An 86,273-nucleotide genomic window follows, 5' to 3' on the forward strand; every position below is an offset into this window, starting at 1 on the left:
TAATTTACAAGAAAATGAATTTGCAGAATTAGAAGAAGAATACAACCGCCTTGCCAACAGTGAAGAGCTTACCGCCCTTTCTCAATCCGTGCTAAATTTATTAAGTGAAAATGATGAGCTAAACGTGGATAGTCTGCTCTATCGTGCGGTGCAAAATTTAGAAGAATTACACGCACTTGATCCACACTACAACGATGCACTCACAATGTTGCAAGAAGCGCTGATTCAAGTGCAAGAAGCCAGCTCTGAGATCCAACATCTATCTAGCAATATTGAACCTGATCCTTATCGCTTACAAGAAGTAGAAAGCCGAATGAGTCAAGCTCTTCAACTTGCGCGTAAGCACAATGTAAAAGCCGAAGAATTGGTTGCGTTACATCGATCCTTAAGACAGGAACTCGATCAGCTGGTAGATTTTGCGGATAGCGAAGATGCGCTCATTGAACAGGAAAAACAAGCTTATGCACAGCTGTTAGAAAATGCGCAAGCTTTGAGTGCAAGCCGTCAAAAAGGGGCGGAAAAGCTCTCAACGCAAGTTACCAAAGGGATTAAACAACTGGCAATGGAAAATGCTGAATTTTCTATTTGCGTGGAACAAGCGGAAAATAAACTGACCGCTCAGGGAATGGATCAAGTGCAATTTATTTTGCAAGCGAATCTTGGACAATCTGCTCAACCTTTGGCAAAAGTAGCATCGGGTGGTGAGCTTTCTCGTATCGCGTTAGTGTTACAGGTGCTAACCTCTGATAAATCCGCCATTCCAACGCTTATTTTTGACGAAATTGATGTAGGTATCAGTGGCGCAACTGCAAGCGTAGTAGGGAAATTATTACGCAAGTTAGGGCAAAAATGCCAAGTTATCTGCGTTACCCATTTACCACAAGTGGCCTGCTGTGGTCATCAGCATTTTTCTGTAGAAAAACAAACCATTGACGGAAAAACTGAAACAAAAATGACCGCACTTTCTCAGCAACAGCGTGTAAAAGCTTTAGCAAAATTACTTGGTTCAACCAAGGTTACCGAAAGCGCCTTAGCCAATGCGGAAGAAATGCTCAGTTTAATTGCATAGCTTTATGGAAAGAGCCCTAGCAAACAGCTAGGGTTTCTTATTGTGTGTTGTTAAGATGATTGAGATACAAATTGCTCAATTTCTTCCATTTTTTCACCGCACTTTTTCCACCTCTCTTTGTTCCACTGAATTTTTTAATAGTGAACCTGATTTCAGTATAAATCATCGGTGAAAACTTTTCTCTGCGTTTCTTGATCACCTTAGCAATCTGATTGCCACCTAAAATAGATACTACATTTCAAAATACAAAAAAACCTTAGCTATTTGCTAAGGTTTTTTACTTATTTGGAAATATTAAATCACAACATTAATCAATTTCTTCTGTTTTTTCCACCGCACTTTTAATCGTGAGTCGAACTTCAGTAGAAATCATTTGCGCAAGAATTTCGCTGAGTTCGTCAAGTAACGCTTCGTTCACTTGGTTATTCTCATCAAAATAACCATATTGTTTTAGGTTACCCACAAACGCAGAAAACACCGCTTTATCAAAAAACTCTGGCGCATTAATGCCGTGTAACACAGATAAACGTTGCGCCACCGATTGACTTTCTTTTTCCAATGTCGCACGGGAAATGGTTGGAGCATTTTGTAGAATGCTCACAGTGATGTAATAACGCTGTAAAATTTCTCTCACGCCCGATGACCAAAGTTGCAACATTCTGACTTGCGGTTTATGAATTGCGAGCAAATTCTCATTGCACTGAATAATATTTTGTCGTTGCAATTCTTGAATAATATTTTCGACACGCTCTTTTAATTCATCATCGCTAAAATGTAAGAATAATTCACCGCGCAAGAATGGATAAATTTTTTCAACAGCCTCCAACACAAGATCTTTTTGGATTGCACCATAATGCAACACAATGCTTGCCACTAAAGAAGGCAAAGCGAATAAATGCTGAATATTGTTGCGGTAATAGGTCATCAACACCGCAGAATTACGCTCTAAGCGAATAATTTCGCCAAAATTATCTTTTTCAACCAGAACGCCCACACGATCAAGGTTTAAAACGTGATCGAGCATTTCTTCTGGCGTTTCGCTTGGCACAATCACATCATCAGAATAAGGCACATTCTGCAAAAATTGCTGATAACTTGCTAACTGCTCTAATAACTGTTTACGCGTCAAGGCACGCTGGCGAGAGGACAACAATGCCGTCCCCGTTAAATTCATCGCATTAACCGCTGCGGCATTATTAATATTCACCATAACTTGGTTTGAAACGGAATCAACCGCTTTATTAAACCATTGTGAACGCTCATCTTCTGAATGCGGTTCTTTCCACTCTGGGAAATGTTGGTTCAAATAACTGCTTAGTACAATCGGCTCTCCAAAGTTCACATAGCCTTTACCTAAATTACGCAATTTTTTAATTACGCGTAACACTAGCCCCGCATTTTCTTTCTCTTTTGCCGCTCCACGCAATTCTTTAGCGTAAGTGTCCACTTCTAAAACGTGCTCATAGCCCACATAGACAGGCACGACAGAAATTGGGCGCGTTTGGCGTTGCTGTAAGGCTTGTAAGGTCATTGACATCATCCCTGTTTTTGGCGCAAGTAAACGCCCGGTACGAGAGCGGCCACCTTCAATGAAATATTCAACTGAATAGCCTCGATGGAATAATTCTGCTAAATATTCGCGGAAAATGGTGGAATAAAGGCGATTTCCTTTAAAGGTACGACGGATGAAAAACGCCCCGCCACGACGAAACATTGCGCCAACAGGCCAAAAGTTCAGATTAATTCCTGCCGCGATATGGGGAGGAACTAAGCCTTGATGATATAACACATAAGAAAGCAATAAGTAGTCGATATGACTGCGATGGCAAGGCACATAAACAATTTCGTGGCCCTCTAGGGCTAGTTTGCGCACTCGGTCGGCGTGTTGCACATCAATACCTTGATAAAGTTTATTCCATAACCAACGTAAGAAACGATCCGCTACACGCAAGCCCTCATAGCTCACATTTGCAGCGATTTCATCTAAGATTTTATAGGCTTCTTTTTGCGCTTTTTCGAGAGGGATTTTCTTGCTTTTTGCGTCATCCTCAATGGCTTTTAAAATAGCGGGTGATTGTAATAATTTGTTAAACATCGCTTGGCGGTTAGGCAGGCGAGGGCCGGTGGCAGAAATGCGTTGTCTGGAAAAATGGATTTTGGCAACACGTGCTAATTTGGCAGCAATTTTTTTATCTGAACCGTGTTCATTAACCATATAACGCAGAGAAACTGCTTGCGAAAAACGCACAAAGGTATCACGGCCAAACCAAATAGCTGCGGCAAATTTTTGAATTCCATTTAATAAACGTAAATTTGGCAAGCCTGCTTTATTTTCGTGACCAGGCGAACGTCCCCATAATACCGAAACAGGAATAAGCTGGACATCAAGATCCGCTAAAGTGCGGTGTAATTCGAGATATTTATTAAAAATAGTAATAGTTTCTTGCTTTGCCCCTTTAGATTTAAAAAATCGTCTCCCTTCATCTAAAAACACAAAGCGAGGCAATGAAATACCATTGATTTCATTTTTTTCAAATGGATCGGGCAAGCCAACACTTAAACAGTTTTTACGAAAAATCACCAGATCCGTTTGCGAGGTATAAGGCAATACATAGACCATTGGTTGATGGATATTTAGTGATAATTCTTCAATAGGATTATGAGGAATCGGATTATTTTTTACTAAAATAGAAAGTGGTAATTCCAATAATTTTCGATATAAATTGAGCACACTTATCATATAAATTCCATACTTTATTTACTCAGATAAAAAGTAGCGGCATTTTACCACAAAACTTTGGCATTTTTTTTCAATTTACGCGGATATAAGTTGATTTAGCGCTAAAATTTCGCGTAAATCTAACAAAAATCAAACAAATCCCGTTAATAAAAAAAAAGAAGATTGCAACAATTTCATTTCTGTATATAATGTCAGTTAATATGTATATAAAAACAGGGGAATAATAATGACAATGATGAAAGCCCTCACCGCCCGTCAACAAGAAGTTTATGAACTATTGAAACGCCATTTGGAAAGCACTGGAATGCCACCAACAAGGGCGGAGATTTCTCGAGAGCTAGGATTTCGCTCACCCAATGCGGCAGAAGAACATCTTAAAGCCCTTGCACGAAAAGGCGTAATTGAAATTATCCCAGGGGCATCGCGTGGTATCCGATTACTTGCAGAAGAGAATGAGGAAGAAGAATTTGATGGCTTGCCACTTATTGGCCGTGTCGCCGCTGGTGAACCGATTTTAGCGGAACAACATATTGAAGGCACTTATAAAGTGGATGCCAATATGTTTAAACCTCAAGCGGATTTTTTACTTAAAGTGTATGGTCAATCAATGAAAGACATTGGCATTTTAGATGGCGATCTTTTAGCTGTACATAGCACTAAAGATGTAAGAAATGGACAAGTGATTGTCGCCAGAATTGAAGATGAAGTTACAGTAAAACGCCTTGAACGCAAAGGCTCGATTGTTTATCTTCACGCTGAAAACGAAGAATTTGAGCCGATTGTGGTTGATCTTGCTGAAACAGAACAATTTGAAATTGAAGGCATTGCGGTGGGGATCATTCGTAATAATGCGTGGATGTAACTCATTTATTTGCTTTATTCACTATTAAAAAATTCAAAAAATTGCACCGCACTTTGGTTATAAATACAAGTGGTTACAAAGCTAGCGATGAGGTGACGAGAGCCTGAGTTTTACAAGCTATCTTTGAATTGTATGCTCATTGAATTTACTGAATGAGTTCCATTAAAGTGCGGTTGTTTTTTGTGAAATTTTTTGAGTAATTTTGAGTAAACTGATGCTTTTTACATATATTAAAAGTGTGCAATTTGAAACTCAAAATTTCCTTATAAAATAACATAATTTCCCCTTGTGCTTTTTCGTTAATCCTGTATAATCGCACGCCTTACAGCTACATCATCATTTTCGTTCCTTGCTTCCGCAAGATTGGTAGCTGGTCTTACAGTCGGAGGCTGATTAACCCGTAAGGAGCAGTAATGCGTCACTACGAAATCGTGTTTATGGTTCATCCGGACCAAAGCGAACAAGTACCAGCGATGATTGAGCGCTATACCAATTCTATTAAAGAAGCGGGCGGTCAAATCCATCGTTTAGAAGATTGGGGTCGCCGTCAATTAGCTTACCCAATCAACAAATTACACAAAGCACACTATGTGCTAATGAATGTAGAAGCGCCTCAAGAAGTCATCGACGAGCTAGAAACAACTTTCCGTTACAACGACGCAGTTCTTCGTAACGCAATTATTCGTACTAAGCACGCCGTAACAGAAGCGTCCCCAATGGTTAAAGCACGCGAAGAGCGTAAACCTTTAGCTGAAGTTGAAAACAACGATTTTGAGGATGCTGAAGAGTAATTCAAAGATTGATAATCGCTTCTCATTAATTGGTCAAGTCAGCGACTTTCCCAAACGAAGCAAAAGCCCTAACGGAATTGAACACTGCCGTTTTTATTTAGAGCATCGTTCTGAACAACAAGAGGCAGGATTACCCCGTCAAGCGTGGTGTAAAATCGCAGTTCAAGTTAGTGGCAATCAGTTAATTGCAAAAACTCAAAGCATTACGGTCGGCAGTAATTTATTGATTGTGGGGTTTATCACTTCGCACAAATCTGCAAATGGTTTAAGTCAATTAGTATTACACGCCGAGCAAATCGAATTTATAGATTAGGAGACTAGCCAAATGGCACGTTATTTCCGTCGTCGTAAGTTCTGCCGCTTTACAGCGGAAAACGTTCAAGAAATCGATTACAAAGATATCGCAACGTTAAAGAACTATATTTCAGAGAGCGGCAAAATTGTTCCAAGCCGTATTACCGGTACTCGTGCGAAGTATCAACGTCAATTAGCTCGTGCAATCAAACGCGCGCGTTTCTTAGCGTTACTTCCATACACTGATAATCAGTAATTAAGGAGAATACGGTAATGCAAGTAATTCTTTTAGATAAAGTTGTTCACCTTGGTAATGTAGGTGATCAAGTTAATGTTAAATCTGGTTATGCACGTAACTTCTTAATCCCACAAGGGAAAGCAGTTATGGCAACTAAAGCTAACATTGAATATTTTGAAGCACGTCGTGCAGAATTAGAAGAAAAAGCAGCGAAAGCACTTGTGGCAGCAATGGATCGCGCAGAGCGTCTTGAAGCCCTTGAGTCTGTAACCATCGCAAGTAAAGCGGGTGATGAAGGCCGTTTATTCGGTTCTATCGGTACTCGTGATATTGCTGATGCAATCACAGCTCGTGGTGTTGAAGTAGCGAAAAGCGAAGTTCGTTTACCAAACGGTTTAATCCGTACTACTGGTGAACACGAAGTTCGTTTCCAACTTCACGGTGAAGTATTCGCAAACTTACGTCTTATCGTAGTTGCTGAATAATCACAGCTTTTTATAAGATAAAAAAACCCAGCGCGCGCTGGGTTTTTGTTTGTGGCGATATTTTATATTCTTACTATTTACAAATAAAAACGATAAAAAGCACTTTGCCTAAAATATCCCCAATTCTTTCCTTGCTTTCCCCTTCCTGCAATGTCAAACTTACAGCAATCTATGCCTTATAAGGAAATCATTATGGCTAAAAAAATAACAAAAAAAACCACCGCACTTTCCGATCCAAATTATCAGCAGGAATTAAAGAAATATAGCAACCCTGTGCCAAGTCGTGAGTTTATTCTCAATATTATTCGTGATCATAATGCGCCAATGTCAAAAGAAGAATTATATGCCGTTTTGGCAATTCACGATGAAGAGCGCCAAGAAGCAATGCGCCGTCGTTTACGCGCGATGGAAAATGAAGGGCAACTTGTTTTTACCAAACGTAAACGCTATGCCTTACCAGAAAAATTAGACTTAATCAAAGGAATGGTGATTGGGCATAAAGAAGGCTACGGCTTTTTACAAGTAGACGGTGCAAAGCAAGATTTATTCATTCCCAATGGACAAATGAAGCAAGTTACGCACGGCGATTATGTTCTTGCGCAGCCAAGCGGTTTTGATCGCAAAGGGCGTCAAGAAGTGCGCATCGTGCGTTTACTTGAAGGACGCAAAAAGCATATTGTGGGCCGTTTCTTTTTAGAAGAAGGGATTGGCTATGTTGTGCCTGATGACAGCCGAATCAATCGTGATATTTTGATCCCCAATGAATATCGCCATGGCGCACGAATGGGGCAAGTTGTGGTGGTGGAACTCAAACCGCGCACCGCAATGTTTACCCGCCCAGTGGGAATGATTATTGAAGTGTTAGGCGAAAATATGGCAAAAGGAATGGAAACCGAAATCGCCATTCGCAATCACGATATTCCGCACGTTTTCCCAAGTGCGGTGCAAAAACAAGTCAAAAAACTCACCGAAGAAGTGCCTGAAGCGGCAAAAAAAGGGCGGGTGGATTTACGCCAACTTCCTTTAGTCACCATTGATGGTGAAGATGCGCGAGATTTTGATGATGCGGTGTATTGTCAGCGCACAGAAAAAGGCGGCTGGAAACTTTGGGTTGCCATTGCCGATGTGAGCTACTATGTTCGCCTGCGCACGGCACTAGATAACGAAGCCTATAATCGCGGGAACTCGGTGTATTTCCCAAATCGCGTTGTGCCAATGTTGCCAGAAGTGCTATCTAACGGCTTGTGTTCGCTCAATCCACAGGTCGATCGTTTATGTATGGTGTGTGAACTCAGTATTTCACCAAAAGGCAAAATGACCGATTACCGCTTTTACGAAGCCGTGATGAATTCTCACGCGCGTTTAACCTACACCAAAGTGGCACGCATTTTGGAAGGTGATGAAGAATTGCAACAGCGCTATGAATCCCTTGTTCCCCATTTGCAAGAATTACACCATCTTTATCAAGCCTTGGTAAAATCTCGCCAACAACGTGGCGCGATTGATTTTGAAACCATCGAAAGCAAATTTGTGTTTAATGAAATGGGCCGCATTGAACGCATTGAGCCAGTGGTGCGCAATGATGCCCATAAAATCATTGAAGAATGTATGATTTTAGCCAACATTGCCGCGGCGAATTTTATGGAAACCCACAATGAACCTGCGTTATATCGTATTCACGCAGGGCCAAGTGAAGAAAAACTCAGTGCTTTCCGTGCTTATCTCGCAGAGCAAGGGTTAAGTCTAGGCGGTGGTGCAAAGCCAACCACCGAAGATTACGCCAAATTACTGGCACAAGTGAAAGAGCGCCCTGATCACGAGCTTATCCAAACCATGTTGCTACGCTCTCTCAGCCAAGCGATTTATTCCCCAGATAATATTGGGCATTTTGGCTTAGCACTAGAGCAATATGCGCATTTCACTTCACCAATTCGCCGCTATCCCGATTTAACATTACATCGTGGAATTAAATACTTATTGGCTAAATTGCAAGGTTCAAAACGCAAAACCACAGATTCAGGCGGCTATCATTATTCCTTTGATGAAATGGATAACCTAGGCGAACATTGCTCAATGACCGAACGCCGCGCCGATGACGCGACTCGCGAAGTGGCAGACTGGCTCAAATGTGAATATATGCAAGATCACGTAGGCGAAGAATTTACGGGCGTAATTTCCGCCGTAACAGGATTCGGCTTATTTGTCCGTTTAGATGATTTGTTCATTGATGGGCTTGTGCATATTTCAACTTTGGATAACGATTATTACCAATTTGATGTAAACCGCCAGCAATTAATCGGTGAAAACAGCGGACGGATTTATCGTTTAGGCGATAAAGTGGAAGTGCGCGTAGAAGCCGTTAGCCTTGAACAGCGCCAAGTGGATTTCTCACTCATCAGAACTGAACGCAAGCCACGGCGCGAAGGCAAAACCGCCAAGGATAAAGCGAAAAAAGGCTTCCGCTATGCTGAAAGTGCGAAAAAACAAAAAGGGAAATCCGCCACTAAATCAACGAAAAAAGCGAAAAACAAAAGTGCGGTGAAAAAATCAGAAATTTCTGCTAAGAAAAATAAACGTAAATCGCACCGCACTTAATTAAATACACTTGCGAAAAACTGGCGGAAGGACGGCAAACAAGCGTATAATTCCGCCTAATTTTATGTATCAATGTTAAAGGATAACAATGTCTGAAAATATTTATGGAATCCACGCGGTTAGTGCGTTTTTGGCAAATGCACCTGAACGATTAATTGAAGTTTATGTGCTAAAAGGACGTGAGGATAAACGCTTACAGCCTGTTCTCAATACGCTTTATCAGCTTGGCATTTCCGTGCAATTCCTTAACCGCGAAACGCTGGATAAAAAAGCCAACGGCGAAGTACATCAAGGGATCATCGCCCGCGTGCAACCTGCCAAAGAATTAAATGAAAATGATCTGGATCGTATTTTACGCGATCAGCAAAATCCCCTTGTATTGGTGCTAGATGGCGTAACCGATCCGCATAATCTGGGAGCCTGTTTGCGTACTGCTGATGCAGCAGGCGTGTGTGCAGTGATCGTGCCAAAAGATAAATCAGCACAGCTCAATGCCACCGCACGCAAAGTGGCTTGTGGGGCGGCAGAAGTGGTGCCATTGATTCGTGTAACCAATTTAGCCCGCACCCTAAGAGAGTTACAACAGCATTATAATATGTGGGTGGTTGGCACCGCAGGGGAAGCAACGGAAACCTTATACCAAAGCAAATTAACGGGGGCGCTTGCGTTAGTAATGGGTGCAGAAGGGGACGGAATGCGCCGCTTAACCCGCGAAACTTGCGATCAGTTGGTGAGTATTCCAATGGCGGGATCGGTTTCTTCCCTGAATGTGTCGGTTGCGACGGGCGTGTGTTTATTTGAAATTGCTAGACAGCGCTTGGCAGGCTAACAATGAAAAAATTCGTTCTCACTTTTTTTATGAGTTTAGTTGCGGCGTGCAGTTGGCATAGTGCTACAACACCTATTCCAGCTCAATTTGCTGGGGCAGATTATGTGTTATCCGATAAAGATGCACAGCGTTGGGTTTCAGCAAGTCGCCAAGCGGAACAATGTATTTACCCCAATTTAACTCGCATTCAGCAAGCGCATTTTAGTAAAGAAGATGCTTATATCCACGCGCAATATGTGTTCTTCTATCCATTAGAAAACATTATCGGTGAAGAGTACCTCAAAATCATTCAAGATGATGAAAAATCAATGGGATATGCACAATACCAATTCAAAAAATTCAAACAAACCGAATTTGAACCTTTAACTCAGGCTGAATGTAATGTGCTACGCCTTAAAGCTCGCGATGATTTAGCCGTGGTGAAAGGGCAATATAAAAGTGGTATGGCAGAGGTTAGCAAAGAAGACAGCAAAGCAAGCAACGGCGTTGCCACTAATGATAATAAATTCTTCTTTGATATTATTAAATGGGGGGCTACCCTACTGCTATAAAAATCACAAAAATTTGCACAGTAGAAAAAAGGGTCATTTTTTAAACGATTAGTTGTTTTTTCAGAGCCTAAATCCCTGCTTTTCATAAGTAAAAAGATAATTTTGATAGCATTTCAGATTTGCATAAGCCCTCAAACATAACGATGTTATAGGGATAATAACTTTCAATGGTAGTACGTGCATTTATATCCTGAACCACCATCTAAATGCTTGAACTTGATCAATTTGCTTAATATCTTGTACTATAAGGCTTTCAGCCACTTTTTAACAACAATTTTTCAACTATGCTATTACCTGTCTAAGCAAATGAAAAACGCCATTACAACATATTGCAATAGCGCTTTTTTCAAACTCACTTAGTTTATTTCACCCCAGCTGCTGCTCTTAATTCTGCGGCGCGGTCGGTTTTTTCCCAAGGGAATTGTTCGCGTCCAAAGTGGCCGTAAGCGGCGGTTTGGCGGTAGATTGGCTGAATAAGATCAAGCATTTTGATCAAGCCGTAAGGGCGTAAATCAAAAAATTCACGCACTAAATTCACCAACAACTCATTGCTCACTTTGCCCGTGCCAAAGGTTTCCACCATAATAGATGTAGGCTCTGCAACGCCGATAGCATAAGAAAGCTGAATTTCACAACGATCCGCTAAGCCTGCGGCAACAATGTTTTTCGCTACATAGCGTGCCGCATAAGCAGCTGAGCGATCTACTTTTGATGGATCTTTACCTGAGAATGCACCACCACCGTGGCGCGCTGCACCGCCGTAAGTATCCACGATAATTTTACGTCCTGTTAAACCGCAATCCCCCATTGGGCCACCAATCACAAAACGGCCTGTTGGATTAATAAAATATTTGGTGTATTTGCCGAGCCATTCACTTGGCAGCACAGGCTTGATGATTTCTTCCATTACCGCTTCGTGCAAGGCATTTTGGCTGATTTCTTCCGCGTGTTGGGTAGAAAGCACTACTGCATCAATGCCAACAATTTTGTCGTTTTCATATTTTAGTGTAACTTGGCTTTTCGCATCTGGACGCAACCAAGGCAAAGTGCCGTCTTTACGCACTTGCGCTTGGCGTTCCATTAAGCGGTGTGCATAGGTAATCGCCGCAGGCATTAACACTTCGGTTTCATTGGTGGCATAACCAAACATAATGCCTTGGTCGCCCGCCCCTTGATCTAACGGACTTTCACGATCCACACCTTGATTAATATCGGAAGATTGTTTGCCAATGGCGTTTAGCACCGCACAAGAATGGCCATCAAAGCCCATATCAGAATGTTTATAACCAATATCACAAATTACTTGGCGGGTAAGATTTTCAATATCCACCCAAGCTGATGTGGTGATTTCGCCGCCCACAAGGGCCATACCTGTTTTTACATAGGTTTCACAGGCCACACGGGCTTTCGGATCTTGTTTTAAAATTTCGTCTAATACCGCATCAGAGATCTGATCGGCAATTTTATCTGGGTGTCCTTCTGACACAGATTCAGAAGTAAATAAATAAGATGACATAGCTTTCCTTTAGTCTTAAATAAATTTGTTTAGATGTTTTTGCGTCTAGACGGCTATAATACGCTTTTTCGTTTAGAAAGCAAGCATTAATTCATTTGCACGCTTGCTTCTACGAAAGAAAAAATTTGCAAAATTTACACCGCTCTTTTACGCATCATTCGCCACAACAAGAGATTCACACCTCGCAATATTACTAGCAAAAAGCATAATAAATACAATGGAATATCACCTAATTGTGCATAAGGGGTTTTGCCTACGGTTGGTGCAATACGCTGGGTTAAGGTGGTTTCCACGAACTGTGGTGCTTGGGCGATCACCTGACCTTTGGCATCAATAAAGGCAGTGATTCCTGTGTTAGTGGCGCGAATTTCAGGCTTGCCTAATTCTAACGCACGCATTCTTGCCATTTGCAAATGCTGCCAAGGGCCGGTGCTATTGCCGAACCACGCATCATTGGAAATGGTCAGTAAGAAATCCGTTTCTGCGTGCAGATTTTTCTGCACTTGCGCACCGAAAATAATTTCATAACAAATTGCAGGTGTAAATTTACGCTGTTTGGCTAAAAATGGTTGCTGAATTTCTTCCCCTGATTGGAACGCTGACATCGGTAAATTAAACACCGAGCCTAGTGGACGCAGCAAACTTTCCAACGGTACATATTCACCAAATGGCACAAGATGATGTTTGTTATAGCGGTTGCTAGTTTGCTCGCTATAAGGTAAATCAGGATCGCCTAAGTTTATGATGGAATTGAATAATTTCCCTTTTTGCCAGTCTTGATAAATTGTGCCAATCATCACTTGCGTCCCAGTATCTTTGGTTGCTTGCTGCAAGGAAAGTAAAAATCGCTGAATATCATTCTCTAAAGTCGGCAATGCGGCTTCTGGCAAAATAATAAGATCAGTTTTACCTAAATGCTGAGCGATAAGACGCCCATAGATCCCTAAGGTTTGATCAAGATAATGAGGTTCCCACTTCAAATTTTGTTCAATGTTGCCTTGCACAAGGGTGATGGTTAGGGCTTTTTCTGGCTTTTCTTGCGTATAATTGGCGCACGATGACCAGCTCGCTAAACCGCTTACAATTAAACACAACGCCGATTGTGAAGTGATCACCAACCATTTCTTATCTTTTTGTAATAGGTGAGAAATCAGCGAAAAAAGCACCGCACTTACCCACATTACAAAGAAAGTTAGCCCTTGCACACCAAAGATGGGCGCAAGCCCTGAAAATGGGCTGTCGATTTGTGTGTAGCCAAATTGCAACCACGGAAAGCCAGTAAATAACCAACCGCGTAAAAATTCGGTGAATGTCCAAAGCACGGGATAAAGTGCCAGATTATTCACCTTAAAGCGTTGAATTAAATAAGCAAACAACGTTGGAAACAGGGCAAGGTAAGCCGCTAGCAACACCACCAAAATATAGCTGAGCCACAAAGGTGAACCACCAAATTGGTGAATACTAACGTGTAGCCAATTCACCCCAAAAGTAAAAAAGCTCAAGCCCCATAAAAATGCGCCACAAAGTGCGGTGCTTTTTTTCACTGTTTTTGCCACCCATAATAATCCCAATAGGGAAACATAGGCCGCGCCCCAAAAATCAAAAGGAGAAAAGGCAAAAACGCCTAATCCCCCTGACAATAAAGCAATGAGATAAATTAATGCTGATTTCATTGAGTGCTATCGTTATTTTCTTCGTGAGTTTCCATTTCTTCCAAACATTCATCAGGCACGGTAACGCGCAACTGAATAATGCGGCGACTGTCTGCGGAAGTAACTTTGAAATGCAGGTTTTCAAGGGTGATTTCTTCGCCTCGCTTCGGCAAATGACCAAAGGCTTGCATTACTACACCGCCCACGGTATCCACTTCTTCATCGGCGAAATGGGTATGGAATTGCTGGTTGAAGTCTTCAATATCTGTTAATGCGCGCACTGCGTAAGTATGACGCGAAAGCTGACGAATATCCGCCACGTCTTCTTCATCAAATTCATCTTCAATGTCGCCAACGATTTGTTCCAAAATATCTTCAATGGTTACCAAGCCCGATACTGCGCCAAATTCGTCCACCACAATCGCCATATGAAAACGTTCAGAGCGGAAATCTTTTAACATTCTGTCCACCCGCTTACTTTCTGGCACGATCACCACAGGGCGAAGCAGGGAAAGTAAATCAAATTCTTCTGCATTAGAACGTAAAAATTTGAGCAATTCTTTGGCGTGTAAAATCCCGGCGATGTTGTCTTTTTCGTCCGTGATCACAGGAAAACGTGAGTGAGCGCTTTCAATAATGGTTTCCAAGCAAGAATCCAGATCCTGATCTGTTTCAATAAATACAATTTGCGAGCGCGGGATCATAATATCACGCACGCGCAATTCAGCGATTTCCATTACCCCTTCAATCATCTCACGGGTATCTTGATCGATTAATTCATTCTGTTCGGAATCACGGATCACCTCCACCAATTCCTCACGATTTTTCAGCTCACCTTGGAAAAATCGCCCAAAAAGAGAATGTAAAAAGCTCTTTTTGTTTGCTGTTTCTAAGCCAGTATTTTGGCTATCATCGGCCATTTTGTTATCTCTTATCTTCTTGGTTTATGAAAAAATAGTCGGGCTATCATATCAAAACTTAACCACTGAGCAAGGGGCAGGGAAGATTTTCTTATATTGAAAGAAAAAATTCCGTCAAAAAGTACCGCACTTTGTTTTATTTCGATTTTGTAGCTGGCATCGTGCGATACAGCTTTTGCTTATAAGCATAGCTGCCCCACAAGGCATAAGCTAAGGCTTCTTTTTTCATTGCTTCGGGAATTTCAGCTGGAATGAGCTTTCCTACTTGCGCATCATAACGGAAGCCTTGTACAGGTTGATTTTGCTGTAAAATCGCAACATCGTCCCCTTTGCGATAAGCCATTGTGCGGTCGAATTGCATTAGCGCACGATTCGGATCTTGCGGCTGGGTTAAATCATAACCGAGCATTGGATAATTGCCACTCGCCCCAATCAACGAAAGCAAGGTGGTCGGCATATCAATTTGGCTCACTAAACGGTTATCACGGCGTGGTGCAATGCCTTCCCCTAAAATCAGGGCTGGAATATGGAAATGTTTGATAGGCACTAAGGTGCTGCCATTCACGCGCGAATCGTGATCGGCAATCACTAAAAACACGGTGTCTTGCCAATAATTGGATTTTTTCGCTAATTGGAAAAAATCCCCCAAGGCATAATCGGCGTATTTCGCGGCATTGTTACGGGTTTGCTTAGGCTGTTCATAAAGTTCAATTTTGCCATCAGGAAACTCGAAAGGATCGTGATTGCTAGAAGTAAACACCAGACTAAAAAATGGTTTTCCACTTGTTTGCCATTGGCTAAATTGTTCATTGGCTTTGGCGAAAAGATCCTCATCGCTCACACCCCAAGTGGCGGTAAAGCGTGGATTTTTATAATCTTTTTCATCAATAATGGTTTCAAAACCATTGCCATAGAAAAAACTCGCCATATTGTCGAAGTGCTTTTCTCCGCCATAGATAAACGAAGTTTGATAGCCTTGCTGTTTTAAGAAATCCGCAATGGTGAAGAAATTATTTTGCGAACCGGATAATTTCACCACCGAACGGGCTGGCGTTGGGGTAAATCCAGCGGTTACCGCTTCAATACCGCGCACAGAACGTGTACCTGTGGCATAAAGATTCTCAAACAACCAGCCTTCTTTTGCCAATTCATCAAAATGCGGAGAAAGGGGCTTGCCACCTAGGGTTTGGACGAATTGCGCACCAAGGCTTTCTTCCAAAATAATCACTAAATTTTTTGGCTTGCCTTGATAGCTCGCCACGTTTTTTGTCATTGTTGGCAAGCTGTCAGAAATATAATCACTGGCAGGTCGCCCTCTTACCTGTTTAAGGGTTGCCACCACTTCGTCTAGTGGCATTTTGCCGTAAATTTCAGAAGAGCGATCTTCGTCTTTCATTTGCTGAATGGCAAACATTACGGAATAGCTAGAATTTAATACTAAAGAATTCACTAAGGGATCAGAAGAAAATGCCACCATTGCTGGGTTAATACCGCGATGCTGAAAACTTGATCTCGCGCCGATAAAGGTAAGTGCGCCGACAAGTAAGAACACCACAGGTCGCCAATACCATTTTGGATAAGACACATTTTTCCATAAATTAGCAGACAGTCGCCAGAAGCCATAAGCAAAAAGTGCGGTCAAAATTGGAGTTAAAATTAACGCCAGAATATGGCCGTTTGCGAGCATAGTAAACACTTCTTTTGGATTGACTAAATATTCCACAAACAAACGGTTTGGACGGAAATCATAGGTTTCGATAAAAGCAGGTGTGGCAATTTCCATAAAAATAATAAACACACCACTTAACACGAGCCATACGCGTACAAAGCCATTTACCAGCCGTCCAATTGAGCCATTACCTGCCAGAAAGCAAGTGAGCAAAATGGGCAAGGCGAATAACCAACATAGACTTGCTATATCAATCCTGATGCCTTGTAAGAATAGAGGAAGCCAGCCATCAACGGCAGAAATGCGATCGGCCTGCCAAATGCCAAGTAACAATCGGCTAATAGATAAAATAATGAGATTAATACAGAAAAAAATAAAAATAGGGGAAAATGCACCAAGTCGTTTTTTAAGGCAGTTCATAATATTCCTAAAAAAGAAAAAAGTTTGTGCTTGTTAGAGCGGTAAGAATGATAAAAGTTCTTGTAATTTCTTGCTTTTTTTATTTCAAACAAAAAAATAAATTCAAACGCTCAAAAGTATTAATGTTTTCTTCACTCAATCTTCCAAACGCAGAAATACTTTCCCTTTCATATAGCATAGCAACGCATATTCAGGTACAATCGCCCAGTCAAATTTTAGAGTTTAGTTTATTTATAAAATATGAAGAACATTCGTAACTTTTCAATCATTGCGCATATTGACCACGGGAAATCAACTCTTTCCGATCGTTTAATTCAAACCTGTGGTGGGCTGTCCGACCGTGAAATGGCGGAACAAGTATTAGATTCAATGGATTTAGAGCGTGAGCGTGGGATCACCATTAAAGCGCAAAGCGTAACGCTCAATTATAAAGCGAAAGACGGCGAAACCTATCAGCTGAATTTTATCGACACCCCAGGACACGTGGATTTTTCTTATGAAGTTTCACGTTCCCTTGCTGCTTGTGAGGGGGCATTGCTTGTGGTAGATGCAGGGCAGGGCGTTGAAGCGCAAACCTTGGCAAATTGCTATACCGCCATTGAAATGGATTTAGAAGTGGTGCCTGTGTTAAACAAAATCGACTTGCCTGCTGCTGAGCCAGAACGTGTGGCGGAAGAGATTGAAGACATTGTGGGCATTGATGCGATGGACGCCGTGCGTTGTTCTGCTAAAACAGGGCAGGGCATTGAAGATGTGCTAGAAGAAATTGTGAAAAAAATCCCCGCACCTGAGGGCGATCCTGATGCCCCATTGCAAGCCTTGATTATTGACTCTTGGTTCGATAACTATCTTGGCGTGGTTTCTCTCGTGCGTATTAAAAACGGTACGTTACGCAAAGGCGATAAAATCAAAGTGATGTCCACAGGGCAATCTTACAACGTGGATCGCTTAGGGATTTTCACCCCGAAACAAGTGGATACCCAAGTGTTAAACTGCGGCGAAGTGGGCTGGGTTGTGTGTGCCATTAAAGATATTTTAGGCGCGCCAGTAGGGGATACCTTAACCCTACACAATAATCCTGCAAGCACCGCGTTACCAGGTTTTAAGAAAGTAAAACCGCAGGTTTATGCAGGTTTATTCCCGATTAGTTCAGACGATTATGAAGCTTTCCGCGATGCGCTAGGTAAATTAAGCCTAAACGATGCGTCGTTATTCTATGAGCCAGAAAATTCCACCGCACTTGGTTTTGGTTTCCGTTGCGGCTTCTTAGGCTTATTGCATATGGAGATTATTCAAGAGCGTTTAGAGCGTGAATATAATCTTGATTTAATCACCACCGCGCCAACCGTAGTTTATGAAGTGTTGCAAACGAACGGTGAAGTGATCTATGTGGATAGCCCGTCAAAATTGCCACCGCTGAATAATATTAGCGAAATTCGTGAGCCAATTGCGGAATGTAATATGCTGTTGCCACAAACTTATTTGGGTAACGTGATCACCCTGTGCGTTGAAAAACGTGGCGTGCAGACCAATATGGTATATCACGGCAACCAAGTCGCGCTGACTTATGAAATTCCAATGGGTGAAGTGGTGCTGGATTTCTTCGATCGCTTAAAATCCACTTCGCGCGGTTATGCTTCATTGGATTATGGTTTCAAACGTTTCCAAGCCTCCGATATGGTGCGCGTGGATATTATGATCAACGGTGAACGTGTTGATGCGCTGGCGTTGATTGTCCACAAAGATAACGCCCCTTATCGTGGCCGTGAATTGGTGGAAAAAATGCGTGAGCTGATTCCACGTCAGCAATTTGATATTGCGATCCAAGCGGCCATTGGTAACCACATTATCGCACGTTCAACTGTGAAACAGTTGCGTAAAAACGTACTCGCTAAATGTTATGGTGGGGACGTAAGCCGTAAGAAAAAACTGTTACAAAAACAAAAAGAAGGTAAAAAACGAATGAAGTCTTTGGGTAACGTTGAAGTGCCACAAGAAGCGTTTTTAGCCATTTTACACGTTGGCAAAGATTAACAAGGAAAGAGAATGTCAAAATCAAACATATTTTTTATTCTATTAATTGCCGCAGGCTATGGAATATGGAAATGGTTGGAGCATTTAGGCTTGCCAAATACCTTCACCATTTTATTGATTTTATTAACCGCACTTTGTGGCGCGCTTTGGGCTTATTATCGTTTTGCAGTGCAGCCTAGACGTGATCGCCAAATTCAGCGCGTTGAACAGCGTAGCGGAAAATCGTTAAGCGAAGAAGAAAAAGCGAAAATCGAACCGATTTCAGAGAGCGGTGAGTTTTTAGCTTCACTTTTTCCTGTGCTTGCCTTTGTTTTGATTTTGCGTTCTTTCTTATTTGAGCCATTCCAGATTCCATCTGGCTCAATGGAACCCACTTTGCGTGTAGGCGATTTCTTACTGGTGGAAAAATATGCTTACGGCATTAAAGATCCCGTTTTTCAAAATACCTTGATCGAAACAGGCAAGCCACAGCGTGGCGATATTATCGTATTTAAAGCGCCACCAGAGCCAAATGTGGATTACATTAAACGCATTATCGGCATTCCAGGGGATCGCATTGAATATAACGAAGCGGATCGCCATATTACGATTACTTATGGTAAAGACGGCAAAGAATGTACGGAAAATTGCGTAACTAAAGCGTTTACTTATAGCGAACCGCAGCCTGATGCGGATTTTAATATTATCATCGGGCAAGATCGCCAAGGTAAGCCGGTATATAGCAATGTTCACCCGTTAAAAGTAACCGAAACAGGCGATGTAACCCACCAAATTCATTGGGATCCACAACCGCCGAATGCCACTTACTTGTATCAAGGTTATCGCAACCAGCAAAATTACATCACCGAATGGGTTGTGCCAGAAGGGGAATATTTTGTGATGGGGGATAACCGCAATCACAGTGCAGACAGCCGTTTTTGGGGCTTTGTGCCAGAGAAAAATATTGTCGGCAAAGCAAAATATATTTGGCTAAGCCTGGATAAAAAACAAGGCGAATGGCCAATAGGTCTGCGTTTTGAAAGAATGTTTAGCAAAATTGAATAAAATCGAATAATCAGAATAATGACAAAAAACTTAGAACGCTTACAGCGTAAAATTGGCTATCAATTCCAAGATATTAATTGGCTTAAGCAAGCACTGACGCACCGAAGTGCGGCGAAAAATCACAATGAACGCTTGGAATTTTTAGGCGATGCGATTTTAAACTACACCATTGCAGATGCTTTGTATCAGCAATTTCCAAAATGCAACGAGGGGGAGCTCAGCCGTATGCGAGCCACCCTTGTGCGCGAACCCACCCTTGCCCAACTGGCGCGAGAATTTGAGCTAGGCGAATATATGCTGCTTGGGCCGGGCGAATTAAAGAGCGGTGGTTTTCGCCGTGAATCTATTTTAGCTGATTGCGTGGAAGCCATTATTGGGGCAATTTCGCTTGATCAAGATCTGCCAACGAGTACGCAAGTTACGCGAAAATGGTATCAAGATCTGCTAAAAAATATCAAACCAGGGGAAAACCAAAAAGACCCCAAAACTCGCTTACAGGAATATTTGCAAGCGTCCCATTTCCCTTTGCCGAGCTACAAAGTAATTGATATTAAAGGGGAAGCGCATAACCAAACCTTTACCGTAGAATGTCGTGTGGAAAAAATCAAAAAAATTGACCGCACTTTTATTGGCGTAGGTTCAAGCCGCCGTAAAGCGGAACAAGCCGCCGCAGAACAAATCTTAAAAATATTGGATATAAAATGACACAAACAACAGAACATCACCAAGAACAGCCAACCTACTGCGGATTTATTGCTATCGTAGGGCGTCCAAATGTGGGGAAATCTACCTTATTAAACAAAATCTTAGGGCAAAAAATTTCCATTACATCAAGAAAAGCACAAACGACTCGCCACCGCATTTTAGGCATTCAAACAGACGGCCCTTATCAAGCCATTTATGTGGACACCCCAGGGCTGCATATTGAAGAAAAACGCGCCATTAACCGCTTAATGAACCGCGCAGCAAGTAGTGCCATTGGCGATGTGGATTTAATTATTTTCGTGGTGGACAGCATGCATTGGAATGCCGATGATGAAATGGTGCTAAATAAACTGCGCCGTGCTAAAGCACCTGTGGTGTTGGCGATAAATAAAATCGACAATATCAAAGATAAAGAGGATTTACTGCCATTTATCACCGAAATCAGCCAAAAATTTGATTTTAAAGCCATTATTCCAATCTCGGCACAACGTGGCAACAACGTGCAAGAACTGGAAAAAATCGTGTGTGAATCCTTGCGTGAGGGCGTACATCATTTCCCTGAAGATTACGTTACCGACCGTTCACAGCACTTTATGGCATCTGAAATCATTCGGGAAAAATTAATGCGTTTTATGGGCGAAGAGCTGCCTTATTCCGTAACTGTTGAAATCGAACAGTTCAAAACGAACGAACGCGGTACTTATGAAATCAACGCGCTAATTTTGGTTGAACGCGATGGCCAGAAAAAAATGGTTATCGGCAATAAAGGACAAAAAATCAAAGTGATCGGTACAGAAGCACGCGCTGATATGGAACGCTTATTTGACAACAAAGTTCATTTGGAGCTTTGGGTGAAAGTGAAATCAGGCTGGGCAGATGACGAACGCGCCTTGCGCAGTCTGGGATATATGGAAGAATAGACGCAAAGCAATTAAACTTGTATTGCTGCTTTCTTTCCTTTTGTCTATGGTATAAAGCCAACAATCCACATGTAACACATGTGGATTTTCAATTTCCACATAATTCTATAGAGCATTACATACAGCTAAAGAATAGCTTAAATACTAACAGCCTAACAATAACGGGACTTATCTGTTATATCACGAGAGATATAGAGAATATTTTCGCTATTCCGCTGCTTTGACTACATACACTATTCATAGCTGACCAAATTTAGTTATAAACAAGGCTTGCACTTGCAAGCCTTTAAAAAAATTATAAATTATTTAACCGCACTTGAATTAGATCAGCCTCAATCGGACTTGCTGTTTTTAGCCCTTGCTCAAAACTGGCTTTGGCACTTTCTTTATCCCCTTTGGCCAGTTGAATATCGCCTTTTAATAACAGCGAGGCACTATTCCACGCCTCACCTTTTACTTGTTGTAAAGAAGCCAAAGCATTATCAAATTGCTGCTGTTGGAACTGTACTTCCGCTAAACGTAACGCACTTACTGAGCGCAAAATATCATCATCTGCATTAGTTAAGGCTTGTTTAAGTAGATTTTCTGCTTGAGCAAACTCTTGTTTTTGCACAGAAATACTTGCAGCATCTAATAAGGCAAACACAGCATAAGCGGTTTTATCATTGCTTTGTGCGAATTGTTCTACACTTCCCACGTTTGCTTTATCCGCCTGAAATTGGCTCACAAGCTGTTCATATTGTGCTGAACGTTGTTGATTTTGCGCAATTTGATGAGATTGCCAATAACGCCAACCAAAAACGCCTGCAAGGGTTAGCACGAAAATCGCGACAACTAATTTGCCATTTTCTTTCCACCACGTTTTCAGTTCATTCAGTTCTTGTTCTTCTTCAATGGTATAAGCCATAGTTTTTCCTTATTCAAATATATTTTTAAAAAAATCTACCACATCAGCTTGCGCTAAAACTTGCTGTTCGCCACCAAGCAAATCTTTGACCACCACTTGCTGATTTTGTGCTTCACTTTCACCAATAACAAGGGCAAATTTGGCGCCCACTTTATCTGCGCGCTTAAACTGTTTCTTGAAATTTCCACCGCTACAATGGGTCATTGTGCGTAAGTGCGGTAAATTTGTGCGAAGTTTTTCAGACAATTGGAAAGCCGGCAAGGTCGTGCCTTCTCCCGTATGAACCACATAAATATCCACTGCATTTGGTAGATCAATATGCTGATTCACTTCTTGCACCAATAATACTAAACGCTCTAAGCCCATTGCAAAGCCCACGCCTGTGGTGGCGTGTCCACCAAGCTGTTCGACTAAGCCATCATAACGGCCTCCACCACACACTGTACCTTGCGCGCCAAGTGCGCTGGTTACCCATTCAAACACAGTTTTGTTGTAATAATCCAAACCACGCACTAATTTTGGATTCACCTCATAAGCAATCCCCATTGCATCAAGCAAGGCACATAGCTGAGCGAGATGCTCGCGACTTTCTTCATCAAGGTAATCTAATAATTTAGGCGCGTCGTTTAGCACTTGTTGCAGGGCTTGATTTTTGCTGTCTAAAATCCGTAATGGATTTTTTTCTAAGCGTTCTTTTTCTTCTTCACTAAGCAAATCAATGTGCTGCTGTAAAAATTCAACCAACGCAGAGCGATAATTTTTGCGTGCTTCTAAAGAGCCGATAGAATTGAGTTGTAAGCTAACGTGTTGATCGATACCAAGTTCTTTCCACAAGCGAGCCGTTAATAAAATGAGTTCCGCATCAATTTCTGGATTGGCGATCCCAAACACTTCCACACCTGCTTGATGGAATTGACGATAACGGCCTTTCTGCGGACGTTCGTGGCGGAACATTGGCCCGAGATACCACAAACGTTGCTCATTATTATAGATCCAGCCGTGTTCAATCGCCGCACGCACACAGCCCGCTGTTCCTTCAGGGCGGAGGGTAAGCTGTTCATCATTATCCCAAAAGGTGTACATTTCTTTAGAAACCACATCGGTAACTTCACCGATAGCACGCGCAAAAAGCGGGGTGCTTTCCACAATCGGCATACGTACTTCAGAATAACCATAACTTTGTAAAACATTACGAACCTTGCTTTCCACCCATTGCCACAACGGGCTTTCCGTTGGGGAACAATCATTCATTCCACGAATTGCTTGAATTGTTTTCGCCACAATATTTTCCTTAAATAATTCGATTTTTTGGATCTTGTTGTGCCACTTTAGCACGAATCTTTGCTTCTAATTGATTGATTAGATCTTCATTATCAAAACGTTCTTTTTGGCGTTCGCCATCAACATAATAACCGCTTTTCTTGTTGCCACCCGTAACACCAAGATCTGATACCAGTGCTTCGCCCGGCCCATTCACCACACAGCCAATAATGGAAACGTCCATTGGGGTGATAATATCTTCAAGGCGTTGTTCAAGGGCGTTCACTGTGCCGATCACATCAAATTCTTGACGAGAACAGGTTGGGCAAGCGATGAAATTAATTCCACGAGAGCGGATACGCAAGGATTTCAAAATATCAAAGCCCACTTTAATTTCTTCTACAGGATCAGCGGCTAAAGAAACGCGTAAGGTGTCGCCAATTCCTTCAGCGAGCAACATTCCAAGCCCCACTGCAGATTTCACCGCCCCCGCTCTTGCACCACCAGCTTCGGTAATGCCTAAATGCAACGGCTGTTTGATCGCTTTTGCCAATAAACGGTAACTTTCTACCGCAAGAAACACATCTGAGGCTTTCACGCTCACTTTAAACTGATCGAAATTAAGCCGATCCAAAATTTCAACGTGGCGTAAGGCACTTTCGAGCAAGGCTTCAGGCGTTGGCTCACCAAATTTTTCTTGAATATCACGCTCCAATGATCCCGCATTAACCCCAATACGAATAGGAATATTCTTATCTTTGGCACAATCCACCACGGCACGAATGCGATCTTCACGCCCAATATTACCGGGGTTAATACGCAAACAATCCACGCCATATTCCGCCACTTTCAAAGCAATACGATAATCAAAATGAATATCCGCCACTAATGGCACATTCACTTGTTGCTTGATTAATTTAAACGCTTCTGCTGCATCCATTGTAGGTACAGAAACCCGCACAATATCCGCCCCAACACGTTCAAGGGCTTTAATTTGTGCCACTGTGGCTTCTACGTCCGTGGTGCGTGTGTTAGTCATAGATTGCACGGCAATAGGTGCATCGCCCCCTACGGGAACATTGCCCACATAAATTTTTGTCGATTCACGACGTTTAATATTCGGTTTAAATGACGACATTATGATCTCTTTGCTTATTGCAATTTGAATTTAGCGACACGGCCATCAACTTTAAGCGGATAAGCCTCACCTTTATAGGTAATTTTTACGCTACCCGGTGCGCCAATAGTCAAATCATAAGTAGTTTGTTGGTTAAAATTAAGTACTTCACCTTGTTTATAAAGTTTTTCCGCTAACACTTTACGATTTGCATCACGTACACGAACCCAGCAGCTCGCACCAGTAATTTCAATACGCAGTACACTATTCATTGCTGGCGTAGAAATTTCAGAATTTTCCACCGCACTTTCCATTGTACTGAGATTTTCACCCGCATTAATTTTATTCATCTCTGATTGTAATAGCTGTGCTGAAGTTTCAGATTGCGCCGCTTGACGATCAGTATTTTCAACATTCACTGATTGAGCTGCTGCCATCTGCGGCTGCGCATTTTCTACACTCGTTTTTGCACTTGTGTTATTTTCTTCCACTGGCGTAATTTGTTCTACCGCAACAGGTTGAGAAAGTGCGGTAGGATTTTGTGCTGTTTTTTCTACTTCGATCGGCTTAGGTGTAGGCACAATCAGGTTTTCTTGTGAAGTTGAATTATTTTGCGTGTGCTGTGTTTCCACATAGTTTTGCACTAAATCATCACGTTCTGCATTGGATTTTTGATAGTTTTCCCACCACCAAAGTGCCGTTACAGCTAATAACGCAATAACCACAACCGCCGATACCCAACCGATCCAACGGTTATGTGAAGAATATTCATTCACAGCTTGAGTCGCGCGCACGCCACGAGTTAAATCATTTTTCGTTGTTTCCTCAAGGGAATTTACTACGGACGTCCAAAGACTTTCTGGTAAACGCAAATATTTTGCGTAATTGCGGATATAGCCTTTGATGTAAGTTGCTGAAATAGAGCTATGAGTAAACTCATTATTTTCCAAACGTTCTAAAATTGAAGGACGTAAATTAAGCTGTTTAGAAACATCCTCTAACGATAAATTTAATGCTTCTCGCGCTTGGCGAAAATGTTCGCCTAAACTTTGTTGAATGGTTTCTTGGTTCTCATTTGAGGTTGCCATAAGGAATTCTCTTAAAATTTAATTGTAGGATTTCACTCAGCGCGACACATTAACAAAATGCGAAAATCAAGGCACTCAGCGTTAAAATTCAAAAGGTAAAGTTTAAAGTTGTCATTCCTGTTTTGCAACCATTAATCAATGAATTTCTTACGAATTAAGAAAGAAAATCGGGTGATGCAAATCGGTAATGAAAAATGGCTTTAATTTTCCCAAAAACCTAAGAGAAATTTATTGTTGACCCACAATTGAAGGCAGCAATTTGGCACGGGCTGGTACTGCTTTTTCTAGCAATTCCCGATACTGTTGATAAAGTGCGGTATTTTTTTCTGCTAAAGCGCAAAGGGCGAGATTTTCGTAAGTATCCGTTTGTTGATAATAATTGGGTGAATTTAAGGCTTGTTGAAATTGCTGATAGGCTTGTGTAAAACGGCCTTGTTTGCATAAAAACACGGCGTAATTATTGAACACGTTACCTTGTTTATCATCTAATTTTAACGCGGTTAAATAGGCGTTTTCTGCACGCCCATTATCGCCTTGTAATTGATAAAAATAAGCCAATGCAGAATGCACTAAATAATAATTAGGCGCATAAGCCAACGCTTTATCCAAATTTTGTTTGGCTAAACTAAGCTCTCGCTGTTCTAAATAGCCAATGCCCAGCTCCACTCTGGCTTTCGCGGCTTGTTGCTTGTCAAAATCTTCTTTGCTTGTTTGTGGTGAAGCGCAAGCGCAAAGCAAGAGAGAAAAAAGCATAACTAGATAACATTGATGCATTTTCATTTTTCTCTCTCCTTTGTTAATAATTTCTACTTATTGCACTTGCACTGCATTAATTGGGCTGCCAAAACGCTTTTTCTGTGCGGTGCGTTTCGTGCGGTCAATCACATCACCGGCTAACTGTCCGCAGGCGGCATCAATATCATCACCACGAGTTTTACGCACAATCACCGTAAAGCCATACTCCATCAGCGTTTTCTGGAAGCGATCAATACGCGTATTAGAACTTTTTGCATAAGGCGCTTCAGGGAACGGATTCCAAGGGATCAAATTGATCTTGCAAGGTGTATTTTTCAGCACCTCCGCTAACTGATGCGCGTGTTCTACGCTATCATTAACGTGATCCAACATCACATATTCAATGGTTACTTTACCGTGATTAGCGTTGGACACCGATAAATAACGATTAACAGAATCAATCAAGGTTTTGATGTTATATTTTTTATTAAGTGGTACGATTTCATCACGCAATTCATCATTTGGTGCGTGTAAAGAAATCGCCAATGCCACGTCAATCATTTCGCTCAATTTATCCAACGCAGGCACAACCCCTGAAGTGGAAAGGGTAACACGGCGCTTCGATAAACCATAAGCAAAATCATCAAGCATAATTTCCATAGCTGGCACAACATTTGCCACGTTAAGCAAAGGCTCGCCCATTCCCATCATCACCACATTCGTGATAGGACGCACACCCGTTACACCAAAATTACCAATGATTTTTGACGCTCGCCACACTTGTCCGATAATTTCTGATACGGTTAAATTGCGGTTAAACCCTTGTTGCGCGGTGGAACAAAAAGTACAAGCTAGCGCACAGCCCACTTGGGAAGACACACAAAGAGTTGCACGATCGGCTTCAGGAATATACACGGTTTCCACCTGCTGATCGCCCACCTGCATTGCCCATTTGATTGTGCCGTCCGCAGAGCGCTGCTCCACCGCCACTTCTGGCGCTTTAATTTCCGCTACGGCTTTTAATTTTTCGCGTAACTTCTTGTTAATATTGGTCATATTGTCAAAATTGTCTTCACCAAAATGGTAAATCCATTTGACTAATTGATCCGCACGAAACGGTTTTTCCCCTAATTCTTGAAAAAATTCACGCATTTGCTGACGTGTTAAATTCATTAAATTGATTTTTTTCTTAGGTTCTGCTGAAGGCTGGCAGCCTTCTTGTTGAGTTGTATTCTGTTCTAACATAAAGCCTCGTTATTACACATTACGGCATTGATATAGCTAAACTTTTTCGCTTTTTCAGGCTAAGTTTACCCGCTATAAATTAAGAAAGTTTCTACCGCTTAAAAAATGAGTTGCGATTGTACAGAGTTCTATTTGATTAATCTAGCAATTTCAGCCTAACCTGAACGCTATTTTAGCCAAAAGAAAAATAAAAGAAAAACCACCGCACTTTCTTTGCGATAGCGATCGCAAAAATTTTAGAGAAAACAATAAAATCTCAAAAACAAAGTGCGGTGGGATTTTTGGGAATTTTTTACTGATAATTAGCGAACATAAAACAGCACAATAAATAGGCGAACGCAATATTCGCCTATTTATTTTTCGTTTTACATTAATCTTGCTCTTTAGCCAGTTGAGTTTCACCCAGCAACGCAGCATATTTCACCGTATCTGGACTGGCTTCGAGGGCGATTTTTAGCACCATTGTGAGGGGGACGGAAAGGAACATTCCGACTGAGCCGAGTAGCCAGCCCCAGAATAAAAGGGAGAGAAACACCACAAGAGTGGAAAGTCCAAGAGTTTTCCCCATCATTTTAGGTTCTAGTACGTTGCCGATGATCATATTTAGGCTAATAACGCCAATAGTAACGCCTATGCCAGTGAAAAAGCCATTAAGCAATAAGGCTTGCACGATAATGGGAATGGCGGCGATAATTGAGCCGATATTCGGGACATAATTGAGTAGAAAACTGAGCGTTGCCCATAAAATGGCATATTGCACGCCAAAAATTTTCAGCAAAATAAATACGCCTAAACCAGTTAAAAAACTGGTGAAGGTTTTCACGCCAAGATAATCCATTACACCTTTGAGAATGCGATCAATGTAGCCTTCATATTGCGCCACTTGGTTCGGCTTGCTGAACGCCACGGCAAATTTATGTTTGGCGGTGGGCGCTTCTAATAGCATAAATAAAACCACTAAAAACAGCACAAAGACGTTAGTTACCACGCCAGAGAAACTAAGTAAAAATCCGCTGGCGAAATTCATTATCATTGCGGGATCAAAATGATCCATAATTTGTTGTCGTAAATCAGCAACGGGCAAATGCAAGCCCTGCGTGATTATCGCGAGATCATTAAGGCGCTGTGAAAGCAATAAGCGATATTGCGGGATCGATTGGCTGAACTCTCGCGCAGTGCTGTTGATAAGGCTGACAAGAAAGAAAAACACCGTCAAAATCATCAAAAACAGTAAAGTAAGCGCCAACCAATGCGGCACTTTGCGTGCCGTCATAAACTTCACAACAGGCGAGCAAATAATGGCGATAAACAGGGAAAGTAAAAATGGCACGACAATTTCCCCTGCCAATTTCACGCCAGCCAGAATTATCACTAAGGCAGACAACGCCATTAATAACTGGCTGATCGGCAAACGCTTATCCATTACACCGCTTCCTCGTTTTCTTCGCCTGTGCGGATACGGATCACACGTTCAACATCATAGACAAAAATTTTGCCATCGCCAATTTTGCCTGTTTGTGCGGTTTCCATAATGGCTTGAATACATTGCTCTGCAAGCTCATCAGGGATCACAATTTCCATTTTGACTTTTGGTAGAAAATCCACCATATATTCTGCGCCACGATACAGCTCTGTATGCCCTTTTTGGCGTCCAAAACCACGCACTTCGGTTACGGTCATTCCTGTGATCCCAATATCAGATAAGGTTTCACGCACATCATCAAGTTTAAACGGTTTAATAATTGCTTCAATTTTTTTCATTTTGATTTTCTCACAGGAATTAGCTTTCACGTCTGGCAGATTTTGGCCTAAAGCTGGCGATAACTTCTGGTTTGGTATCAATATAAATACCGTCAATCAGCTGTAAACAATAAGGCACGGCAGAAAAAATGCCCTTAACGAGTACATTGCCTTGCTCATCTTTCACGCCCTCTAAGGTTTCTTTAATGGCCTTTGGCTGCCCCGGTAAGTTTAAAATTAGGCTATTTTTGCGGATAACCCCTACTTGACGCGATAAAATCGCCGTTGGCACAAAATGCAAACTCACTTGACGCATTTGTTCACCAAAGCCCGGCATTTCTCGGTCTGCCACAGCCAAGGTGGCATCAGGGGTAACATCACGCTTGGCTGGCCCTGTTCCCCCCGTGGTTAGCACCAAATGGCAATGATGCACGTCCACTAATTCGCATAGGGTTTGCTCAATAATGGGCTGTTCATCGGGGATTAAACGGCTTTCCACTGCAAAAGGATCAACCAAGGCTTGCTCCAGCCATTTTTGTAATTCGGGAATGCCTTGATCTTGATACACGCCTTGAGAGGCACGATCCGATACAGAAACTAAGCCAATTTTTAAAAGTGCGGTCATTTTTTCCTCTGTTTTTTATTAAATCCAATAATATCTCACAATATGGAAGAAAATCGGTGCGGCAAAGCATAGGCTATCCATACGATCTAACATTCCACCGTGTCCACTTATCATATTGCCCCAATCTTTCACGCCCATACTGCGTTTCATTGCTGGCATCACCAGACCACCTAAAAAGCCCATTAAACAAATAACCAAGCTAATTAAGGTAGCTTGCACGGCACTAAACGGCGTTAGCCAAGAAAGCAATCCACCCAATGCTGAAGCGCTCAATACTCCACCGACAAAACCCTCTACGGTTTTGGACGGGGATAAGGTTGGTGCAATTTTATGTTTACCGAATAATTTTCCCCATACATATTGCAACACATCGCTCGCTTGCACAATCAAGATCAAAAAGATCATTAATAATAAACTTTTGCCTTCAAATCCTGCAATATTTAGGGTGAGAATGGCAGGAATATGCGAAATGCAGAACACAGAAATCATCACCGCCCATTGCACTTTGCTTGAACGATCTAAAAAATGTGCCGTGTCGCCTAGTAACGCGGATAAAATCGGTAAAAATAGGAACGCATAAACAGGAATAAAAATACTGAACATACTAAACCAATCCACCGCGACAAAGTAATATTGCAAAGGCAAAATGAAATAAAAGCAGGCTACTAAAGCAAGATGATCGCCACGGCGAATTTCAATCAGCGATAAAAATTCCCGTAACGCCATAAAAGAAACGATAAAAAATAAGCCCAATACGCCATAAAAACCGAGATAAGCGGCGGCGAAGATAATTAAAATCATCACCCACCACGCATTAATGCGTGCGTTTAGGTTGTCTATCACCGAATGGGGCGTGGAAAAACCTACTTTCCATTTCAGCGCATAACCAATGCCCGATGCCAATAGCAAGGTGCAAATTAACCCCCAAAATAAATTCCACATTTCCATTTTATGCTCCTTGATGTTTCGGGTTAAGGCTAAGCAAGGCCTGCTCTGCTTGCGCTAGAAATTGCGTTTTATCTTCTTGCGGCTGCCAATGAATCGGCTCGCCCAAATATAGATCACACAGCAAAGGAATTGGCAGAATAAAGCCTTTCGGCAATAAATTATGGGTATTGCTGATCCAAACTGGCACAAGATCCACATTGGGATTGGCTTTGGCTAAATAATATAAACCACTTTTAAAAGGCTGAAGGGCAAGATCATCATTGGTTTTTCTTGTGCCTTCGGGAAAAATAATCAACGAATTTTCTTGCAGCGCTTGGCTAATTTGTTCTGTTACGGCTTTAGGATCATTGCCGCCGCGCTCGATCAACAGCATATTAAACACCTTCTCCGCAAGGAAACGGCGAATTTTGCCTTTCGTCCAATAATCCGCACCAGCCACAGGACGGGTTTTCTTGCGCACTTCATAAGGCAAAGACACCCAGAATAAAATAAAATCTCCGTGGCTGTTGTGATTGGCGTAATAAAGCCTTGGCTTATCTGCCGAAAGCAGGGCGATATTCTTTGCAGGACGAACACCTGTAATAAAAGAGGTAAAACGACATAAAAGAAAATCAACCAGTTTAGCGAGCATTTTCATTCTCCTCTGATTTTTGTTGCGTAGCATTTTCTGCGGAAAATTGCACCGCACTTTCATTGTCTGTGCGGTTTTCTGCGTGATTTTCAACATTCTGATCTAAAGCCTTGCTTTCCACCAACCCTGACTTCACGCGTTTCACGCAAGTTAAAATTAACAACGCGACGACAAGCCAAGCGAGCGCGTAAAACCACGTTGGTAAAATCGGCATAAAGGTATAAATCAATCCTAATAAGCCAAATAAAAAGGCACGATCACTTTTTCCCAAAGGCCCGTCATAACGGCGTGTTTGCCCTTGCACTTGCCCTAACACACCACAAAATTCTGTTAAGGCGGCGAGCCAAATAATCAGCCCGATAACAAGGGGATCAAAAGGGGCGATAAAAGCAAAAGGCAGATACAACGCCGCATCAGAAACCACATCGGTAATTTCATTAAGATAACCGCCTAAACGCGATTTTTGCTGAAATTCTCGCGCTAACATTCCGTCAATGGCATTGAGTGCCATTCGCACAAAAAGCCAAATAGGAATTAAAATAAACAGCCAATGCACAGCAGAAAGTGCGGTCAAAAATAAGCCTAAAATGACTGAAATCCCACAAGCGGCAAGTGTAACTTGGTTCGCCGTAACGCCTTTGCGTTCTAACTTCACCACCGTTGGACGCAGTAAATTTTGAAACTTCGGTTTTAAATCGTAAATGCTCATTATTTATCCTTATTTAAACGGAAATAATACTGGAACAAGAAACACCGTTGCCAACATAACTAGCAAAGTAAAAGGTACACCAATTTTAACAAAATCACCAAATTTATAATTCCCTGCGCCCAGCACCATTGTGTTTACGGGCGAAGAAATCGGGGTCATAAAGGCGGCAGAGGAAGCGATCGCCACCGTCATTGCGAAAGGCAAGGGGGAAAGCTGTAAATGCTGCGCCATTGTGATGGCTATCGGCGCCATTAAAATCGCAGTGGCGGTGTTAGAAATAAACAGACCAATCACCGCAGTCAGGGTAAACAAGCTGATTAAAATCCAATGTTTACCCATTCCCCCTACGGTGTTAATCATAAATTCTACGATTAAATTAATCCCGCCTGTTTTTTGTAGTGCGGTGGAAAATGGCATCATTCCCACAATTAAAATCAAGCTCGACCAGTGGATAGAGGCATAAGCACTTTTGGCATCTACACAGCGGAATTTGGCTAACATTAAACAGGCGATGAGTGCGGCAACCACATTCGGCACAACGCCTGTTACCATTAATGCCACCATCGTTACAATGGATAAAATGGCATAAGGCGCTTGGCTTTGCGCAGGGGCGGCGCGTTCAATTTCCGCAGGATAATCGAGTACGAAAAAGGCTTTTGTTTTATTACGCATTGCTTGGATCAATTTCCACGATCCCACCACCAGCAGCAAATCGCCGATCTTTAATGGCAGCTCAATCAAACTGCCTGTCAAAATCTCATTATTGCGTTTAATTCCCACCACATTTAAACCAAAACGTGAACGAAAACCAATTTCTGCTACCGTCTTGCCGAGATAATCCCCTTCAGGAATTGGCGTGATTTCCACCATTCCCATAAACTTGGCTTGTTGTTCAAAGTGGTAAGGGCGCAACTCTGTTGGCTCAAGCTGATGTTGTTGGCAAAATTCATTAATATCTAGCTCAGGATCAGCACAATCAATCAGCAAAATATCTTTTTCACGAATTTCGATTTTCCCTAAGGAATCCGCTAGAAATCTTGGACGAAAACGCTTCCAACGCTCAATCGCCAGCACGTTCAAGGCATAATTAGATCGCAGATGCAAGGCTTCTAAGGGCTGCCCGATAAAATCCGATCCTGCTCGCACTACAAAACGTTTGGTGCGTGCTTGCAATTGATAATCTTCAATCAGATCTTGAATGGAATGACGATTCACGCTCTCGCTTTCTTCATTTTCCGCTTGCCCCAACCAGCGGCGAGCCACCAACATATACACAATACCAAGCAACAAAATCACAATGCCAATAGGCGTGAAAGAAAAGAAATCAAAACGCTGCTTGGTGAGATGGATTAATTCTGCGTTAATCACCAAATTTGGGGCGGTGGCGATTAAGGTCATCATACCGCTGATTAACCCAGCCATACTCAATGGCATCATCAGGCGTCTTGGCGAAATGTCCATTTGGCGACAAATCACCAATACCACAGGGATAAAAATCGCCACAATCCCCACGGAACTCATAAAGGATCCCAACCCTGCTACCGCTAACATCACTAAAATCAACACACGGGTTTCGCTATTTTTCGCTGCTTTCATCAGCCATTCACTCACTTGATAGGCTACGCCAGTGCGCACCAAGGCTTCCCCGACAATAAACAGCAAGGCAATCAAAATAATATTCGGATCACTAAATCCGGCAAAAACTTCCTGCACGCTCAAAATGCCACTCACACAAAAAGCAAGCATTACCAATAGGGCGATAACGTCCATTCGGATTTTGTTGTGGATAAACAAGAGTACAGCGATGGCAAGAAAAATCACAACGCTAACAAGGGGCATATTGGTGATTGTGGGCATTAGGGTCTCCGTGGTTAAGGTTTTGGTCGTTTTGTTTATTATTTGGTTGATTACGGTTTTCTTTGTTGATATAACGGGTTTCGCTCGTTGAGCGACTTACTTTCTTTTGCGTTCCCAAAAGGAACGTAAGCAAAGAAAATATTCCCCTACTATCGCTAAATTTCTTTTACTTCCATACGGCGTTGTTTTGCCTTGCCGTACTAGCGTACTGTCTGCGGCAAAACGCCTTGTCTGGAAGTAAGAAATTTTGCGAGCATTGCTTTTCCTCATTACAATAAAATTTTCTTTACGAAAAGTAAGCCCATACTCGCTACGCTGCGTTCAGGCGTTACTTTTCTAAAAATTCTTTCTTCATTCGGGCAATTTGGACGGGAAAAACTTGTCTAGTTGCCCTTATAAATAGTTTAAAAATAGAAGTGCGGTGCGATTTTTCTAAATTTTTTGGAAAAAATGACCGCACTTTATTCTGTAATCAGTTTTTTTACTGGGGAAAAACTTCGGCGGTGTTGGGGTAAGGGGCCGTGTTCTGCCAGTTTTTCTAAATGTAATTTTGTTGGGTAGCCTTTGTGTTGGGCGAAGGCGTATTGGGGATAGCGTTTATCCAGTTCTTCCATTTCTAAATCGCGGGCGACTTTGGCAAGAATGGAGGCGGCGCTGATTTCTGCCACTAGGTTGTCCCCTTTCACCACCGCTTGGGCGGGCATTGGCAATGGGGGGATGCGGTTGCCGTCCACTAGCACAAAGTGCGGTGTGATTTTAAGCTGATTGACTGCGCGTTGCATCGCTAGCATTGTAGCGTGCAAAATATTGAGTTCGTCAATTTCTTCGGGTTCAGCGCGCCCTAGCGCCCAAGTTTTGGCTTTTTGTTTAATTTCTTCGGCTAAGGCAAGGCGTTTTTTGTGCGAGAGCTTTTTGCTGTCGGTTAAGCCTTCAATGGGATTGTTCGGATCTAAAATCACTGCGGCGGTTACCACTGCGCCCACTAAAGGCCCGCGTCCTACTTCATCAACGCCTGCGACCAGTTCATAATCAGGATAGACAAATTCGCTCATTGTTTTTCCCCTTGCAATAATTCAATCACCGCTTCGGCGGCTTGTTTGTCCGCATCGCATTGGATCATTTTATGCAGATCAATAAAGTGTTGCACTAAACTATGGCGATTTTGCACCGCACTTTCTTCTGTAGAAAAATAAGGGGCGAGCTTTTCTACTAATTTTTCTGCGGTGCAATCTTGCTGGATCATTTCTGGCACGAGCATTTCATTCGCCAGTAAATTCGGTAATGAAATATAAGGGGTTTTCACCAAGCGTTTGGCTAGGAAATAAGTGAATGGCTTCATTTTGTAGCCCACGACCATTGGCGATTTGCATAGCATACATTCTAATGCTGCTGTGCCTGAAGCCAGCAAGGTGGCTTGAGCGGCGATCATTGCGGAGCGTGCTTGGCCATCAAGCAAGATCATTTCTAAATCAGGAGCAATCTTCGCTTTGATTTGTTCAAATTGTTGGCGGCGTTTTTCATTCACCAAAGGCACGAGAAATTGCACATCTGGATACTGTTCCTTCAGCAATAATGCAGTTTGCAAGAAAGGTTCGGCAAGGAATTCCACTTCTGAGCCACGGCTGCCAACCAGCATCGCTAAATAGCGTTGTCGTGGATCAATATTAAGCATTTGACAAGCGGCAAGGCGATCAGGTTTTAACGGAATGGCGTCTGCCATTGTGTGTCCGATAAAACGGCAAGGCACGTTGAAACGATCGTAAAAGGCTTTTTCAAAAGGTAAAAATGCGAGAACAAGGTTGGTGGTGCGTGCAATTTTGTGAATGCGATTTTGTCGCCACGCCCACACCGATGGGCTGACGTAATGAATGGTTTTGATGCCTTGTTGTTTGAGTTTAAGTTCAATGTCAAGATTGAAATCGGGTGCATCGATGCCGATAAATACATCGGGCTTTTCTTGCAACATTTTGTCGATAACTTGGCGACGAATTTTCAGCAAGCGGGGCAAATGTTTTACCACTTCTGCTAAGCCCATTACGGCAATTTCTTCCATATCCACCAAGGTTTCGCAACCTTCCGCCAACATTTGTTTACCAGCAATGCCGATAAAACGAGCGTTAGGATAACGGATTTTCAGGCTGCGCATTAGCCCTGCGCCTAAAATATCCCCAGAAACTTCACCTGCGACAATACCGATTGTTGGAAATGCTTTTGCTTGTTCCATAAACAAATTTCTCATAAAAAACAACCGCACTTTATATTGCGAGCGTTAAGCAATAAGCAAAGTGCGGTGAAAATTTTTAACTTTTTTATACGCGGTTGTTCATTGAATTAGCGAATAATGCCACGTTTTGAACGCTTGAAGAAATCAAGGAAAAAGCTAATCGCACTTTCCGTTTTCGCATAATGCTCAATTTCTGGCATCACTTCTTCTAAGGTTTTTCCGCTGCGATAAATCAATTTGTACACATTACGAATGGCGTGCAATGTTGGCTTATCAAAACCGCGACGTTTTAAGCCTTCAATGTTTACACCGAATGGTTGTGCGTGGTTGCCTTGCGCCATTACATAAGGCGGAACATCTTGGCTGACCATTGAACCACCGCCAAGCATAACGTGTGCGCCCACAATAACAAATTGGTGAATGGCCGACATTCCGCCCACAATCACGAAATCATCTAGCTCAACGTGTCCTGCCAGAGTAGCGTTATTGGCAAGAATACAGCGATTTTTGATTTTACAATCGTGCGCAATATGGGCGTTGATCATAAATAAATTATCATCACCCACGCGCGTTACGCCACCACCTTGCACCGTGCCACGGTGAATCGTTACACTTTCACGAATACGGTTACGGTTGCCAATAATGGTTTTCGTTGGCTCATTTTGGTACTTCAGATCTTGGTTTTTCTCACCAATACTGGCGAATTGGAAAATTTCATTGTCTTCGCCAATTTTGGTCACGCCATTAACCACGATATGCGAGTGCAACACGGTGCCTTTGCCAATTTCTACATCAGAACCAATAATACAAAACGGGCCAATCACCACGTTTTCGCCAATTTTTGCCCCTTCTTCTACAATGGCTGTAGGGTGAATTTTTGCACTTGAATGGATCATATTGACCTCTTGTTTTTGTAATGAATGTTTATCTACGTGCGCACATTAGTTTCGCTTCGCAAGCCACTTCGCCATTGACTGTTGCGATGCCGGTGAATGCGGTAATACCACGGCGTTCTTTGATGACTTCAACATAAAGCTCCATTTGATCCCCTGGTAATACTGGGCGTTTGAAACGTGCGTCATCAATTCCCGCAAAATAAAATAATTCGCCACCTTGTAATTCGTGAGTTTTAAACGCCAAAATCCCCATTGATTGGGCGAGTGCCTCTAAAATTAACACACCCGGTAAAATCGGTTCACCTGGGAAATGCCCAGTGAAACAAGGCTCATTAACACTGATGTTTTTGATCGCTTTTAACCATTTCCCTTCTTCAAAATCAGTAACACGATCCACTAATAAAAAGGGATAGCGGTGCGGAAGTAAGGTCATAATTTCTTTTGCTTCAATGACTTTTGCGGTTTGTTCTGTTGTCACAATAGTACCTTTTTAATTTGAAAATAATAGAAAATAAAATTGATGCAAATTATACGGTATTTCATCATTTAATACAAAACGCACCACATAAAGTGGCACGTTTGAGAAAGGAATTAAGCATTATTGAGCTTTTTTTCTACTGCTTTTAGACGTTTATTCATTTTGTCAATGTCTAAAGTCAGGGCGGCGGTTTTGCGCCATTCTTTATTTGGCTGCAATGGAATACCAGAAGAATACACGCCTGGTTCAGTGATTGGTCGCATTACCATTCCCATTCCTGTAACGGTAACTTTGTCGGCAATTTCCATATGACCATTGATCACGCTTGCGCCACCGATTAGACAATAACGCCCTACTTTCAGGCTACCTGCCATAATCACGCCGCCAGCGACTGCTGTACCTTTACCGATATGCACGTTATGGGCAATTTGGCAAAGGTTGTCGATGATGACATTATCTTCAATCACCGTTGCGTCTAACGCACCGCGGTCAATACAGGTGCAAGCCCCGATTTCAACGTGATTGCCGATAATCACTGTGCCTGTTTGTGGGATCTTGATCCAACGTCCTTTATCATTGGCATAACCAAAACCATCACTACCAATCACAGCGCCAGATTGGATTAAGCAATGTTCACCAATTTGCACTTGGTGATAAATGTTTACATTTGCCCAAAGCTGAGTATTGGCGCCAATTTTTGCGCCTTTGCCGATGAAACAACCTGCGCCAATAATCACGTTATCGCCAAGTTCAACCTCATCTTCAATCACTGCATTTGCGCCAATAGACACATTTTCGCCTAATTTTGCAGAGGCAGAAATCACCGCACTTGGTGCAATGCCTGCTGCCGCTTTTGGTGTAGAATCCATATATTGCGCTAGCACGGCGTAAGCCACATAAGGATCTTTGACAATAAGCAAGTTGCTTTCAGGCGAACAAAATTCCACATCATTTTCGCTTACCACTAAAATCCCTGCTTGGGATTGTGCAAGTAAATCACGGAATTTAATGTTTGAAATAAAGGTGAGCTGGTTTGACTGTGCTTTGTCGAGCGGGGCGATACTATCAATAAGCACATTGGCGTTACCACGAATGGTAGCGCCAATTTGTTGTGCTAATTCTTTAAGAGAATAAGACTTTTGCATTATTTAGCCTGTGCTGGAGCTGGAATTGCTTTTAATACTTCTTCTGTAATGTTTTTACCATCAGCGGCATAAACTGCAACTTTCTCATCAAGCACTGCGCTGTAATTCTTCGCTTTTGCCACTGTTGTAGTCGCAGTTTGAATGTCAGTTAATAATTTACGCTCAACTTCCATTTCTGCTTTTTGTGTTTCTTCGCGGAATTTAGCAATATTTTCTTGGTGTTCTTGCACTAATTTTTTAAATTCTTCATCACGTTTTTGCGCTAATTTTGCAATTTCATCTTGACGTTTTTTGATGTCAGCTTGACGTAACTTCGGTGCATCTTTATCTAATGCTTTCACTTTACCATCAATTTCTTTCTCAAATGCAGCTTTTTTATCTTGCAATGCTTTATCTGCTGCCTGTAATTTTTCAGATGGTGCTTTGAATTGATCATCTAATTTTTTAAATTCAACTTGACGCGCAGGGTGATGTGCAAATAAATAATCTACATTTACAAATGCAATATTATCTTCAGCCATTGCAACTGATGAACCTAATGCTAACGCTAAAGAAAGTGCGGTTAATTTTACAGCTTTTTTCATTTTTGAGTTTCCTTAAAATAAATCAATTTTTAAATTCAATACCAATGGAAGCAAACTCCCATTAGCTTTCCAAGCCTTCACTTAGACTAAGAAGAATGGAAGAAGTTCCAATTAGAATGTTCCACCGATACTAAATTGGAATTGTTCAATTTCATCGCCTTTATATTTTTTGATTGGTTTGGCATAAGAGAACACCAAAGGCCCAATCGGAGATTGCCATTGGAAAGCAACACCAGCTGATGAGCGAATACGGCTCGGATCACCGTAATCAGGCAAATTCGTGAAGCGTGATTTTCCGTCTGTTTTCCATTTTGTATTCCATACACTTGCTGCATCAACAAAAAGAGAAGTTCTTACTGAACGTTGATTTTTGTCTGCAACAAATGGCGTTGGCACAATTAATTCAGCGCTTGTGGTTACCATCGCATTTCCTCCTACAATATCACCATTTACATAACAATATTTATCAGGGTTTTGACAATCATTACGTTGATAAATTGCTTGTGGTCCAACTGCACCATAAGCAAAACCACGTAAACTTCCTATACCACCTGCACTATAAGTTTGATAGAACGGTAAACGCTTGCCTCCAAAACCATTTGCATAAGCTGCTGAAGCTCTTGCTGAAATAACCCAACTATGATCGCGGTCTAACGGATAGAATCCTTGTACATCTGCTGACAGTTTGTAATATTTATTATCTGAACCCGGAATAGTCACTTTCCCACCAATTGAGGCTCTCATTCCTGAAGTTGGGAAATAACCACGGTTAAGATTATTATAGTTCCAACCCATAGAGAACTCGAAATCGTGGGATTTGAATGTCCAATCACTTACATTCATTGATTCACGATAGATATTACGGTTATATTCAGGACGTACATCTTTTAATTTATTATACACATAGCCTAGCCCAACATAGTATGAGTTATTCTCATTCACTGGGAAGCCTAGCGTTCCATTCACCCCATAAGTCGTACGGCTGTAAGATGCGGAAGTGTCATTTTTCGAGTTATCGTATTTTTCAAAGAATACATTTCCACCAAGGCTCACACCGTCTTTTGTGAAGTAAGGTTCTGTGTAACCTAAATTAACACTGGTACTGTAATCATTACGCGAACCACCGAAACTAATTGACGATCCCATTCCTAAGAAATTATCTTGCTTAATGCTTGCCTGATAACTTAAACCACTTTCTGTACCATAACCAATACCAAAGTTAATGCTACCCGTATTACGTTCTTTCACTTTATAGAGAACATCAAGCTCATCATCAGTATTTGGCACATTTTCGGTGCGAGATTCTACGCTTTCAAAAAATCCTGTTCTTTCCAACCGCACTTTACCTAGCTCAACTAATTGAGAAGATAACCAAGTTCCTTCTTGCTGACGCATTTCTTGACGCAATGTGCTGTCTGCACTTACGTTATTGCCTTCAAAACGAATTTGGCGCACAGAATAACGGCGACCTGCATCAACCACGTAAGTTAAAGCAATCGTATGATTTTGATCATCAAACTCAGGGCTAATATTCACTTGAGGATTGGCATAGCCTTGCTCACCTAAGGTTGTTTTAATTTCATTTTCTACAGCAACAACATCACTACGGCGGAAAGTATCACCCACGCGAATTTGTTTTAATAATGCAGAAAGTTCATCGCCCATTCCTGCAACATTACCCACAATACGCGCGCTTTTAACGGTATATTTTTCACCTTCATTGACATCAATAGAAACTTTTGCTTCAGTTTTTTCATCATTTAATTGCACATCTGTTTTGCTAATTTGCATTTTGGCATAGCCGTGATCAAGGTAAAATTCGCGCAATGTATCTAGATCTTTACCAAATTGTACGGAATCAAATTTATTACCAAAAAGTTTCCACCAAGCATCAGGTTGTAATTCCATTTGCTCTTGTAATTTACTTGAGCTAAAGGCCTTGTTTCCTTCAAAGGTGATCCCTTTTAACAGTGCTACATCATTTTCTTTAATTTGAATTTTTACTTCCGCACGATTATTTGGCAATGGCGTAACAATCGTTTCCACTTTTGCGTTATAGCGACCTACACTGTGATAATGATCAAGTAAACTTTGACGGAAAGCCTCTAATTTATCAAAATTCAATACGTCACCAACGGCAAAGCCATTAGAATCTAAATTATCTTTCAAAGCTTCATTTGGAATTGAACTATTACCGTCAAGAATCACATCGGCAATAATTGGGCGTTGTTGCACAGAAATAACTAGCGTGTTTCCTTCTCGGGCGGCTTTAACCCCTTCATAACCTTGTAAGAACAAGGTTCTTACAACATTGGCAATATCTTTATCTGTTGCTCGTTGCCCAACTCGAACGGGTAAATTCGCAAGAATTTTGCCTTCCGTGCCTGCCTGAACGCCATCGACACGAATATCTTGCACAACAAAAGGGGCAGCCATCACCGTGGTTGAACCCAATAATAAACTTGCGATTAAAAGTTTTTTCATTGTTACTTTTATCCTTGTAAAAGAAAGAGTTATAAACGTAAGAAATCGTTAAACAAAGCAAATGCTGTTAAAGCTAATAAGCATATTGCGCCAATTTTATAAGCGGTATCTTGCACCTTTTGCGAAAGCGTTTTTCCCTTTATCGCCTCAGCGGCAAGAAAAATTAAATGTCCGCCGTCTAACACAGGTAACGGGAACAAATTCATAATACCTAAATTTACACTAATTAATGCCATAAAACTTAAATAATAAACAAAACCAATTCCCGAGGAAATCCCTGCGCCCTTGGCAATAGAAATCGGTCCACTTAAATTATTTAAAGAAAGATCACCGGTAAATAATTTACCAATGACTTTTACCGTCAGTAGCATTAAATCCTTGGTTTTTTCTACGCCTTTCTGTAAAGCCTCAAAAACACCATATTTTAATTCCGTGCGATATTTTTCATCAAGGGGCTGAACCGTTGGCGATACGCCAACAAACCATTTACCTTTTTCATTTAACACTGGCGTTAAGGTTTTATATAAGGTTTCCCCTGCTCGTTCAATTCTCAATGTAAAAGGCTGCCCTTTTTGCACATCTTGAATAAAATCTTGCCAATTCATTGGCTCGCCAGTATTGGTATAAAATTTATCCCCCACCTGCAAACCTGCTTTTTGTGCAGGGGAATCTTCCGCCACTTTAGACAAGGTCATTTCAACTTTAGTTCGCACTGGAATCATACCCAACGCGCCAAAAGCACTTTCTTTTTCAGGATCGAATCGCCAATTGGCTAAATCTAAAGTGCGTTGCTGTTTTACATCTGAACCAAAAGGCGAAAGGGTGATTTCTACATTAGGATTGCCCATTTTGGTGGCAAGCACCATATTGATGGTTTCCCAATCTGGGGTTGCTGTGCCATCAATGGCGATAATTTGTGAATCAGGTTGAATTTGCGCTTGGGCTGCAATGGACGCTGGTCGAACCTCTGCGATCACAGGTTTCACGCTAGGAATCCCAATGGAATACACCAGCCAATAGGCCAATATAGCAAAAATAAAATTCGCCATCGGGCCTGCTGCAATCACAAAAGCACGTTGTGCCACAGATTTATTATTGAACGCTTGAGATTTCAACGCTTCTGGTACAGCTTCGTTACGCTCATCAAGCATTTTCACATAGCCGCCTAACGGAATCAGTGAGATAGAAAACTCGGTGCCTTTTTTGTCAAAGAACGACCACAGCACTTTGCCGAAACCGATAGAAAAACGTTCAACTTTTACACCGCACTTTCTGGCAGCCCAAAAATGTCCGTATTCGTGTACAAAAACCAGCACACAAATGGCTATCAAAAATGAACCTAACGACCACAAAAAGGACATATTCGTTTTTTCCTACAACACATAAAAATAGAAATACGCAAAGAATGGCACGGCGGCGGTAAGACTATCGATGCGATCTAAAATCCCACCGTGTCCTGGGATCAAATTACTGCTGTCTTTAATCCCACTTTCGCGCTTAAACATACTTTCCGTTAAATCGCCCAGTACAGAAATTGCCACCGTGGCAACAGATAAGGCGATAAAAGGCACGGTTGGTACATTGAATAAATCTTGTGGAGCGACTTGCATAAAAATCCCTGCTAGCACGCCAGCGGTAACCAGCCCACCGAACACACCTTGCCACGTTTTCCCTGGGGAAACTTTTGGCGCAAGTTTATGTTTTCCGAATTTGCGGCCAGCAAAATAAGCACCTGAATCCGCTGCCCATACCAAAATAAACACATAAAAGAGCAACATTAAGCCGTGATAAGGGTTGGCAACATAACCGTCTAAGCGCAAACGCAACACGCCTACAATAAAAGGCACAAGGGTTACAATAGCGAAAACGCCTTGCAAAATCACCGATTTTGCCCATAATTTGACAGAATTTGGATAGCTCACCACAAAGCCAAGCGCCACAATCCACCAAATTACTGCGCTTAATAAAATAGGCTCAGCATAATGTTCAAATACGCGGCCCGCATTGAGATAATTGGCTTCGCTTAAAATCCACAAAAAAAGCACCGCACCTGCTAAGCCTGCTACTACAACACGCCAAAATTTATTTTTGACTTGAGCGAATTGTGTCCATTCCCAAATTCCTAAGGTCGCCACTGCGCCCAAGGCTAAGGCAAAATAAAAAGGAGAAAATAAAAATAACGCTGCACAGACAATGGCAATTAAAATAATTGCGGAAATAACACGTTGTTTAAGCACAATTTAGTCCTCTTGTTCTGCTCCACCAAAACGGCGATTTCGTTGTTGATAAGCTAAGATAGCTTGATTAAATTCTTGTTCGTTAAAATCTGGCCATAGCACATCAGAAAAATAAAATTCTGCATAGGCAATTTGCCACAGTAAAAAATTACTTACACGCTGTTCACCGCTGGTGCGAATTAATAAATCCACCATTGGCTGATCTTGAGTAACCAAATGTTGTTGAAAACGTTCTGTTGTGATCTCATCAAGTGCTAACTTTTCCGCTTTAACAAGGCTTGCAAGCTGTTTTGCTGCCTGCACAATATCCCAGTCTCCACCATAATTAGCTGCAATGTTTAAAGTAAGTGCGGTGTTATTTTCGGTTAATTTTTCTGCTTTTTCGATTTTTTGTTGTAATTTTTCGCTAAAACGGGATGTATCCCCAATAATGTTTAGGCGGATATTATTTTTATGCAATTTTTTCACTTCTAAATCCAGTGCTTGCATAAAAAGTGTCATTAATGCACTGACTTCTGTTTCAGGACGCGTCCAATTTTCACTGCTGAAGGCATAAAGCGTCAGCACCTTGACACCAATTTTTCGTGCATAGGAAACCGCTTGACGCACTGCCGCCACGCCATTTTTATGCCCGAAAATACGCATTTTTCCTTGTTGTTTCGCCCAACGGCCATTGCCATCCATAATAATGGCAACGTGTTGGGGAATATTGTTAAAGTCAATCTCTGTCATTCATCAAGGATTTTCTAGTTACAAAATTAATGGCTGAATATATCATAATATGCTATTACTTACTATGAAAACGCACAGAATTATGGATAAAAAATCAAGGCGAACTTTCGCCCGCCTTGATTTATTTGTAACGAAAACAAAATGTTATTTTGCTTGAATGATTTGCCACGCTAAAGCGCGTGCTTTTTTATCCACGTCTAACACATCATCAATAGATTGAATCTGTTGTGGGCTGATTTTTTCTACCACTTGCGTATTCACTTTAGCAATATCGGTAAATTTAATTTGACGATTTAAAAAAGCTTCAACAGAAATTTCATTCGCCGCATTCATTGCCGTTGTGGCATATTGCCCCGCGGCAAAGGCATCAATGGCCAATTTTAAGCAAGGATAACGCTGATAATCAGGCGCTAAAAAAGTCAGCCCATTGAGCTGATAAAAATCTAATGGGGCAACACCGGCAAAGGTTCGTTGCGGATAAGCCATTGTTTCCGCAATTGGTGTGCGCATATCTGGATTGCCCATTTGTGCAATCACCGAGCCATCAATATAACGCACCATAGAATGAATGATCGATTGCGGATGAATGATCACTTCCATTTCATCTGCACTGGCATTGAATAACCAACGGGCTTCAATATATTCCAAGCCTTTATTCATCATTGTGGCGGAATCCACTGAGATTTTTTTGCCCATTGACCAATTAGGGTGTGCAACAGCTTGCTCTGGTGTGATCTGGTCAAATTCTGAAAGATCCGTATAACGGAAAGGGCCGCCCGATCCCGTGAGTACAATTTTGCTGATGCCTAATTCTTGCAACGGACAAAAACCAATTTTTTCTTGCGCTTGCGGTGGCAAAGATTGGAAAATCGCATTATGTTCACTGTCCACAGGCAGTAACTGAGCGTGATTTTTCTTCACTTCATCAATAAAAAGCTGCCCGCAGGTAACCAAACTTTCTTTATTAGCCAACAACACTCGCTTGCCTGCTTGCACTGCTGAAAGGGTGGGTAACAAACCTGCTGCGCCAACAATGGCAGCCATCACTTGATCCGCTTCAGGGTGAGCCGCCAACTGGCAAATGGCTTTTTGCCCGCTTAGTACTTGGGTTCTTAGACCAAGTGCGGTCAATTTTTCTGTTAAATTTTTTGCTGCACTTTCGTCATCTAAGGCAGCAAAAGTCGGCTGAAATTTAACGCATTGCTCCACCATTAATTGCACGTTACGTCCGCCCACTAAGGCAAACGCTTGATATTTTTCAGGGTTGTGTTCTATCACAGAAAGGGTGCTAGTGCCGATGGAGCCTGTCGAACCAAGAATGACGAGTTTTTGTTGTTTTTGCATAAATTTTTGACCGCACTTTAAAAGGGTTAAGGTTGCTAAAATTGTCGTGAATATACTCAAAAGCCAGTAATTCAGCAAGAAAAAATAGGGCGAACCCTTGGCTCGCCCTTTATTTCATTAGAATGATTAGAAATCTAATAATTCTTTCTCTTTATCCGCTAACACTTCGTCCACTTTTTTCACATAAAGATCAGTGATTTTTTGGATTTCGTCTTGTGCTTTGCGCTCTTCATCTTCGCTGATTTCTTTTTCTTTCAACAACGCTTTGATTTGATCGTTCGCATCACGGCGCACATTACGCACTGCCACTTTGCCTTGCTCGGCTTCGCCTTTCACGATCTTGATAAGATCACGACGACGCTCTTCTGTTAATGGTGGAAGTGGTACACGAATGGTTGTGCCAGCTGATGATGGGTTTAAGCCTAAATCAGAGGTTAAAATGGCTTTTTCCACCGCACCGATTAAGCTACGATCAAACACGGTTACTGCCAAAGTACGCGCATCTTCAGCCACTACGTTGGCTAATTGGCGCAATGGGGTTAATGCGCCATAGTATTCCACTTGAATACCGTCCAGTAAGCTTGGCTGCGCGCGCCCTGTTCTTACTTTGGCAATATGATGCTTGAATGTTTCAAGGCTTTTTTCCATACGCAACTGCGCATCTTGTTTAATTTCGTTAATCACAAATATTCCTTTTTATTTAAGTTTAATCAATTAGTTACAAATTAGCGTGCCTTCACGCTCACCTAAAACCACTTTGCGTAATGCACCAGGTTTGCTCATATTGAACACACGAATTGGCATTCCGTGATCGCGTGCTAAAGTAAAGGCGGCTAAGTCCATTACTTGCAATTCTTTGTCAATCACATCGGCATAAGTGAGTTTTTCATACAATACTGCATCTGGATTTTTAGCAGGATCGCAATCATACACACCGTCCACTTTTGTGGCTTTAAGCACAACATCAGCTTCAATTTCAATCCCACGCAAGCACGCTGCTGAATCGGTGGTAAAGAATGGGCTACCTGTTCCCGCAGAGAAAATCACCACGCGCCCTTCACGCAACATTTTGATTGCTTCAGACCAGTTATAGGTATCGCAAATACCGTTTAACTGGAAAGCGGACATTAATTTTGCATTTACATCTGCGCGGTGTAAGGCATCACGCATTGCCAAACCGTTCATTACGGTGGCAAGCATACCCATATGATCGCCTACCACGCGGTTCATTCCCGCCTTAGCCAGTTTTGCGCCACGGAATAAATTTCCGCCACCTAACACAACCCCGACTTCTACGCCCATTTCTAGTAATTCTTTAATTTCGAGCGCCATTCTGTCTAAAATTGAAGGATCAATTCCAAAACCTTCATCACCTTGTAAAGCTTCACCGCTTAATTTAAGCAGGATTCTTTTATATACGGGTTTGCTCATTTTTTCCTCACAAAAGTTGGGTACAAAATTCTGCATATTATAGAGCAACATCTTTGCAGTGAAAATAGTTCAAAGCAAAAATCGCATAGAACCAATGAAAAAAATTCAGTAAAATGAAGCGAACTAAAAAATAAGGAACAATGTTGTGGCAGAAAAGAACAAAAAAGGAACATTTCATCTTTCATCATTGCTAGTAAGTGCGGTGTGTTTTGCGCTACTTTATATTATCAGCCTGTTGGCACTACAGGGTTCGGGCTATTTTGCGCAACCTAGTTGGCAGCAGATCAGCCTTTTTATGTCTTTCATTATTATTTTTTCTAGCTCGAAAAAACTCTTTTATTTCATTGCATTACCTATTTTATTTATCTATGCGTGTTATGCGCCCATTGGGGTAAATTTTGGCGCGCCGTCTTATCAATATATCGCCTCTGTTTTCGCCACAGATTTACAAGAAGGCAAAGAATTTTTCGCTCAAATCCCCCTGCTTGATTATGGTTATCCCCCTGTAATTCTTGGCGGTGCGCTGCTTTATCGCAGGTTAAGTCAAAAATTCCACTTGGCTTTTTATAAAAATAAGGGGCTATTGGCGCTCATTTTTGTTAATGCACTTTGGGGCAATATTCCCTTTCAACCGCTGCAAGAAAGCTATTTAGCAGGGGAAAAAGTGATCGAAGAATTACGCTTACTCAACCGCTTTGATGTGCCGAGTGAATGGGGCGAAAGCCAACTGGATAGCCGTTCCCATTATGATGATTACATTTTAGTTATCGGCGAAAGCGCGAGAAAAGATTATCACCACGCTTACGGCTACCCTGTTGCCAACACGCCTTTTCTTTCCACGGCTAAAGGCACGTTAATTGACGGCCTAACCGCAGGCGGCACAAACACCATCGCTTCGCTTAAATTAATGCTTACCAAGCCTAACAAGCAAACTTGGGAAGGGAATTATCGCTTAAATTTCATTGACTTAATTAAATCCGCAGGAATCAAAACCTATTGGCTTTCCAATCAGGGTTATTTAGGGCAATACGACACGCCAATTTCTGCCATTGCCAATAAAAGCGATGAAAAAATCTTTTTACGCGCGGGCGATTCCATTAGTAATGATGTGAGCGATTTCAACTTATTAAACCGATTTGATCAACTGATTCAAGCCCCAGCCACAGGCAAGCGTTTTATTGTGGTGCATTTATATGGCTCGCACCCGTTGGTTTGCGAACGCGTTACCGATTACAAGAAAATTTTCGATGAAAATCAAATTGCTAAAAAATATCAGGACGTGAATTGCTACATCAGTTCGATCAAAAAAACCGATGAAGTGCTGAGTAAAATTTATCAGGCTCTGGTCAAAAATCAGCAAAAAAACCACCGCACTTTTTCGATGATTTATTTTTCTGATCACGGCTTAGCTCATCAAATTAGCGATAACTATATCGCTATTCACAATAGCAGCGGAAAAAGTAAACGCCATTACGATATTCCGTTGTTTAAAATTTCCAGTGATGATCAGCAGCGTCACGAGAAAAAGGTATCAAAATCAGGCTTGAATTTCACAGAAGGCTTGGCGAATTGGATTGGCATTCGTAACGCTAACATTGACCCCAATGCGGATCTTTTCGATGATACGCCACAGCCAGATTACGATTTGCAAGAAAAAATTGAAAAAATCACCGCACCTGATGATCCAGCGGTGGTGATTCCAAATCATCACTCACTGATTTCTGTAACGAGTGATTAATAAATCGCATTCCCTGCGGCGAGACTTCTAGCACAGAAGAGGTTTCGCCCCAATCGCCCAATACAATTCGTTCAAAGTGCGGTGGGATTTTATGCAAGTTTTGCCGATGCGTATGTCCGTGGATCAGCTGTGGTACGTTAAATTTTTGCATTATTTGCCGCACGAAATCCGCATTCACGTCCATAATTTGATTGGATTTATATTGCTTATCCTGTTTGCTTTTAGCGCGAATTTTTTCGGCAATTTTTAACCGCACTTTTAAAGGCAAATGTAAAAAAAGCCATTGGCGCCATTTTTGATGCACTTTTTTACGATAACGTTGATAAGCCACATCATCAATGCAAAGGGTGTCGCCGTGGCAAAGCAAGGTAGGCGTGCCGTATAAATCAATCACTTGATAAGTTGGCAGCAGCGTTAAACCGCAAGATTGGGCAAATTTTTTGCCGATAAGAAAATCGCGATTGCCGTGCATAAAATAGCATTTCACGCCTTTTTCCGTTAAGTGGCGAATTTGCTGTTTCACCAAATCGATCAAAGGGGAATGCTCATCATCACCAATCCAAAAATCAAAAAGATCGCCTAAAATATACAAACTTTCCGCATCTTTGGCTTGATTTTGCATAAAATCCACAAAAAGTGCGGTTAAATCTGGGCGATTTTCGCTTAAATGTAAATCTGCAATAAAATAGGTCTTTGCCATTGTTGAATATCTTTGAGAAGAAGGAAATTGCTTGATAGCCTAGCATTTTTTTAGCGGATTGATACAAATATTTGCGGATTTTCGCTATACTTGTGCAAATTTTTTTCAGGGTATGTGTTTATGCTAAAACTTCTTCGCATTATTGTGGTTATGCTGTGCTGTATTTTAATTTGTTTACTCGGCACGATTTATTCTCTCATTCGTTTCAGAAATCCAAGTAACGTGGGCGATGTGGCACGTTGGTTCGGGCGTTTGTATCCCCTTTTCGGTTTGCAAGTGGAACATCGTTTCCCCGCCAATGCGGAAAATATCGGGCCGTGCATTTACATTGGTAATCACCAAAATAACTACGATATGGTTACCATTTCTTATATGGTGATGCCGCGCACCGTGAGTGTCGGGAAAAAAAGCCTGATTTGGATCCCGTTCTTTGGCATTTTATATTGGGCATCGGGTAACATTTTTTTAGATCGTGATAACCGTTCCAAAGCACATAGCACAATGACTCAACTGGCTGAACGCATTAACCGTGATAAGCTTTCTATTTGGATGTTCCCTGAAGGCACGCGTAGCCGTGGACGTGGTTTGTTGCCATTTAAAACCGGTGCGTTTCACGCCGCTATTGCCGCTGGTGTGCCGATTGTACCTGTGGTTTGTTCCACCACGCAAAATAAAATCGATCTTAACCGTTGGGATAATGGCAAGGTGATCTGTGAAATGCTGCCACCTGTGGATACTTCGGCTTACACCAAAGACAATGTGCGTGAATTGGCGAGCTATTGCCATTCTTTAATGCAACAACGAATCAACGAACTTGATGCGGAAATTGCCGCCAGCCAAGCTCAACAAGACGCAACAAAATAAAATGAATCATTTTTCTCGCCGTCAATTTTTTAAAACTGCCCTCACTGCAGGGGCTTTTTCAGCCATTCCTGCGCCATTATGGGCGGCTGATCGCCAGCCTTTACGCGTTCCCCCACTTATGGAAACTCGCCGTGGTAAGCCTGTTTTTTTAGAAATGAACAGCGCGCAAACTCAATTAGAGCGGGGAAAATCCAGCGAAGTGTGGGGATTTAATGGTAATTATTTAGGCCCAACATTAAAAATGCGCCAAGGGGATTTTGCCAAGCTGAACTATCGCAATAGCTTGTCGCAAATGGTGGCGCTAGCCATTCAAGGACTGCAAGTGAGCGCTGAATCACTGGGTGGCGTATCTCACCCTTTCAAACAAGGACAAGGCTGGTCGCCTATTCTGCCGATCACTCAGCCTGCTTGCACTTGCTGGTATTCCGCTTGCACCTTAGGGCATTCTGCTTATCAAACCTACCGCGGCTTGCTCGGGCTGTGCATTATTGAAGATAACGAAAGCCGTAAATCAAGCTTGCCACAAAAATATGGCGTAAACGATATTCCTTTGATTTTGCAAGATATGCAATTAAATGATGAAGGGGTGCAATTATTCCAACAAAATCGACCGCACTTTTTTGGCAATCGTTTATTTGTCAATGGGCAAGAAGCGCCTTATTTAGAGGTGCCGCGCGGCGTTGTGCGTTTACGTTTGCTGAACGCTTCCCTTTCGCGCCGCTATGAATTACGCTTTGATGACGAGCGCGATTTCCAACTCATCGCGCTTGATCAAGGCTTTTTACCGCAAGCGAAAACCACAAAGGTGCTTTTTCTTGCACCGAGCGAACGCGCTGAAATTCTTGTTAATCTCAATGAGGGGGAAAACGCCACCTTAATTGTGGGGAAAAAACGAAATTTCTTCAGTAAACTCACGGGCTTTTTCGCCAGCGATGAAGAGCTGCTCGACAACACAGTGCTTGAGCTACGCCTACAAGGCTTAAGCAGTGCCTTTGCGCAAAACAACACAATGCAATTTAACACCGATGCACCGCAAGCATTAAAGGCGGAAATTCGCCGTGAGCGTCAATTCCAACTAGATGCGAATAATGGAATGCTCAATCAACAACGTTTCGATCCTAGACGCATTGATGTAAATGCCGAATTAAACAGCACGGAACGCTGGACAATCACGAGCAACGAGCCTGCAGGATTTAAAATTCAGGGGGCAAAATTTATCATTGAAAGCATTAATGATAAACCTGTGGCAGAAAGCGATCTTGCGTGGAAAGACAGCCTCTGGATTGAGGGCAAAGTGCAGATTTTAATTCGCTTTCAACAGCCGTCTTCTAACGGCCACCCTTTCACCTTTGGCGCGGCAGATCTGATGGCAGCAGACAAAGGTTGCTTAGGCTTAATGGTGGTGCAATAAAGGAAATAACGCCAAGTTATGTGATATGCGCCTTTAATCTAAAAGTGCGGTTGAATTTTTGTGAATTTTTTTGTTAAATCAAACAAGATTTAGGAAGTTAAAATCAGTTAAGGTTTCGTTATGTGTCAGCTATTAGGAATGAATTGCAATACGCCCACCGATATTGTGTTCTCTTTTGAAGGATTTCGCCGCCGCGCGGGGCTTACCGATAGCCATTCTGACGGTTTCGGCATTGCCTTTTTTGAGGGTAAAGGCGTGCGTATTTTTCGCGATAACCAAGCCGGGCATAGTTCCCCCATTGCAGATTGTGTCAAACAATATCACATTAAATCTTTCAACGTGATTGCTCACATTCGCAAAGCCACACAAGGCGAGGTAACCATTGAAAACACACACCCATTTATTCGTGAAATTTGGGGCGAAAACTGGGTATTTGCGCACAACGGCAATCTGACGAGCTTCCCTGATATGTCGGAAAGTTTCTGCCAACCCATTGGCTCCACCGACTCAGAAGCCGCTTTTTGCTATATGGCTGAACAGTTAAAAAATCGCTTTCGTAAAAAGCCCACAGAAGAACAAATTTTCCAAGTCATTCAAGAAATTACTAAAGAATTAGCACAAGGCGGCACGTTTAATTTTATTCTCTCTAACGGGGAATGGATGATCGCTCACTGCTCCACCAATTTGCATTACATCACGCGCAAAGCCCCTTTTGGTACAGCGCAACGCATTGATGATGACGGCGTGATCGACTTCCGCCAACATACCACAGAAAAAGATAAAGTAACCATTATTACCACCTTTCCACTCACTAAAGATGAAATCTGGACAAAAATGGAATACGGCGGTTTTGTATTTTTCAAAGATGGCGATAAAGTTTACGAAGTACTTGGCACGCCGAAAGAAGCTATTGATGATGGCACATTAGGTAATGCGAAAGCCGCTTAATTATTCTCTCGTTGTAAGCACTTTTATTGCCATTAAAAGTGCTTTTTATCCAATTATTAACAATCTTGCGCTGCCCTCACTCAGATCATTCAATAAAACGAAACATTTACAATTTTTGATAACCCATTCTTAATAAAGAAAAAAGACTCAACTTTGTTGCTTGTCGAAGCAAAATATCGCGAAATCGAAAGTCTAAAAAAGCAAAATGTTAAAAATAAGTAAACACTTCGCTATTTTATAGTCAATTACTCCAACAAAAGTCGATCATTCTCACAAATTCCATATTTTGTCCTGTTTCGTATTCGCAACCGCTATATCATCTGCGGCGGTAAGATTAGAGTATTCGCATACACTAATCCAAGTTTATATTACGGAGTTAAACAATGTTTAAAACAACAATAACAAACAAATTCGATTTACTTTGGACGTTAAATTTATTCGGTACTGCGGTGGGAGCTGGCGTGCTGTTTTTGCCCATAAATGCTGGAATGGGCGGATTTTGGCCGTTAATCGCCATTATGCTGTTGGTTGGGCCGATGACTTATTTCTCACACCGTGCATTATCTCGCTTTGTGCTGTCATCTTCCAAACCCGGCAGCGATATTACAGAAGTAGTGGAAGAACATTTTGGGCAAGGCGCAGGGAAAATTATCACGCTGCTCTACTTTTTTGCGATTTTTCCTATTTTGTTAATTTATGGTAATGGCATCACCAATACGGTGGAATCCTTTATTATCAATCAGTTAGGGCTAGGCGCACCGAACCGCATTTTGCTTTCTTTCATTTTGATTGCAAGCCTGATTTCGGTGATGCTGATGAGCGAAAAAATAATGCTCAAAATGACTGAGTTTTTGGTCTATCCCCTTGTTTTTATTTTATTTTCTCTTTCCATTTATTTAATTCCACAATGGAACACCGCAATGCTTCACCAAATGCCTGATGCCACCAGTTTTATTAGCACGCTGTGGATCACCATTCCGGTGTTAGTGTTTTCTTTTAATCATTCCCCTGCGATTTCTTGCTTTTCGCAATCACAACAACGGGAATATAAATTGCCAGAGCTGACCGAATGCCACGCAAGCCAAGCATTGAAAAACACCTCAACCTTACTGTTATTTTTCGTGATGTTTTTCGTATTTAGCTGCGTGCTAACCCTTACCCCAGAAGATTTAGTGCAAGCCAAAACGCAAAATATCAGTATCCTTTCCTTTTTAGCCAATAAATTTGATAACCCTTATATTTCCTACTTTGGGCCTTTAGTGGCGTTTCTTGCTATTACCAGCTCTTTCTTTGGCCATTATTTAGGCGCACGAGAAGGCATTCAGGGGCTGTATTTAAAATTTTCGGGCAAACAAGACATTACGAATCGAAAAAAATTGAATTTTTTCACCGCACTTTTCTTTTTATTGACCTTATGGGCGGTGGCAATTATCAATCCAAGTATTCTTGGTTTAATTGAATCCATTGGCGGGCCAATTATCGCCGCAATTCTGTTTTTAATGCCAATGTATGCCATTCGTAAAGTGCCTGCGATGGCGCGTTATCAAGGCTATGCTAGCAATGTTTTCGTTACCGTTATGGGAATGATTGCAATCTCAGCAGTGGTGTATGGATTATTTTATTAATTAAGATAGAATACGCACCTTTTATAATAATCACCTTAAGCAGGGCGAAATGCCCTGCCAGAAAACTTCGAGAAAACGATGATTAGTGTTTTTGATATGTTTAAAATCGGCATTGGGCCTTCTAGCTCTCATACCGTTGGGCCAATGAAAGCGGGTAAGCAATTTGTCGATGATTTAGTGGCGAAAAATTTACTCGCCAAAGTAACCCAAGTTAAGGTCGATGTTTATGGCTCACTTTCAATGACAGGGCGTGGGCATAATACCGATATTGCCATTATTATGGGCTTAGCGGGCTATTTACCGCACGATGTGGATATTGATTTAATCCCTAAATTTATTTCTGATGTAAAAAGCACCGCACTTTTGCCATTAGCGCAAGGGCAGCGAGTGGCGAAATTTGATTATGAAAGCGATATGATCTTTCATCAAACCTTTCTGTCTTTACACGAAAACGGAATGACACTGTCCGCCTATGAAAATGACAACTTGCTTTATCAGCAAACCTATTATTCTATCGGCGGTGGATTTATTGTTGATGAAGCCCATTTCAATCAGCAGGAAGAATCCGACATCAACGTGCCTTTCCCTTATCAAAGTGCGGCAGATATTTTGCATCATTGCAAAGAAAATGGCTTAGCCTTATCGAGCGTGATGCTACAAAATGAAATTGCCTTACACGGAAAAGAAGCCACGCAAACGCACCTAAAACGCATTTGGCAAACGATGAAAGAATGTATCGAACACGGCTTGGCTACGGAAGGGTTACTACCCGGCCCACTCAAAGTGGTTCGCCGTGCGGCGACTTTACATCGTTTACTACAAGCCAACAATGGGCTTTCCAACGATCCAATGAAAGTGATCGATTGGGTCAATATGTATGCGCTTGCGGTCAATGAAGAAAATGCAGCAGGCGGGCGTGTGGTTACCGCGCCAACCAACGGTGCTTGTGGTATTGTGCCTGCGGTGCTGTCTTATTATGAAAAATTCATTTCGCCAATTACCGATGAAATTGTAGAACGCTATTTGCTTGCTTGCGGAATGATCGGCTCACTTTACAAAATGAATGCGTCCATTTCTGGGGCAGAAGTAGGCTGTCAAGGCGAAGTGGGAGTGGCTTGCTCAATGGCAGCTGCTGGCTTAACAGAAATTTTGGGCGGTAGCCCTGAGCAAGTTTGTATGGCCGCTGAAATTGCGATGGAACATAATCTGGGGCTGACTTGCGATCCTGTGGGCGGCCAAGTACAAGTGCCTTGCATTGAACGCAACGCCATTGCTTCCGTCAAAGCGATTAACGCTAGCCGAATGGCATTGCAACGCACCTCTAACCCACGCGTGAGCTTAGATAAAGTTATCGAAACAATGTACGAAACGGGCAAAGATATGAATGCCAAATACCGCGAAACCTCGCAAGGCGGTTTGGCGATTAAAATTGTTTGTACTTAATTACTTTCTGGCTTTCACATAATACGGCGTTATGCGCCGTATTATGTCTGTCCTGAGCAAAAAAGAGTACCTAGCTAAACTCTAATTCCACCGCATTTTGCCCCAGCATCTGCGAAAGTTCAGAAATAACCTCATCGCTAGGATTAATTGACCATTGCACGCCTAATTTCACCAACGCTCTGCCCTGTGGGCTTTGATAATACACGTTAATCGGCAATGCACCACCACAATAAGGGGTGAGTATCTCTTTGAATTTTTTAATAAATTGCGCATTAATTTGCTCTTGATTTAAGCTCAATGCAAGGCTTTTAGCATAACGACTGCGAGCTTCATCAAGGGTCATTAATTCACGCACTGACATTTTTAACCCCTGAGTAAAATCGTCAAAACTCACCTGCCCCGACACAATCACTATCGTATCTTTTTGTAATTTTTCGCCAAAACGATCAAGGGCTTCACCAAATAAGGTTAAATCTAATCGACCTGAACGATCATCAAGGGTAGCAATACCAAGCCTATTTCCTTTTTTAGTAATCGCAACACGAGAGTTCACTACCAGCCCACAAGTAGTGCTGATCTGCCCTCGATAATTTGGCACAAGATCTTTTAACCTTGTTGAGCTGTAATGGGCGATTTCTTTTAAATAAGGGCTAATCGGGTGGCTACTTAAATAAAGCCCAAGCGTTTCCCGCTCACCATCAAGTATTTGCTTTTCAGTCCACTTTGGTGTATTGGCATAGGCTTTTTCCACTTCTTCAGGGGTTTCAGTAAGAACACCAAACATATCCGCCTGCCCGATGGCTTCATTTTTAGCATATTGATCGGAGGCTTTAAGTGCATCTTCCAGATTTTTCGCCAATGCCGCACGGTGAGGCCCGAGCTTATCAAATGCCCCTGACATTATCAGACTTTCAAAAGTGCGGCGGTTAATTTTCTTTAAATCCACTCTGGCGCAAAGATCGAATAAATCTTTAAAAATACCTCCTTGCTCACGCGCAGAAATCAAGGCTTCAATCGGGCCTTCACCTACCCCTTTAATTGCGCCAATGCCATAGACAATTTCGCCATTATCGTTCACGCTGAAATGATGTTTGCCCGTATTAATATCTGGTGGCGTAACTTTCAGCCCCATTCGCAAACATTCATCATAAAGCCCAACAATTTTTTCCGTGTTGTCCATTTCCGATGTCATTACCGCAGCCATAAACTCCGCAGGATAATGGGCTTTCAGCCAGAGCGTTTGGTAAGAAACCAAGGCATAAGCAGCGGAGTGAGATTTGTTAAACCCATAGCCAGCAAATTTTTCCACGAGGTCGAAAATTTTCATTGCCAAGTTGCCGTCCACCCCGTTTTTCACCGCGCCTTCTTCAAATACAGAACGCTGTTTTGCCATTTCTTCGGGTTTCTTTTTCCCCATTGCACGGCGTAATAAATCCGCTCCACCAAGGGTATAACCCGCCAGTACTTGGGCGATTTGCATTACTTGTTCTTGATACAAAATAATGCCGTAGGTTGGCTCTAAAATTGGTTTCAGCCAAATGTGCTGATATTCCGCATCAGGGTAGGAAATTTCTTCTTCCCCGTGTTTACGGCGAATAAAGTTATCCACCATTCCCGATTGCAACGGGCCTGGGCGGAACAAGGCAACCAATGCGATGATGTCCTCAAAACAGTCAGGTTTTAGGCGTTTAATCAGATCTTTCATTCCTCGCGATTCCAACTGGAACACGGCGGTGGTTTCAGCATTGAGTAACACTTGGAAAGATTGCGGATCATCAAGGGGAATACGATTAATATCCACTAACGGCTTGCCCTCTTTAGCAAGGCGCGTGTTAATCATATCCAATGCCCATTTGATGATGGTTAGGGTACGCAATCCCAAGAAGTCAAACTTCACTAGCCCTGCATATTCCACATCATTTTTATCAAAATGGGTAACAGGGTGTTTGCCCTCACTATCACAATAGAGCGGTGAAAAATCGGTAATCAATCCAGGGGAAATCACCACGCCCCCTGCGTGTTTCCCTGCGTTACGGGTTACCCCTTCAAGCTTGCGCGCCATATCAATTAAGGCTTTAACTTCTTCATCGCTTTCATAAATTTCAGGCAAGCGAGGTTCAGCCTCAAAAGCTTTGGCTAAGGTCATTCCCGGATCGGGCGGCACTAATTTGGAAATGCGATCCACAAAGCTATAAGGGTGTCCAAGCACACGCCCCACATCTCGGATTACCGCCTTAGCCGCCATCGTACCAAAGGTGATAATCTGCGACACCGCACCACGTCCGTAGGTTTCCGCAACGTGTTCAATCACGCGATCTCGCCCGTCCATACAGAAATCCACGTCAAAATCGGGCATTGATACCCGTTCTGGATTTAAGAAACGCTCGAAAAGTAAATCAAACTCAAGGGGATCAAGATCGGTGATTTTCAACGCATAAGCCACCAGCGATCCCGCCCCAGAACCACGCCCCGGCCCAACAGGAATATCATTATCTTTCGACCACTGGATAAACTCCATTACGATTAAGAAGTAACCGGGGAAACCCATTTGGTTAATCACATCTAGCTCGACTTGCAAGCGCTCATCATATTCCTTGCGTTTTTCCGCCCGCTCTTTTTCATCGGGGAATAAAAAAGCTAAGCGCTCTTCCAAGCCCTCACGGGATTTTTGCACCAAATAATCTTCCGTGCTGAGATCCCCGGTGGGAAATTTTGGTAAGAAATATTCGCCCAAACGAATCGTTACATTACAACGTTTGGCGATTTGCACGGTATTCGCCAGTGCGGTGGGAATATCCGCAAATAATTCGCACATTTCCTGTTCAGTGCGGAAATACTGCTGATCGCTATATAATTTCGGACGTTTTGGATCATCTAACGTGTAGCTGTCGTGAATCGCAACGCGGATCTCGTGCGCCTCAAAATCTTCGGAAGACAAAAAACACACATCATTGGTTGCCACAAGGGGAATATGATGTTTTTCTGCCAATTTTAAGGCCGCTTGAATATAGCGTTCTTCTTCAGGGCGACCAGTGCGACAAAGACTCAAATAAAAATGATCAGGAAAAAATTCTTGATAAAAACGCACCGCACTTTCTACATCCGCAGGATTATTTTTCAATAATTTTTTCCCCACATCGCCATTGCGCCCACCAGAAAGAATAATCAAGCCTTCGCGGTGTTCCACCAGCCATTGCTGATCTATATAAGGTAAATCCGTGTAACCTCGTTCATAAGCCTTGGATAATAATAAGGTGATGTTGTGATAGCCTGTGTTATTTTTCGCAAGCAAGGTGAGTTCAAAATGTTCATCACCGAGCAAATCACTTTTCACCAGCACATCAGCCCCAACAATGGGCTTCACCCCTGCTCCAAGAGCTTCGCCATAAAACCGCACTAAACCGCAGAAGTTGGTGAAATCCGTCAATGCCATTGCCACCATTTCGTTTTCCACGCAGGCTTTGACCAACGGTTTTACTTTCGCAATACCATTAATCATTGAAAAATCGCTATGCACACGCAAATGCACGAAACGCGGTTCTGACATAAAAAATCCTTGTTATTTTGCTATTGATGAGATGAAAAAGGGAAATTAGCCTGCCATTTTAACGAGATTTTAGCGCGGAGCAAATTTCTTTTTGCGGGCAATAAAAGTGCGAAATTAGCCTATAAACTGGCAATATGGCTTGCGCAGGCATAAGCGGAACTCCACGCCCATTGGAAGTTATAACCACCGAGCCAGCCTGCTACATCTAGCACTTCGCCAATAAAATACAGCCCTTTGACTTTGCTACTTTCCATTGTTTTTGACGAAATTTCGTGCGTATCCACACCGCCCATTGTGACTTCTGCGGTTCGATAACCCTCCGTGCCATTAGGGAAAATTTTCCAATGATGAATGAAATTTTCTAAATTTTCCAACCGCACTTTGCTTAAATTCGCTAAGGTTTCTGTTGGGATCATCTCACGCTGTTGCCAAAGCTCCACTAATTTCGTTGGCAAAACGCGTGATAATGCGGTTTTTAACTGCAATTTCGGCGAAGTTTGGCGTAATTCTTGCAAATAATTGCCAATGGATTGATTTGGTAATAAATCCACTTCCACCCATTCATTCGGCTGCCAATAGTTAGAAATTTGTAAGATCGCTGGCCCAGAAATACCTCGGTGGGTAAACAATAACTGATTGAAGAAAGACTGCCCATTTTCAGCACACACACACACAGGCAAAGAAACACCAGCAAGTGCGGTGTAAAATTGCTCTGTTTCTCGCCAACGGAATGGCACAAGGGACGCACGCGGTGGGATCACGGCCAAGCCAAACTGTTCAGCAATTTGATAGCCCAAAGGGGAAGCACCTAAAGCGGGCATTGAAAGCCCACCCGTTGCCACCACAAGCTGATGACAATGCCAAGTTTGTCCGTTCGCTTGCACGGCAAAGCCACCGTTTTCCAAGGCGGAAACTTGTTCTATGTGCTGGCGTAACTGAATATTAACCTGATGTTTCTCACATTCCGCGAGCAATAAATCCACAATCTGTTGCGCACTTTCATCACAAAACAATTGCCCGAGTTCTTTTTCGTGATAGGCAATGCCATATTCCGCCACTAAGGCGATAAAATCCCACTGGGTAAAACGCGCTAAAGCAGATTTCACAAAATGAGGATTGTGCGAAAGATAATGCTGTGGCGTAACCTCTAAATTAGTGAAATTACAAAATCCACCGCCCGACATCAAAATCTTCCGCCCTGCTTTTTTACCGCTATCTAAAACCGTTACCTGTTTACCTTGCTTGCCAAGCTGACTTGCACAAAACAGCCCTGCTGCCCCTGCACCAATAATCAGCGTATCAGAAAAATAAGGTGTCATTGCGCGGCTCCTTTTTTGGCGTTTTGTAGCATCTCTGCCATTTGCATACTTTGAATAATAGTGCGCCGATCGATCCCAGATTTATCCGAATCTAGCACCTTTTGCCAAAGGGCAATGGCTTTGGGATAATCCGTTTGCACAAAGGCCTCCCCAGCTAACAGCGATAAACTCGATGCTTCTTTCGGATCTTGCGAGAGCGCTTGAGCAAGCATAGCTTGCACCTGTGGGGTGATTTTTTGCCCTGCTTTTTGATACAACGCATTTGCCGCCAAGCCTAAAATTGCGGGTTTTCCGCCTGTTAGGCGATCGGCATAAGAATAAGCGACCAAGGCATCATCAAACTCATTATTTTGCATATAAGCCTGCCCTAACTCGATCCAAGCCTCACTGTTGTTGGGATTTTGACGTAAACGTTGCTCAATTTTTTCCGCATAAGTTTCATTTTTTTGTCCCCCACTTTGCCCATTAAATGATTCAACGAAGGGATCGGTAGACTGCGTTGTAAGCAATTGCTTCGTTTGAAGTTGCTGCTGATATTGCTGTTCAGCAGAAAAGCGATCAAGGGAAAAATAATATCCCATAGGCAACGCAATCAATAATAGGTTCAATACCACAAAATAAGGGCGGCTTTTCAATGTTGAAGCCATCACAAAGTGCGGTTGTTTTTCAAGCTGTTTTTCATCATCAAGTAAACGTTGGGCAAATTCCTGCGCCAATTCTGGATCAAGCTGACCTTTCGTTTGTTGCTGATAAAGGGCGATATTTTGCTGTTGGCGATAATTTTTCTGCCAATTGATTCCGCGCCCAAAAGGCAGCCAAAGCCCAAGGCTAATCAAGAGTAAAAGGGTTACGCCGATGAAAAAAGTCATTCTGATTTATCCGTTTTGGCTAATAAACTGTTTAATGCTTGTTGCTGCTCTGCGCTGAGCGCTGAATTTTGCGGCTTTTGCTTCATGCGCAACATTCGCCACATTGCTAGCGCCCCAAGCAATAGCAAGAAGAAAGGCAAGCCCCACAATAACAGAGTGGTGGATTTCACTGGCGGATTATAACGCACAAAATCACCGAAGCGGCTCGTCATCACGTCAATAATTTGCTCATTGCTGCTGCCGGCTTCCACCATTTTATATACTTCAATACGCAGATCATAAGCAATGGGCGAATTGGATTCCACCAAGTTTTGATTTTGGCATTGTGGGCAACGCAGGGATTTTGCCAAGGCTACAGCTCGGGTACGCTCGGCAGGGTTGCTAAATTCAAAGGTATCCACCATTTCTGCCTGAGCCAGTTGGCTGATTGCGAAAAATGTTATGACGACTAACCACCACTTTTTCATTCTTTTCCTTCCTGTTTAGCCGTTTCTTGCTTAGCTGTTTCTTGCAGCGCTAAGTGCGGTGTATTTTTTGCTAATTTTTGCCATAAGGGCAGAAATTCTTGTTGCCAAATTTGCTGATCCAACGGTCCTGAATAGCGATAACGAATAATGCCGTTGGCATCAACCAAATAGGTTTCTGGCGCGCCGTCCACACCCAATTTCATCGCGAATAAGCCTTTGCTATCATCAATCACCTGATGAAAAGGATTGCCCATTTCCTGCAACATTAGCAAGGCATTTTGCCGTTTATCTCGATAATTTAGCCCCACAATCGGCACACCCTGTTGTTGCAAGCGCATCAAAAAGGCGTGTTCTTGCTTGCAATAGGCACACCAGCTGCCCCATACATTAATGAGATAAATTTCTTTTGGCAAAGATGCGTTGCTTACATTGATTTCAGGCTCAAGCAGATCACTTTGATAAAATTCAGGCACGGGCTTACCAATTAACGCGGAGGCAATTTTTTTCGGATCATTATGCAGCCCTAGCAACAAAAGACCACAGACTGCAATGATCAAGAATAAGGGTAAAAACACAATGATTTTTCTATTCATCTTTCGCTCTCCTTGTGCGTAAGGCAAAGGCGCTCAATAATGCACCAAACGCCATTAAGGTTGCACCAATCCACAGCCAACGAACAAAAGGCTTGTAATGCAGACGGAACGAAAATTCGCCCGCGCCAAGTTTATCACCCATCACAATATAAATATCGCCAAGCAAGTTCCAATATAGCCCCACTTCCGACATATTCATCGTGCGCACTTCGTAATAACGGCGTTCAGGACAAAGTGCGGTGATTTTTTCGCCGTTTTTTGTTATCTCAAATTGCGCCACTTCACTGGTGTAATTCGGCCCGAGTTCATTACGAAAACCAAGGTAGTGAAACGCATAGCCGTTGAGCATTTGGCTTTGGTTAGGCGATAAGCGCACGCCAATTTCACTGGCAAAATAGCTCGACATTGTCGCGCCAATCACCGTGAGTGCTAGCCCACAATGGGCAATCACCATTGCCCAACGCTTTAAGGAAAGGGATCGCCACGCGCCCCAAAGGGTAACGCCAAGCAACCAAAACGCCAAGCTAATTAACGCAAAGGGCAAGGCCTGAAAATGTAAGGTTTCATCATTTTGAATGGTGAATGCGATCATTGCATAAGCAAGCCCACAGGCAGGAATTAGCAATAAGACATTGCGGCGCAACAAAGTGCGGTGGATTTTTTTCCAAAATGCACTGACGACAAAAATCATCGCCAGCAATGCCAGCACAATAAGGGGCAAGAAAATGGTGTTAAAGTAAGGTGCGCCGACAGAAATCGAACCCCAGCCCATTGTGCTAAATAGCATTGGATAAAATGTGCCTAAAAATACGCTTGCCGTGGCGACCGCCACCAAAATATTGGCAATGAGCATTAGGCTTTCTTTAGAAAAAAAGGAAAAATGCACCGCACTATTTTCATTTGAGCGTACATTCACTTTCAACGCAAATAAGGTGAGCGAGCAAGTGGTGAGCAAGAAAAAGAGCATTAACAACGCCATTCCTCGCTCGCCGTCCATAGCAAAAGCGTGTACAGAAGTCAGCACGCCCGAACGCACAATAAACGTACCTAATAAACTGAATGCAAAGGCAAACAGAGAAAATAAAATCGTCCAATAATGAAAAACGCCACGTTGTTCGCTCACGGATAAACTATGTAATAGCCCCAGCCCAAGTAACCACGGCATTAATGAGGCGTTTTCAACTGGGTCCCAGAACCACCAGCCACCCCAACCAAGCTCGTAATATGCCCACCACGCGCCGAGCATTATGCCTAAGGTTAAAAAGAACCAAGAAACCAGCACCCAAGGGCGTGTCCAGCGAGCCAGCGCGGCATCAAAATGTCCGCTTAACAAAGTAGCAAGGGTGAGAGCAAAATTCACCGCAAAGCCTACATAGCCAAAATAAAGCAACGGAGGGTGAAAAATTAATCCTACATCTTGCAGCATCGGGTTAAGATCACGCCCTTCTAAAGGGCTAGGAAATAAACGCTCAAAAGGATTGGAGAAAAATACGATAAACAGCGCAAAGCCAAAACACAGCAAGCCTAAAATAGACAGGGTTCGGCTAGCAATAATAGGGTCGATTTTACGGCTAAAAAAGGCAAAGGCCATTGTCCATAATCCCAACGAAAATAGCCAAAACAGCATTGAGCCTTCGTGTCCGCCCCAAGTAGCGGCAATTTTGAAAAATTGCGGTAAGGCAGAATTGGAATGCGCTGCCACATATTGCACAGAAAAATCATCAGTCGCAAAGCAATAAGCCAGCCCAAGCAAGGAAAGGGTGGTAAAAATCCCAAACAGATAACTCAAATTCCACGCCGAGGTAATCAGGTGCGGATTGCCTTGTTTAATCCCAATATGCGGCACAATTGCCAACAGCAATGCGGAAACAAGAGCAAAAAGTAAAGCAAGAAAAGCAAGTTCTGGGATCATTGTCATATTCGTTGGTTAATTTATTGTGTATTTTAGAGAAAATGCGTAGCAATGTCATTGTGTTATGCAGAAAAATCATCAAGCTCATTCTCAATTCAATCAGTGATAAAAATGCGTAAAAACGCACCGCTCTTTATTTTCAGCAAATGACTTTTCTCGTCAGTTTTCCCTTTGCCATTAGGGGATTTACGGCAAAAAACCATTAAAACAAAGGCGAACACCTTGGTTCGCCCTGATCATCATTGATGGATTTTTGTTAGGCTAAAGTCATTTGCCCTGCGTATAAAATAAAGTAACGCAAGCAAAGTACGCCGATTAAGCCCAATCCTGCCACAATCAGCATAAAGCCTTTTTGGTGTTTGAGTTTCTCACCGGCAATAGCGTTGAGTAAGAGGGGTAACACAATCCCAATGCCTACCACGCCGATCCAGAAGACATTCGCCCAGAAGCCACCAGAAAGTGCGGTGTGAAATGCCACGGTTTTTTGTCCGCCACCAAGGTATAAACCAAAGAAGAAAGCGAACAATAAGAAGGCTTCAATCAATACCACTGGCTGTTCAAATTTATGCAAGAACGCCAAGCCTTTGGAATGAGTGCTTTCTTTGGTGCATAAAATGGTGAAGAAAATCAATGCCGCAATGCCCGATGACGTACCTGATGCCAAGAATAACACTGGTAAGACAGGGTTATTTAGCATTGGATAGCTCACTAATGCAGAAAGTAAGAACCCTGTATATGCCCCTAACGCCACGCTGAGCAATAAAGTAATGATCTCAATAGCATTGGTAAACTTAGCAGCAATATCAATGATTTTCTCTGCAAAATTTGCAAGTTTCGGCACAAAACGCTTCACAAGGCTCAACACCAGTGATTTGAAGATAATCGCCAACCATAATACCAAGAACAACATATACACTTGGAACAACATCACCCCTGCGGACATAATGGAGGTGTGATGATAATTAAACATCAAATACCAGAATGTCCAAGGTTTGGTTAAGTGGAAAATCAATAGCAATAAGCCAATGGTAATGCTAATCGGTGCGAGCAAGGCATTAACCTTTAAGATATTGTTTTCTTCCGGGCGTTCCCCTGCCAATCCTGCACGTTTTAACAATACCGCAAGCATTGTCGCCCCTGCGGAAATCCCTAATAAAAAGAGATAAATCGCAATCGGCCCGTCCCATACTAAAGATGGGAAATGAAATGGACTGTTCATCGTCTGATCTCCCCTGCTCTAGCTGGAACGTGGTAAAGATTTGGATCTGTACCTAATTCAACTTTTGTACGATAGGTTTGTTTTTCTTTCAGTTTCAAAGAAATTTCACTTTGCGGATCGTTGGTATCCCCAAAGGTTAGGGCTTTGGTTGGGCAAGCCTCTACACAAGCTGGCTGTTTACCTTTTGCCAAATTCGTATCGCGACAGAAGTTACATTTATCGGCAGATTTATACACTGGGTGGATAAAGCGCACGCGATATGGGCATACGGCAATACAGTATTGGCAGCCTACGCACAAATCTTTATGCACATCAACAATACCAGTGGAGGCATCAATATATGAAGCCCCTGTTGGACACACAGCAACACAAGGTGCATTGGTACAATGCTGGCACGAATGACGGAAAAACTCATATTTCACGTCAGGAAATTCGCCATAAGGTTCGCTACGAATAATTTCTAAACGTGAAACGCCTTCTGGCACTTGGTTGGTTTCACGGCACGCGTCCATACAAGCGGTACAACCAATACAAGCGGTTTCATCGTGCAACATTGCATAACGAATTGGCTTTTCTTCTGCCTTATCTTGTGCTACTGACTTAATTGTTGTTCCTGTCATTAGGATCAAAGCACCCATTCCAGAAACAAAATTACGGCGTGAGCAAGTTGTCATTTGTTATCCTTTTGTTCGCTGGTCGGGTCAAGATCTTTTAAGGCTTTGCGTTTTTGTTGTTCTCCGTGACAATCCACGCAAAGTTTAACACGTTGTTTTTTCTCAATGCCTTTCATTGCGTCTTTTTCTGGGTGCAAGGTATGGCACGCAGCACAAGGCAATTTTATTGCGTGAACATCGTGCGCCCAAAGTTTCTCGCGTAATTTTTCAGGACGGTGACAAGAGAAGCAAACTTGATTTTGCTCTTGCACAGAGAACATTGGTTTTTTGTCAGAGAAAATATCACTTTCAAAACGCATTACATCTTTTGCACCACGGCGGTGATTTTCAGAGATATTACCGTGGCAGCTCACACAAGTAATCGGCTTGCCTGTGCTTGGATTGGTTTTGGATAAGTGCGTACCGTGGAATTTACCAAAATGTAAATCACCGCCCGATTGTTCATCAGTGGCTTCTAATTTATGGCATTTCGCACAGTATTCATTGGGGTTACGCTGATTTTCTAACGTAGGTTGATAGCTTAATTCAGTGTTTTCTGTATTAGCTTGTGCAGGCAAAGCCAAGATCATCGCCCCTAATAAGGCGGTAAGCTTTACCATTTTCTTTAATACAACGTTCATTTCTTATTACCTCAAATTTTCGTTCAAAATAGACCGCACTTTAGTTTTCTTCCCACTTTAAGGTTTCTTCCTAAGTCGGCACTTAATAAAGTGCGGTTACTTTTTGGCTTATTTTGCTGGTGGAGCTTTCTCCATTAAGCCTTTTTCTAACGCTTCTTTATTCCATTGTGGAACAACTTCTTTGAGGAATTTCGCTTTCGCTGCACGTTCTTTTTCAATATCAATGCCCATTGCTTTCCACGCATTTTCAGCTGTTGAAATATCTGGGTAATTGATTGGCTGTTTCACACCGTGTTTGGTGAGAATAATGGCTAATTTAGTACGCGCGTCAGCAATACGATCTAAGCCTGTTGCAATGGTTTTTAAGATAATATCTGGTGCGTGAATATGGCCACCGTGGCCCGCAGCAGAATAATCCCAACGCCATTGTGCGTGACGGATAGCTTGTAATGCTGGTTTCATTTCTTCTTCTGTTGCACCTGCGTCCCAAGCCGCTTTCGCTTCAAAGTGCGCTTTCACGATTTGGTCTTCAAGTTTAATCATCACGTCTTTGATGTCTTTTTTATGACCTGCCACCACTTTGGTTAAAGTTTCTTTGCTTTGATCGTGGCAGTTTGCACAGGTGTTTTCAAAAGAATCAAGCGGATTACCAATTTTGTGGTCTGTGTAAACTTTACCATCAGCCCCTTGTACTTTTGGCATATGGCAATCCACACAGGTTACACCATTTTTACCGTGTGTGCCTTGCAACCAAGTTTCATAGTCTGGGTGCTGTGCTTTTAACATTGGTGTTTTAGAGATAGAGTGAATCCAATCGTAGAATTCGATATTGTCATAGTATTGTTCCATACTATCCACATCTACCCCTTTCATCCAAGGGAATACCACATTGTTTACCACTTTTTTATCAAAGTAATATTCAACGTGGCAGTTAGCACAAATTGCGCCACGTTTGTCTGTTTTGTCTAAATGTGCGAAGTCTTTTCCGATCGCATCTAAGGCGCGTAAAACGTGCGGACGAGCGATGCGTAAAGCAGGTTTACCTTCTGCAAAATCTTTTGATGTGGTGTCGTGGCAGTCAGCACAGCCGATAGAATTTACCACTTCAGCCCCACCTTTTGCCCATTTGCCGTTGAAGTATTCTTCTTCACCCCATTCAGCAATTAAACGTGGCACATCTGGGCCTTTACACGTCCAACACGCCATTGGTTGTGGGCCGCTGTTAGCATCAAACGGCGCACCTGTACGCAAAATATTGCGCACGTCAGTTACAGTATAAAAGTGACCACGCGGTTTGTTATATTCTTTTGAGAACGCATAACCGCCCCATAGAACGATTAATCTTGGATCAACTTCATCAGCGTAAACAATTTCAGAAGATTTTGCCGTATCCGCCCAACCTTGATATTGTTTTGGGTATTTTTCCGCAAATTTTTCACTGATAGTTTCAATTTTCAAATCAGGATTCGGTTTTGCCAGTTCTTCACGGGTAGGGGCACGTTTTTCCACCGCACTATTATCTACCGCCATAGCAGACGATGCCGCCGCTAAAGTTAATCCAGCCATTGCCAGAGAAGCTAGCGTTTTTCTGAAAATGTTCACGATAATTACTCCATTAAAAGTTGATCAAGGGATATCCCACATTCGCAAAATGCACGTTCATTACATGTTGTAAAAATGATAATTTTTCTCATTAAAAACAAGGTGATAATGAATTAAGAGAAAGTTTTTCACGCTTAAAAATAACAAATTCATTCTCATCTTTCAGCGCTATTTTGCTATTTTTTGCGTTTGATCAATGTTTTTATTATAAATAACCTTTTTGAGTTATTTTTGTTACATAAAAATAACCCTTAAGAGTTATCAAAAGCCTAGATAATTTGCCTTTTCTAAGCATAACGGGGTAATTTATTCTTGATACAAAACAAGCTAAAAAGCAATAAAAAAGAACAATAAATGCTACATTTTCAACCACCCTTTATTTATTCTCTTTTTTACAGACAAAGAAGAGAGAAAAGAAGAATTTTTGGGGATTTCTGTCCTTCGTGCTATGCTTAGCACAATTTTTTCTCATAAAATCGAAAATAGTCAGATAACTATGCAAAATGATCATTTAACTCAGCAACGTTTTGCTGATTTACCACTAAATCCAAGCGTATTACAGTGTTTAGAAAAAAACGGTTTTGAATACTGCACGCCAATCCAAGCCCTTTCTTTGCCTATCACCCTTGCAGGGCGTGATGTAGCAGGGCAAGCGCAAACAGGCACAGGCAAAACAATGGCCTTTCTCACCGCCACCTTTCATCATTTATTAAGCGAAAATTCGCAGCATAATGCCACGCAACCGCGTGCGTTAATTTTAGCGCCCACGCGCGAGCTTGCCGTGCAAATTAGCAATGATGGCGCGGCGCTCTCACAAGCCACAGGGCTAAAAATGGGACTAGCTTATGGGGGCGATGGCTACGATAAACAGCTTAAAGTGATTGAGCAAGGCATTGATATTTTAATTGGTACAACAGGACGCGTGATTGATTACGTCAAACAAGGCATTATTCGCTTAACGGATATTGAAGTGGTGGTGCTAGATGAAGCAGATCGAATGTTCGATCTGGGTTTTATCAAGGATATTCGCTACTTACTGAGAAAATGTCCGCCCCCTGCTGAACGCTTAACAATGCTCTTTTCCGCTACCCTTTCTTATAAAGTGCGTGAGCTTGCCTTTGAAGATATGAATGATCCTGAATATGTGGAAGTTGAGCCACTGCAAAAAACAGGCCACCGCATTAAAGAAGAACTGTTTTATCCGTCTAACCAAGACAAAATGGCGTTATTAATGACGTTGTTGGAAGAAGAATGGCCAGAGCGTTGCATTATTTTCGCCAACACCAAACATCGCTGTGAAGAAATTTGGGGCTATTTAGCCGCTGATGGACACCGTGTTGGCTTGCTAACTGGTGATGTTGCGCAGAAAAAACGCCTTGCTTTGTTGCAACAATTTACCTCAGGTCAATTGGATATTTTAGTGGCGACTGATGTTGCTGCGCGTGGCTTACATATTCCTGATGTTACGCACGTTTTCAACTATGATTTGCCTGATGATCGCGAAGATTATGTGCATCGCATTGGACGTACAGGGCGCGCAGGCGAAAGTGGCGTTTCCATTAGTTTTGCTTGTGAAGAATATGCAATGAATTTACCTGCCATTGAAGAATATATTGGCCACTCCATTCCAGTGAGCCAATATGATCCGCAAGCGCTACTCAGTGATTTGCCAAAACCTTACCGCAAACGCACTGGGCAAAGCCACTATCAAAATAATAAACGCAATTTTAAAAAGTGTTATTAATCTCAAAAAATCGCCAAAATTCCACCGCACTTTTATAAACAAAGCATAAACAAGAAAAGTGCGGTGATTTTTTCTATTATTTCTGTTTTATCTCGTGATAGAATTGACGGATTTTTAACACACAAATTTAATGAGCGATAATATTTCGTATGACAACATTAGTAGATTTTTTAATTAACAAATTAGACGATTTAAAAGCCGTTGATATTTTGCATTTAGATGTGCAAGGCAAATCAAGCGTAACGGACAATATGATTATTTGCACAGGCACATCAAGCCGCCATATTAGTTCTTTGGCGCAAAAACTGATTGATGAAAGCAAACAAGCAGGTTTTGAATCTTTTGGTGAAGAGGGCAAAGCCACTGCAGATTGGGTGGTGGTCGATTTCGGGCAAGCGATGGTGCATATTATGCAAGCAGACAGCCGTGAAATGTATCAATTAGAGAAACTTTGGGGCTAAATGAAAATCCAATTAATTGCGGTAGGCACAAAAATGCCTGCTTGGGTAACCACAGGCTTTGAAGAATATCAACGCCGTTTCCCAAAGGATATGCCTTTTGAGCTAATCGAAATTCCCGCGGGAAAACGTGGCAAAAATGCAGATATTAAACGCATTTTGGATCAAGAAGGCAAAACAATGCTGGCGGCTTGTGGGCGCAATAAGATTGTTACCTTAGACATTCCCGGTAAACCTTGGACAACCGAACAACTGGCACAACAGCTAGAGGGGTGGAAAAATGATGGACGGGATTTATGTTTGCTCATCGGCGGGCCTGAAGGTTTATCGCCAGAATGTAAAGCTGCCGCCGAACAAAGCTGGTCGCTTTCCCCTTTAACCTTACCCCACCCTTTAGTGCGCGTGGTGGTGGCAGAGAGTTTGTATCGTGCTTGGTCGATTACTACCAATCACCCTTATCATCGAGAGTAATCAATGGATTTAAAGAAATTGCTTTCTCAGCCAACAATGGAGCCGATCCGCGATAAAAAAGCGGAGCGTAACCTGTTTATTCGCCGCGCCTTAGTGTCTTTTTTAGGCGTGCTTGGGCTGTCTGCAATTTTGCTCACCAATTTATATCATCTGCAAATCGTCAATTATGACACTTATCAAACCCGTTCTAACGGTAACCGTATCAAATTATTGCCGCTGCCACCAACACGCGGTTTGATTTACGATCGCTATGGCAAATTGCTTGCCGAAAATCTCACCTTTTTTGGCTTATATATCGTGCCAGAAAAAGTGGAAAATTTAGACCGCACTTTTGAACAGCTCAAGCAAATGGTGGGTTTAAATGAAGACGATATTGCGAATTTTAAGAAAGAACGCCGCCGTTCTTCGCGCTATACGTCTATTTTACTCAAGCCTGATCTCACCGAAGAACAGATCGCACGTTTTGCGGTAAATCAGCATCAATTCCCGAGTTTATCCGTTAAACCTTATTTTAAACGTCATTATTTGTACGGCGAACCGCTCACCCATATTTTAGGTTATGTGGCAAAAATTAATGATAAAGATGTGGAACGCCTGAAAAAAGAAGACAAATACGCCAATTATGCTGGCTCGCACAATATCGGCAAGCTCGGTATTGAACGCTATTACGAAGAACAATTACACGGTGAAGTGGGCTTTGAAGAAGTAGAAATTAACAACCGTGGTAAGGTGATCCGTAAATTGCGCGAACAGCCTGCAGTAGCGGGTAAAAGCATTCATCTCACCATTGATTTAGAATTGCAACGTTATATCACTGATCTGTTAGCGGGACATAAAGGCGCGGTGGTGGTGCTAGATCCAAAAGACAGCAGCATTTTAGCGATGGTTTCAACGCCAAGTTATGATAATAACCTTTTCGTTGATGGCATTTCAGGTAAAGATTACAAACGCCTGCTTGAAGATCCTGAGCGTCCGCTTTATAGCCGTGTTACGCAAGGGGCTTATCCGCCAGCTTCTACGGTAAAACCGTTTATTGCGGTAGCTGGTTTGCAAGAAGCCTTGATCACGCCAAGCACAACGGTGTTTGATCCGGGCTATTGGATGTTGCCAAATAGCACCAAACGTTTCCGTGACTGGAAAAAATCAGGCCACGGCTATACAGATCTCAATAAAGCGATTACCGAATCTTCCGATACCTACTTTTATCAGCTCGCTTACAATATGGGGATTGATAAACTTTCTGGTTGGATGAAAGCCTTTGGTTTTGGTCTGCCAACAGGTTTAGATATTCGGGAAGAAACCTCAGCAATTATGCCTTCGCGCGAGTGGAAACAAAAACGCTATAAAAAACCTTGGCTACAGGGTGATACCATTTCCGTGGGCATTGGGCAAGGCTATTGGACAGCAACGCCATTGCAAGTGGCAAAGGCCTTAGCTATCTTAATTAATAATGGCAAGGTAAATACACCGCACTTAATGAAAGGGGTGGAAGGCTCTTTCTTTGAACCTTACCAAGATCCTTTTTTATATCCCGATATTAAAGCCAATGATAGCTATTGGGCGCAAGCCAAACGCGGTATGTATAACGTAATTAATGCGAGCAATGGGACAGGGCGTAAAGCCTTTGCTGGCACGAACTATCACGTTGCAGGAAAATCAGGCACAGCACAGGTTTTCAGCTTAAAAGAAAACCAAACCTATAACGCCAAATCACTGAGCAAAGAATTACACGATCACGCGTGGTTTATCGGCTATGCCCCTTATGAAGACCCGAAAATTGTGGTTTCTATCATTTTAGAAAATGCAGGCGGTGGCGGTAGCAACGCCGGCCCCGTGGTAAGAAAAATTATGGATTATTATCTTAATCAACGGCTTCCACAAGTAAACCAAATGGAAAATAAACAGAACGAAGCTCAACCCCAACAAGAGGAAACAGAATAATGAGTAAAAGGAAAATCTGGCTCGGCTTGTGGCAGCGTTTACACATTGATTTCTGGCTATTTCTTGGTCTTGTAATGATTTCCGCCTATGGATTATTCGTGCTATATAGCGCTTCTGGTGGCAATGAAGTGATGTTCCGCAACCGTATCATTCAAGTTACCCTTGGCTTTGTGGTGATGTTTGTTATGGCACAACTTTCCCCGCGTTTTTATCAGGGCATTGCCCCTTATTTATTTGGTGTGGGCATAGTATTGCTGATTCTAGTGGATTTGGTGGGAACAACCAGTAAAGGCGCACAGCGTTGGTTAGATCTCGGCTTATTTCGTTTTCAGCCTTCGGAAATCGTCAAACTGGCCGTGCCATTAATGGTGGCGGTGTATTTAGGCAAACGTCCGCTTCCTCCCACCTTAAAACACACCTTTATCGCACTCTTTATTATTATTGTGCCTACCCTATTGGTTGCCATTCAGCCTGATTTAGGCACATCAATTCTGGTAAGTGCGTCTGGAATTTTCGTTGTTTTTCTGGCTGGAATGAGCTGGTGGCTGATTTTAATTGCGGTGATTGGGCTAGCTGGTTTTATCCCTATAATGTGGTTTTACCTAATGCACGATTATCAACGCACAAGGGTGCTAACCTTACTTGATCCAGAAAAAGATCCCCTTGGGGCAGGTTATCATATTTTGCAATCAAAAATTGCCATTGGTTCGGGTGGTATTTGGGGCAAAGGTTGGATGCAAGGCACACAATCTCAGCTAGAATTTTTGCCTGAACCCCATACCGATTTTATCTTTGCCGTATTAAGTGAAGAACACGGAATGGTTGGTTTCGCCGTTTTGATGTGCCTTTATTTATTTATTGTGGCAAGAGGTTTGGTGATTGGCGTTGAAGCACAAAATGCTTTCGGTCGTACCCTTGTTGGGGCATTAACGCTGATCTTCTTTGTTTATGTTTTTGTGAATATTGGCATGGTGAGCGGCATTTTGCCTGTGGTGGGCGTGCCACTCCCATTAATGAGCTATGGTGGGACGTCTTTTGTTACATTAATGGCAGGTTTTGGCTTGATTATGTCCATTCATAGCCATAAAGAACATTTCTTTAGGGGAACTAACTAAGAATTTATTGTTCTTAACATTCCAACAAAATTTTAACTAAAGTGAATAATCGAAATGAAATTAACACAAATAATTAAGCTGAGTTTGGCATTTCTACTCACACTAGCAAGTGTGAATAGCAATGCTGAAACGCAAAAATTATATGGGGTGAAAGGCCCTAAACTGGTGCACCAAAAAATGTCTGATAAGACCCACACCTATGTGGTCAATGGCGTCAGTTACACCACCAAGCACCCGAGTACGGCTAAGCACTACGCCAAAACAGGGGGAGGAAGTTACTACCACCAAAAATTTTCAGGGCGTAAAACCTCCAATGGCGAATATTATGATCCTAATCGCTATACGGCAGCACACAAAACTCTGCCATTAAATTCTTACGCCTTGGTCACCAATTTACACAACGGTAGAAAAGTGATCGTAAAAATCAACGATCGTGGGCCTTTTATAAAAGGAAGAATTATCGATCTTTCCCTTGTTGCCGCAAAAGAACTGGGGATTATTCATCGTGGTGTTGGACAAGTTCGCGTTGAGGCGCTGCACGTTAATCATAAAGGGAAAATTCTCGGCGCGGGAACGCACAGCCTTGCTAAAATGGCGAAAACACCAGAAGCAGCAAAGCGTTTGGATCTATCCGCAAAACAAAGTGCGGTGCTTTCTGACACCGATTTTTCAGGTTATAAAGTAAAAATGCTAAACTTAACCTACAAACAAGCAATACAAATGGTGAAACAAGCCAAACGCTTAAAAGTCAAAACAAAAATTGACTCAAATAAAAAATCTCACAGTATTTCCTTTGGGCCATTTAAAACTAAACGTGAAGCACAACAATTTAAAGCCAAACTTCATAAATTAAATGGCACTAAGCCAGTGATTATTTATAGTCACAAATAAATTTAACTCTATTTAGGACGTAATAAATTATGTTTAAACATATGCTTAAAAAAACCAAATTTGCCCTTATCACTGCTACATTATGCGCAAGCCATTCTGTAATGGCAGAAGATATTCAATATGGCATTGCCGCACCACAACTGAATGCGCAAACCTATATTTTAATGGATTACAATTCTGGTGCGGTGTTAGCAGCATTTAACCCTGATCAACGCCAATACCCAGCTTCACTCACAAAAATGATGACAAGCTATGTAGTGGGCGATGCGTTAAAACAAGGCAAAATCCACGATACGGATATGGTGACCATTGGCGAAAGTGCGTGGGGTAAAAACTTCCCAGGTTCATCAAAAATGTTCCTAAATTTAAACCAACAGGTTTCCGTTGCCGATCTTAATCGCGGGATCATTGTGGTATCGGGCAATGATGCTTGCGTGGCAATGGCGGAACACGTTTCAGGCTCAACACAAAATTTCATCAATGCAATGAATAAATATGTGGAGCAGTTTGGTCTAAAAAATACCCATTTCACCACCGTACACGGCTTAGATGATGAAAATCAATATTCTTCCGCCCGTGATATGGCATTAATTGGTGCACATATCATTCGTGATTTACCTGAAGAATATAAAATCTATGCGGAAAAAGAATTCACTTTCAACAAAATTCGCCAACCAAACCGCAATGGCTTGTTGTGGGATAAAACCCTGAAAGTTGATGGTATGAAAACAGGGCATACCGACAAAGCCGGCTACAACCTTGTAGCTTCTGCATTGGGCAACGGCAATATGCGTTTAATTTCGGTGGTGATGGGCGTACCAACTTACAAAGGCCGTGAAATTGAAAGCAAAAAATTATTGCAATGGGGATTTGCTAACTTTGAAACCTTCAAAGCCTTAGAAGCCAACAAAACCGTTTCTGAACAAAGCGTTTATTATGGCGATAACAGCAAAGTGCAACTTGGCGTGTTGCAAGATCAATTTATCACCTTGCCAAAAGGTCGCCAAGCGGAAGTGAAAGCCCGTTATGATTTAGACAAAAAATACCTTGAAGCGCCATTGGCGAAAGGCCAAGTGGTGGGCAAAATCACCTATCAGCTTGATGGTAAAGACATTGCTAAAGTAGATTTACAAGTAATGAACAATGTTGAAGAAGGCGGTTTCTTCGGCAAAATCTGGGATTGGTTAGTGCTAACTGTAAAAAGTTTATTCAGCTAAACTTGAAATTGGTAAAATCTTCCCAATCTAAAGCTCAAATGGCCGCACTAAACAAAGTGCGGTCTAAATTTTTAACAAATTTGAGGACAAAAAATGGCAGAACAAGAAAAAGTCGTAAAACTTGAAGATATTCCACAAAAGCAACTTAAAGATCTTCTTGAATTCCCTTGTGATTTCACCTTTAAAGTGGTGGGAGCTAACCGACCTGATTTAGCCGATGATGTGATCGCTGTGGTACAAAAATATGCCAAAGGTGATTATAATCCGCGTGAAAATGTCAGCGGAAAAGGCACATACAAATCCATTTCAGTGGATATTGTGGCTGAAAATATTGAGCAAGTGGAAACCCTTTATAGCGAACTTGCCAAAATTAACGGCGTAAGAATGGTGCTTTAATCTGCATAAACAATAAGGTAAAGGCGATGACCCAATCCATTATTATCCGCCAACTTGGCGTGCAAGATTATCAAGAAATTTGGCATAAAATGCAGCAATTTACTGATAATCGTGATGAAAATACCCAAGATGAAATCTGGCTCGTTCAGCACCCTGCGGTGTTCACCCAAGGCTCAGCGGGCAAGCCTGAACATTTATTGCAACAAAGCGCGATCCCTGTTGTGCAGTCAGATCGTGGCGGACAAATCACCTATCACGGATTGGGTCAGCAAGTTATGTATGTGTTGATCGACATTAAACGCCTGAAAGCGCAAGGCAAAGATCTCAATGTACGCCAGCTGGTTACCGCCCTTGAACAATCGGTGGTACAAACGCTGGCAGATTACGGCATTGAAGGCTATCCCAAAGCCGATGCACCAGGGGTGTATGTGGACGGCAAAAAAATCTGCTCGCTCGGTTTACGCATTCGCAAAGGCTGTTCTTTCCACGGTTTAGCACTAAATATCAATATGGATCTTACGCCTTTCTTATACATTAACCCCTGTGGTTATGCCGGGCTTGAAATGTGTCAAATGGCAGATTTTATCCCGCAAGAAGAAGCACAGCCAGACAAGGTTTCGCCCAAATTAGTTACACACTTCACCCAATTATTGGGGTATAATTCCGTAACAAATTCTTAACAAAAATAGGAGCGTTAATGGCAACGCCTTTTAAAATGGAACGTGGCGTAAAATATCGTGATGCCGCAAAAACTTCCATTATCCCAGTAAAAAATATCGATCCCAACCAGCCTTTATTGAAAAAGCCTGAGTGGATGAAAATCAAACTGCCAGCCAATTCAGCAAAAATTGATAGCATCAAAAATGGAATGCGCCGCCACGGCTTGCATTCTGTGTGTGAAGAAGCCTCTTGCCCTAACCTGCACGAATGTTTTAACCACGGCACGGCAACCTTTATGATTTTAGGGGCGATCTGTACCCGTCGTTGTCCATTCTGTGATGTGGCACACGGCAAGCCTTTACCGCCTGATCCTGATGAGCCTCGCAAATTAGCCGAAACTATTCAGGATATGAGATTACGTTATGTGGTGATCACGTCGGTGGATCGCGATGATCTGCCTGACCGTGGTGCAGGCCACTTCGCGGAATGTGTGAAAGAAATCCGCGCGCTTAATCCGGGGATAAAAATTGAAATCCTTGTGCCTGATTTCCGTGGACGCATCGAACAAGCGCTAGAAAAATTAAAAGATAATCCACCAGATGTGTTCAACCACAATTTGGAAAATGTGCCACGCTTGTATCGTGATATTCGGCCAGGGGCAGATTATGAATGGTCGCTCAAATTATTGCGTGAATTCAAAGCAATGTTCCCTGATATTCCAACCAAATCAGGCTTAATGGTGGGCTTAGGCGAAACCAACGAAGAAATCTTACAAGTGATGCAAGATTTACGCGCCAACGGCGTAACAATGCTTACACTGGGGCAATATTTGCAACCAAGCCGTCATCATTTACCAGTCGCGCGCTATGTTCCGCCTGAAGAATTTGATGAGTTCCGTGATAAAGCCAACGAAATGGGCTTTGAACACGCCGCCTGCGGGCCTTTCGTGCGTTCTTCTTACCACGCAGATCTCCAAGCCAGCGGTGGGTTGGTGAAATAATCCAACAACTAAATTACTCTAATACAAAGAGCGGTAGAAAATTTCAAGATTTTTCACCGCTCTTTTTCTGCATAATAAAAACCCCGCCAAATAAAGTGCGGGGCTTTTTTCATTATTTTTGGCTTAGTGCTGTTCGATATGACCTTGATCTAAATGCACCACATCAACCTGATTATTCGGTGTAACTTGGAAGGCTTGACCAAAACCTTTAACGAATAATCCTTGCTGTGGGATCAAATGAAATAGCGAAAAATCTTGGAATTGAACCAATTCTTGCATCACCTTGCCGTGGCGATTTTGCAATAATTCCGTGCCAATTTGCCACTGCTCAGAATCCCTCGCCACTTCCACAACTTGCGCATCAGCGGTTAAGCGATGGCGAGCAAAAATTTGACGGCTGTCGCTTTCATCTTCAATAAGCATAATGGAAACCTTGCCATTATTTTTTAGATTTCGTGCGTGCTTGGCAATGGTGGAAATAAAAATGTAGTAGCCTTGCTCCCCTTCGGCAAAAGGGGCGTAGCTCACATTGGGAATGCCATTTTCATCAACTGTGGCCAACAACAAGGTTTTGCATTGCTGTTTTAAGGCCTGAATTTCTGGAGTAAGGCGTTGATTTAAACGTTGTTGGCGATCTAGCATAAATTATCCTTATTTTTTAACTGGTTAAATTTTGAAACTTGCTCGGGAATGAGCTGGCGTTGCTCATCACGCCCAAGATAAATTTTAAATAGCACCTCATCTTCATCAGTAATGAATGCGATGGCATAACTTTCTTTACCGCGGAACGGTTTGCTCAACAAAACAATGTGCTTCACTTTGTCTAACTGTAAATGTCCGTGTAAGGCAATGCCTGCTTCTCTTTTCATATTGAGATTGAAATAGCCGTAACCAAATTGTCCTTGGGGAAACACGCCGCTGATTTCAAAAATCGATCCCGCTTTTTCCACAATGGTAACCACGTTGCCCCAAGTATGAATTTCTGCCAGCAATTCCACCGCACTTCCGTTATAAAGATGAATAAAGTGCGGGGGTAAATTTTGGATTATTTTTCCTTCTTTCACCTTGAGTTGTGCAGCAAGATCAAGGGTGTGCAAATCAGGATTATCTGCCAATGCCTGTGCAATTTGTTGTTGTATCATTGTTTATCCTCCAAATTAGAATTGATAAGCTAACGATACTTTGACATTGCGCCCTGCTTCAGGGGTTAAGCTGAAAGCTGGGGTGTAGGCTTTATCGAAAAGATTTTCCACCGCAAAATCAATGCGTAAATTTGACCATTCGCCTTTTTGTGGCGCATAGCTAGCGGTAATATCCGTTAAGGTATAAGACGGATAATGCCCATTATGCGATGTAGGTACACGTTTTTGCGCAAAATAGTGGCGCACTTTTACCCCAATGGTGAAGGTTTCTGGCACAAGCGCATAAGATGCCGCAAGAATAATTTTATCCGCATTGATATTTTCCAACGCTTCACCCGTTTGGCGATCTTTACCACGCAATACGCCATACTGAAGATCCGCCGACCAACGTGGCGTTTCGTAATGGGCTGCAAGTTCTGCCCCTCTTAAACGCGCGTTTTGTACGTTACGATATTGGAATTGCAATGTGCGTGTTTGGCGTATCATTCCAATTTGCTGTAATTCAATAAAATCTTTTACATCATTTTGGAAAACCGTTGCGGTGACGCTGAACTTATCTTGCGCTGTCCACAAATCTTGCCAGTGGAATTTGGCGCTCAATTCTTTATTTTTCGCCACTTCAGCTTTGAGAACGGTATTTTCCACAAATACCGCTTCCGCCATTCCTTTAAAACCGAAATGATGACCTGAAATATAACGTTCTTGCAGACTTGGGGCGCGGAATGCTTCTGCATATTTTGCGCTTAAATTCAACCAAGGTGTGGCACGATAATCCAAAGTAACAGAAGGGGATAAGTGGTTTTTACGATAACTTTGGCTTTGTTTTTCTGAACTCTGGTAGCTATCAAAACGTAGCGCTGGCGAAAGCACTAAATTGTCGCTGAGATTAATATGACTGAGTAAATAAGCGCCCCACACATTGGCTTTTGCATCATAAGGATTTGGGCGATAATTGGCAGTAGAATAATCACGGCAACGAGGCGAGGTCGCGTTAGTGCAAGTGCCGTCTTGCGCTTTTTTCTCGCGTTTTGTTTTTACTCTGTCTTGATAAAAATCTACCCCATAAATCAAGGCTACACGATCAAACTCTGAGGCATTACGCAAGTTAAACCCCGTGGTTTTATAATGAGTTTCATCATTGGTGCCTGTGCGAAGATTGGTTTCGGTTTCTTTAGTATCATTGATATACAACGTTAATTCACCATTCACCAATCGGGAATCTGGATTGAAAAGATAACGCAATGACGCAGAACGATCTTTTACTTTTTGTGCAGAAAGATCAGCGATACCGCCAGCTTTGCCATAATCAGGCTTGCCACCGCTAGCATAAATTTTCCCTACTTCTGCAACAAAATCATTCGGCGTATAAGGCTCATACATCTCATTATTAGCTGGCGCAGTTTGTTTACTTTGCGTGCCGCGCAGGTTTAATTCTAAACGATGATGATCATTTATTTGCCAACCTGCTTTAACTAAGCCACCTTGCTGAGTGAGTTCGCTATGCGGTAATTTGCCTAAATCCTTACCTAAACGTAAGTCTTTATTTTTATTGTAAAATCCTTGAATTAACCAATCAAACTGACCATTTGCGCCATAAACAGCCAATTCACTTTGTGAACCAGAATCCGCCGAATGATAGCCTTGCTTGATCAATGCACCCCAAGTTTCGTTGGGTCTGAGCAAGTCAAAGGCGTTCAAGGTTCGCATTGCCACCACACCGCCTAATGCGCCACTGCCCCACAAGGTACTTGCAGGCCCTTTCACCACTTCAACTTCGCTTAACATACTGGTTGGTAAGAAATAAGATCCACGATGCTCTAAATTAAAATTTTGTCGCACGCCATCTACCACCTGAACCACTCTTGTTCCACTTAAACCACGAATAGCTGGGTTTTGTGCCAGTGTTCGCGAACCGCCTGCAATCTCCACATTCGCTTGTGTCGATAAGGCTTCCGCTACGCTAGCAGGCTGTAAAGTATCTAATTGAGATCGATTTAAAATGACGATATTTGCTTGATCTTTAGTGTATTGCGTGGGATCGCGCAACGCTTGAACGTTAATTTGTTCTAACTGCTCTGTGGCATAAGCCGTGCTACAAATAGTCGTGCAAATCGTTGATGCTAGTGCGAGATACAGCGGTGAAAACTTCATTTTCATAAGTGTTTTTTATCCTTTTTGTTGTTGATAAGTTGTCATTTCCAAAAAAATTTCGCTTATCTTAAAAAGGCAAAAAAGGATTGTCAATGTTATTGATAATGATTTTCATTTATGTAACTCCAATCCTACCTAAAACACAGTATGCGCCACAAACAAGGAATTTTATGCGTAAAATCAATTGCTTAATTTATGGATTGGGATTTTTACCTGCTATTTCACTTGCTCAAAGTACAGATTTTCAACAGCAGTTACAACAATCCGCCGTGCTTTCCAAAGAACTCAACCAAAATACACCGCACTTGGCTAAACCAGCTGGGGAAATGTTTAATAGCAATCTATCCAACGTACCGCAACAAGCAGGTGATCTGCATTTTGAATTAAAAGAAATTGAGGTAAAAATACTCTCAGAGCAAGGCTTAGACACGCCAATTAATGAGGATCTTTCTACACTCATTTCTCCTTACTTGAATCGCCCAATTACGTTGGCTGATCTAAATGAACTAACGCGTCAGATTACCCTTTATTATCGTCAGCATAATTATCTTGTTGCACGTGCTTATTTACCCCAACAAACCATTGAAAATCAACGTGTTATTATTGGTTTAATGCTAGGTAATGTTGGTGAGGTTCGTATTGACAATCAAAGTCGTTTTAAGACTAATTTTGATCAAAGAATGGCAAATACCAGCGTGAATTCACAGCCCTACTTAGCACAAAGTGAAGTTGAAAAATTATCGTTATTACTCAATGAAGTACCTGGTATCAACGCACAGTTAGGGATTCAAGCAGGACAAAATAGAGGTAGTGCAGATGTTAATATTCAGCTAAAAGACAGCAAACTATGGCAAGGTTATTTTTTCACTGACAACCAAGGCACGTCTGAAACTGGCAAATATCGTCTAAGTGCGGGAATAAAAATGTTGAATTTAGCAGGAATGGGGGATCAGTTTAATCTTGATTTACTCAGTTCACAAAATGCTCGGTTGAAAAATATTCGTGCTGAATATTCGTGGATCATTGATGGCTACGGCACAAGATTTGGGGTATTTGGTTCTTATCTACACTATAAATTAGGCAAAAATTTCACCGCACTTGATGCAAAAGGGAATAACCAAACCCTAGGCGCTTACATTTTACACCCGACTATTCGCCAACCTAATTTTCATTTGAATACTAAATTAACCTTTAGTCATAGCCGTATCCGCGATGCGCAAGGAATTCCACAACCTATTGAAAATATTGCAAAAATTAATCTTATCAATCTTTCATTCAACGGGGTATGGAATAGTTTTGCGCGTGGCACCACCTATTTCAATCTTGGGGCAACTGTTGGACGAGAAAATAACCATAGCACCGAAGCTTGGCAAAATAGCCCGATAGATTGGCAAGCAAGCAATAAATTTACCTTGGTCAATGCTGAAATTGCGCACGAACAAATGCTACCAAAAGACTTTGCCATTGAAGCGAGTATTAAAGGGCAAATGGCAGATAGAAATATTTCTAGCAATCAAAAAATGTTACTTGGCGGCACTAATGGGGTGAGAGGTTATCGAACTGGTGTTGCGTCAATCAGCGATGGCATTCTTTCGCAAATTAATCTGAAACATTATCAACCGCTGTTGCAAGATTCTTTGCTTGTCAGCTCGCTATTTTACGATTTTAGTGCAGGTAAAAAATACCACAAAATTCAAGCATACGAGCAACGCCCAGAACAACATAATCACATTAAATTGCAATCTGTTGGTGCTGGCTTACAACTCTTTTCGCCAAACAATTACAGTCTTTCTTTTTACTATGCAAAACCGATTGGCGCACGTCTTGAAAAAGAGAAAGAACACCAAATTGGCTTGTCATTGCTAAAATTATTCTAATCAGATAAGGAGAAAAAATGAAATCCGCACAACAACTTAGTCTCATTTCTCTTGCGATTCTTTCATCAACAAGTCTTGCTGCACAACTTGATCCGAATGCCTTACCTAAAGGGCATCAAATTGTACAGGGTGAAGCTCAAATTAATACACAAAATAATGCGATGACAATTAAACAAAATTCTGATCGCGTTTCGATTAATTGGGACAGTTTTGATATTGGTCGCCAAGCTAGCGTTGAATTTCAGCAGCCTAGTTCAAGTAGTATTGCTTATAATCGCGTTACTGGGGCGGATGTTTCTACCATTCAGGGCAAGCTCAGTGCCAATGGACGCGTTTTTCTTGCCAACCCAAATGGCATTATTTTTACCAAAGATGCGCAAGTTAATGTAGGCGCGATTCTAGCCACCACAAAAGATGTAGAGAAAATCAGTGAAAAATCACGATATGGTGGCGATACTGTTGCTTTTACAAGAAAAAAACAGCAAGAAGGTGAAATCATCAACCAAGTCACAATTAATGCACAAGACGCCATTATTTTGCTGGGCGATAAGGTGAAAAATCACGGAACGCTGAATCTTACAGGCAAAGCATCAGAAAAGGCACAAGCCAATTACTGGGGGGAATTAGAGCGCATTCAAATACAAAATAAAACGGTGCTTTTGGCAACGGGTGAAAATTTCACTCTTGATTTAGATAATTTTAACGTTGTGCTTACTGGCAATGAAATGGCTAGCTTAATTGAAAATGATGGCGTTATTTTGTCCAATGATCGCATTGAACTTACCGCAAAAGGCAAAGAAATGGCAAAAGATATTGCCATTAATAATAACGGCATTTTGGAAGCTAACAGCATTGCTATTGAAGGTGGAAAAATTCTTTTAGGCAATAACTCTGATATTCGTTATGGGAAAAATCATACCAGTGGCGCAGAATTAACCATTACGCAAGTAGGCAAAGCGGAAGGTGATGGGGTAAAAATTAGCGGAAAAATTACCGCACTTACTAATGTTAAAAAAGCCAATGTGCAAAATAATCAATACAATAATCGCTTTAAAAAGAATGAATTAGCTTTAGATGAAAAAGGTGATGTATATTATACCGACAGTGATTACACGTTAAAAACAGCGAAAAAAGTGGATCAGGGGCTGCAAAGTGCGGATGGAAATCTCTATATTTATCAGAAAAATGGCATGTTTGAGATTTTAGCAAAAGGCGCTTATCAAGATTATCAAGCAAGCGCTGGCGGTGCAGAATTAGCTTCAAATCTAAGAAAGCCAGCCCTACAAATGGCATACCAAAAACCGATTTTAACCATTAATTACTTAGAGAAAGAAAATAATGTGAGTAATGTGGAAACGCATCTTGGTACCCAACTTGATCCTGTTAATGCAAAAATTGCGGAACAAATTAAAGCACAGATTGATGCTGGCAATTTGGTTTTCTTAAAACCTGATGAAATCAGCAAGATCGCAAGCCAAGTCATTGAAGAACAAAAAAATGCCTTGCTAGCCAAAACCAATCTTTCTGAAAATGAATTAAAAACCCAATTAAATGGCAATCTTTCAAGCATTACTGTTGGTAACGAAACGCATAAACGAGAAGGCTTAATTTTCACTGAAAAATTACAACAATTTGCGCAAGAGTTAGATCAGAAAAATCAAGTGGATACCAGTCATAGTACCACTTTTGACGATCTAAAATTATTAGCCAGTTTGTTAGATCGAACCGCCAGTTTTGGCGAAAATCGCGAGGCCACTCAAACTGCGTATGTGAGTGCTGATAAAAAAACGCTTAAGGTAGTTCGTGTTGATGAAAAACTTGCGGACAAATTACAGCGTAAACTCGCCTTGCCACTCACCACGATCCAAGCTGACAGCGCAATCAATATTGAAAATACGACCTTTACCC

76 protein-coding genes (1 of these 76 only partly in view) are annotated in these 86,273 nt (G+C 42.1%); 31 read left to right on the forward strand and 45 right to left on the reverse strand.

From position 1 onward, the window contains the following. On the forward strand, positions 1 to 1,069 hold the 3' portion of the coding sequence (gene recN, locus ACNAV8_RS04835) for a DNA repair protein RecN (protein ID WP_415777304.1). Its footprint begins 608 nt before the window's first position; only the last 1,069 of its 1,677 coding nucleotides appear in the window; the start codon falls outside the window, past its left edge; the stop codon is at positions 1,067 to 1,069. A 307-nt stretch (positions 1,070 to 1,376) separates the two neighbouring features. Here the strand turns inward: recN and plsB are convergent, their stop codons facing one another. Next, positions 1,377 to 3,809, reverse strand: coding sequence for a glycerol-3-phosphate 1-O-acyltransferase PlsB (gene plsB, locus ACNAV8_RS04840; RefSeq protein ID WP_103854608.1), 2,433 nt, complete (start codon positions 3,807 to 3,809; stop codon positions 1,377 to 1,379). A gap of 226 nt (positions 3,810 to 4,035) precedes the next feature. Between plsB and lexA the strand changes: the two genes are divergently transcribed. From lexA to ACNAV8_RS04880, 8 genes are all read left to right on the forward strand, one after another. After that, positions 4,036 to 4,671 carry a transcriptional repressor LexA gene (gene lexA / locus ACNAV8_RS04845; RefSeq protein WP_103854609.1) on the forward strand — a complete coding sequence of 212 codons (636 nt, stop codon included), beginning with the start codon at positions 4,036 to 4,038 and terminating at the stop codon, positions 4,669 to 4,671. Positions 4,672 to 5,084: 413 nt separating this feature from the next. Further along, entirely contained in the window at positions 5,085 to 5,462 is a 378-nt protein-coding gene (rpsF, locus tag ACNAV8_RS04850) for a 30S ribosomal protein S6 (protein WP_103854031.1), read from the forward strand. Further along, complete coding sequence (gene priB / locus ACNAV8_RS04855) at positions 5,449 to 5,775, forward strand: primosomal replication protein N (protein ID WP_103854030.1); 327 nt, start codon at positions 5,449 to 5,451, stop codon at positions 5,773 to 5,775. Before rpsF ends, priB begins: the two co-directional genes overlap by 14 nt. A gap of 12 nt (positions 5,776 to 5,787) precedes the next feature. After that, complete coding sequence (gene rpsR / locus ACNAV8_RS04860) at positions 5,788 to 6,012, forward strand: 30S ribosomal protein S18 (protein ID WP_035687245.1); 225 nt, start codon at positions 5,788 to 5,790, stop codon at positions 6,010 to 6,012. A 17-nt stretch (positions 6,013 to 6,029) separates the two neighbouring features. Further along, the gene (gene rplI, locus ACNAV8_RS04865; protein ID WP_103854029.1) at positions 6,030 to 6,479 is read left to right on the forward strand and encodes a 50S ribosomal protein L9; all 450 of its coding nucleotides are present in this window, start codon (positions 6,030 to 6,032) and stop codon (positions 6,477 to 6,479) included. A 192-nt stretch (positions 6,480 to 6,671) separates the two neighbouring features. After that, complete coding sequence (gene rnr / locus ACNAV8_RS04870) at positions 6,672 to 9,074, forward strand: ribonuclease R (RefSeq protein ID WP_415777305.1); 2,403 nt, start codon at positions 6,672 to 6,674, stop codon at positions 9,072 to 9,074. Positions 9,075 to 9,162: 88 nt separating this feature from the next. Beyond that, positions 9,163 to 9,903 (forward strand): 23S rRNA (guanosine(2251)-2'-O)-methyltransferase RlmB, encoded by a 741-nt coding sequence (gene rlmB, locus ACNAV8_RS04875; protein WP_103854028.1) that lies wholly within the window; start codon positions 9,163 to 9,165, stop codon positions 9,901 to 9,903. A 2-nt stretch (positions 9,904 to 9,905) separates the two neighbouring features. Beyond that, positions 9,906 to 10,454 carry a DUF5358 domain-containing protein gene (locus tag ACNAV8_RS04880; protein WP_103854027.1) on the forward strand — a complete coding sequence of 183 codons (549 nt, stop codon included), beginning with the start codon at positions 9,906 to 9,908 and terminating at the stop codon, positions 10,452 to 10,454. A 361-nt stretch (positions 10,455 to 10,815) separates the two neighbouring features. Here the strand turns inward: ACNAV8_RS04880 and metK are convergent, their stop codons facing one another. The 4 genes from metK to ACNAV8_RS04900 form a co-directional block, all read right to left on the reverse strand. Next, a complete protein-coding gene (gene metK / locus ACNAV8_RS04885) occupies positions 10,816 to 11,970 on the reverse strand; it encodes a methionine adenosyltransferase (protein ID WP_103854026.1) in 1,155 nt (384 codons plus the stop codon). A gap of 134 nt (positions 11,971 to 12,104) precedes the next feature. Beyond that, positions 12,105 to 13,643, reverse strand: coding sequence for an apolipoprotein N-acyltransferase (lnt, locus tag ACNAV8_RS04890; protein ID WP_103854025.1), 1,539 nt, complete (start codon positions 13,641 to 13,643; stop codon positions 12,105 to 12,107). Next, the gene (corC, locus tag ACNAV8_RS04895) at positions 13,640 to 14,542 is read right to left on the reverse strand and encodes a CNNM family magnesium/cobalt transport protein CorC (RefSeq protein WP_103854024.1); all 903 of its coding nucleotides are present in this window, start codon (positions 14,540 to 14,542) and stop codon (positions 13,640 to 13,642) included. Before corC ends, lnt begins: the two co-directional genes overlap by 4 nt. A gap of 136 nt (positions 14,543 to 14,678) precedes the next feature. Next, positions 14,679 to 16,631, reverse strand: a complete 1,953-nt coding sequence (locus ACNAV8_RS04900; protein WP_415777307.1) for an LTA synthase family protein — start codon at positions 16,629 to 16,631, stop codon at positions 14,679 to 14,681. Positions 16,632 to 16,871: 240 nt separating this feature from the next. Between ACNAV8_RS04900 and lepA the strand changes: the two genes are divergently transcribed. Genes lepA through era form a run of 4 tightly spaced genes read left to right on the forward strand, consistent with a single transcriptional unit; the run spans position 16,872 to position 21,334 of the window. Beyond that, complete coding sequence (lepA, locus tag ACNAV8_RS04905; protein ID WP_103854974.1) at positions 16,872 to 18,665, forward strand: translation elongation factor 4; 1,794 nt, start codon at positions 16,872 to 16,874, stop codon at positions 18,663 to 18,665. Between the two features lie 12 nt (positions 18,666 to 18,677). Continuing rightward, positions 18,678 to 19,709 (forward strand): signal peptidase I, encoded by a 1,032-nt coding sequence (gene lepB, locus ACNAV8_RS04910; RefSeq protein WP_415777308.1) that lies wholly within the window; start codon positions 18,678 to 18,680, stop codon positions 19,707 to 19,709. An 18-nt stretch (positions 19,710 to 19,727) separates the two neighbouring features. Then, complete coding sequence (rnc, locus tag ACNAV8_RS04915) at positions 19,728 to 20,414, forward strand: ribonuclease III (RefSeq protein WP_103854020.1); 687 nt, start codon at positions 19,728 to 19,730, stop codon at positions 20,412 to 20,414. Beyond that, the gene (era, locus tag ACNAV8_RS04920) at positions 20,411 to 21,334 is read left to right on the forward strand and encodes a GTPase Era (protein WP_415777309.1); all 924 of its coding nucleotides are present in this window, start codon (positions 20,411 to 20,413) and stop codon (positions 21,332 to 21,334) included. The genes rnc and era overlap by 4 nt, the downstream gene beginning before the upstream one ends. A gap of 295 nt (positions 21,335 to 21,629) precedes the next feature. Here the strand turns inward: era and ACNAV8_RS04925 are convergent, their stop codons facing one another. From ACNAV8_RS04925 to pyrH, 26 genes are all read right to left on the reverse strand, one after another. Then, positions 21,630 to 22,241 carry a YfgM family protein gene (locus ACNAV8_RS04925; RefSeq protein WP_103854975.1) on the reverse strand — a complete coding sequence of 204 codons (612 nt, stop codon included), beginning with the start codon at positions 22,239 to 22,241 and terminating at the stop codon, positions 21,630 to 21,632. Between the two features lie 9 nt (positions 22,242 to 22,250). Then, a complete protein-coding gene (gene hisS, locus ACNAV8_RS04930) occupies positions 22,251 to 23,522 on the reverse strand; it encodes a histidine--tRNA ligase (RefSeq protein ID WP_415777310.1) in 1,272 nt (423 codons plus the stop codon). A gap of 10 nt (positions 23,523 to 23,532) precedes the next feature. Then, the gene (gene ispG / locus ACNAV8_RS04935) at positions 23,533 to 24,639 is read right to left on the reverse strand and encodes a flavodoxin-dependent (E)-4-hydroxy-3-methylbut-2-enyl-diphosphate synthase (protein ID WP_103854016.1); all 1,107 of its coding nucleotides are present in this window, start codon (positions 24,637 to 24,639) and stop codon (positions 23,533 to 23,535) included. Between the two features lie 14 nt (positions 24,640 to 24,653). After that, entirely contained in the window at positions 24,654 to 25,706 is a 1,053-nt protein-coding gene (locus tag ACNAV8_RS04940; protein WP_415777311.1) for a RodZ domain-containing protein, read from the reverse strand. Positions 25,707 to 25,934: 228 nt separating this feature from the next. Next, on the reverse strand, positions 25,935 to 26,486 hold the full coding sequence (gene pilW / locus ACNAV8_RS04945; protein WP_415777312.1) for a type IV pilus biogenesis/stability protein PilW: 552 nt from the start codon (positions 26,484 to 26,486) through the stop codon (positions 25,935 to 25,937). 30 nt (positions 26,487 to 26,516) lie between these two features. Beyond that, positions 26,517 to 27,686, reverse strand: a complete 1,170-nt coding sequence (gene rlmN, locus ACNAV8_RS04950; protein WP_115249936.1) for a dual-specificity RNA methyltransferase RlmN — start codon at positions 27,684 to 27,686, stop codon at positions 26,517 to 26,519. A gap of 370 nt (positions 27,687 to 28,056) precedes the next feature. Continuing rightward, positions 28,057 to 29,109, reverse strand: a complete 1,053-nt coding sequence (locus ACNAV8_RS04955) for an AI-2E family transporter (protein WP_415777313.1) — start codon at positions 29,107 to 29,109, stop codon at positions 28,057 to 28,059. Beyond that, on the reverse strand, positions 29,109 to 29,447 hold the full coding sequence (gene glnB / locus ACNAV8_RS04960; RefSeq protein WP_103854008.1) for a nitrogen regulatory protein P-II: 339 nt from the start codon (positions 29,445 to 29,447) through the stop codon (positions 29,109 to 29,111). Before glnB ends, ACNAV8_RS04955 begins: the two co-directional genes overlap by 1 nt. A 19-nt stretch (positions 29,448 to 29,466) precedes the next feature. After that, on the reverse strand, positions 29,467 to 30,051 hold the full coding sequence (mog, locus tag ACNAV8_RS04965; protein ID WP_415777314.1) for a molybdopterin adenylyltransferase: 585 nt from the start codon (positions 30,049 to 30,051) through the stop codon (positions 29,467 to 29,469). 18 nt (positions 30,052 to 30,069) lie between these two features. Further along, on the reverse strand, positions 30,070 to 30,999 hold the full coding sequence (locus ACNAV8_RS04970; RefSeq protein WP_415777315.1) for a phosphatidate cytidylyltransferase: 930 nt from the start codon (positions 30,997 to 30,999) through the stop codon (positions 30,070 to 30,072). Between the two features lies 1 nt (position 31,000). After that, positions 31,001 to 31,630, reverse strand: coding sequence for a lysophospholipid acyltransferase family protein (locus tag ACNAV8_RS04975; protein WP_411606798.1), 630 nt, complete (start codon positions 31,628 to 31,630; stop codon positions 31,001 to 31,003). Beyond that, positions 31,620 to 32,339 carry a CDP-alcohol phosphatidyltransferase family protein gene (locus ACNAV8_RS04980; protein ID WP_103854809.1) on the reverse strand — a complete coding sequence of 240 codons (720 nt, stop codon included), beginning with the start codon at positions 32,337 to 32,339 and terminating at the stop codon, positions 31,620 to 31,622. Before ACNAV8_RS04980 ends, ACNAV8_RS04975 begins: the two co-directional genes overlap by 11 nt. A gap of 9 nt (positions 32,340 to 32,348) precedes the next feature. Then, positions 32,349 to 34,196: an SLC13 family permease gene (locus tag ACNAV8_RS04985; RefSeq protein ID WP_103854810.1), complete on the reverse strand. Its 1,848-nt coding sequence runs from the start codon at positions 34,194 to 34,196 to the stop codon at positions 32,349 to 32,351. 461 nt (positions 34,197 to 34,657) lie between these two features. Beyond that, on the reverse strand, positions 34,658 to 35,248 hold the full coding sequence (gene rnhB, locus ACNAV8_RS04990) for a ribonuclease HII (protein WP_103854811.1): 591 nt from the start codon (positions 35,246 to 35,248) through the stop codon (positions 34,658 to 34,660). Then, on the reverse strand, positions 35,245 to 36,420 hold the full coding sequence (lpxB, locus tag ACNAV8_RS04995; protein WP_415777316.1) for a lipid-A-disaccharide synthase: 1,176 nt from the start codon (positions 36,418 to 36,420) through the stop codon (positions 35,245 to 35,247). Before lpxB ends, rnhB begins: the two co-directional genes overlap by 4 nt. Positions 36,421 to 36,527: 107 nt before the next feature. Then, positions 36,528 to 37,316, reverse strand: coding sequence for an acyl-ACP--UDP-N-acetylglucosamine O-acyltransferase (lpxA, locus tag ACNAV8_RS05000; RefSeq protein ID WP_330934233.1), 789 nt, complete (start codon positions 37,314 to 37,316; stop codon positions 36,528 to 36,530). 28 nt (positions 37,317 to 37,344) lie between these two features. Further along, positions 37,345 to 37,794: a 3-hydroxyacyl-ACP dehydratase FabZ gene (fabZ, locus tag ACNAV8_RS05005; RefSeq protein ID WP_017807062.1), complete on the reverse strand. Its 450-nt coding sequence runs from the start codon at positions 37,792 to 37,794 to the stop codon at positions 37,345 to 37,347. Positions 37,795 to 37,907: 113 nt separating this feature from the next. Further along, entirely contained in the window at positions 37,908 to 38,939 is a 1,032-nt protein-coding gene (gene lpxD / locus ACNAV8_RS05010; protein ID WP_415777317.1) for a UDP-3-O-(3-hydroxymyristoyl)glucosamine N-acyltransferase, read from the reverse strand. Next, the gene (locus ACNAV8_RS05015) at positions 38,939 to 39,523 is read right to left on the reverse strand and encodes an OmpH/Skp family outer membrane protein (RefSeq protein WP_103853997.1); all 585 of its coding nucleotides are present in this window, start codon (positions 39,521 to 39,523) and stop codon (positions 38,939 to 38,941) included. Before ACNAV8_RS05015 ends, lpxD begins: the two co-directional genes overlap by 1 nt. 111 nt (positions 39,524 to 39,634) lie before the next feature. Continuing rightward, positions 39,635 to 42,007, reverse strand: a complete 2,373-nt coding sequence (gene bamA / locus ACNAV8_RS05020; RefSeq protein WP_103855092.1) for an outer membrane protein assembly factor BamA — start codon at positions 42,005 to 42,007, stop codon at positions 39,635 to 39,637. A 29-nt stretch (positions 42,008 to 42,036) separates the two neighbouring features. Next, on the reverse strand, positions 42,037 to 43,368 hold the full coding sequence (gene rseP / locus ACNAV8_RS05025; protein ID WP_103855091.1) for a sigma E protease regulator RseP: 1,332 nt from the start codon (positions 43,366 to 43,368) through the stop codon (positions 42,037 to 42,039). A 12-nt stretch (positions 43,369 to 43,380) separates the two neighbouring features. After that, a complete protein-coding gene (locus ACNAV8_RS05030; RefSeq protein WP_415777318.1) occupies positions 43,381 to 44,244 on the reverse strand; it encodes a phosphatidate cytidylyltransferase in 864 nt (287 codons plus the stop codon). 3 nt (positions 44,245 to 44,247) lie between these two features. Further along, entirely contained in the window at positions 44,248 to 44,976 is a 729-nt protein-coding gene (gene uppS / locus ACNAV8_RS05035) for a polyprenyl diphosphate synthase (RefSeq protein WP_415777319.1), read from the reverse strand. Between the two features lie 144 nt (positions 44,977 to 45,120). Continuing rightward, positions 45,121 to 46,320 (reverse strand): 1-deoxy-D-xylulose-5-phosphate reductoisomerase, encoded by a 1,200-nt coding sequence (gene ispC, locus ACNAV8_RS05040; RefSeq protein ID WP_415777320.1) that lies wholly within the window; start codon positions 46,318 to 46,320, stop codon positions 45,121 to 45,123. A gap of 126 nt (positions 46,321 to 46,446) precedes the next feature. After that, complete coding sequence (gene frr / locus ACNAV8_RS05045) at positions 46,447 to 47,004, reverse strand: ribosome recycling factor (RefSeq protein ID WP_330934225.1); 558 nt, start codon at positions 47,002 to 47,004, stop codon at positions 46,447 to 46,449. Positions 47,005 to 47,034: 30 nt separating this feature from the next. After that, complete coding sequence (gene pyrH / locus ACNAV8_RS05050; RefSeq protein ID WP_103855736.1) at positions 47,035 to 47,751, reverse strand: UMP kinase; 717 nt, start codon at positions 47,749 to 47,751, stop codon at positions 47,035 to 47,037. A gap of 145 nt (positions 47,752 to 47,896) precedes the next feature. Between pyrH and ACNAV8_RS05055 the strand changes: the two genes are divergently transcribed. Further along, positions 47,897 to 49,489 (forward strand): phosphoethanolamine transferase, encoded by a 1,593-nt coding sequence (locus ACNAV8_RS05055; protein WP_415777321.1) that lies wholly within the window; start codon positions 47,897 to 47,899, stop codon positions 49,487 to 49,489. Here the strand turns inward: ACNAV8_RS05055 and lpxH are convergent. Beyond that, positions 49,419 to 50,189 (reverse strand): UDP-2,3-diacylglucosamine diphosphatase, encoded by a 771-nt coding sequence (lpxH, locus tag ACNAV8_RS05060; protein ID WP_415777322.1) that lies wholly within the window; start codon positions 50,187 to 50,189, stop codon positions 49,419 to 49,421. The genes ACNAV8_RS05055 and lpxH overlap by 71 nt on opposite strands. A gap of 120 nt (positions 50,190 to 50,309) precedes the next feature. Here lpxH and ACNAV8_RS05065 point away from each other — a divergent pair, with 120 nt between their 5' ends. The 5 genes from ACNAV8_RS05065 (at position 50,310) to ACNAV8_RS05085 (ending at position 56,480) form a co-directional block, all read left to right on the forward strand. Then, the gene (locus tag ACNAV8_RS05065; RefSeq protein ID WP_103855737.1) at positions 50,310 to 51,053 is read left to right on the forward strand and encodes a 1-acylglycerol-3-phosphate O-acyltransferase; all 744 of its coding nucleotides are present in this window, start codon (positions 50,310 to 50,312) and stop codon (positions 51,051 to 51,053) included. A 1-nt stretch (position 51,054) separates the two neighbouring features. Further along, positions 51,055 to 52,464, forward strand: coding sequence for a multicopper oxidase domain-containing protein (locus tag ACNAV8_RS05070; protein WP_103855738.1), 1,410 nt, complete (start codon positions 51,055 to 51,057; stop codon positions 52,462 to 52,464). Between the two features lie 120 nt (positions 52,465 to 52,584). Next, entirely contained in the window at positions 52,585 to 53,412 is an 828-nt protein-coding gene (locus tag ACNAV8_RS05075; RefSeq protein ID WP_415777323.1) for a class II glutamine amidotransferase, read from the forward strand. A gap of 383 nt (positions 53,413 to 53,795) precedes the next feature. Then, positions 53,796 to 55,037 (forward strand): serine/threonine transporter, encoded by a 1,242-nt coding sequence (locus ACNAV8_RS05080; protein ID WP_415777324.1) that lies wholly within the window; start codon positions 53,796 to 53,798, stop codon positions 55,035 to 55,037. Between the two features lie 78 nt (positions 55,038 to 55,115). Then, positions 55,116 to 56,480 carry an L-serine ammonia-lyase gene (locus ACNAV8_RS05085; protein ID WP_103855740.1) on the forward strand — a complete coding sequence of 455 codons (1,365 nt, stop codon included), beginning with the start codon at positions 55,116 to 55,118 and terminating at the stop codon, positions 56,478 to 56,480. 70 nt (positions 56,481 to 56,550) lie between these two features. Here the strand turns inward: ACNAV8_RS05085 and dnaE are convergent, their stop codons facing one another. The 10 genes from dnaE to nrfA all read right to left on the reverse strand — a co-directional run bounded on the left by dnaE (position 56,551) and on the right by nrfA (position 69,302). Further along, complete coding sequence (gene dnaE / locus ACNAV8_RS05090; protein ID WP_103855741.1) at positions 56,551 to 60,027, reverse strand: DNA polymerase III subunit alpha; 3,477 nt, start codon at positions 60,025 to 60,027, stop codon at positions 56,551 to 56,553. Between the two features lie 119 nt (positions 60,028 to 60,146). Further along, on the reverse strand, positions 60,147 to 61,346 hold the full coding sequence (locus ACNAV8_RS05095; RefSeq protein WP_415777325.1) for a BaiN/RdsA family NAD(P)/FAD-dependent oxidoreductase: 1,200 nt from the start codon (positions 61,344 to 61,346) through the stop codon (positions 60,147 to 60,149). Continuing rightward, positions 61,343 to 62,215, reverse strand: a complete 873-nt coding sequence (locus ACNAV8_RS05100; protein ID WP_415777326.1) for a TPR domain-containing protein — start codon at positions 62,213 to 62,215, stop codon at positions 61,343 to 61,345. The genes ACNAV8_RS05095 and ACNAV8_RS05100 overlap by 4 nt, the downstream gene beginning before the upstream one ends. Then, a complete protein-coding gene (gene nrfF / locus ACNAV8_RS05105; RefSeq protein WP_103855743.1) occupies positions 62,212 to 62,682 on the reverse strand; it encodes a heme lyase NrfEFG subunit NrfF in 471 nt (156 codons plus the stop codon). Before nrfF ends, ACNAV8_RS05100 begins: the two co-directional genes overlap by 4 nt. Then, a complete protein-coding gene (locus ACNAV8_RS05110; protein ID WP_415777327.1) occupies positions 62,679 to 63,275 on the reverse strand; it encodes a DsbE family thiol:disulfide interchange protein in 597 nt (198 codons plus the stop codon). Before ACNAV8_RS05110 ends, nrfF begins: the two co-directional genes overlap by 4 nt. Beyond that, positions 63,268 to 65,187 (reverse strand): heme lyase NrfEFG subunit NrfE, encoded by a 1,920-nt coding sequence (nrfE, locus tag ACNAV8_RS05115; protein WP_415777328.1) that lies wholly within the window; start codon positions 65,185 to 65,187, stop codon positions 63,268 to 63,270. The genes ACNAV8_RS05110 and nrfE overlap by 8 nt, the downstream gene beginning before the upstream one ends. Before the next feature lie 256 nt (positions 65,188 to 65,443). After that, a complete protein-coding gene (nrfD, locus tag ACNAV8_RS05120; RefSeq protein WP_103855745.1) occupies positions 65,444 to 66,406 on the reverse strand; it encodes a cytochrome c nitrite reductase subunit NrfD in 963 nt (320 codons plus the stop codon). Then, positions 66,403 to 67,080, reverse strand: a complete 678-nt coding sequence (gene nrfC, locus ACNAV8_RS05125) for a cytochrome c nitrite reductase Fe-S protein (RefSeq protein ID WP_103855746.1) — start codon at positions 67,078 to 67,080, stop codon at positions 66,403 to 66,405. The genes nrfD and nrfC overlap by 4 nt, the downstream gene beginning before the upstream one ends. Continuing rightward, positions 67,077 to 67,700, reverse strand: coding sequence for a cytochrome c nitrite reductase pentaheme subunit (nrfB, locus tag ACNAV8_RS05130; protein ID WP_415777329.1), 624 nt, complete (start codon positions 67,698 to 67,700; stop codon positions 67,077 to 67,079). Before nrfB ends, nrfC begins: the two co-directional genes overlap by 4 nt. 108 nt (positions 67,701 to 67,808) lie before the next feature. Further along, positions 67,809 to 69,302, reverse strand: coding sequence for an ammonia-forming nitrite reductase cytochrome c552 subunit (gene nrfA / locus ACNAV8_RS05135; protein ID WP_415777330.1), 1,494 nt, complete (start codon positions 69,300 to 69,302; stop codon positions 67,809 to 67,811). 496 nt (positions 69,303 to 69,798) lie between these two features. Here nrfA and rhlB point away from each other — a divergent pair, with 496 nt between their 5' ends. The 10 genes from rhlB (at position 69,799) to lipA (ending at position 79,195) form a co-directional block, all read left to right on the forward strand. Next, positions 69,799 to 71,046, forward strand: a complete 1,248-nt coding sequence (gene rhlB, locus ACNAV8_RS05140; RefSeq protein WP_103855747.1) for an ATP-dependent RNA helicase RhlB — start codon at positions 69,799 to 69,801, stop codon at positions 71,044 to 71,046. A gap of 149 nt (positions 71,047 to 71,195) precedes the next feature. After that, positions 71,196 to 71,507, forward strand: coding sequence for a ribosome silencing factor (gene rsfS, locus ACNAV8_RS05145; protein WP_103853974.1), 312 nt, complete (start codon positions 71,196 to 71,198; stop codon positions 71,505 to 71,507). Further along, the gene (rlmH, locus tag ACNAV8_RS05150; protein ID WP_103855748.1) at positions 71,508 to 71,975 is read left to right on the forward strand and encodes a 23S rRNA (pseudouridine(1915)-N(3))-methyltransferase RlmH; all 468 of its coding nucleotides are present in this window, start codon (positions 71,508 to 71,510) and stop codon (positions 71,973 to 71,975) included. Positions 71,976 to 71,978: 3 nt separating this feature from the next. Beyond that, positions 71,979 to 73,916, forward strand: a complete 1,938-nt coding sequence (gene mrdA / locus ACNAV8_RS05155) for a penicillin-binding protein 2 (protein ID WP_415777331.1) — start codon at positions 71,979 to 71,981, stop codon at positions 73,914 to 73,916. Next, positions 73,916 to 75,031: a rod shape-determining protein RodA gene (rodA, locus tag ACNAV8_RS05160; RefSeq protein WP_103855749.1), complete on the forward strand. Its 1,116-nt coding sequence runs from the start codon at positions 73,916 to 73,918 to the stop codon at positions 75,029 to 75,031. The genes mrdA and rodA overlap by 1 nt, the downstream gene beginning before the upstream one ends. A 54-nt stretch (positions 75,032 to 75,085) precedes the next feature. Continuing rightward, positions 75,086 to 75,922: a septal ring lytic transglycosylase RlpA family protein gene (locus ACNAV8_RS05165; RefSeq protein ID WP_103855750.1), complete on the forward strand. Its 837-nt coding sequence runs from the start codon at positions 75,086 to 75,088 to the stop codon at positions 75,920 to 75,922. Between the two features lie 29 nt (positions 75,923 to 75,951). Next, positions 75,952 to 77,139 (forward strand): serine hydrolase, encoded by a 1,188-nt coding sequence (locus ACNAV8_RS05170; RefSeq protein WP_103855751.1) that lies wholly within the window; start codon positions 75,952 to 75,954, stop codon positions 77,137 to 77,139. Positions 77,140 to 77,232: 93 nt separating this feature from the next. Further along, a complete protein-coding gene (gene ybeD, locus ACNAV8_RS05175) occupies positions 77,233 to 77,535 on the forward strand; it encodes a DUF493 family protein YbeD (protein ID WP_103855752.1) in 303 nt (100 codons plus the stop codon). Positions 77,536 to 77,561: 26 nt separating this feature from the next. After that, a complete protein-coding gene (gene lipB / locus ACNAV8_RS05180; RefSeq protein ID WP_103853967.1) occupies positions 77,562 to 78,215 on the forward strand; it encodes a lipoyl(octanoyl) transferase LipB in 654 nt (217 codons plus the stop codon). Positions 78,216 to 78,232: 17 nt separating this feature from the next. Beyond that, the gene (gene lipA / locus ACNAV8_RS05185) at positions 78,233 to 79,195 is read left to right on the forward strand and encodes a lipoyl synthase (protein ID WP_415777332.1); all 963 of its coding nucleotides are present in this window, start codon (positions 78,233 to 78,235) and stop codon (positions 79,193 to 79,195) included. A gap of 123 nt (positions 79,196 to 79,318) precedes the next feature. On the opposite strand, the gene hutZ is transcribed toward lipA, so the two are convergent. Genes hutZ through ACNAV8_RS05200 form a run of 3 tightly spaced genes read right to left on the reverse strand, consistent with a single transcriptional unit; the run spans position 79,319 to position 82,494 of the window. Beyond that, positions 79,319 to 79,837: a heme utilization protein HutZ gene (gene hutZ / locus ACNAV8_RS05190; protein ID WP_415777334.1), complete on the reverse strand. Its 519-nt coding sequence runs from the start codon at positions 79,835 to 79,837 to the stop codon at positions 79,319 to 79,321. Beyond that, the gene (gene hutX, locus ACNAV8_RS05195; protein ID WP_103853964.1) at positions 79,831 to 80,337 is read right to left on the reverse strand and encodes a heme utilization cystosolic carrier protein HutX; all 507 of its coding nucleotides are present in this window, start codon (positions 80,335 to 80,337) and stop codon (positions 79,831 to 79,833) included. The genes hutZ and hutX overlap by 7 nt, the downstream gene beginning before the upstream one ends. Before the next feature lie 15 nt (positions 80,338 to 80,352). Beyond that, positions 80,353 to 82,494 (reverse strand): TonB-dependent hemoglobin/transferrin/lactoferrin family receptor, encoded by a 2,142-nt coding sequence (locus tag ACNAV8_RS05200; protein WP_415777335.1) that lies wholly within the window; start codon positions 82,492 to 82,494, stop codon positions 80,353 to 80,355. 164 nt (positions 82,495 to 82,658) lie between these two features. Between ACNAV8_RS05200 and ACNAV8_RS05205 the strand changes: the two genes are divergently transcribed. Both ACNAV8_RS05205 and ACNAV8_RS05210 read left to right on the forward strand, forming a co-directional pair. After that, complete coding sequence (locus ACNAV8_RS05205; protein WP_415777336.1) at positions 82,659 to 84,365, forward strand: ShlB/FhaC/HecB family hemolysin secretion/activation protein; 1,707 nt, start codon at positions 82,659 to 82,661, stop codon at positions 84,363 to 84,365. A gap of 17 nt (positions 84,366 to 84,382) precedes the next feature. Then, positions 84,383 to 86,273, forward strand: a 1,891-nt coding sequence (locus ACNAV8_RS05210) for a two-partner secretion domain-containing protein (protein ID WP_415777337.1), incomplete at its 3' end; no start/stop codon positions are given.

The organism is Avibacterium endocarditidis (genome assembly GCF_965138825.1).
Classification (GTDB): domain Bacteria; phylum Pseudomonadota; class Gammaproteobacteria; order Enterobacterales; family Pasteurellaceae; genus Avibacterium; species Avibacterium endocarditidis.

Coding starts and splice junctions, on each gene's coding strand:
- plsB (WP_103854608.1), bottom strand. CDS start 3,809: ATGATAAGTGTGCTCAATTTATATCGAAAATTATTGGAATTACCACTT.
- lexA (WP_103854609.1), top strand. CDS start 4,036: ATGACAATGATGAAAGCCCTCACCGCCCGTCAACAAGAAGTTTATGAA.
- rpsF (WP_103854031.1), top strand. CDS start 5,085: ATGCGTCACTACGAAATCGTGTTTATGGTTCATCCGGACCAAAGCGAA.
- priB (WP_103854030.1), top strand. CDS start 5,449: ATGCTGAAGAGTAATTCAAAGATTGATAATCGCTTCTCATTAATTGGT.
- rpsR (WP_035687245.1), top strand. CDS start 5,788: ATGGCACGTTATTTCCGTCGTCGTAAGTTCTGCCGCTTTACAGCGGAA.
- rplI (WP_103854029.1), top strand. CDS start 6,030: ATGCAAGTAATTCTTTTAGATAAAGTTGTTCACCTTGGTAATGTAGGT.
- rnr (WP_415777305.1), top strand. CDS start 6,672: ATGGCTAAAAAAATAACAAAAAAAACCACCGCACTTTCCGATCCAAAT.
- rlmB (WP_103854028.1), top strand. CDS start 9,163: ATGTCTGAAAATATTTATGGAATCCACGCGGTTAGTGCGTTTTTGGCA.
- ACNAV8_RS04880 (WP_103854027.1), top strand. CDS start 9,906: ATGAAAAAATTCGTTCTCACTTTTTTTATGAGTTTAGTTGCGGCGTGC.
- metK (WP_103854026.1), bottom strand. CDS start 11,970: ATGTCATCTTATTTATTTACTTCTGAATCTGTGTCAGAAGGACACCCA.
- lnt (WP_103854025.1), bottom strand. CDS start 13,643: ATGAAATCAGCATTAATTTATCTCATTGCTTTATTGTCAGGGGGATTA.
- corC (WP_103854024.1), bottom strand. CDS start 14,542: ATGGCCGATGATAGCCAAAATACTGGCTTAGAAACAGCAAACAAAAAG.
- ACNAV8_RS04900 (WP_415777307.1), bottom strand. CDS start 16,631: ATGAACTGCCTTAAAAAACGACTTGGTGCATTTTCCCCTATTTTTATT.
- lepA (WP_103854974.1), top strand. CDS start 16,872: ATGAAGAACATTCGTAACTTTTCAATCATTGCGCATATTGACCACGGG.
- lepB (WP_415777308.1), top strand. CDS start 18,678: ATGTCAAAATCAAACATATTTTTTATTCTATTAATTGCCGCAGGCTAT.
- rnc (WP_103854020.1), top strand. CDS start 19,728: ATGACAAAAAACTTAGAACGCTTACAGCGTAAAATTGGCTATCAATTC.
- era (WP_415777309.1), top strand. CDS start 20,411: ATGACACAAACAACAGAACATCACCAAGAACAGCCAACCTACTGCGGA.
- ACNAV8_RS04925 (WP_103854975.1), bottom strand. CDS start 22,241: ATGGCTTATACCATTGAAGAAGAACAAGAACTGAATGAACTGAAAACG.
- ispG (WP_103854016.1), bottom strand. CDS start 24,639: ATGTCGTCATTTAAACCGAATATTAAACGTCGTGAATCGACAAAAATT.
- ACNAV8_RS04940 (WP_415777311.1), bottom strand. CDS start 25,706: ATGGCAACCTCAAATGAGAACCAAGAAACCATTCAACAAAGTTTAGGC.
- pilW (WP_415777312.1), bottom strand. CDS start 26,486: ATGAAAATGCATCAATGTTATCTAGTTATGCTTTTTTCTCTCTTGCTT.
- rlmN (WP_115249936.1), bottom strand. CDS start 27,686: ATGTTAGAACAGAATACAACTCAACAAGAAGGCTGCCAGCCTTCAGCA.
- ACNAV8_RS04955 (WP_415777313.1), bottom strand. CDS start 29,109: ATGGATAAGCGTTTGCCGATCAGCCAGTTATTAATGGCGTTGTCTGCC.
- glnB (WP_103854008.1), bottom strand. CDS start 29,447: ATGAAAAAAATTGAAGCAATTATTAAACCGTTTAAACTTGATGATGTG.
- mog (WP_415777314.1), bottom strand. CDS start 30,051: ATGACCGCACTTTTAAAAATTGGCTTAGTTTCTGTATCGGATCGTGCC.
- ACNAV8_RS04970 (WP_415777315.1), bottom strand. CDS start 30,999: ATGGAAATGTGGAATTTATTTTGGGGGTTAATTTGCACCTTGCTATTG.
- ACNAV8_RS04975 (WP_411606798.1), bottom strand. CDS start 31,630: ATGCTCGCTAAACTGGTTGATTTTCTTTTATGTCGTTTTACCTCTTTT.
- ACNAV8_RS04980 (WP_103854809.1), bottom strand. CDS start 32,339: ATGAGCATTTACGATTTAAAACCGAAGTTTCAAAATTTACTGCGTCCA.
- ACNAV8_RS04985 (WP_103854810.1), bottom strand. CDS start 34,196: ATGCCCACAATCACCAATATGCCCCTTGTTAGCGTTGTGATTTTTCTT.
- rnhB (WP_103854811.1), bottom strand. CDS start 35,248: ATGAGCGAATTTGTCTATCCTGATTATGAACTGGTCGCAGGCGTTGAT.
- lpxB (WP_415777316.1), bottom strand. CDS start 36,420: ATGGAACAAGCAAAAGCATTTCCAACAATCGGTATTGTCGCAGGTGAA.
- lpxA (WP_330934233.1), bottom strand. CDS start 37,316: ATGATCCATTCAAGTGCAAAAATTCACCCTACAGCCATTGTAGAAGAA.
- lpxD (WP_415777317.1), bottom strand. CDS start 38,939: ATGCAAAAGTCTTATTCTCTTAAAGAATTAGCACAACAAATTGGCGCT.
- ACNAV8_RS05015 (WP_103853997.1), bottom strand. CDS start 39,523: ATGAAAAAAGCTGTAAAATTAACCGCACTTTCTTTAGCGTTAGCATTA.
- bamA (WP_103855092.1), bottom strand. CDS start 42,007: ATGAAAAAACTTTTAATCGCAAGTTTATTATTGGGTTCAACCACGGTG.
- rseP (WP_103855091.1), bottom strand. CDS start 43,368: ATGTCCTTTTTGTGGTCGTTAGGTTCATTTTTGATAGCCATTTGTGTG.
- uppS (WP_415777319.1), bottom strand. CDS start 44,976: ATGACAGAGATTGACTTTAACAATATTCCCCAACACGTTGCCATTATT.
- ispC (WP_415777320.1), bottom strand. CDS start 46,320: ATGCAAAAACAACAAAAACTCGTCATTCTTGGTTCGACAGGCTCCATC.
- pyrH (WP_103855736.1), bottom strand. CDS start 47,751: ATGAGCAAACCCGTATATAAAAGAATCCTGCTTAAATTAAGCGGTGAA.
- lpxH (WP_415777322.1), bottom strand. CDS start 50,189: ATGGCAAAGACCTATTTTATTGCAGATTTACATTTAAGCGAAAATCGC.
- ACNAV8_RS05065 (WP_103855737.1), top strand. CDS start 50,310: ATGCTAAAACTTCTTCGCATTATTGTGGTTATGCTGTGCTGTATTTTA.
- ACNAV8_RS05070 (WP_103855738.1), top strand. CDS start 51,055: ATGAATCATTTTTCTCGCCGTCAATTTTTTAAAACTGCCCTCACTGCA.
- ACNAV8_RS05075 (WP_415777323.1), top strand. CDS start 52,585: ATGTGTCAGCTATTAGGAATGAATTGCAATACGCCCACCGATATTGTG.
- ACNAV8_RS05080 (WP_415777324.1), top strand. CDS start 53,796: ATGTTTAAAACAACAATAACAAACAAATTCGATTTACTTTGGACGTTA.
- ACNAV8_RS05085 (WP_103855740.1), top strand. CDS start 55,116: ATGATTAGTGTTTTTGATATGTTTAAAATCGGCATTGGGCCTTCTAGC.
- dnaE (WP_103855741.1), bottom strand. CDS start 60,027: ATGTCAGAACCGCGTTTCGTGCATTTGCGTGTGCATAGCGATTTTTCA.
- ACNAV8_RS05095 (WP_415777325.1), bottom strand. CDS start 61,346: ATGACACCTTATTTTTCTGATACGCTGATTATTGGTGCAGGGGCAGCA.
- ACNAV8_RS05100 (WP_415777326.1), bottom strand. CDS start 62,215: ATGACTTTTTTCATCGGCGTAACCCTTTTACTCTTGATTAGCCTTGGG.
- nrfF (WP_103855743.1), bottom strand. CDS start 62,682: ATGAAAAAGTGGTGGTTAGTCGTCATAACATTTTTCGCAATCAGCCAA.
- ACNAV8_RS05110 (WP_415777327.1), bottom strand. CDS start 63,275: ATGAATAGAAAAATCATTGTGTTTTTACCCTTATTCTTGATCATTGCA.
- nrfE (WP_415777328.1), bottom strand. CDS start 65,187: ATGATCCCAGAACTTGCTTTTCTTGCTTTACTTTTTGCTCTTGTTTCC.
- nrfD (WP_103855745.1), bottom strand. CDS start 66,406: ATGAACAGTCCATTTCATTTCCCATCTTTAGTATGGGACGGGCCGATT.
- nrfC (WP_103855746.1), bottom strand. CDS start 67,080: ATGACAACTTGCTCACGCCGTAATTTTGTTTCTGGAATGGGTGCTTTG.
- nrfB (WP_415777329.1), bottom strand. CDS start 67,700: ATGAACGTTGTATTAAAGAAAATGGTAAAGCTTACCGCCTTATTAGGG.
- rhlB (WP_103855747.1), top strand. CDS start 69,799: ATGCAAAATGATCATTTAACTCAGCAACGTTTTGCTGATTTACCACTA.
- rsfS (WP_103853974.1), top strand. CDS start 71,196: ATGACAACATTAGTAGATTTTTTAATTAACAAATTAGACGATTTAAAA.
- rlmH (WP_103855748.1), top strand. CDS start 71,508: ATGAAAATCCAATTAATTGCGGTAGGCACAAAAATGCCTGCTTGGGTA.
- mrdA (WP_415777331.1), top strand. CDS start 71,979: ATGGATTTAAAGAAATTGCTTTCTCAGCCAACAATGGAGCCGATCCGC.
- rodA (WP_103855749.1), top strand. CDS start 73,916: ATGAGTAAAAGGAAAATCTGGCTCGGCTTGTGGCAGCGTTTACACATT.
- ACNAV8_RS05165 (WP_103855750.1), top strand. CDS start 75,086: ATGAAATTAACACAAATAATTAAGCTGAGTTTGGCATTTCTACTCACA.
- ACNAV8_RS05170 (WP_103855751.1), top strand. CDS start 75,952: ATGTTTAAACATATGCTTAAAAAAACCAAATTTGCCCTTATCACTGCT.
- ybeD (WP_103855752.1), top strand. CDS start 77,233: ATGGCAGAACAAGAAAAAGTCGTAAAACTTGAAGATATTCCACAAAAG.
- lipB (WP_103853967.1), top strand. CDS start 77,562: ATGACCCAATCCATTATTATCCGCCAACTTGGCGTGCAAGATTATCAA.
- lipA (WP_415777332.1), top strand. CDS start 78,233: ATGGCAACGCCTTTTAAAATGGAACGTGGCGTAAAATATCGTGATGCC.
- hutZ (WP_415777334.1), bottom strand. CDS start 79,837: ATGCTAGATCGCCAACAACGTTTAAATCAACGCCTTACTCCAGAAATT.
- hutX (WP_103853964.1), bottom strand. CDS start 80,337: ATGATACAACAACAAATTGCACAGGCATTGGCAGATAATCCTGATTTG.
- ACNAV8_RS05200 (WP_415777335.1), bottom strand. CDS start 82,494: ATGAAAATGAAGTTTTCACCGCTGTATCTCGCACTAGCATCAACGATT.
- ACNAV8_RS05205 (WP_415777336.1), top strand. CDS start 82,659: ATGCGTAAAATCAATTGCTTAATTTATGGATTGGGATTTTTACCTGCT.